Here is a 115,343-nt window from a genome sequence, read left to right on the forward strand (position 1 = left end):
ACGATGCAAACGGAGTAGCATACAAGTATGAAGTGAAGGAACAACCAGTAGCCGGATACCAATCTGACGTACACGGTTATGACATCACAAATACAAAAATCAAGGACGAACCAAATGTAGATCCAAAAGATCCAAGCACAGATCCAAAAGATCCAAGCACAGATCCAAAAGATCCAAACACAAATGCAGACGAAAATAGCGATTCAAAAGTTCCACCTACTACAGAAAATGATAAGCTAACATTACTTCCCAACACAGGAGGAACATCAGCAGAAATGAGTTCAATTCTTGGAGGTATGGTATTGTTCCTTTTAGGTGGAATCCTACTCGCTCGTCAGCGAATAAAATAATAAAAAAGCTTTAGATTATTGATTACACTGTAATCTGAGTAGCTGACAAATTAAAAAATTACTATTGATATTGCTCCCTTTGGGTAAGTATTCAAAAACACTTCACGATAAAGTGAAGGGAAGAATGCAGCCTGAAGGGTTTTTTTATAGAAAAAAGAGAACAATTTCAAGGTGGACTCAATCAGCATCCCTAAAGCGATAACAAAACCGTCTTTAAAAAGCCTATTATCTATTGGGCCATAAGCTTAGAGCGTGGTATCGCATGTAATGTAAGGTCAATGCTATACAATGGATGTGTTTTTATTTATATATTACGATTTTAATTATATACGATAATACTATGTAATAAATATGCTTTTATGCATATTTATTTTTTTTTTTTTTTTTTTTTTCAATAAATAGCCACCGATTAATCGGTGGCTTGAAATAGTATTAAGCGGCTTTTTGTTTTGTTTTCACGTTAGATTGAAGGCTATTATAGACGCCTGTACCAATGACCTCTAATGCCATTTTCATACGTTCAGGCGAAATGTTTTCCAACACATTATCTTGAGGTGTATGGTATACCTTCTCAATATGATAGATTAATGGATTCCAACTATCGACACCCATCCAGATGAATAGAGCGGCAGGAATACCAACTTCAGCAAACGGTACGTGATCACTAGAGCCAAATTTTCCTTGCAGTACGAGGTCATTATTTAATTGTTTACCTGCTTGCAAAGCTGCGTCTGTTACAAGATTGGGAGAACCGTTAGGCGTCATAGCATATAAATTCTTTGCTTTATCGTAATTTGTTGCAACCATGTCTGCGTTAAAGACACCTAAAATTCGATCGCGTTCTTTTTGGGATAGACTATTAACATAATAATCGGAGCCCAGTAAACCAGTTTCCTCAGAACCAAAAGCAATAAAACGAATTTCTTTATCAGTATCTACATTTTGAACAGCACGAGCTAACTCTAATACTAATCCTGTACCAGAAGCATTATCGTTTGCTCCAGGTGCTCCAACGACACTATCATAGTGCGAACTTACAACGACAGCTTTTTCATTACCTGTACTGTTTTTGGGTTTCTTTTTAGCGATGACATTTAAGGATTTTAAATTAGATTCATGTCTTGCTTTTAGGGAAAGAAGTGTTGTCTCTTTTTTAGCGATTTCTTCTTTAAATGCATTTCCTTGCGCATAAGCAAGACCAAAGACAGGGATAGACTGTCTTTTCGTTAGGCGGGGATTGAAAGTTTGTCCATAATTTCCGCGTCCGCCAATTAAACTGTATAAAAGAACACCTTTTGCTCCTTTGCTAACAGCATTTTCAACTTGTTTATTATAGTCCGCTACTGTTGTTCCCCGTTCAAATAGAACAATCTTTCCATTTACTTCATTTGGAATATCCTCTAATTTTGTCCCACCTTGAACAAAGATAAGAGGAGCTGTAACAGCTTCTGTAGAAATTAGTGCGTTAGGAGCAGCACCAGCTTGCCAATTACGCTTCGTGGATAATGGGGATTCAATAAATCCAACGTATTGATCCGGCACTTGAAATGGTTGATATTCTACTTCATAGCCCATTGATTTAAGCTGCATACCAACGTAGTGAGAAGCCCATTCTTCTGATTTTGTCCCACCAGGGCGAGGACCAATTATTTCGGATAAGAAACGGATGTGTTCGATGGCGCGGCTTGCATCAACTTGTTTTGTGATAGGTGAAGTCTGTGTGATTTCTGACGTGGAATCAGCTTTGGTTTGTCCGATTGGAGCTAAGCTAACAGCGAGTGATACAGCAAGCAAAGAGCTTACTATTTTTTGTTTCAGAGATTTTTTCATGTTTTCTTCTCCTATTCTTCTATTCTCTCTGACTGACAAAAGAAGACGGATAACGACTTCATTTTACCTTTATTTTTATTTGTTTTCAATATTCTGACATTGAGAAATAAAAAACGCTATATGCATATTTGCATATTTTCGATGGAGATATGTATGCTATCATTTTAAATGAAGGTTCGCTTTCTGCTTGGAAAGCTCCTACATTGCATGAATCTAGTGTACCCAAACTTTAGATTATGTAGAGAAAAGAATCCACTGTAGGGTTTCTTTTCTCATGTTTGAATCATGTGATGATAAATATGTTTCCGCATTTCATAATTATCATCAGTGATATATGTAAGGCATCCATATGAAAATACGAGGCTGTTCAAAGGTTTTCCGTACTTTTGGACAGCCTCACCCCGTTAAAAAGGTGATGCCTTGATGCACCACCTTTTATTTATATAAATTTTTGCATACCTAAAAGTAATAAAAAATAGCCGTTTGGTAGGTTTCTGCTACCAAACGGCTATTTTTTATATTTCTGTTAAAATAATCGGTTCGCCGCGTGTTACAACAACTGTATGTTCACATTGTGCAACAAGGCTTTTATCAGGTGTAACGAATGTCCAACCATCGTCACCGCGCTCAATAATGTGATCAGCTTTCATAGAAATGAATGGTTCTACAGCGATAACAAGACCGTCTTTTAGAAGCGCATTATCCATTGGGTCAAAGTAGCTTAAAATGTGGTTTGGTGCTTCGTGTAAGCTAAGACCAATACCGTGACCAGTTAAGTTTTGAATCACATTATATCCATTTTTATGTGCAAAGTTTGAAACAGCACGACCAATTTGGTTTTGTTTGGAACCAGCCTTCACCTTTTTCATTGCTGCCCAAAATGCATCAACCGCTGCTTGGCAAAGCTTTTCTTTTGCTTCATCTTCTCCAAGTACAAATGAAATACCTGTATCTGCATAATAGCCATCAAGTGCAGCAGATACGTCGACATTTACTAAGTCGCCTTCTTTTAATACGCGATCTCCTGGAATACCGTGAGCAACTTCTTCGTTTACACTAATACAAGTTACACCTGGGAAATCATATTCTTTTTCAGGTGCAGAAATAGCACCATGCTCATCTAATACTTTTTTACCAATCAAATCAAGCTCTTTCGTTGTCATACCTGGCTTCGCTTCTTTTTTCATTTCTTCACGTGCAAGTGCAACGATGCGGCCGATTTTTCGTAAGCCTTCTAAATCTTGTTCATTACGAATAATCATGAAAACCACTGTCCTTCCTCGAATATATATCTTACCCGATTGTATCATGTTTATTTTCGTCCTGCTACTCGCTTGCGGTATGTAGGTTGATTCCTCTCATAAGGAATACATGACAATTGTCATATCGATGTCATGACGCATCATACTGTTTCCTAAGTTTTCCAACGCATACAATGTAAATATAAGAAACAGCGGGGGTGGAGAGATGGAAAAGATTATAGAAGTAAATGGTGTTTCTAAAACATTTAAATATAAAAAGGCAGTAAATAACGTTTCATTTCATGTGAATAAAGGAGAAATAGTAGCACTACTTGGACCGAATGGTGCAGGAAAAACGACGACGATGTCGATGATGCTTGGATTAAAGGATCCGACGGAAGGAACTGTTTCTATATTTGGAAAAAGTCCCAAGCATAGAGATGTTCGTAATAGCCTCGGTGCGATGCTACAAGAAGTAAGTGTGATTGATAGCATTACGGTGGAAGAGGCAATTGAGTTATTCCGTAGTTATTATACGAATCCGGTAGCGAAAGAAACGTTACTACAGTTATCAAATTTAGAATCAGAGCGAAAGCAAAGATGTGAGAAATTATCAGGTGGGCAAAAAAGAAGGTTAAACTTTGCACTCGCACTTGCAGGAAATCCAGATTTGCTATTTTTAGATGAGCCGACAGTTGGGATGGATATTACGTCTCGAAGAACGTTTTGGGAAACAATTCGAAAGTTAGCAAGTGAAGGGAAAACAATTATTTTAACGACGCACTATTTAGAAGAAGCGGATGCATTGGCGAATCGTATTTTATTGTTTGCGAATGGAAAGATTATCGCAGATGGTACACCAGATGAGATGAAGGCAACGATTTCGCGAAAAACAATCAAGTTTTATTCGAAGGAAAGTATTCCTGCAAAATTACTAAAAGAATTACCGAGCGTAACAGAAGTACAATTAAACGAAGGGCACTTCACTTTAACAACTGAAGATACAGATGAAACTTTAAAAGCGATTTATCAAAAGAACTTACCTGTAACAGATGTTTCAGTTGAACGTGGAAGTCTTGATGAAGCATTTGAACAGTTTGTCGCAAATCAGGAGGAGGGAATCGCATGAGAGCCTTATGGATGCAATGCAAAATAGAAATTTTACGTACGTTTCGTAATAAATTGTTTATCTTTTTCTCATTACTAATGCCAGTTATGTTTTACTATATTTTCACAAATGTTATTCAAGTGCCACAAAACGGAGATGCTTGGAAAGCTCATTATTTAATCTCAATGGCGACGTTCAGTATTGTAGGGACGGCACTTTTTAGTTTCGGTGTAAGGATTTCTCAGGAAAAGGGGCAAGGGTGGACACATTTGTTGAAAATTACACCACTTCCAGAGGGGGCATATATAACAGCCAAAATCATCGCTCAAACTGTAGTGAATGCTTTTTCAATCTTAGTTATCTTTATCGCAGGAATATTAATTAATCATGTCGAGTTAACAGTAGGGCAATGGATTGGCGCTGGATTATGGTTGCTGTTAGGTGTAACACCATTTTTAGCGTTAGGAACAGTAATAGGTTCTATTAAAAAGGCAGATGCAGCAGCCGGGTTAGCGAATATTTTAAATATGAGTCTAGCTGTAATTGGCGGGCTATGGATGCCAATTGAAGTATTCCCAAAAATATTAAGAACGATTGGTGAATGGACACCAACATATCACTTCGGGAGCGGTGCATGGGATATTGTAGCTGGGAAATCAGTTGGTTGGGAAAATATCGCGGTATTAGGAGGTTATTTCCTTATATTTGTTGTAGTATCAATATATATAAGAAAAAGACAGGAAGCGGTATAAATGATAGAGAAGAAGAGGATTGAGATTTTTCCGAAACATATGGGTTTCTTCCCGTATATGTGGTTCGTGTATCTGTTATTTCCAATTTACCATTTAGTGCAGGCGTCAGGGTGGAAGCTTGTAATTGGAAGCGGTATGTTGATAGTTTTTATTATCACATACCGTCAGCTTTATTTTGTGCAGAGGACGTTCGTTTTTTGGGCATGTATTCAAATGGTACTTATCTTTTTATTTGCTTTATTTTACAATCCTTTCATGATATTCTTTGGCTTTTTCACCGCAAGTGCGATGGGATTTGCGCCAAATAAGAAAGTGTTTCGAGTGCTATTATGTTTGCTAGTTATAATGCTGGGGGCATTTTTATTTGTAAATATGAATCAACTAACAACTACAAGTTTAGTAAATATTGTTCCAATGTTTATTTTAATGCTTCTTACACCATTCGGAATGCGCAACTTTAATCAAAAAAAGATGTTAAAGAATCAATTAAACGAAGCAAACGAACAAATTAAAGACTTAGTAAAACGTGAAGAACGTCAGCGGATTGCAAGGGATCTTCATGATACATTAGGACATACGTTATCACTCATTGCTTTAAAAAGTCAGCTCGTGGAGAAGTTAATTGTAAAAAATCCGGAGCGCGCAAGTGTGGAAGCGAAGGAAATTACACAAACATCCCGCACAGCATTAAAGCAGCTAAGAGAATTAATTTCGGATATGCGTATGATTACAGTAGAAGAAGAGCTAGAGCAAATAAGGGCGATCTTACAAGCGGCTAATATCGAACTAGAAGTGAAGCAGGAAGCAAGTTCGAGTTCGTTATCACCAATTGAGCAAAATATTGTTGGAATGTGTTTACGGGAGGCTGTGACGAATGTTGTAAAGCATAGTAAGGCAACACGTTGCACAGTTTCTGTTTTAGAATCACAAGGTGAATTAATTTTGACAGTAGAAGATAATGGAATTGGTTTAGCAGATCAAAACCATGATGGAAATGGCATTCGTGGCATGAAAGAACGCATCGCTCTTATTGATGGGTTTGTTGAACTGGGTACGATAAATCCAGGGACACTATTAACAGTAAAAGTTCCAGTTGTTATTAGAACAGGAAAAGATGAGGTGAGGGCATGATTCGAATTATTATTGCAGAAGATCAGCGGATGCTTCGTGGTGCATTAGGGGCCCTACTGGATCTAGAAGATGATATTGAAGTAATTGGGCAAGCTGCGAACGGGGAAGAGGCGTTAAAACTAATTGAATCGCTAAAACCTGATGTAAGCATTATGGATATTGAAATGCCAATTCAAAGCGGATTAGATGTTGCGGAAACGTTACAGAAAGAAAAATCAGCATGCAAAGTAATGATTTTAACAACATTTGCGCGCCCTGGATATTTTGAACGAGCAATGAAAGCTGGCGTGCACGGATATTTATTAAAAGATAGCCCAAGTGAAGATTTAGCTGCAGCGATTCGTAATGTAATGAAAGGAAAGCGAGAGATTTCTCAAGATTTAATGTTCGGCTTATGGCAGGAGCAAAATCCGTTATCAGATCGTGAAAAAGAAGTATTGCTACTTGCGAAAGAAGGAAAGACGGCAAATGAGATTGCGAAGGCACTTTATCTTTCACCTGGAACAGTGCGTAATTATATTTCTGAAGTATTAACGAAGCTCGATGCGAAAAATAGAATTGAGGCAATTACAATTGCGGAAGAAAAGGGATGGATATGAAAAGAAGTTTACCTATGAGTGGTAAACTTCTTTTTTCTTATAAACAACGGTTTCATTAGAGAATTCTGTCTCAGATGAATCGATTGGAATTTGAAGAGTAGTACGTAATGAAGATTTTACTTCATTTTTCGACAAAAAATTTGTTATAGTTAGATTAGGGTATTGGTCTAAATCTTGGACAACCTTGCCACTAACAGTTGTAATTACTCCATTTTTATCTACTTTTCTATATATTTTATAGTTTTTGTAAGTTTGTGCAAGGCGAACTTCGGTTTAATTTTCTTTTGTTTCTTTATTTGTAGGTTGGGAATCTACATTCATTTCAGTTGTCATTCACCCTTGTTGAGCTTTAGCCTCGTTTATCTCACCCCTTAAATACTTTTTCGCCATATTTTTCGTATCATTTTGAGGTTGTGTAATTTTTTAAGCGTTAAACTAGGCTAAGCAATTTCAATTTTTACTTCATTTTTATCTAGTTTTTGGGTGTGAATAGCTTCTGCTGATAAAGGATAAAGAAGACCGAATGTAACGAAGGCACGGGCAAATTTTCTATAATTTATCTATAAAACTACTAATCTATTATTGTATGTGAGATGGATTGTATGAAGAATTTGCCGAATTTTATATATATTATGCATTATTTCATATCAAAAATTGTCGAATTCACATTATGGTAGTGGTATGACAACTTAAAAAATTAGATTGTTATAATGGGATGGTGAGTAAGTATGCACGCAGAAAAATTAGGAAGTGAAATTAAGAAGATTAGGGTAATGAGGGGATTAACACAAAAACAGTTATCCGATAACATATGTCATCAATCGGAAGTGAGTCGAATTGAATCGGGCGCGGTATACCCAAGTATGGATATATTACAAGGTATCGCAGCAAAATTACAAGTTCCAATTATTCACTTTTATGAGGTACTTATTTATTCTGATATTGAAAGAAAAAAACAGTTTAAAGATCAAGTCATTATGCTGTGTAAGCAAAAAAAATATAAAGAGATTTATAATATAGTATGGAATGAGCTAAAAAAGGAAGAATATCATCCTGAATTCCAGCAGTTTCTTCAATGGCAATATCATGTAGCAGCATACATATTGAAGAAAATTGATTACGAATATTGTATTTTAGAATTGAAAAAATTGTTAAATCAACAATTATCTGGAATAGACGTATACCAAAATCTCTATATAGAAAATGCAATTGCAAATATTTATGCTGAAAATAATTATTTTAAGAAAAGTATTGAGTTATTTGAAGATATATTAAAACAATTAGAGACATTGCATGATAATGAAGAATTCGACGTGAAGGTAAGATATAATCATGCAAAAGCATTATACTTAGACGAGCAATATGAGGGGTCACTTTATCAAGTAAATAAAGCAATTGAAATATCATGCCGAATTAATAGTATGGCATTAATTGGACAGCTATATTATCAAAGAGGCGAATGCCTAGGAAAATTGGGGTATGATGAGGCAGAGATTGAAGATGCATATAAAAAGGCAAGTTTCTTTTTTGATATATTAGAAATGCATGCATATAAAGAAGCGCTCGCAGATAAAATCAGTAGATAGATAACCTAAAAAATGGATATGCATAATTGCATAGGATATGGATAAATTTTCATGATATATTAAAATAAAAAATGTGGGTGATGGAATATGAAGAAACTACTTATTGGTAGCCTATTAACGTTAGCAATGGCATGGGGTATTTCATTAGGTAATACAGCATTAGAGAAAAGCCAAGTAATTTCTCATAATGATCAAGAGGTACAATTAGCTGGAGATCTACCTTTTGAATATTAAAAAACAACCGTCTTACTTAGACGGTTGTTTTTTTGTGTAGTAACATCCAAACGTCTTTACTAGAAACAGGCTTGCTAATAAGGAATCCTTGAATGTGGTCACAGTTTTGTTCATATAAAAACTTCCATTGTTCTTCCGTCTCTACACCTTCTGCAATAACTTCTAAATTTAGTTCTTTAGATAGTGTAATGATGGAGGAGATAATCGCTTCCTCTAAAGGACTAGTTGTAATTCCGCAAATAAACTCTCGAGCAATTTTTAATGTGTTGATTGGATATTTTGTTAAATAAGCTAAAGAACTATAACCAGTTCCGAAGTCATCGATTGAAATTTGAATACCGAGATTTTGAAGCTGTTCTAGTTTGGAAATGACAGATTGATTTTGATTAATTGCGATACTTTCTGTGATTTCGATATCTAGTGCTTCTGATTTTAGTTCGGTTTCTTCTAACACTTTTGAAATAGTAGGGATTAAATCTGCATGGTTAAATTGAACAACAGATAAATTCACACCGACTTTTAAGTGAGAAAACCCTTGATTATGCCATCTTTTTGCCTCTAAGCAAGCGGTACGTAAAATCCAATTTCCAAGTTCAATAATAAATCCGGTTTCCTCCGCTAGAGGAATGAATTGGGCAGGAGACACGATGCCGAGTTTTGGGTGCTTCCAACGAATTAATGCTTCAAAACCGATAATTTGTTTTGTTTTTGTGCTTACTTGTGGCTGATATTCAAGGAAAAATTCATTTTGTTGTAATGCTTTTGCAAGTTCGCCTTCTAAGAATTGAATTTCATTTTGGGCGATACTCATTTCTTTTGAGAAGAAAACAAATCTGTTTTTTCCATTTGCTTTCGCGCGATACATAGCCATATCAGCATTTTTCATTAATTCTGTTACATCTGTTCCGTAATCAGGGTACATTGCAATTCCGATACTCGGTGTAATAGAAAGTTCTTCATCTTTAATGAAGAATGGTTTGTTTAAAACCGTTAAAATTTGCTCAGCTATAAAAGCAGCACTTTTTTCTGAGTACATATCTGGTAATAGAATTGTAAACTCATCTCCGCCTTGGCGAGCAACGACATCCTTCGAACGCAAGCAACTGCGTAACTTTTTTGCTACTTCAATTAATAATAGATCTCCGACGTCGTGACCAAGTCTATCGTTAATTTTTTTGAATCGATCTAAATCAAGGAACATGACGGCAACATCATTTGCGCTAGTTTGAGCTGTATTTAAAATGTTCTTTAAATCTTTTTCAAACTTTCGGCGATTTGGTAATCCAGTAAGTGCATCATGAAAGGCTAAATGTTCTACTTGTTTTTGTTTTTCATATAAAGTTGTAATATCACGTGCTATGCCGAACATCCCAACAACTTCTTTGTTTATGAAAGTAGGGATGAGTGTAACGTGAAGGTAATAGTAGTAGCCTTCTTTTTCTTTTGTGCGAACTTCTAAAGTTTGTGGTCTACCTTCTTTTGTTATTTGTAAAGCTTTCTTTAGTAGATCATGGTCTTTTGAGTCAATAAAGTGTAGAAGAGAATAGCTTTCTACTTCACAATAGTAGGCAGTAAATAAGCTTTCACAAGCTGTATTAGATTGTTGGAAAATACCATCCATATTTAAAGAGAAAACGGCATCAGGATGATCTTCGAATAAAGATTTATAGCGTTGTTCACTCTTTGATAACGCAGATGCACCCTCTTCTACTTTGCCTTCTAGTTGTGTAGTCAACTGTTCATATGTATCGATTAGTGCTTGATTATCTTTCCACATGTAAAGTTGTCGTAGGAATAATAAGATGAGTGATAATACTAGACCAATTAGCATGAACTTATCATCCCAAGGTTGAATAAGAATAAAGGAAAAAGTAATGATTATACTGAAATAGGGTAATATAAAGCGCACATAATCAAATCGATAATACTTTGTTTTCGTTTCATGCTGCATTGGTTTGTCCAAAATGTATAGTATGGAAGATAAACCAATTAATAAAATTGAAGCAGTATGTACTAAATAAGAGACTTCAGAAGAAGTTTTCATCCCCATGTTTAGTTGGAACAGATGTATATATCCGTAAACGAGTATAATAGTAAAGCCGATAATTAATGAAATTCTGCTTGAAGAATATTGTTCTCTTCTATATAGGCTAATAACGGCGTAAATTACTAATGATTGTGCAATAAAGTATCCAATTAAAACCCAAGTATCTGTTGTTAACATACGAAAGCTTGAAAGATCCAAAATAAAAGTTAGAGTAAAATAAATATTCATAATAACAATAAAGATGCTATCGAATGAAAATTGAGCAAGGCCTCTAATAGAGTAATGTTTTATGAATTTGATAGCAAAGCCAGAGAAGAGCAAAATATATTGTACGATGAAAAAGGGCAAGGCCTTATATGAGAATATGACTTGGTCATATATAGAAAGTGAATGAAGGAATAAAGTTATCTCCATTGTCAATCCACATAGGCAAGTGCATAGTACTAAAACCCAAAATAGTTTGTCACCGCGCTTCATTTTTTTTATTGCCTTATATAGGCAGTAGCAAGAAAAGAGTGTAGCAAAGCAAAATAAGAAGAGAATTCCAATTTCTTTTATATTCAAGTCCTTAGGGATAAGAAATATCCAAAGGGAAAATATAATTATATACATCATGACAAAGTGTACATATTTTTTTTGATTAATCATATTATGGCTCCGTTTCAATAAAGTTGAATCGCAGGTGGAAAATGCTAATTCCAATCATAGCATATACAATAGGTTGTTTTTTACTATAAAAATTACTTTTTTTGAAAAAAATAGCTCAACATTACAATTTACCATTGTAATGTTGAGCTATTTATTCTTTTTATCCCTCTTATAGAGGATAATTCATGTATTAATTGCAGCATTGCTAAATCTTTCTGTTTACTTTCAATCATAATATCGAAATTATGGTTGATTTTTTTTGCAATGTGTAAGAAAGGCTTAATAAACTCTAAATCAATATATTCAGAGTGAGCCCTAAATTCTTTTTTTGATTTAGGGGAGGAAATGTGAACTTTAGGAGGGACATTTGTATGTGACCAAGTTTCAAAAATTGCAGGGAGTAATACTTCTAGCGGTTCTTCGCAAAGGTTTGCCATGTGATGATGATAATCAAATACGAATGGAATCTTTTCTTTTTGGCAAATCGATAAAGTTTCAGCAGTTGTATATGTTTTATCATCATTTTCAAGCGTCATTTGCTCTTTTATATGTGCAGGAAGTTTTTTTATGTTTTCATGGAAACGTCCAACCGCTTGTTCTTTATTTCCATAGGCACCACCTACATGGATGTTAATATAAGAAGAATCTGCAATTCCTATGGCATCTAATACTTTATAATGATAGGCCATATCTGTAATAGCGTTAGTTGTAATATGTGGCTTGTCGCTTGTAAATAGCGTAAATTGATTTGGATGAAAACTTACTCGTAAATTGTGTTCTTTAATTAATGCCCCAATTTTACGCCAAAGCGGTGTAAATGCCCCGATATAATCAAACTCGACTTCGGGATGTGTTGCAAGTGGGACGATGGAAGAGGATAAACGATATAACGGAATTTCATGCGCTATATTGTAATGAAGAATACGTATTGTATGCTCAAGATTTTGCCTTGTAACATCGTACAATTTATCTTCTCGTTCTTGTTTACTGAGCTTTTGAAAGCTTGTAAATGTCATCGTTTTGGCAGGAGAGCAGTCCCAGAGTGCCATTGCATGTGAAACATATCCGAACCGCATAATCATATGTGATACACCTCTTTTTACTCATTATCTTTCCTATAAGAAGAAAGAAAGTATCGTTCCTATCCATTCTTTCCCTCTATCAATAAGAGAAAGGGGGCTAACATCTTTAAAGGAAAGTAAGGACGCGTTTTCTAAATCTTTATGGAATCTGTTTTTTACTGTTTGTATAAAATGTTTATCATATAAAAGGCAGTTGATTTCATGATTAATATATAAACTTCTCATATCAAAGTTTGCAGTTCCGATATCACAAATATAATCGTCCACTATAATAACTTTAGCGTGAAAAAAACCTTGTTGAAATGCATAAATATTACACCCGGCTTGTATTAACTTTCGGCAATATGGAAATTTTGCTTCTCGAACAAGGGCGTGATCAGCTTTTTCTGGAACGAGAATCGTTATTTGAACCCCACGTTTTCGTGCTTTTAATAAAGCGTGCATAATTTTTTTTCCAGGAATGAAATATGGTGTACCGATAAAGAGTTCTTCTTTCGTATTTTCAATTAAGTGTAGAAAAGTATGTTGTAAATAGGCCCCATCGGTCGGAATAAATTGGTGTTGGATGGTACCAGGTTGCAGTTTCGGAAAATAAAGAGAAGTATCCAATAAGTTTTGGTTTGTATCATCAAACCAATCATGTAAAAATTGTTTTTGTAAATCTTGTACACCTTCGCCTGTAAGACGTAAATGATAATCGCGCCATAATCCTAATTTTTGATTATGCCCTAAATATTCTTCTCCAATATTAAATCCACCAATATAACCAATTTTTCCGTCAATAACTGTAATTTTTCTATGGTTTCTTTGATTGGCAGAAAAGAAAAGGAACGGAAATTTCACTTTATGACAAAATGAAAAAGAGACGCCGTGTTTTTGTAGGGAACGAATTGCCTCGTTTGATAAATAATGGCTTCCCAATCGATCGAGTAATAGTCTTACTTCAATTCCTTCCTGTGCCTTATCCATAAGTAACTTTAAAAATTCACGACTGATTTTATCGTTTTTTACAATGAAGAATAAAACGTGCACATGGTGCCTTGCTTGTTGTATATCAGTAAATAAAGCATCATATAAATCTTGCCCGTATGTATAAAGGTGAAAATTACTTTGACGTAAAGGAAAAGTACGAGAGCGCACACGCTTTAAATGAAGAATCCTCCCATATAAAAGGTCAATTGTGATCCAAAGAGTAACGCATATTAACAAGAGAGATAAGAAGAACATAAGTGAATTCCCTCCTTTGCCTTCTTTTCGCCTTCATTTTGCTGGCTGCCCGGAAAATCCCGATTGGCTTCACCTTATCCCATATTAAGGGGCGGTAAGCCTCCTACTTAAAAATTAGGCTTACTTAAAGGAATCAGGCGAGAGGAAACAACCCCCTACGGATTAAAGTTTCACTTTATAGTTTCACCGAAATAAACAGCTTTATTAAAAAATATGTTGTTGTATAACAAAAAACTGTTGACTGAATGCTCACTCATTATATAATGAAGATAGGGGAAAAAATTCAGAAAATTATATGTTTTTGAAGATTCTAAAAAAGAAAGAGGGCTTACAAAGAGAGGGGTAGCATAAAAATGAATAGCTTACTGATCATTAATTGGCTGGCTGCCATTGCTGTTATTGCTTATGCGGGATATTTGTTTGTGTATCTTATACGGACGAGGATGGCCTACATACAGTTAGGAAAAAAGATTGAATTTGACCGTCGTTTTAAAGAGCGTTGGGATCTCCTTAAGGTCAATGTTTTCGGTCAGAAAAAGCTGCTGAAAGATAAGAAGAGCGGCATTATTCACGTTATGTTCTTTTACGGATTTATTCTTGTCCAATTTGGAGCAATTGACTTCGTTTGGAAAGGACTCGCACCAGGATCACATCTTCCACTTGGACCACTATACCCTGCATTTACATTCTTCCAGGAAATTGTCACACTTGTTATTTTAATTGCAGTCTTTTGGGCTTTTCATAGACGTTATGTTGAGAAGCTAGTTCGTTTAAAACGTAATTTCAAATCAGGCCTTGTTCTTATCTTTATTGGTGGCTTAATGATTTCTGTGCTACTCGGTAATGGGATGGGAATTATATGGCACGGCGAGGAGCTTTCATGGAGTGAACCGATCGCTTCTGCAATCGCTTACGTTTTCTCGGGAATAAATGAAACCGCAGCCATTTCTGTGTTCTATTTCTCTTGGTGGGTGCATCTACTAATTTTGTTAACGTTTTTAGTGTATGTTCCACAATCAAAACACGCGCATTTAATTGCGGGACCAGTTAACGTTTTCTTCGGTCGTCTTTCAAATCCAGGGAAACTTGAAAAGATTGACTTTGAAGATGAAACGCAAGAAACATTTGGTGTTGGTAAAATCGAAGACTTTAGACAAAATCAGCTTATTGATTTATACGCTTGCGTAGAGTGTGGTCGCTGTACAAATATGTGCCCGGCAACAGGGACAGGGAAAATGTTATCGCCGATGGATTTAATTTTAAAACTTCGCGATCATTTAACTGATAAAGGAGCAGCAGTGACATCAAAAGCACCGTGGGTTCCAGTAGTTGCTTTTAATAATACACAAGGAAATAAGTTAGCGATGATGGCAGCTGGGAAAGGGCAACAAGAATCAGCAGCTACAACGCTTGCTTACGATCCGAGTTTAATCGGAGATGTTATTACAGAGGAAGAGATTTGGGCTTGTACAACGTGCCGTAACTGTGAAGATCAGTGTCCGGTTATGAATGAGCATGTTGACAAAATTATTGATTTACGCCGCTATCTCGTTTTAACAGAAGGAAAGATGGACGCGGAAGCGCAGCGTGCGATGACAAATATTGAGCGTCAAGGAAATCCGTGGGGACTGAACCGTAAAGAGCGTGAAACTTGGCGCCAAGGTGATGATGAAGTAACGGTTCCAACTGTAAAAGAAAAATCGAAAGCTGGCGAGGAGTTCGAATATTTATTCTGGGTAGGTTCAATGGGATCATATGATAATCGTAGTCAGAAGATTGCGATATCGTTTGCGAAGTTAATGAACGAAGCAGGCATTTCATTCGCGATACTTGGTAATAAAGAAAAGAATTCTGGAGATACACCGCGACGTCTTGGAAATGAATTTGTCTTCCAAGAGATGGCGACAAAGAATATCGAGGAATTTGAAAAAGCAGGAGTGAAGAAAATCGTTACGATTGATCCTCACGCTTATAACACATTTAAAAATGAGTATCCAGACTTTGGTTTGCAAGCAGAAGTCTATCATCATACAGAATTGTTAGCTCAGTGGGTGAAAGAAGGACGCTTAAAACCCGTTCACGCTATTGAGGAAACAGTTACGTACCATGATTCCTGTTACTTAGGAAGATACAACGAAGTATACGAAGCGCCACGCGATATTCTGAAAGCAATTCCTGGTGTGAATCTTGTAGAAATGGCACGTAACCGTGAAACCGGAATGTGCTGTGGCGCAGGTGGTGGCTTAATGTGGATGGAAGAGACAGCAGGTTCACGTATTAACGTTGCTCGTACAGAACAAGCACTAGCTGTGCAACCATCCATTATCGGTACAGGTTGTCCATATTGCTTAACGATGATTAGCGATGGGACGAAAGCGAAAGAAGTAGAAGAGAAGGTTCAAACTCTTGATGTAACAGAGATTTTAGAACGCTCTGTTATCGGACAGAAGAAAGAAGCGATGTAATTTGTAGGAATGAATACAACTTTAGAGAGAGGTGCAATCATTGCACCTCTTCTCAACGTAAGAACACCGAGCGAGCGCTCGGTCCTAAAAAAGAGATGGGGGAAATAGATATGAGTAAAACAGTTATTTTAAGCGCTGCAAGAACACCGGTTGGGAAATTTGGAGGATCTTTAAAAGACGTGAAGGCAACAGAACTTGGGGGAATTGCAATTAAAGCAGCGCTTGAGAGAGCAAATGTTTCTGCTAGTGATGTTGAGGAAGTTATATTTGGAACAGTTATTCAAGGTGGACAGGGACAAATTCCATCACGCCAAGCTGCGAGGGCTGCTGGAATCCCTTGGGAAGTACAGACGGAAACAGTGAATAAAGTTTGTGCATCAGGGCTTCGTGCGGTTACGTTAGCGGATCAAATTATTCGTACTGGCGATCAATCACTAATTGTAGCTGGCGGTATGGAGTCTATGAGTAACAGTCCTTACATTTTACGAGGTGCAAGATGGGGATACAGAATGGGTAACAACGAAATCATCGATTTAAACGTTGCTGACGGCTTGACATGCGCATTTTCAGGTATACACATGGGTGTTTATGGCGGAGAAGTTGCGAAGGAAGATGGAATCTCTCGCGAAGCGCAAGATGAATGGGCATATCGTAGCCATCAGCGTGCGGTTTCAGCGCATAAAGAAGGACGTTTTGAAGAGGAAATCGTGCCAGTAACGATTCCGCAAAGAAAAGGCGATCCTATCGTCGTTGCAAAAGATGAGGCACCGCGCGCGGATACAACGGTTGAAAAATTAGCGAAATTAAAACCTGTATTTGATAAGACGTCGGCAGTGACAGCGGGTAATGCTCCTGGACTAAATGATGGCGGTGCTGCGCTTGTATTAATGAGCGAAGACAGAGCGAAGCAAGAAGGAAGAAAGCCATTAGCGACAATTTTGGCACATACAGCAATTGCAGTGGAGTCTAAAGATTTCCCAAGAACGCCAGGTTATGCAATTAACGAATTGTTGAAAAAAACAGGCAAGACAATTGAAGATATCGATTTATTCGAGATTAATGAGGCATTTGCAGCGGTAGCAATTGCAAGTACAGAAATCGCAGGAATTGACCCAGACAAATTGAATGTAAATGGCGGCGCTGTAGCAATGGGGCATCCAATTGGAGCAAGTGGAGCGCGTATTATCGTTACACTTATCCACGCACTGAAGCAGCGCGGCGGCGGAATTGGAATTGCTTCTATTTGTAGCGGTGGCGGTCAAGGTGACGCAATTATGATTGAAGTTCGTTAATTTACGTGTAGGTGATTTTTGATTTATTAACAATTTATATTAAGGGGGAAGAAAGAATGGGTGTACAAAAAATAGTTGTAATTGGTGCAGGACAAATGGGTTCGGGAATCGCACAAGTATGTGCAATGGCAGGATATGATGTGAAGGTACAAGATTTAAAACAAGAGCAATTAGACAGAGGATTGGCTATTATTACAAAAAACTTAGCGCGCCAAGTAGAAAAAGGACGCATGAAGGAAGAAGAGAAGGAAGCGACGTTAAATCGCCTTACAGTAACGCTTGATTTAGATTGTGTGAAGGAAGCAGATCTTGTTATTGAAGCGGCTGTTGAGAAAATGGATATAAAAAAGAAAATCTTTGCGAATCTAGATGAAATTGCTCCAGATCACGCAATTTTAGCGACGAATACGTCATCTCTACCAATTACAGAAATTGCAGCGGTAACGAAACGCCCAGAAAAAGTAATCGGCATGCATTTTATGAATCCAGTTCCAGTTATGAAACTTGTTGAAATTATTCGTGGTTTAGCTACAGATGATGAGGTGTACGAAACAATTGAAGATATTACGAAAAAAATCGGAAAAGTGCCAGTTGAAGTAAATGATTTCCCTGGATTTGTATCGAACCGTATTTTATTACCGATGATTAACGAAGCGATCTATACGTTATATGAAGGTGTAGCGACTAAAGAAGCGATTGATGAAGTAATGAAACTAGGTATGAATCATCCGATGGGACCACTTACATTAGCTGATTTTATCGGTTTAGATACATGTTTATACATTATGGAAGTGTTGCATGAAGGATTAGGAGATAGTAAATATCGCCCATGTCCATTATTACGCAAGTATGTGAACGCAGGATGGTTAGGACGTAAAACAGGCCGTGGTTTCTACGTTTACGAATAAAGTCCTCCTTTTATTAAAATAGTGGTCTTACCAAATTATTAAAAAGATATATAGCAAACGGAGGCGGAGTACATGAATTTTCATTTTACTGAAGAGCAACAAATGATGAGGAAAATGGTTCGAGATTTTGCGCAGAAGGAAATAGCTCCCTTTGTTCCTAGTATGGAACAAGGGGTGTTCCCAAAAGAGATTTTGCAGAAGATGGGTGAGCTTGGACTAATGGGTATTCCAGCGCCTGCAAAATATGGCGGGGCAGAAATGGATTTTATTTCTTACATTTTAGCAATTGAGGAAATTTCAAAGGTAAGTGCAACGGTTGGTGTAATTTTAGCTGTACATACGTCAGTTGGAATGAATCCGATTTTATATTTTGGAACAGAAGAACAGAAGCAGAAATATGTTTCTAAACTTGCGACTGGTGAATATTTAGGTGCATTTGCATTAACAGAACCAAATGCAGGATCAGATGCAGGGAATTTGAAATCAAGAGCTGTAAAGAAAGGCGATCACTACATTATTAATGGATCGAAAGTATTTATTACAAATGGCGGTGAAGCAAGTACATACATTGTATTCGCTTCTACAAATCCAGAGGCAGGAAAAAGTGGGATTTCTGCATTTATAGTAGAGAAAGATACACCGGGCTTAATTATCGGCAAAGATGAGCATAAAATGGGACTTCTTGGTTCTCGCACGGTACAACTTACGTTTGAAGATATGAAAGTGCCGGGCGAGAATTTACTTGGTGAAGAAGGACAAGGATTTAAGGTGGCAATGGCGAATTTAGATGTTGGACGAATTGGAATCGGAGCGCAGGCATTAGGAATCGCGGAAGCGGCGCTAGCATGTGCGATTGATTATGCGAAAGAGCGTGAGCAATTCGGCAAGCCAATTGCGGCGCAGCAAGGAATCGGATTCAAACTTGCAGATATGGCGACTAGCGTAGAAGCAGCGCGATTACTTGTATATAGAGCGGCATCGCTAAGAGCGCAAGGATTACCATGCGGTAAAGAAGCTTCTATTGCGAAATTATTCGCTTCTAAGACGGCTGTTGAAGTTGCGATTGAAGCGGTGCAAGTATTTGGCGGTTACGGTTATACGAAAGACTATCCAGTAGAACGATTTTTCCGTGATGCGAAAATCACGCAAATATATGAAGGAACGAGTGAGATACAGAAACTTGTTATTAGTCGAGCTTTATAAAAGGACAAGGGGGAGACGGGAATGCATTTTAAACTATCAGAAGAACATGAAATGATAAGAAAAATGGTTCGGGATTTTGCTAAGAACGAAGTAGCACCGACGGCAGCTGAGCGTGATGAAGAAGAGAGATTTGATCGAGCACTATTTAATCAAATGGCAGAGCTTGGTTTAACCGGCATTCCGTGGCCTGAAGAATACGGCGGAATTGGAAGCGATTACTTAGCGTATGTAATTGCTATCGAAGAATTATCTCGTGTTTGTGCTTCAACAGGTGTAACGCTGTCTGCACACACTTCACTTGCTGGTTGGCCAATTTTTAAGTTTGGAACGGAAGAACAAAAGCAAAAGTTTTTACGACCGATGGCAGAAGGAACGAAAATTGGCGCATACGGTTTAACGGAGCCAAGTTCTGGTTCAGATGCTGGCGGAATGAGGACAACTGCGAAACGAGATGGAGACCATTACATTTTAAATGGATCGAAAATCTTTATTACAAATGGTGGTATTGCTGATATTTATGTTGTTTTTGCGTTAACTGATCCCGAATCGAAGCAGCGTGGTACGAGCGCGTTTATTGTGGAAAGTGATACACCAGGATTTTCAGTTGGGAAGAAGGAAAGCAAGTTAGGGATTCGCTCTTCACCAACAACTGAAATTATGTTCGAAGATTGCCGTATTCCTGTAGAGAACTTACTCGGGGAAGAGGGCCAAGGATTTAAAGTTGCGATGCAAACATTAGATGGCGGCCGTAACGGTATTGCCGCGCAAGCAGTCGGTATTGCGCAAGGGGCTTTAGATGCTTCTGTAGAATATGCAAGAGAGCGTCATCAGTTTGGGAAACCAATTGCGGCGCAGCAAGGAATTGGCTTTAAACTTGCAGATATGGCAACGGATGTGGAGGCGGCGCGTCTTCTAACATACCAAGCGGCTTGGCTTGAATCGGAAGGGCTTCCGTATGGGAAAGAGTCAGCGATGTCAAAAGTATTTGCAGGCGATACAGCGATGAAGGTGACGACTGAAGCGGTACAAGTATTTGGTGGTTACGGTTATACGAAAGATTATCCAGTAGAGCGTTATATGCGCGATGCAAAGATCACACAAATATATGAGGGAACACAAGAGATTCAAAGGCTTGTAATTTCTCGTATGTTAACGAAGTAGGAATGAAAGCGTAGGTATTTTCCTACGCTTTTTCCTTCCAAAAAATAATAGAGAGAGGTGAAGGGGATGGTTAAACATAATGTACATGCGTCCGTGAAAGATGAAAAATTAGTTGCGTTAAGACGTGAACAAATGATTAAAGGTGCGGTGCAATTGTTTAAGCAAAAAGGGTTCCCACGTACAACAACGAGAGAGATTGCGAAGGCGGCTGGGTTTAGTATTGGAACACTTTATGAGTACATTCGTACAAAAGATGATGTTTTATATTTAGTTTGTGATAGTATTTATGAACATGTAAAAGAAAGATTAGAGGAAGTAGTGTGTACAGAGAAGGGAAGTATAGAAAGCTTAAAGATAGCGATAACGAATTATTTTAAAGTGATGGATGAATTGCAAGAAGAAGTATTAATTATGTATCAAGAGGTACGTTTTTTACCGAAAGAATCACTCCCATATGTATTAGAAAAAGAGTTTCAAATGGTCGGGATGTTTGAGAATATTTTAGAGCAGTGTACAGAAAATGGGACATTTACATTAAATAAAAAAGAGATACAGCTTCTTGCACATAACATTTTCATACAAGGACAAATGTGGGGGTTTAGACGTTGGGCCCTGCAAAAACTGTATACGCTTGAAGAATATACAGAAATGCAAATTAGGTATGTACTGCAAGGAGCGCATATGTTTCCGAAATAAGGAATAGACAAATTATAATTTTATTACCATATTAAAGTTTCCCGTTTTTTTTGTAGCATATTTGTGCGACTTTTGTTTATAATGAATAGTATGGATTTTTTTAAGCAGACCGTTATATATAAGGTTATATTTGAAGAAAGGAAGTGCCGCATAAGTGAATTTTAAGCAATATTCACCAGAAGAGCTAAAAGAATGTTCAATGATTGAAGTTGTACATAGCGTTTTAGGGGATAAAAGACAAGCAACGACATTCAACGAGTTGGTTCGAGAAATCGCTCAAGTGCTGGGACTATCTCAAGAGCAAGTTAATGCGAAACTCGCACAATTTTATACAGATTTAAACATCGATGGACGTTTCATTAATTTAGGAGAAAATCGTTGGGGACTACGTAGCTGGTACCCATATGAGCAAATTGATGAAGAAATCTTACCTCAGCCAAAACCGAAGAAGAAACGTAAAGTTGAAGAGGACGGTTTTGACGACTACATCGAAGAAGATGAAGACTTCGAAGATGCAGACGCAAATGAAGAAGAGGTAGAAGATTTGGACAAGGTTCTTGAAGAAGAAGACGGAGATGACGATGATCTTGATGATTTAGATGAAGATGATGAAGATGACTTCGCCGAAGAAGAACTTGAGTACGATGAAACTGAAGAAGAAGAAGAGGAAGAACTGTAGTTCTTGACTTTTCATTATCGTCCATGTAGAATCATTTTTGGGCTCTTTAAAAAAGGACGATAATACTTTTAAAGTGTAAATATAAAAGAAAATTGCTCCCTACTTATTACTTTATGTGATGAGGGGAGCAATTTTCTTTTTTGTTTTTTGTTTAGAAAATAAAAAGAGTCTAACAATAAGATGGATACAGTGTTATCTACATACGTTGCGCTTTGCAACGGTGATTATATAACAGCAAAATAGGAGGGAGCTTTTTCATGACTAAGTATATTTTTGTAACAGGCGGTGTAGTATCGTCTTTAGGAAAAGGTATTACAGCAGCATCTCTTGGAAGACTTTTAAAAAATCGTGGTTTAAACGTAACTATTCAAAAGTTTGATCCATACATTAACGTAGACCCAGGGACTATGAGCCCATACCAACACGGTGAGGTATTCGTAACAGATGATGGTGCAGAAACTGATTTAGACCTTGGTCACTATGAACGTTTCATCGACATCAACTTAAACAAATACAGCAACGTAACAACAGGTAAAATTTACTCTTCAGTTCTTCAAAAAGAGCGTCGTGGTGAATACCTAGGAGGAACAGTTCAAGTTATTCCTCACATTACTAACGAAATTAAAGAGCGTGTATACCGTTCTGGTCGCGAAACAAACGCGGACGTTGTTATTACAGAAATTGGTGGAACTGTTGGTGACATCGAGTCTCTACCATTCTTAGAAGCAATCCGTCAAATTAAGAGCGACATTGGTCGTGACAATGTAATGTACATTCACTGTACGTTAATCCCGTACTTAAAAGCAGCGGGTGAAATGAAAACAAAACCAACGCAACATAGCGTTAAAGAGCTTCGCAGCTTAGGTATTCAACCAAATATTATCGTTGTTCGTACAGAATTGCCTGTTTCTCAAGATATGAAAGACAAGCTTGCATTATTCTGTGACATTGATACAAAAGCAGTTATCGAAGCACGCGATGCAGATACTTTATATGCGGTTCCATTATCTCTTCAAGAGCAAAATATGGACCAAATCGTTTGCGATCACTTGAAATTAGACAATCCAGCTGCAGATATGACAGAGTGGACTGCGCTAGTTAATAAAGTACGTAACCTTTCTAAGAAAACAAAAATCGCTCTTGTTGGTAAATACGTAGAGCTTCAAGATGCATACATTTCTGTTGTAGAAGCACTTCGTCATGCGGGTTATTCATTCGACACAGATGTAGAAGTGAAATGGGTAAACGCTGAGCACGTAACACCAGAGAACGTACAAGAATTAGTTGGTGACACAGATGGTATCCTTGTACCTGGTGGATTCGGCGATCGTGGTGTAGAAGGTAAAATCGTTGCAATTCAATATGCTCGTGAAAACAAAGTTCCATTCTTAGGAATTTGCCTAGGTATGCAACTTGCATCAATCGAATTCGCACGTAACGTATTAGGATTAGAAGGAGCTAACTCTTCTGAAATTAATCCTGACACACCTTATGCAATCATTGACTTATTACCAGAACAAAAAGATGTAGAAGACTTAGGTGGCACACTTCGTCTTGGTCTATACCCATGTAAGCTTGCTGAAGAAACAAATGCTTACAATGCTTACAACGAGCCGGTTGTATATGAGCGTCATCGTCATCGTTATGAGTTCAACAATCAATTCCGTCCGGATATGGAAAAAGCAGGATTTGTATTCTCTGGTACAAGCCCAGACGGTCGTCTAGTTGAAATCATTGAATTAAAAGACCACCCTTGGTTCGTGGCAGCACAGTTCCATCCAGAACTTGTATCTCGTCCAAACCGTCCACAACCATTGTTCCATGACTTCGTAAGTGCTTCTATTACGAATAAAGAGAGCAAGTAAAAAAAAAGCGCCTGAAATAGGGCGCTTTTTTTAATATTCATTTAACATTTCATCGATTGTAAATTTGATCCCATGATATGCAAATAAAGCTATCATTAAACTTGGGAATCCGTAGCGATTGCCTTCATCGTCTGGAATAAGGCCTTTTAACAGCTTAGTATCAATATGTACATCTGTATATTGTTCTAGTGATTCAGTACCTTCTTGAATAGCAGAGATGCCGACAATAGAGTGTCCATCAGCTTGAAGTTTTTTTGCCATTGCTACAACTTCTTCATCTGTTGAAAAACGGCTAATAAGAAGTACACGGTCTGCAGAAGTTACTTCTACTTCTTTACCATTTTTAAATAATCGTTTTGCTTGCTTCATTGGCTCAGCACCGAATAATGCTTCAGCAACAACGCCCTCCATTTCATTTGTACCATGTAAATAAATGAAACCGTCGCCAACTAATGCTTGAGCAAGTAGACGGGCGCTATCTTCTATATTCATTTCTTCTTTTTGAGAAACTCTGGAGAAATAACCACTTAATTGAGTTGAAAAAATTTTTAACATAATGTTACTCCCTTTCGTACGTGTTTACCGGCTTTCATTATAGTTTATTTTTTTAGAAAGGTGAAATCGAAGGGTAGCATAACAAAATAGGAAACGGTAAAATAAGAAAGAATAGGAAGGGATTTGCCAAAGAATAGCGAAAATTAATCGTTAAGATATAAGAAGCTTTAAATCTTGTATTTACACAGAAAGGTTGGGAGTTATGGAAGGTAAAATTTTAATCGTTGATGATCAATATGGCATTCGTGTGTTATTACATGAAGTGTTCCAAAAAGAAGGTTATCAGACATTCCAAGCAGCGAATGGATTTCAAGCTTTAGATATCGTGAAAAAAGATAATCCAGATTTAGTAGTGTTAGATATGAAAATTCCAGGTATGGATGGTATAGAGATTTTAAAACATGTAAAGGAAATTGATGAGAGTATTAAAGTAATTTTAATGACTGCTTATGGAGAGCTTGATATGATCCAAGAAGCGAAAGATTTAGGAGCTTTAATGCACTTTGCTAAACCGTTTGATATTGATGAGATTCGTCAAGCGGTGAGAGAACAGCTTGCTGTAGAGGCGTAAAAAATGAATTTTTTATAAAAAATATGGAAAAAAGCGTTTACATGGACTATTGAGCAGGTGAATACGGTTGAGTTTTTGAGTACAAGTTGTTATCCTATTGAGTGTAGAAAAAAGTCCGGTATGTAAATATACATATTTTACCTTATTCTGGTCATACTACCAGCGATAAGAACTTATCGGATACAAAAAACGTTTTTTAGGAGGATTCACCATGCCTTTAGTTTCTATGAAAGAAATGCTAAACACAGCACTAGAAGGAAAATACGCAGTTGGTCAATTCAACATGAACAACTTAGAGTGGACTCAAGCTATCTTAGCTGCTGCGGAAGAAGAAAAGTCTCCTGTAATCCTAGGTGTATCTGAGGGTGCAGCTCGTCATATGACTGGTTTCAAAACAGTTGTAGCTATGGTTAAAGCTTTAATCGAAGAAATGAACATCACTGTTCCTGTAGCGATTCACCTTGACCATGGTTCAAGCTTCGAAAAATGTAAAGAAGCAATCGATGCAGGTTTCACATCTGTAATGATCGACGCTTCTCACCACCCATTCGAAGAAAACGTTGAAACTACTAAAAAAGTAGTAGAATACGCACACGCTCGTAACGTATCTGTTGAAGCTGAGCTTGGAACAGTTGGCGGACAAGAAGACGACATCATCGCTGAAGGCGTAATTTACGCTGATCCAGCAGAGTGTAAGCACCTTGTTGAAGCAACAGGTATCGATTGCCTAGCTCCAGCTTTAGGTTCTGTACACGGTCCTTACAAAGGTGAGCCTAACTTAGGATTCGCTGAAATGGAACAAGTTCGTGACTTCACTGGCGTACCTTTAGTATTACACGGTGGTACTGGTATCCCAACTGCTGATATCGTAAAAGCTATTTCTTTAGGTACTTCAAAAATTAACGTAAACACTGAGAACCAAATTGAGTTTACAAAAGCTGTTCGTGAAGCATTAAGCAAAGACCAAGAAGTTTACGATCCTCGTAAATATATTGGACCTGGCCGCGACGCTATTAAAGCAACTGTTGCTGGTAAAATGCGTGAATTCGGTTCTAACGGTAAAGCGTAAGAATAAAATTCCGTTTTGGAAACCGTCTAGTCTTTTAGACGGTTTCCTTTCGTTGTATAATGAAAGCGTGAACAAGTCTAAAGATTTTTATCATTTTGTTTTTGAAATAGAAAATAATGTGCATAGTCCTATTAATAAATGTGATAATGTATCTAAATTGATAAAGTAAATTCGATGAATAGTTAATCTTTATCTATTCGTACTACGGGAGAAATGAAGATAATGGTTTCCTATTTATTGAGTTTTAGGGTGGAAAGAGTGATTGAGATTCTTAAGGGGAGCTTTCTATAAAAATATAGAAAGTAAATACATTCACAAGAAGGGAGCTCAATATGGAAAAATTGCTAATTGAAGGCGGAAGAGCTTTAAATGGAACAATTCGAGTGAGTGGTGCAAAGAACAGCGCCGTTGCACTAATTCCAGCGACAATTTTAGCAGATACTCCAGTAACTATTGGTGGTGTCCCTAATATTTCGGACGTGAAAATGTTAGGAGACTTGCTAGAGGAAATTGGGGGAAGAGTAACTTATGGACAGGAGGAAGAGATGGTAGTCGATCCTTCTAACATGGTTGCAATGCCTTTACCGAATGGAAAAGTGAAAAAATTGCGTGCTTCTTATTATTTAATGGGTGCGATGCTTGGCCGTTTTAAAAAAGCTGTTATTGGGCTTCCAGGTGGATGTCATTTAGGACCGAGGCCGATTGATCAGCATATTAAAGGGTTTGAAGCGTTAGGTGCACATGTTACGAATGAACAGGGTGCGATTTATTTAAGAGCAGATGAATTGCGCGGTGCACGTATTTATTTAGATGTTGTTAGTGTAGGAGCTACGATTAATATTATGCTAGCAGCTGTGCGAGCGAAAGGTAGAACTGTTATTGAAAACGCAGCGAAAGAACCAGAGATTATTGATGTAGCTACATTGTTAACAAGCATGGGTGCACGCATTAAAGGTGCTGGCACAGATGTAATCCGAATTGATGGTGTGGATTCACTGCACGGTTGTCACCATACGATCATTCCGGATCGTATTGAAGCGGGTACGTATATGATTTTAGGAGCTGCATCAGGAGGAGAAGTAACGGTTGATAATGTGATTCCTCAGCATTTAGAGTCAGTTACAGCGAAGTTAAGAGAAGCTGGTGTCCAAGTTGAAACGAACGATGACCAAATTACAGTGAACGGTAATAGAAGGTTAAAAGTAGTTGATATAAAAACGCTTGTATATCCAGGATTCCCAACAGATTTACAACAACCATTTACGACGCTTTTAACAAAGGCGCACGGAACGGGTGTTGTAACGGATACGATTTACGGCGCACGCTTTAAACACATCGATGAATTACGTCGTATGAATGCACAAATTAAAGTGGAAGGTCGTTCGGCAATTGTAACTGGTCCTGTTTTATTGCAAGGTGCAAAAGTGAAAGCGAGTGATTTGCGAGCTGGAGCGGCTCTTGTTATTGCAGGGTTAATGGCGGATGGAATTACAGAAGTAACCGGACTTGAGCATATTGATCGAGGTTATGAAAATATAGTAGACAAGCTTAAAGGTCTTGGCGCAAACATTTGGCGAGAACAAATGACAAGCCAAGAAATTGAAGAGATGAAGAACGCATAAGTGATACTTCCGCAAGGGGGAAGCGAAGCATCACTACTTGCGGAAGTATACTTTGTAGAGAAACACGGTTCACAAAATACGGCAGAAATATAAAGGCTTAAAGGAGAGGGATTATCGTGGAAAGAAGTTTATCTATGGAGTTAGTACGTGTAACAGAGGCTGCAGCATTATCATCAGCGCGTTGGATGGGGCGCGGGAAAAAGGATGAGGCAGACGGTGCAGCAACATCAGCTATGCGTGATGTATTTGATACAATCCCGATGAAAGGTACAGTTGTAATTGGTGAAGGTGAGATGGACGAAGCACCAATGCTGTATATCGGAGAGAAATTAGGTACAGGATATGGACCACGTGTAGACGTTGCAGTTGATCCTTTAGAAGGGACAAACATCGTAGCAGCTGGTGGATGGAATGCTCTTGCTGTTATTGCAATTGCAGATCATGGTAATTTGTTACATGCTCCTGACATGTACATGGATAAAATCGCGGTTGGCCCAGAAGCGGTTGGGGCGGTCGATATTGATGCGCCTATTATCGATAACTTACGTGCGGTTGCGAAAGCGAAAAATAAAGATATTGAAGATGTTGTAGCGACAGTTTTAAACCGTCCACGTCATCAAGCGATTATCGAAGAAATTCGTAAAGCTGGTGCTCGTATTAAATTAATTAACGATGGAGATGTAGCTGGAGCAATTAACACTGCATTCGATCGCACAGGTGTAGATATTTTATTCGGCTCTGGTGGAGCACCTGAGGGTGTATTAGCAGCAGTTGCATTAAAATGTTTAGGTGGAGAAATCCACGGAAAGCTTCTGCCTCAAAATGAAGCTGAATTAGCTCGTTGTAAAAAAATGGGTATTGAAGATATAAATCGTATCCTTCGCATGGAAGACTTAGTAAAAGGTGACGATGCAATCTTTGCGGCAACAGGCGTAACAGACGGAGAACTATTACGCGGCGTTCAATTTAAAGGTAGCGTAGGAACAACACAATCCCTTGTTATGCGTGCAAAATCAGGCACAGTACGCTTCGTAGACGGACGTCATAGCTTGAATAAAAAACCAAACTTGGTTATTAAATAAAAAGTGGAAGCGGCTCGTTCAGAATCGCAGGGCATTGTAGCTCCTGACCATTCTAGCTACTGGAACTAGGTTAAATAAAAGCGAAGACAAATTTTCTTGTCTTCGCTTCTTGTATTTGTGTTTCAACGTATTGATTAAAACTAGATAAAAGGGTTACAATAGTGAATATTACCCTACTTGAACTTATTGCCTTTCATTATTAATTATTTGCCTTCCGTATTTTTTCCCTTTACCCATGTGAAAAGAGAATAACGTTAAAGTGTGGTGTCTGAATGAATTTGTCAATTGCAGCATTAGAAAACATGAAATTAAAAGAGTTATACGAGCTTGCGAAAGAATTTAAGATTTCGTATTATAGCAAATTAACGAAAAAAGAGTTAATCTTCGCTATCCTAAAAGCTCGAGCAGAAAAAGAAGGTTTCTTCTTCATGGAAGGCGTATTAGAAATTATTCAATCAGAAGGATTTGGATTCCTACGTCCTATCAACTATTCTCCAAGCTCAGAAGATATTTATATCTCAGCTTCGCAAATTCGTCGTTTCGATTTACGTAATGGAGACAAGGTTTCTGGTAAAGTACGACCTCCGAAAGAAAATGAACGCTATTTTGGATTATTACAAGTTGAAGCTGTAAACGGAGATGATCCAGAGTCAGCAAAAGAGCGTGTGCATTTCCCTGCATTAACACCATTATACCCAGATCGCCAAATGAAATTGGAAACGGAACCGAAAAAGTTACCGACACGCATCATGGATTTAATCGCACCAGTTGGATTTGGACAACGTGGTTTAATTGTCGCGCCTCCAAAGGCTGGTAAAACAAGTCTATTAAAAGAAATCGCACACAGTGTTACAACAAATCACCCGGAAGCTGAATTAATTGTACTTTTAATTGATGAGCGTCCAGAGGAAGTAACAGACATCGAACGTTCTGTTAAAGGAGATGTTGTAAGCTCTACTTTTGATGAAGTGCCAGAAAATCATATTAAAGTAGCGGAACTTGTGTTAGAACGTGCAATGCGTCTTGTAGAGCACAAAAAAGATGTTATCATTTTAATGGATAGTATTACCCGTTTAGCGCGAGCTTACAACCTTGTTATTCCGCCAAGTGGTAGAACATTATCGGGTGGTATCGACCCAGCTGCCTTCCATAGACCGAAGCGTTTCTTTGGAGCTGCACGTAATATTGAAGAAGGCGGTAGCTTAACGATTTTAGCAACAGCGCTTGTTGATACAGGATCTCGTATGGACGATGTAATTTACGAAGAATTTAAAGGAACTGGAAATATGGAACTTCACTTAGATCGTTCATTAGCTGAGCGTCGTATCTTCCCGGCAATTGATATTCGCCGTTCTGGTACACGTAAAGAAGATCTATTAATTCCGAAAGAGCATTTAGACAAGCTATGGGGTATTCGTAAAACAATGCGTGATACACCAGACTTTGTCGAAGGTTTCTTACGTAAACTTCGTCAAACAAAGACAAATGAAGAGTTTTTACAAAACATTGTTGCAGACTCAAAAAGATATGTAACAACTAAGTAAAGGGAAACGATTGGGACTCGCTTATTTTGTGGTAAGCGAGTTTTTTATGTTTTTTAAGGGAATATTAGAGAGAGTAATATATGGGAAAAATTTTATTTTTTGAGATGAAAATTATATTTGGGTCGAGAGTTTGAAGTGTCCTGGATTCTAAACGAGCCGCTTGCGCTTTTAATTATATCCAACTCCAGCGGCTAGAATGGTCGGTGGCTTCACTTCTTCCTACGAGGCAAAAAGCGCCTCTACGTCAGAAGCTCCATCCCCCTCCCGTTCTGAGCGAGCCGCTTGCGCTTTTTACTCAATCCAGCTCCAGCGGCTAGAATCTCCGGCCATTTCGCTCTCTCGGTCGAAGCAAAAAGCGCTTCTTGGTCGAGAGCTCCAATGTCCTGCGATTCTGAACGAGCCGCTTGCGCTTTTAAATTTTAAAAAGACAAAAACAGGTAGTTGCAAAATAGAGTTAGCCTTGTTATAATTTCATCATATGTGTTTCATCAATATAGTTGTGTAAGCAGCTGAAGATGAAAAACTCTGTTTCGAAAATGATTCAGGGCGGAAGGAGATGAAAAGAATGAAAGCAGGAATCCATCCAAATTACAATAAAGTTGTATTTATGGACACGAACACAGGCTTCAAATTCTTAAGCGGGTCTACTAAAGGCTCTAGCGAAACTGTTGAGTGGGAAGATGGTAACACTTATCCATTACTAAAAATTGAGATCAGTTCTGATTCTCACCCATTCTACACTGGACGTCAGAAGTTTGCTACTGCAGACGGACGTGTTGACCGCTTCAATAAGAAATACGGTATCAAGTAATAAAGAACATAAAACAGGCAAGTGTATGTATTCGCTTGTCTGTTTTTTTTGCAAAAATATTAAACCTTTACCCTACTTTGGATTAGGAAAGTAGATGAAAGGAGAGCTCAATGTACTTAATGAATCAAAATGGTTGGATTGAAGTGATTTGCGGGAGTATGTTTTCTGGAAAATCAGAAGAGCTCATCCGCCGTATACGCCGTACGCAATTTGCGAAACAACATGCAATTGTATTTAAACCATGTATTGATAATCGTTATAGTGAAGAAGATGTTGTATCACATAATGGATTAAAGGTTAAAGCAGTTCCTGTTTCAGCTTCAAAAGATATATTTAACCATGTAACAGAAGAAATGGATGTTATTGCAATCGATGAGGTACAATTTTTTGATGGGGACATTGTGGAAGTGGTGCAAGTATTGGCAAATCGTGGCTATCGTGTCATTGTAGCTGGATTAGACCAAGATTTCCGTGGTCTACCATTTGGACAAGTTCCTCAGCTGATGGCGATTGCTGAACATGTAACTAAGTTGCAGGCAGTTTGTTCTGCATGCGGATCTCCTGCAAGTCGTACGCAACGTTTAATCGATGGAGAACCAGCGGCATTTGATGATCCAATTATTTTAGTTGGGGCTTCGGAATCGTATGAACCACGTTGTCGTCATTGTCATGCAGTACCTACAAAACAAAGATAAATGAAACTCGCTATGTAGAGCGGGTTTTTTTCGAAAATAAATGAAGATTGGTGGCCGGCTCTTCGTACAGCTAAGAACTTTAGCAGTCAGAGCTGACCAAGCCGCTTGCGCTTTTAAATATTATCTAGCTCCAGCGGCTAGAATGGTCGGTGGTTTCGCTTCTTCCTGCGAGGCAAAGAGCGCCTTTCTGTCAGAAGCTCCAACCTCCTCCCATTCTGAGCAAGCCGCTTACGCTTTTAAATATTATCTAGCTTCAGCGGCTAGAATCTCCGGCCATTTCACTCTCTTGCTCGAAGCAAAGAGCGCTTCAAGGTCGAGAGTTCCAATGTCCTGCGATTCTGAGCGAGCCGCTTACGCTTTTAAATATAATTTGCGTTTTTTTGATTAAGTACCATATACTATTTGTATTAGATACTAGGATGTAGAGGTGAATGGTGTGTTAGATCGTTTGCAAGCTGTAGAAGATCGTTATGAGAAGTTAAATGAATTGTTAAGTGACCCAGAGGTTATTAGCGATACGAATAAGCTTCGTGAGTATTCAAAGGAACAATCTGATATGCAGGAAACGGTAGAGGTGTACCGTGAGTATAAAGATGTTCGTGAGCAATTAAGAGATGCAAAAGCAATGTTAGAAGATAAGTTAGACGCTGATATGCGTGACATGGTAAAAGAAGAGGTTTCTGAATTAGAAGGACAAGATAAAGAATTGTCAGAGCGTCTGAAAATTTTACTTGTGCCAAAAGACCCTAATGATGATAAAAACGTTATCGTTGAGGTTCGTGGTGCTGCTGGTGGTGACGAGGCGGCTTTATTTGCTGGTGATTTATATCGTATGTATAGCCGTTATGCTGAGGTACAAGGTTGGAAAACTGAAATTATCGAAGCGAGCTATACAGAGTTAGGTGGATATAAAGAGATTATCTTTATGATTAACGGTAAAGGTGCTTTCGCGAAGCTAAAATTCGAGAATGGTGCTCACCGTGTACAACGTGTTCCTGAAACGGAATCTGGTGGACGTATTCATACATCTACAGCAACTGTAGCTGTATTACCAGAGGCAGAAGAAGTAGAAATTAGTATTCATGAAAAAGATGTTCGTGTTGATACGTTTGCTTCTAGTGGTCCTGGTGGACAAAGTGTTAATACAACGATGTCAGCAGTACGTTTAACGCATTTACCGACTGGTGTAGTTGTATCGTGTCAGGATGAGAAATCACAAATCAAGAATAAAGAAAAAGCGATGAAAGTATTACGCGCACGTGTTTATGATAAGTTTAGACAAGAAGCGCAAGCTGAGTATGATCAAAACCGTAAACAAGCTGTTGGTACGGGTGATCGTTCAGAGCGTATTCGTACGTATAATTTCCCGCAAAACCGTGTTACAGACCATCGAATCGGTTTAACGATTCAAAAGCTAGATCAAATCTTACAAGGTAAGTTAGATGATTTCATCAATGCCTTAGTGATGGAAGATCAGGCTCAAAAGATGGAGGCAGCTGAGTAATGCGTGTCTATGAAGCCCTGAAATGGGCTTCTTCTTTTTTACAGGAAAATGGACGAGATGAAAATGCGGGAGAATTTGTCCTTTGTCATGTATTAAAGACGAACAGAACCGGAATGCTCATGAATATGCGTGAAGAAATAACTGTGGAACAAGAAACAAGTTTTACGGAGTTTATTCACAAGCATGTAGAAGGTATTCCTATTCAATATATGATTGGTTATGAAATGTTTTATGGACGGTCGTTCTTTGTGAATGAAGAAGTATTAATACCAAGACCGGAAACAGAAGAGCTTATAGTGGGAGTGTTAGAAAGAATCGAGCGTCATTTCGGTGATGAGAAACTGCATGTGGCGGACATCGGTACAGGTAGTGGAGCGATTTCTATTACGCTTGCTTTAGAAAATAAAAATCTTCATGTGTATACGGTAGATATTGCACAAGAGTCGATTGAAGTTGCAAAAGAAAATGCAAAAACTTTGGGCGCTGAAGTAACATTCTATCATGGTGATTTATTGTCACCATTTTATAAAACAGGTCAAAAGTTAGATGTTGTTGTTTCAAACCCCCCATATATACCGGAAGAGGATTGGCGTGGCCTTTCTCCTGTGGTGAAAGAGCATGAGCCAAAGAGAGCACTTGTTGGCGGTGAAGACGGATTAGATTTCTATCGCCGTTTTATGGAAGAGTTGCCGAATGTGTTGCAGAAGAAAGCAATTGTGGCATTTGAAATTGGAGTAGGGCAAGGTGAGGATGTAAAAGGGTTGTTACAACAAGCTTTTCCACATGCTCATGTTGAGGTTGTTTTTGATATTAATGGAAAAGATCGTATGGTATTTGCAGAGATGGAGTAAGGTTCACACCTTACTCTATTTTTTTGTGGAAAAATTTATATAGATTTTGAATTTAATAGTTTAGAAAGATGAAAGTCTGTCCACACTGTTTGTAGAAGGGACGGTGGAGGAAATGAAAAAACAAGTTATTGCTTATCTTCTTCTATTATTAATTGGTGCACAGTTGCTTGTGCAGTTTGGATATATGAAAGCTGATGCGAAAGGGCCTTCAGTTATTCCGAAAGAGGCCGTTCGATTACGAATTTTAGCAAATAGTGATTCAGATAAAGATCAGGCGTTAAAGCGCAAAGTGCGTGATGAAGTAAAAGCACAAATTGATGGATGGGTAGCGGATTTAACTTCTTTTGAAGAGGCACGTAAAGTCATTCAAAGTCATATTCCAGAAATCGAAAAAACAGTGGCAAATACGTTGAAAAAGGAAGGAAGTAAAGATTCATTTCAAGTGAAATTTAGTAAGAATGTAAAGTTTCCTACAAAGGTATATGGGAATTTTATTTATCCAGCAGGGGAATATGAGGCGGTATTGATTACAATTGGGGAAGGTGAAGGGGCAAACTGGTGGTGTGTATTATTTCCACCGATGTGTTTCTTAGATTTTTCAAGTGGTACAGCTGTAAGGAAGGAAGAACATGTTGTGAAGGCTGAATCTCCTGAAGAGGGGGAAGTTAAGGAGCAAGATGAGGAAGTAGTGGATGTACCAGAGAAGAAAGAGGGTAAAGTGAAAGAAACGAAAGTTGTAAAGCAGGAAGTCGCAAAAAAAGTAACAGCTTCTGAAAAGAAAATAGTAAAAAATGAAACGAAAGTAGAAGAACAACCTGTAAGTAAAGAAGAAACAAAAACTGTGGACAAAGTGGGGAAACCTGTGGAACAAAAGCAAGAAAAACAAAATGAGTATGTAAAAGTAGAGGAGGAAGAAGAAAAGCCAGAAGTTAAGTTATTTATTGTAGAAGCTTTTACATCTTTATTCTCTAAATAGTACTATTAGTAGGTACCTTCTCATATATAAAAAAGAGGAGGGATTTACTATGAAGAAAGTATATTTTGCTACGAAAGCAGATGTGGAAAGATTGCATTCTTTTTTCGGACAAGCTAATAAAAAAGATGATAAAATAAATGAGTTGTACGCGCAATTTATGATTTTGGAAGAGGCGGAAGAAATACGGGCTGTTATCGGATATGAACAAAGTGAAGAACACGCACTGATTCGTTCTTGTTTATTCACACCTAATGTGGATAAACAGACTTTCTTATATTTTTTTGAAATGTTTTTGCAGTATATGAAAGAAAAAAATATTCGACAATTGTACTTACTAACAAATCATCCACAATCTATAACAATCTTTCAGTTTTTTGACTTTGTTACTATAGAGAAAGAAAACGTACCAGAGGGAATTCGACAGTTAGAACATTTTTGTAAAAATATAAAAGAGCCAAATGCAATAATACTAAATTGTCAGCTATTCACAAAGTTATCCACGGATTAATTAGGTTTATCCACATTTTGTGGATAAACCTTGTTTGTCTTTTGGATAAATCTCATAGTAAACTAAAAATAGACAAGTATTTCAGGGTAGAAAAGGACGTGGGAAAAAATGCATACAAATATGTGGGTTGTGGATAATGTTGTGGAAAGAAAAAAATATTATCCACAGTTACAAGAAGCAGCAAAATTATTAAGGGAAAACGAGGCGATTGCCTTCCCTACAGAAACGGTATATGGACTAGGCGCAAACGCGATGAATGATGAAGCAATCGCGAAAATTTTTGAAGCGAAAGGAAGACCGAGTGATAATCCACTTATTGTCCACATCGGTACAAAATCACAGTTAGATGGGATTGTGAAAGAAATCCCGCCAGTTGCAGAGAAGTTAATGGAGCATTTTTGGCCAGGCCCGTTAACAATTATTTTACCTAGAAAAGAAGGCATTTCAGAGAAGGTGACGGCAGGACTTAATACGGTTGGAGTAAGAATGCCTGATCATCCAGTAGCGCTTGCTCTTATTGAAGAGGCAAATGTACCTGTTGCAGCACCGAGTGCGAATCGTTCTGGGCGCCCAAGTCCGACACTAGCTTCTCACGTATATGAAGATTTAAATGAGAAAATTGCAGGTATTGTAGATGGTGGTGCAACAGGAGTAGGTGTTGAATCGACTGTAATTGATTGTACGAGCGCTGTTCCAACGATATTACGCCCAGGTGGGATTACGAAAGAACAATTGGAAGCGGTAATCGGTACTGTTTCTTTAGATCCGGCTTTAAAGGACGAGAAGGAAAAACCGAAATCACCTGGAATGAAATATACACATTATGCACCGAAAGCGCCACTGAGTATTGTGGAAGGTTCACGTGAATTTATTCAACGCCTTGTGGATGAGAAGAAAGAAGAAGGGTTCAAAGTAGGTGTATTAACGACAGAAGAGTATCAGCATGTATATAGTGCGGATGTTGTATTATCTTGTGGTGTTCGAAGTGATTTAGCTAGCGTTGCGACTAAATTATATGATGTGCTTAGAACGTTTGATGCAAGTGAAGTGGATGTTATTTTTAGTGAATCATTCCCGAATGAAGGAATAGGGAATGCCATTATGAATCGCTTAACGAAGGCGGCAGGACATCAGGTTATTACTGAATCATAAGGTACGATTAGCAAACCGAATATTTCTCCTCGGATAAGCATATTTTGAAGTAGCACGTCCGAGGAGGGACATGAATGACGTTTGAACAGCTAATACCTTTAACAATTATGGCATTCGCCCTAGGGATGGATGCGTTCTCGGTGAGCCTTGGTATGGGAATGATGACCTTAAAAGTAAGACAAATCCTGTATATCGGTATGACGATAGGGATATTTCATATTATCATGCCATTTATAGGGATGGTATTAGGTCGTTTTTTATCAGAGCAGTATGGAGATGTTGCACATTTTGCAGGTGCTATTTTATTAATTGGACTAGGATTTTATATTGTATATTCATCTATTTTGGAGAATGAAGAGACTAGAACGGCCCCTATTGGAATTAGTTTATTCGTATTTGCATTTGGTGTTAGTATAGATAGTTTTTCAGTAGGCCTTAGTCTTGGTATTTACGGGGCGCAGACACTTATTACGATATTACTTTTTGGATTTGTTAGTATGTTATTAGCGTGGCTTGGTTTATTAATTGGTAGGCATGCGAAAGATATGCTCGGCACATATGGCGAGATAGTAGGCGGTATCATTTTAGTTGGATTTGGATTATATCTCCTTTTTCCTATATAATTTTAAGGAGGAGGGCGTTATGAACAAGCTATTGGAATGGTATATTCGATTTGTAACTTTCTTTCCTAGATGGTTGCGACTGCTTGTTATTTGGGGTATTATTTTGCAAATTTCAATTTTAGGTTGGATGAAGTTAATTCGCGAATGGTAAGATAGCTCCTTTCTGTGCATAGTTTTATTTATACTATACTGATTGCGCTAAAAAATTACACATATAGAAAGGATGAGATGAATGACGAGATTGAAACAAGTTTTTGGTATTATTATTAGTTTTTTTGTTTTTTGGTTTAGTATGCTCGGTGTACAAATGTTTGCTGAGTTTTTAGATATTGAGTCATTGAAGTTTGTTGCGGGAAAAACGGAGGCAGCGCGTGCCTTTTATTCTCCGTATCCGTTTATAATTGTTTTTCTTATTACATTGCTTTCCCTATATTTCTTAGTAATTAAGCTTGGGAAACCAAAAAAAGAAAAAGTACCTACTTTAGAGGAAAAAAAGGAAGAATTACAATGATAAAATCCCCTGCTAAATAGCGGGGGATTTTATGTTTGAGTGATGGAAGTAATTGAGTTATATTCGCTTTAAAATATATCCAGCTCCAGCGGCTAGAATCTCCGGTGGCTTCGCGTCTTCCTACGAGGCAAAAAGCGCTTCAAGGTCGAGAGATCCAATGCCCTGCGATTCTGAACGAGCCGCCTCTGCCTTTAAATTGGCCTCACCAATTCAAATTGTTCTCCTAGTTTTGCGTAGTTGTGTCCTGCTAGGCGGCTTACTGGTTTTAGTCCTTCTGCATGAATGCGGCCGTTTTCGTATAGGTGTTCTGCGACGTGGAAACGAACGACGCGTCCGATTAGTAGATCGCAAGCTGGTGAGTCTTCTGTTCCGCCAAGAGGGATTGCACGTTCTAGTACGCACTCCATTCGGATATTTGCTTCTTTTACACCTGGAACGGAGATGACATCACTTTCAATTGGTGTTAGTTTTGCTAGTTCAATTTCGCTCTCATTTGGCGGGAGGTTAGCCGCTGTTTCGTTAATTGCTTCTACGTAAGATTCATCAGAAATATGTACGACAAACTCACCTTTTTCAATTGCGTTTCGGGAAGTGTCTTTCGGTGTTCCTGCTTTTCGTTGTACAGAAACTGAGATAAGTGGTGGATTAGCAGCGACAATATTGAAATAGCTATACGGTGCTCCGTTTAATACGCCGTCTTTTGTGACAGAAGTAACGAATGCGACAGGGCGTGGAATGATACTTCCCGTTAATAATTTGTAATTCTCTTTTTCTGTTTGTTCGTTTGGATTAATGGATAACATGATTGAAATCCCCTTTCTAAATATGACGACTTATTGTTTGTTTACAAGATGTTAGTGGGAAACTCCTGCTGAAAATAATATTTTTATTACATGAAAAGAACTTACTTCAATCACAATGAAGTAAGTTCTGTCTAAATAATCTCGAATTCAAGATAAAAATTATAATAAAACGTATGCGCCAGGTCCGATTAAAGCTACACCAATCGCAACAGCGATTAACATTAAATTGTATTCATATCCGTTTTGTGTTACCCAGTAACCATTTTTTCCGTGAACAGTGAAGATTGCCATTAACATTGTTCCAACGATAAATAGTGAACCAATTGCAGTGAAAATACCTGATGCGAATAAGAAGCCACCTAATAATTCAGTTGCGCCAGCCATAAATGCCATGAATACACCAGGACGTAAACCGATTGACTCCATCCAGCCGCCTGTTCCTTTTAAACCGTAACCGCCGAACCAACCAAATAATTTTTGAGCACCATGACCCATGAATGTAATACCTATAATAAGACGAATAATAAGAAGACCGATATCCATCATTTCAAAAACCTCCTAAAAGTTATTAACTTATCTTATGTAAGTAATAATAAAATAGTTACTTACTTTAGTCAAGTGTGTTTCGAAAAAAGTTTGAAATTAATTTTACAAATTAGCGACAAAAAGCAAAATGTAGTGAAGACCTCTAGACAAGTTGGATAAAAAAAGAGAAAATATAAGTAGAAGTTAACTTCTTATTGTTATTCAGACAATCAGAATTGACTGGAATTTTGCAAAGAGCTACAATAAGAGTCTATTAGTAATGACGTAATTTATTTCGAAAGCGTTTTTACAGTATAATATTCGAAGTATGAAGTCTTACATGTATCCCGAGTTTTACTAGGGATTGCCCTATAAACTTTTAGGTAAATTATGAGGAGGACTATCCTATGTTTAAAAAATTATTCGGTTTTGGTTCAAAAACAAATGAAGAAACAATCGTAGCTCCATTAACTGGAGCAGTGAAAAATATTGAAGAAGTACCAGATCCAGTATTCGCTGGTCGTATGATGGGTGAAGGTGTTGCAATCGATCCTACTGAAGGCGTAGTTGTATCTCCAGTTGATGGTGAAATCGTACAATTATTCCACACGAAACATGCGATTGGAATTAAAGCGAAAAACGGTACAGAAATTTTAATCCACGTTGGATTAGAAACTGTAAAAATGGAAGGCGAAGGTTTCGAAGCTCACGTTTCTGAAGGCCAAGCTGTAAAAGCTGGAGATAAATTAATCTCATTCGACTTAGAATTAATCCGTGAAAAAGCGAAAAGCACAATTACTCCAATCGTTATTACAAACACAGATGCAGCTGAGTCTATTAAGACAACTGTAGGCGTAACAGCTACAAAAGGTTCAACAGAAGTAATGAAAGTTACAATGAAATAATTATTGTATAAGAGGAGTCCGTTTCATATGAAATGGATTCCTTATTTTGTTTTGTAGTACGCTTGCTATGTATGTTAAAATACTCTAGGCACTTGGAAATAGGGTTTCACATATATGTGGATAAGGCGCATTTTTCTTAGAAAAAATATAAGAGAAATGTGCCTTTCGTATATTCACATTTCTTTTGTTCTATTCTTATGTACGTTATGATGAAAGATAGGAAAAAGAAGAAAAGGGGTGGGTTTGGATGAAACGAGTGTTATTTATTTGCACTGGAAATACATGCCGTAGCCCGATGGCGGAGGCGTTACTTCGTCATCATGGAGAAGGTAAGTTTGAAGTGCAATCTGCTGGTGTTTTCGCCTATCCTGGAAGTGATGCGTCGATATATGCAAAGGAAGCTTTAGCTGAAAAGGGAATTACAATCGATCATGCTTCGCAGCAGATAAATGAAGCTTTGATTGATTGGGCAGATATTGTAGTAACAATGACGGAAAACCATAAGCAAATTGTACTTGGGCATTATCCGAGGGTTGAAAAGAAAGTGGATACATTATATGGAGTAACTGAGGGGATAAGTAAGGATATTTCAGATCCATTTGGCGGGTCACTTTCTATTTATAAAGAAACGTTAGAAGAGATGGAAAAACTTGTACAAACTTTACTGAAAAAACATTCAGAAGGTTGATGTTTCGTGTATAATACGATATTGGAGATCACTTCGTTCCATTAAGGTAACGAGTGAGAAATGAAGATAATTGATTGAAACTTTGGAGGGGTAAAAATGAAAGTAGTAGTAGCATCTGATCACGGCGGTATGAATATCCGTAAAGAACTTGTAAGTTTATTAGAAGAGTTAAATATTGAATATATTGATTTAGGTTGTGAATGTGAAGCTGGTTCTGTTGATTACCCTGATTTTGCGTTTCCAGCAGCGGAAATGGTAGCGAATGGCGAAGTAGATCGTGGTATTTTAGTTTGTGGGACAGGCATCGGTATGTCAATTGCAGCAAACAAAGTAAATGGTATTCGTTGTGCATTAGTTCATGATACTTTCAGTGCGAAAGCAACGAGAGAGCATAATGATACGAACATGTTAGCAATGGGCGAGCGTGTAATTGGTGCAGGTCTAGCACGTGACATCGCAAAAATTTGGTTAACAACTGACTATGAAGGTGGCCGTCACGAAAACCGCGTAGGAAAAATTAAAACATACGAAACAAAGTAATAGATTCTAACTAGAAGTAGTATTAAATATAATTTGGTGAACCAACCTGTGAAAGGAAGAGGCGTAATGACAGAAATCGTAAAGGTAAGAGAACAGTTACAAATTTCGCTTTCTGATTTCCAAGAACAAGCTTCATTACAAAGTGGTCAAATTTTTGTAGTGGGGTGTAGCACGAGCGAAGTGCTAGGAGAAAGAATTGGGACGTCAGGAACGATGGAAGTAGCAGAGGCGATTTTTTCTGAGTTAAAACAATTTCAAGAGCAAACAGGTATTGAGTTGGCGTTTCAATGTTGTGAGCATTTAAACCGTGCTTTAGTAGTTGAGAGAGAGTTAGCGATGAAATATCAATTTGAAATTGTAACAGTTACGCCTGTTAGATCAGCAGGTGGTGCATTAGCAACATATGCGTATCACAATTTGAAAGATCCGGTAGTAATTGAGTTTATTAAAGCAGATGCAGGAATGGATATTGGTGATACATTTATTGGTATGCATTTAAAGCATGTAGCTGTTCCGGTTCGTACAGGTGTGAAGGAAATTGGAAGTGCGCATGTAACGATGGCAACTACACGTGGAAAACTAATTGGTGGAGCACGTGCTGTTTATGCGGCGAAGGAAGAGACTATCTCTTGCCGTTAGACATGAAAAATTATAAAGTCGCATAATAGCTTTATATCGAAAGATAAAAGGTATGTAGTCTGACCTTATAATAGAAGAAAGAAAAGACCGATTTTCGGTCTTTTTTTTCTTTTATGATATAGAAAGTCATGTTAGAATGTAGTTGAAAACATGAAGGTTCGAAAGAATTACAACCTGAATTTTCGTTTTTTCTGAATAAATGAGAAAAAACTATTGGGAATCGATGTAATTCGTTCAGAAAAGGGGGATTTTGGTGGATCATTTAAAACGTCAAGATGAAAAGATATTTGCTGCAATTGAGGCAGAACTAGGAAGACAGCGTTCAAAGATTGAGTTAATTGCTTCGGAAAACTTCGTAAGTGAAGCAGTAATGGAGGCGCAAGGTTCTGTTTTAACGAATAAGTATGCTGAGGGATATCCTGGAAAACGTTACTATGGTGGCTGTGAGCACGTAGACGTAGTGGAAGATATCGCACGTGATCGCGCGAAAGAAATTTTTGGCGCAGAGCATGTAAATGTTCAACCGCATTCTGGTGCACAAGCGAACATGGCAGTATACTTCACGATTTTAGAGCAAGGCGATACAGTACTTGGTATGAATTTATCTCATGGTGGTCACTTAACACACGGAAGCCCTGTTAACTTCAGTGGAGTACAATATAATTTCGTAGAATATGGCGTGGATGCTGAATCTCACCGTATTAATTACGATGATGTATTAGCAAAAGCGAAAGAACATAAACCCAAATTAATCGTTGCAGGTGCAAGTGCATATCCTCGTGTTATCGATTTCAAACGATTCCGTGAGATTGCAGATGAAGTGGGTGCATACTTTATGGTTGATATGGCACATATCGCTGGTTTAGTAGCTGCTGGTTTACATCCAAACCCAGTACCACATGCACATTTCGTTACAACGACAACACATAAAACATTACGTGGTCCACGTGGTGGTATGATTTTATGTGAAGAGCAATTTGCAAAACAAATTGATAAATCAATCTTCCCTGGTATTCAAGGTGGTCCACTTATGCACGTAATTGCTGCAAAAGCTGTTGCATTTGGTGAGACGCTACAAGATGATTTTAAAACATATGCACAAAATATCATTAATAATGCGAACCGCTTAGCTGAAGGTCTTCAAAAAGAAGGACTTACACTTGTTTCTGGTGGAACAGACAATCATTTAATCCTGATTGATGTTCGTAACTTAGAAATCACAGGTAAAGTAGCAGAGCACGTATTAGATGAAGTTGGTATTACAGTGAACAAAAATACAATTCCATTTGAAACAGCAAGCCCATTTGTAACAAGCGGTGTACGTATTGGTACGGCAGCTGTAACATCTCGTGGTTTCGGTTTAGAAGAAATGGATGAAATTGCGTCACTTATTGCTTACACATTAAAAAATCATGAAAATGAAGCTGCATTAGAAGAAGCAGGTAAGCGTGTAGAAGCGTTAACGAGCAAATTCCCAATGTACACAGACCTATAATAGATTAAAGAAGACTGCTGAGACGTAATTGTTTTGGCAGTTTTTTTTTGGACATATATTGTTCTTTAAGTATGTATACAAATGATGAATAAATTTTGGCGATATAATGAAGGATACAGCTCCCATAATTGGTAAAGATACTAGATAGATTCATCGTAAAATCATGATTTTGCCAAATTTGCCCTTGAATATTAGTAGCGTTTTCTTTACAATCGTAAATAGTGTAAAAAAGCGTGCAAACGCATGAATATCATCTAAAGGAGAGATTCACATGGGAAAACTGTATGTATTTGATCACCCGTTAATTCAACATAAGATTACATATATTCGCGATAAGAATACAGGTACGAAAGATTTTCGTGAATTAGTGGACGAAGTAGCAAGTTTAATGGCTTTCGAAATTACTCGCGATCTTCCACTTAAAGACATTGAAATTGAAACACCTGTAAGCAAAGCGACAACAAAAGTGATCGCTGGTAAAAAGCTTGGTTTAATTCCGATTTTACGTGCAGGTTTAGGAATGGTTGATGGAATTCTGAAATTAATTCCAGCAGCAAAAGTAGGACACGTTGGTTTATACCGTGACCCTAAAACATTGCAACCGGTAGAATACTATGTGAAACTTCCAACGGATGTAGAAGAGCGTGACTTCATCGTACTAGATCCGATGCTAGCAACAGGTGGTTCTGCAGCTGAAGCAATTAACTCTCTGAAAAAGCGCGGTGCAAAACAAATTAAATTAATGTGTATCGTTGCAGCTCCAGAAGGAGTAAAAGTAGTACAAGAAGAACATCCTGATGTTGATATTTATGTAGCAGCATTAGATGAAAAATTAAATGACCACGGATATGTAGTACCAGGTCTTGGTGATGCTGGTGACCGTTTATTCGGAACGAAGTAAGACAACTGACGAGAGGGGGTTCCCTCTCGTTTTTTTGTACCTTGATGAGGTAGGGAAGGGGGGATAAATATACATAGTATATACAACATAAGTTGCATACACATCACATATAATATAGAAGTCTTACGTCTAAAGAGCACTATATTATGGAAGGAAAGCGTTATATCTTAAAAATATAATAGTGACAAACTTGTGAACATTTCCTTCTATTATAAAGAGAAAACTGTTAGAAATTGCATATCTCTAACCAGTATTTAGAAGGGGAACGTTTTCATTTTTGGGAGGAAATGACTAATACTCAAATTTTTTGATTTTTTACGATTTCTCGTTGACACTGTTAATACCCTATTGTATGCTAACAACGGGGATAGATGGTAGGGCTTTCAGTGACAAAAATACATCTATTCCGTGACGAAAATGTAAACTTTTTATTTTGTATAGGATTTATGCAAAAAAATGAGTTATTATTAACACATCGTGAATGAGGGTTACATATTGGAGGGATGAATCCTTGCAAAAAAACGATCGCAGCCATATAAAAGCTTATGCTTTAATGTCAGGTATTCTTGCTCAGTTAGTCGGTTCTATTCTTATTGGAATCTTTGGCGGGCAGTGGATTGATAGTAAGGTTGGAACGTTTCCATTGTTTCTTATTATAGGGTTATTACTCGGATTAGGAACAGGGATATACGCAATGATTCGACTCATTCGACATTACTATTCGGGAGAGCAATGATGATAGACGTACATGGACTTGTCCAAAGACAAAAGAAATATATGTACTACTTGCTTGCGCTTCTAGTGCTAGGATGGGGATTCACCTCTTACAAGGATGTATTTCTTGGGCTGATTATCGGAACGATTTTCAGTTTTCTTAGTTTGCGCATCATTGCACGTAGAACAGACAAGCTGTTGGATCGCGTAACAAATGGAGAAAACGTGAAATTTAAGGCGACAGCGGTAAGTACATATTCGAGATTCGCCACGATTGGATTATTAATTTTATTTGCAGCCAAATATCAAGAGTTAATTGCGATGTGGGGCCTAGGTGTAGGATTGCTGACAGGATACCTTGTCATGATCATAGATTTTCTTTATTTAGAGTATAAGAGCAGGGAAGAGAGGTGAATTACTAGTGGAACACGGTAAATTAGTTGAATTTCTAGGTTTAACGTTCGATTTGTCATCAGTTATGATGGTTACTGTAGCAGCAGTTATTGTTTTCTTAATCGCTGTTATTGGAACTCGCAGTTTAGCCCTTCGCCCAACCGGGATGCAAAACTTCATGGAATGGGTGTTTGACTTCGTGAAAGGGATTATCAATAGTACGATGGACTGGAAAACAGGTGGACGTTTCTTAACGCTTGGCGTTACGCTTATCATGTTTATCATCGTATCGAACTTCCTTGGTTTACCATTCATGTATTCAACAGTTGAGGCTGGCGAACATATTGCATGGTGGAGATCACCAACGTCTGATCCAGCAGTTGCATTAACATTAGCCGTGATGGTAGTTACCCTCACCCATTATTATGGAATTAAGATGAAGGGTACGAAAGAATACGTAAAAGGTTATTTCCAACCTATGAAATTCTTATTCCCATTAAAGGTTATTGAGGAGTTTGCTAACACATTAACGTTAGGTCTTCGTTTATTCGGTAACATTTATGCAGGTGAGATCTTATTAGGATTACTTGCTAAGTTAGGCGGGGCATCATTCCTTGGAGCATTAGGTGCGCTTGTACCAATGTTAGCATGGATGGGATTCAGTGTATTCGTTGGATCAATCCAGTCATTTATTTTCGTTATGTTAACGATGGTTTATATGGCTCATAAAGTAAGCCATGACCATTAATATAATTTAAGTAAGAAAAAATTTATTTTTTTATAATACAAAGGAGGACAAATTAAATGAGTTTAGGTGTAATCGCAGCTGCAATTGCAATTGGTTTATCAGCATTAGGTGCAGGTATTGGTAACGGTCTTATCGTATCACGTACAATCGAAGGTGTTGCTCGTCAACCAGAATTAAAAGGCGCACTTCAAACAATTATGTTCATCGGGGTTGCTTTAGTTGAGGCACTTCCAATCATCGGTGTAGTTATTGCATTCATCGTAATGAACAAATAAGGGAGACTCCCCTTACATAGATGGCGAAGAGTGTTTTTCCGAACTTTCTTCGCCATTGCTTTATGAACGAAACGTATGTCTTTTTTTTTCATATGATCAATTTAGATATTTTGAAGGGAGTGAATCCTTGTGCCAACTTTATTATTAGGGGCTTCCATTCCATTTGGAACGATTGCTTATACATTGTTCATTTTCTTACTTCTATTAGTAATGCTACGCAAATTCGCGTGGGGTCCTTTAATGGGAATTATGAAAGAACGTGAAGAGCATGTTACTAATGAAATCGACGCTGCAGAAAGAAGTAATGCTGAAGCGAAGAAATTAGTAGAAGAACAGCGTGAAATGTTAAAACAATCGCGTGTTGAAGCACAAGAGTTAATCGAAAGAGCGAAAAAACAAGCTGTAGATCAAAAGGATGTTATTGTTGCTGCTGCGAAAGAAGAAGCAGAATCAATTAAAGCATCTGCTGTACAAGAAATTCAACGCGAAAAAGAGCAAGCGATTGCTGCTTTACAAGAACAAGTCGCTTCTTTATCTGTTCAAATTGCTTCTAAAGTAATTGAAAAAGAGTTAAAAGAAGAAGATCAAGTTAAGTTAATTCGCGATTATATTAAAGAAGTAGGAGAAGCGCGATGAGCAATGGGATTGTAGCAAAACGTTATGCTGTCGCTCTTTTTAAAATTGCAAAAGAAAAACACGTATTAGAAATGTTTGAAGAGGAATTACGCCTTGTACAAAACGTTTATGTAAAGAACGGAGAACTACATAGCTTTTTAACGCAACCGAACATTTCAAAAGAGCAGAAGAAAACGTTTCTTGCGAACGTATTCGGATCTGTTTCTGAATCTATTTTAAATACGTTATATATTTTAATTGATAACAAACGCATTGATATCTTACCTGAAATTGCAGATGAATATGTTGTTCTTGCTAATGAAGAACGTAACGTAGCCGACGCAACTGTATATTCTACTCGTCTTCTATCAGAAGAAGAGAAGCTTAACATTGCAGAAGCATTTGCAAAGAGAACGGGAAAAGATGCAATTCGCGTAAAAAATGTTGTAGATGAAGATTTACTAGGCGGCATTAAAGTACGTATTGGAAATCGCATTTACGACGGAAGCTTACAAGGAAAATTAGCACGTATTCAGCGTGAATTAATGAAGAATAGATAGGGGTGAAGCACATGAGCATCAGAGCTGAAGAAATTAGCGCACTGATAAAGCAACAAATCGAGAACTATCAGTCTGAAATCGAAGTTAGTGATGTTGGTACAGTTATCCAAGTTGGTGACGGTATTGCGCGTGCTCATGGTCTTGATAACGTTATGGCTGGTGAACTTGTAGAGTTCTCTAACGGCGTTATGGGACTAGCACAAAACTTAGAGGAAAACAACGTAGGTATCATTATTTTAGGACCTTACACAGAAATTCGTGAAGGTGACGAAGTTCGTCGTACTGGTCGCATCATGCAAGTACCAGTAGGAAAAGAACTAATCGGTCGTGTTGTAAACCCATTAGGTCAACCAGTTGATGGTTTAGGCCCAATCAATACAACAAACACTCGTCCAATCGAAAGTCCAGCACCAGGTGTAATGGATCGTAAATCTGTTCATGAGCCACTTCAAACAGGTATTAAAGCGATTGATGCTCTTGTACCAATTGGCCGTGGTCAACGTGAGTTAATCATTGGTGACCGTCAAACAGGTAAAACAGCAGTTGCACTTGATACAATCATTAACCAAAAAGATGAAGATATGATTTGTATCTATGTAGCTATCGGACAAAAAGAATCAACTGTACGTAACGTAGTAGAAACACTACGTAAGCACGGTGCATTAGATTACACAATCGTTGTAACTGCATCAGCTTCTCAACCAGCTCCATTATTATACTTAGCTGCTTATGCTGGTGTAACAATGGGTGAAGAGTTCATGTACAATGGTAAACACGTATTAGTAGTATATGATGACTTATCAAAACAAGCAGCGGCTTACCGTGAGCTTTCATTACTATTACGTCGTCCTCCAGGTCGTGAAGCATATCCAGGGGATGTATTCTACTTACATTCTCGCTTATTAGAGCGTGCAGCAAAATTAAGTGATGCAAGAGGCGGCGGTTCTTTAACTGCACTACCTTTCATCGAAACACAAGCAGGGGACGTATCAGCTTACATCCCAACAAACGTAATTTCTATTACGGATGGACAAATCTTCTTACAATCTGACCTATTCTTCTCTGGCGTACGTCCAGCGATCGATGCGGGTACTTCTGTATCTCGTGTAGGTGGATCTGCTCAGATTAAAGCAATGAGTAAAGTATCAGGTACACTTCGTCTTGACCTTGCATCTTACCGTGAGTTAGAAGCGTTCGCTCAGTTCGGTTCTGACCTTGATAAAGCAACTCAAGCGAAACTAAACCGTGGTGCTCGTACTGTTGAGGTATTAAAACAAGGATTACACAAACCATTACGTGTAGAGAAACAAGTTATCATTCTTTACGCTTTAACACGTGGATTCCTAGATGATATCCCAGTAGTAGATATCACTCGTTTCGAAGAAGAATTCCATGCTTGGTTAGATTCTAATGCGACTGACTTATTAGAAGAAATCCGCACAACTAAGAAACTTGCGGATGACGACAAATTTGCAGCAGCTATTAATGGATTTAAAAAAGTATTCGTAGCTTCTGAATAATAATTGAAAGTGAAGTCGACTGTTCAGCCCCATCGGCTAAGGTTCTTTCCCACAAAAGGTGCTTTCTACCTTTTGGTGGGGAAGGTTCTTAGACGAAAGGGGCTAGGAGATGGAACTAGATAAATAAAAGCGGAAGCGGCTCGTCCTGAATGTGAGGGGGAAGAAGTGAAGCCACCGAACATTCAAGCCGCTGGAGCTAGATAATAATATATAAAAGGCATCTCAAGTTTTGAGATTGCTGACGGTTATGTAAAGGAAAAGAGTAGGTGCACCTATTCTTTTCCTTCAATCATGAGCAAGAATATCTTGCAACGTAGATTAGGAAGAGAATTCTTACTAATCGTGCCAACTTCCGGAAAAAAGGTGGTGAAAACCTGTGGCATCTTTACGCGATATAAAAGCGAAGATTAACTCGACAAAGAAAACGAGTCAAATTACGAAAGCGATGGAGATGGTATCTGCATCTAAGTTAAACCGTGCAGAGCAAAATGCTAAATCTTTCGTTCCGTATATGGAAAAGATTCAAGAAGTAGTAGCGAGCATTGCGCAAGGAAGTAAAGGAATTAATCATCCCATGCTAAATGCGCGTCCTGTAAAGCGTACAGGATACATCGTTATTACATCTGATCGCGGACTAGCAGGTGGTTATAACAGTAACGTATTGCGTACAGTGAGTAACGTAATTCGTGAACGTCATAATATGGACTCAAACCAATATTCAATTATTGTGCTTGGCCGACTAGGACGTGATTATTTAAAACGTCGCGGCTTTAACATCATTGATGAAGTAGTTGGACTATCTGACCACCCATCATTTACTGATATTAAAGATCTTGCTTCTCGAGCAATTGCGATGTTTGCAGATGGTGCTTATGATGAGCTGTATATTTACTACAACCATTACGTAAGTAAAATTTCACAAGAAGTAACGGAAAATAAAATTTTACCGCTTACTGATGTGGCGTCTGATAAACCGACGACAGCTTATGAATTCGAACCTTCTGAAGAAGAAATTTTAAAAGTACTATTGCCACAATACGCAGAAAGCTTAGTGTACGGTGCATTACTAGACGGTAAAGCAAGTGAACACGCAGCGCGTATGACAGCAATGAAGAGTGCTACAGACAATGCAATGGAAGTTATCGATTCACTTACACTTTCATTCAACCGTGCGCGTCAGGCAGCGATTACGCAAGAAATTACGGAAATCGTTGGTGGGGCAGCAGCGTTAGAGTAGTAATAAAAAGCGTAGGCGGTTCGTTCAGAATGAGAGGGGGATGGAGCTTTTGACGTAGAGGCGATTTGTGCCTCACAGGAAAAAGCGAAGCCACCGAACATTCTAACCGCCGGAGCTAGATTCAGTAAAAAGTGGAAGCGGCTCTTTTCAAAGAGTCGCGTAAGCTATAAACCAATGCAAAATGAAAAGCTAACTGCTCGTAGCAAGTTGGCTAATTAAAAGAAAGCTAGGAGGGAACCCGATGAATAAAGGGCGCGTTACGCAAATCATGGGTCCGGTTGTAGACGTTAAGTTTGATGGCGGAAAGCTACCAGAAATCTACAACGCCCTTACGGTAAAACAAAGCAACGAAAACGGAACAAGCATTAACTTAACATTTGAAGTTGCACTTCATTTAGGTGATGATACAGTTCGTACAGTTGCAATGTCTTCCACAGACGGACTTGTTCGTGGTACAGAAGTAGAAGATACTGGTAAAGCAATCTCTGTACCAGTTGGTGATGCAACACTTGGTCGCGTATTTAACGTATTAGGTGATGCAATTGACTTAGATGGAGAGGTTCCTGCCGATGTACGTCGTGATCCAATTCACCGTCAAGCACCTGCATTCGAAGAATTATCTACTAAAGTAGAAATTCTTGAAACTGGTATTAAAGTAGTAGACTTACTTGCTCCTTACATTAAGGGTGGTAAGATCGGTCTATTCGGTGGTGCCGGTGTAGGTAAAACGGTATTAATTCAGGAATTAATTAATAACATCGCACAAGAACACGGTGGTATCTCTGTATTCGCTGGTGTAGGTGAGCGTACTCGTGAGGGTAACGATTTATACCATGAAATGAGCGATTCTGGCGTAATTAAGAAAACTGCGATGGTATTCGGACAAATGAACGAGCCACCTGGAGCACGTCAACGTGTTGCATTAACAGGTTTAACAATGGCTGAACATTTCCGTGATGAGCAAGGACAAGACGTACTTCTGTTCATCGATAATATCTTCCGTTTCACGCAAGCAGGTTCTGAAGTATCTGCCCTTCTTGGTCGTATGCCATCTGCGGTAGGTTACCAACCGACACTTGCAACAGAAATGGGTCAATTACAAGAGCGTATTACATCTACAAATAAAGGATCTATCACGTCTATCCAAGCGGTATATGTACCAGCCGATGACTATACGGATCCAGCACCAGCTACAACGTTCGCTCACTTAGATGCAACAACAAACTTAGAGCGTCGTTTAACACAAATGGGTATTTACCCAGCCGTAGATCCATTAGCATCTACATCTCGTGCACTTTCTCCAGAAATCGTAGGAGAAGAGCATTATGAAGTAGCTCGTCAAGTACAGCAAACTTTACAGCGTTATAAAGAGCTTCAAGATATCATCGCTATCTTAGGTATGGATGAGTTATCTGAAGAAGATAAGTTAGTTGTACATCGTGCTCGTCGTATTCAATTCTTCTTATCTCAAAACTTCCACGTAGCTGAGCAGTTTACAGGTCAAAAAGGTTCTTACGTACCTGTAAAAAATACAGTTAGCGGATTTAAAGAAATTCTAGAAGGAAAATATGATGACCTTCCAGAAGATGCATTCCGTCTTGTAGGTAGTATTGAAGAAGTTATTGAAAACGCGAAGAAAATGATGGCGTAAGGCCTTAGGAGGGACGAATTATGAAGACATTTCCAGTCAGTATTGTAACTCCTGATGGACCGGTTTACGAAAAAGAAGTAGAAATGGTAAGCGTAAAAGCAGAGAGTGGGGAAATGGGGATCTTACCGGGTCACATTCCAACTGTTGCACCATTAAAAATTAGTGCAGTTCGTCTGAAACATGGTGGACACACTGATTATGTAGCAGTAAGCGGTGGCTTTATCGAAGTTCGTCCAGATAAAGTAACTGTATTATCATCATCTGCTGAAGAAGCAAACCATATCGATATCCATCGTGCAAATGAAGCGAAGCGTCGCGCTGAGCAACGTATGCAAGATAAACAAGCACATGTTGACTTTAGACGTGCAGAAATGGCATTACAACGTGCTGTGAACCGTTTAAACGTTTCCGATATGAAATAAAAAATCCGTAAAGGCTTTGCCTTTACGGATTTTTTTGTAGTTCATGGATAATTTTACAAAAATGGTATAATTATATTGATGCTTGTATAAGTAGAGAATGTACAACAATTTATAAAGGGGATGAATAAATGATCGGTGAAATGAAACGAGAAGCGTTGCACTCTTTAAAGGGAAAATGGGGACTAGGTGTTGGATCAACGATTTTATATTTTATTTTAAGTTATGTTGTTTCAATGGCTGCAATGCTTATACTTTTAATTCCAGGAGTTATTATATTTTTACTATTTGCTAGTTTAACAGGTTCACTTGAAGAGGAAACAATATCAATTGGAGCAGGTATTACATTTGGTATTTTTTATTGCATCATAATAATTTTGAGTAACGCATCGTATGGAATTACCTCATACGGTTATACGAATGTATTTTTACAGATGAGTAAACGAGAAGGTGCTAAAGTAGATCACTTATTCGAAGGGTTTCGTGGCTTTAAAAGAATGATGAAAACAATGTGGGCAATGCTTGCGATTTTGTTATATACAGGTACATGGATTCCAATGTTGCTAGTAGCCTTATTCGCATTTTTCGGTGAAGAAGGAAATACGTCGTTTACTATCGCTTTCTTTGTACTATTAGCTATTTCAATCGTTGTTATGATTGTGATGTATTTTTCTTATACGATGACGTACTATGTAATGGTTGAAAATCCAGAGTATAGTGTGTCACGAGCAATGAAAGAAAGTAAGCATCTTATGAAGGGACATAAGTTAGATTTATTTCTTTTATGGCTTAGTTTTATAGGATGGGGTATTTTAGCGATTTTAACACTTGGAATAGGTTTTCTTTGGCTTAGTCCGTATATGAGTACAACGACAGCGCATTTTTATCGCTATCTTTCAAAAGATGAATTGTAGTAGGGACATGCTATACTAATAGAGTTATTACGTATAGGAGGAACATTATGATTAGTGACTTAAAAGGAGAAGCGCTTGATTCATTAGAAGGGAAATGGGGATTATCTGTCGGTGCAACATTATTGATTTCGATTCTTATTTCAGCTTTTAGTTTTAGTATTAATTTCATTTTCTCTCAGGTTTGGGATTGGAAAGAAGCAAATAGCTCACTTTCAGTAGACGTTATTTCAATATTGATGGTAGGTCCATTAACGCTAGGTGGTTATTATTTAGCACTGCATATCATTCGTGAAAAAGAAGCACGTATTGGGCATATATTCAGATGGTTTACAGAAGGAAGTAAGTTTATAAAGTCATTTTTATTATATATAGTAGTGAACATTTATATTTTCTTATGGTTTTTACTATTTATTATTCCAGGCATTATTAAATCATTTTCTTATGCGATGACGTACTTTATAATAAATGATCATCCTGAGTATTCTATAAATCAAGCTATTACAGAAAGCCGTCGTATGATGGATGGACATAAGATGGAGTATTTCATTTTATGTTTAAGTTTTATTGGTTGGTTTATATTAAGTTGTATTACATTAGGGATTGGATTCTTATGGCTAATTCCATATTTTTATACGACGTCAGCAGCTTTTTATGAAGAAATTGCAGAGGAATATTACGAGAAAAAAATTCCGACAGTATAAAAACACCCAGTATGAGCTATTGGTTCATACTGGGTGTTTTTTGTAGAAATTTTATAAATTGATGACTAGTAAGTGGTTTACTGAAATAGTAACCTTGCATATATTTACAGTTGTTATTTTGTAGAAACTTAAGTTGTTTTTCCGTTTCAATTCCTTCAGCAACGACAGAAAGGTTTAAAGTATTCGCAAGGGAAAGGATAGTGGAAACGATGGCTCTTTCCTCAGGCCGATGATCGGCTAGTTGTGTAAATTCTCTCGGTACTTTTAATGTATCGATAGGGAAAATTGATAAATAAGCGAGAGAAGAATAGCCGGTACCGAAGTCATCAATGGACGTTTGAATACCATATTCCTTTAATTGCTTTAGCCTGGATAATGTTTCTTTTTCGTTGATCATCGCAATTCGTTCTGTTAGCTCAAGTGTTACATGCTTTGGATCGACTTTAATGTCTGTTAGTATTTGTGAAATGTTCTTGATTAAATTCTCTTGCTGGAACTCTTTTGCTGATAAGTTCACACTTATTTTTAAATCTTTGTAGCCAAAAGTATGCCATATTTTTAACTGGCGACAAGATTCTTTTAATACCCAATGACCGAGCGGAACGACTTGTGGCGTCTCTTCTACAATTGGAATGAACTCACATGGCGGAATGTCACCTAGGAGTGGGTGTTTCCAGCGTATTAATGCTTCGGCACCAATAATCTTTTTCGTCGTAATATCAACTTGTGGTTGATAGACGAGATAAAATTCTTCGTTTACTAAAGCGAGTGGTAAATCTTTTTCAATTCGGGCTTTTCGTTCCATTTTTTTATACAATTCTTTCGTGTACAGAGAGCTACCATTTTTTCCTTTGTTCTTTGCTTCGTACATGGCCATATCGGCATGCTGTAAAATAGACAATGGATCTTCACCTGCTTCAGGATATATTGCAATCCCGATGCTCGGTGAGATTTGTAAATGTTGATTTTCGATTTCGAATGGTTCGTTCATGTCTGCTACAATCGTATCAGCTATTTTTTTTACATCTGGTCTTTTTTTATAATTTTCGATAAGGATTGTGAACTCATCCCCAGCTAGCCGGGCAAGCTTCATATTTGGTGTCGATAGTCTTTCGAGTCTTTTTGCTACTGCAATTAATAGAAGGTCTCCTACCCTATGACCGAGGGTATCATTAATAACCTTAAAGCGGTCTAGGTCGAGAAACATAACAGCAAAAGGCCTTTTTGATATTTCGGATCGAGCAATTGCTTGTTCTACATATTGATGAAATGCACGGCGATTTGCAAGCTCTGTTAAAGTATCATGGTATGCCAGAAAATTAATTTGTTCTTGTTGTTGTTTGCTTTCCGTAATATCTTTAATCATTAAATAAACGCCAGAAATATGATTCTTTAAAAAGATAGGAACAGCTGTAACATGCAAGTAGTAAATATCTCTATTTTTATGATATGCCCGTATTTCTAAAGAAATAGATTTCCCCTTTTTTACGCGATGAAAGGCATTAATGATTTCTTCCAAATCTTCTTCATACATAAGTGAATAGTAAGGCTGATTTAATAATTCATTCGTTTGATAACCGAGCAAAGTAGTACCAGCGTTATTCACTTTGAGAAAATTACCGTACAAATCTAAAGTGAAGATTGGATCTGGATGATGCTCATATAAAGATTTAAACATCTGTTGGTTATGATATAGTTCATTTTTTTGTTCTACTAAATCTTCTGTACGTAGTTCAATTTGTTTTTCGAGTTCCGAGTTGAATTGCATTTGGGCTAGTAATAATATTTTATTTTGTCTTCGAACTAAACTATGGCGTATGAGAACGAAGGAGAAAGTTATCATAAGCCCGATTACTACAATAGGTGCAAAAACATATTCAACTAATATAAAAACAATAAGCATTACTACAGAAATATAAGGTAATGATAATCTGATCGATTCTCCAAGTTTAGGGGTTAATAGTACTTGTTCTTGTTTTTCAGGTTCTTTTGTATGCAGAATACAGGCGATTGCTACTAGTACTAAAGCTACTTGATAGAGAGGAGTAACTGTAAACATAGAATACTCTGGTGTGAAGTATTTGATATAAGCATAAATCGCGTCTGTAGTAGCATACAAAATTAAAGCACCGCCAAGAAGCGCACCAACTTTTTTTGATAATAAGGATAAAGGCTTGAATAAAAGATTGATTCCTATGAGAAAAAAGAGTAAATCGGCCATTGGATAGGTAAGTTGAACAAATATGTCGATATAGGATGTTGAAGAAACGTGAATGGTTCGTTCGATAAGTAAGTAGTAACTTAAAGTAAATTGGGCTGTAACAATAATACAAATATCACATATCATAAAAAGCTTTTCTAATAAATCGCGGTTATAGATGATTTCATATAGAAAGGCAAATGCAAAGCTAATTAAAAAAAGTAGGTAAAAAAAGTCAGACGGATCAACGAATGTATAATAATCCTTTAAAATTAAACGTTGATAGGCAACGACTAAATCACCAATGAAATAAGAGAGGGTTCCAACAGATAATATGGTCCAAAATAAACAAGGTAACCCTTCTTTCCTATTTGAAAAATAAAGTATATAACTACAAGCGATAATATCAATGAATAAGGTACTCATTCCAATTAATATTTGAAAAGGAAATGAGTATCCATATAGAAAAGGCATTGCCACGTAATGAATCGCTATAGACAACAATATAATGCTTATAAGAATACTTACATGTGTTTGTTTTTTCATTTATCTCACCCACGGTATATACATATAAATTCCTCTTTTTATTTTTTATTGAAAAACATATATAATTTCTATACTTATTTTGCACAGGTATAGCGAGTTATAAAAATAGATTTTAATAATTCTCGTTTCTGTTCCCAACATATCGACATAGGAATTTGAAGTTTGCTATAATGATTAAAATAGTTGCATTATTTAGAAAAATTTAAAAATAATAATTACTGCAACTAGGACATATTGTTTACTAAGTGAACTTGTTCTTAATTCAGGGGGGAGGGTTTCACAATGGCAAGTGTATATGAAAATAGTTATATGATCGTTTTGATTTTCTTGCTATTAGGCATATTGCTGCCGGTAGTGGCTCTTACATTAGGAAGGATGCTGCGTCCAAACAAACCAAGTGCAGCGAAAGCGACGACGTATGAGAGTGGGATTGAGCCCTTTCATGATGCAAACATTCGGTTTCATGCTCGTTATTATATTTTTGCTTTATTGTTTGTCATCTTTGATGTAGAAACTTTATTTTTATATCCATGGGCTGTTGCATATGACAAGCTCGGTTTATTTGCACTGATTGAAATGCTCATCTTTGTTGTAATGTTGCTAGTTGGATTAGCGTATGCTTGGAAAAAGAAGGTGTTACAATGGTTATAAATTTTGAGGAATTACATCCAAATGAACGAGCGGAATTAGAACGAAATATCTTTTTTTCTACATTGGAGCAGTTGAAAGGGTGGGCACGCAGCAATTCTTTATGGCCGATGACATTCGGACTAGCATGCTGTGCAATTGAAATGATGGGAGTAGGTTCGTCACATTACGATTTAGATCGATTTGGGTCATTCTTTCGGACTTCACCAAGGCAATCGGACGTTATGATTGTGTCGGGAACGGTAACGAAGAAGATGGCTCCTATTGTTCGGCGTTTATACGATCAAATGCCTGAACCAAAATGGGTGATTGCAATGGGATCTTGTGCGACAGCAGGTGGCCCATATGTAAATTCATATGCTGTTGTGAAAGGTGTAGATCAAATTGTACCAGTTGACGTGTATATTCCTGGCTGCCCACCAAATCCCGCCGCTTTAATTTATGGAATTAATAAATTGAAAGAAAAAATTCGTTACGAGGCAAAGACGGGAAAGCAGGTGACGAATAAATGAGTGATCCAAATAAAGACCTAGAGGATTTGAAAAGAGAAGCGGCTAGGCGTGCGAAAGAAGAGGCGAGAAAGCGTCTTGTTGCGAAACATGATACGGAAATAAGGAAACTTGAGGAAGAAGATCGAGAAAAAGAGAAAGCGCTACCAAAAAATGATAGTATGACTGTGGAAGAAGCAAAACGACGTGCAGCAGCCGCCGCAAAAGCAAAAGCGGCAGCGTTAGCAAAGCAAAAAAGAGAAGGAACAGAAGAGGTAACGGAAGAAGAGAAGGCCAAAGCGAAGGCGAAGGCAGCAGCCGCCGCAAAAGCAAAAGCGGCAGCGTTAGCAAAGCAAAAAAGAGAAGGAACAGAAGAGGTAACGGAAGAAGAGAAGGCCAAAGCGAAGGCGAAGGCAGCAGCCGCCGCAAAAGCAAAAGCGGCAGCGTTAGCGAAGCAAAAAAGAGAAGGAACAGAAGAGGTAACGGAAGAAGAAAAGGCCAAAGCGAAAGCGAAGGCAGTCGCCGCTGCAAAAGCAAAAGCGGCAGCGTTAGCGAAGCAAAAAAGAGAAGGAACAGAAGAGGTAACGGAAGAAGAGAAGGCCAAAGCGAAGGCAGCAGCAGCCACAAAAGCAAAAGCGGCGGCATTAGCGAAGCAAAAAAGAGAAGGAACAGAAGAAGTAACGGAAGAGGACAAGGCTAAGGCGAAAGCAAAGGCCGTGGCGGCCGCAAAGGCAAAAGCAGCGGCGTTAGCGAAGCAGAAGGCCTCTCAAGGTGATGGGGATTCGGGAGATGAAAAGGCGAAGGCAATTGCAGTAGCGGAGGCAAAAGCAAAAGCGGCAGCAAGGGCGAAGACAAAGGGCGCTGAAGGTAAAGCGGAAGAGGAGCCGAAGCAGGAAGAGCGATCCGTGAATCAGCCGTATTTAAATCAGTATGTTGAAGTTATTAAGGTGAAAATTGGAGAGGATACATTAGTAGATTCCTACATTAATAAACTTTCAAAAGACGTGCCAACTCTTGTGGTGGAGCCCTCAAAATATTATGAAGTAATGGAGTTACTGCGATTCCATGAGGGACTTGCTTTTGATTATATGTCAGAGTTACATGCGACGGATTTTGTGACACATATGGAAGTATATGTTCATTTATTTTCATATGGAAAGAAACAGTCAGTAGCGGTGAAGGTGAAGCTGGATAGAGAAGAGCCACAAGTAGAATCGGTGACAGCGTTTTGGAAAGGCGCGGACTGGCCAGAACGAGAAGCGTATGATTTGCTCGGCATTGTATTTAAGGGACATCCGAATTTGTCACGTATTTTAATGCCTGATGATTGGATAGGGTATCCGCTTAGGAAAGATTATGAACCGCATGATGTGGAGGTGTAGCTTATGATCCGTACGGAAGAAATGCTTTTGAATGTAGGGCCTCAGCATCCGAGTACGCATGGTGTGTTCAGGCTTGTTATTAAGATTGACGGGGAAATTATTAAAGAAGCTACACCAGTTATTGGATATTTGCATCGCGGGACCGAAAAGATTGCCGAGAGCTTACAGTATACACAAATTATCCCTTATACAGATCGAATGGACTATTTATCGGCCATGACGAATAATTACGTCATTTGCCATGCTGTAGAGACGATGATGGGGCTTGAAATCCCGGAGCGTGCCGAATACTTACGAGTACTTGCAATGGAGCTTGGAAGGATTGCGAGCCACCTCGTTTGGTGGGGGACAAATCTTCTTGATATAGGAGCGGTCAGCCCGTTTTTATACGCGTTTCGTGAACGAGAGATGATTATAAATTTATTAAACGAATTATGCGGTGCTCGGCTTACTTTTAACTATATGAGAGTCGGGGGTGTAAAGTGGGATGCGCCGGACGGTTGGATTGAAAAAGTGGAAGAGTTTGTTCCGTATATGCGAGAGCAATTGGCAGGTTATCATGATCTCGTTAGCGGTAATGAGATTTTCTTAAATCGCGTAAAAGGCGTTGGTATATATAGCGCGGAAGAAGCGATTTCGTATTCTTTAAGCGGAGCGAATTTGCGGTGTACCGGAGTAAACTGGGATCTTCGCAAGGATGAACCGTACTCCATTTATGATCGTTTTGATTTCGATATTCCTGTTGGGAGTGTGGGAGATGCTTGGGATCGTTACGTTTGCCGCATGCAGGAGATTGAGGAGTCATTAAAAATTGTTGAGCAAGCTGTCCAGCAGTTCCCGAAAGACGGAGCTGTGCTAGCGAAAGTGCCGAAAATCATTAAGGCGCCTAAAGGGGAAGCGTTCGTCCGTATAGAATCGCCGCGAGGAGAGATTGGTTGCTATATTGCTAGTGATGGAAAGAAAGAGCCGTACCGCTTGAAGTTTCGCAGGCCGTCTTTTTACAATTTACAAATTTTACCGAAGTTATTGAAAGGTGAAAACATCGCCAATTTAATTACGATTTTAGGTGGAGTTGATATTGTACTTGGGGAGGTTGATGGCTAATGATTGAAACGCTCTTACAATCACCTTCAAGCTGGACGAATTTCTTCATTTTTTTCGGATTAGCGGTGCTTCTATTATTTGCAGTCCTGGGCTTCGTTACATATGGTATTTTGGCAGAACGGAAAGTAATGGGTTTTATGCAAGGGCGGATTGGACCAAACCAAGTTGGGGGCCGGTTCGGCTTACTGCAAACGGTAGCTGATGTTTTAAAACTATTATTGAAAGAAGATAGTATTCCGAAAGCGGCAGATAAACCGTTGTTTATATTAGCGCCTGTCATTGCATTCGCACCGGCATTTATGGTGCTTGCAGTCATCCCGTTTACTGATAAATTTCAGTTTGCGGATATTGGCGTAGGCTTACTATATTACATTGCTGTTTCTGGCATTACGACGATTGGTGTCGTAACCGGAGGATGGGCATCAAATAATAAATATTCCCTTTTAGGAGGGATGCGTGCGGCGGCGCAAATGATTTCTTATGAAATTCCGCTCGTAATGAGTGTAATTGGCGTCGTTTTGTTAGCTGGTAGCCTGAATTTAAATGAAATTGTAGCGGCGCAGGAGAATGTTTGGTACATTTTCGTGCAGCCAATCGGTTTCGTCGTTTTCTTAATCGCGGCGGTAGCAGAGTTAAATAGGACGCCGTTTGATTTACCAGAAGCAGAATCGGAACTTGTTTCTGGATATCATACGGAATACTCAGGGTTTCGCTGGGCGTTTTTCATGCTTTCAGAGTACGTATATTTCTTCGGAATGGCATCTTTAATTACAGTGCTCTTTTTAGGCGGATGGAATCCAGTTATGTTCCTTGGATTTATCCCGGGAGCTGTATGGTTTGCTTTGAAATTTAGCAGTGTAGTCTTTCTATTAATTTGGTTCCGCGTTACGTTCCCGCGTATAAGAGGTGACCAGTTAATGGAGTTTGGCTGGAAAGTATTATTGCCAATTGCACTTGCGAATATTTTCTTAACGGCATTGATTAAGGAGTTGTTCTTCTAATCTATGAGGGGGGTGCCAGTAAGAGATGAAAGGACTATTTAAAGGATTAAAATATACATTAAGCAATTTGAGTAAGAAGAAGGTGACTTATGATTATCCGAATCAACCGTTGCCGTTGCCGGACCGCTTTCGAGGCATTCAAAAGTTTTATCCGGAAAAGTGTATTGTTTGTAATCAGTGCTCCAACATTTGTCCGACAGACTGTATTCAGTTAACGGGAAAAAAACATCCGGATCCTACGAAAAAAGGAAAAATTATCGACACGTACGATATTAATTTTGAAATTTGTATTCTGTGTGATTTATGTACAGAAGTTTGTCCGACAGAGGCGATTGTTATGACAAATAACTTTGAACTCGCGGAATATTCACGTGATGACTTATTTAAAAATTTGCAGTGGCTTGACGAAAACGACGAAAATGTCAGGAAGGAGAATAAAGCATGAATGGCGAGTTTGTAGCATTCTTTATACTATCCTTGTCTGCAATTATCGGCGGTGTTCTTATGTTGAACTTAACGAAAGTCATGCATATGATGCTAGCTCTCGTTCTGACATTTCTTAGTATCGCAGGTTTGTACTTTCTTTTATCGGCCGAATTTATCGGAGTTGCACAAATTTTACTTTACTCCGGTGCGATTACAATTATTATGATTTTTGGCATTATGTTAACGCAACATAACGCAGAAAATGAATCGCGTCTTACTCTTCGAAAATGGATTATCTTCTTTGCGATTGTAGCATTTGGGGCAGTTATGTATTTCGCTGTTAACAATATTGATTTTGCAAATGAAAGCACACAAGGAAGTTTACCTCTCCATGAAAAAAACACACTTCAAATCGGTACACTTCTCTATTCGAAATATATTATTCCATTTGAGTTAACCTCAGTTATTTTACTTGTAGCACTTGTTGGCGCGATTATACTTGCGAAGAAGGATGAGAAAGAGGAGGATTCCAATGAGTAGCGTTCCAGCTTCTGCATATTTAACGCTTGCGATTATTTTGTTTTGCATCGGTTTGTTTGGAGCTTTAACGAAGCGAAATACAGTGATTGTATTAGTTTGTATTGAATTGATGCTTAACGCGGCCAATTTAAATTTAGTCGCGTTTAGTAAATTAGGTTTGTTCCCAAATTTAACAGGGCAAATTTTCTCTCTGTTTACGATGGCTGTAGCAGCTGCGGAGGCGGCGGTAGGACTTGCCATTTTAATTGCTTTGTATCGTAATCGTACGACGGTTCATGTAGATGAAATGGATACGCTCAAAGGATAACATTGTGACCGAAAAGGGGGAAGGAAACAATGATCGATTATGCATGGCTCATACCGCTTTTCCCGCTTGTTTCGTTTTTTTTATTACTTATATTCGGGAAGAAAATTAGAGAAGGAAGCAGTGTACTTAGTATTTTTCTCGTCTTTCTCTCCTTTATATTTGCGGTACTTGTATTAATAGAACGGTTTTCGAAAGTAGGATTGAAGCATAAGTGGGTATGGCTTAGAACGGGAGATATTGATATATCATTTGGCTTTGAAGTGACTGCATTAGGGGCTTTAATGCTGTTTATCGTTACACTTGTGAGTTTACTTGTACATGTGTATTCGAAAGGTTATATGAAAGGTGAGGAAAGATTACCAACCTTTTATGCTTATTTAGGGCTCTTCACATTTGCGATGCTCGGGCTTGTTATATCACCGAATTTATTACAGCTTTATATATTTTGGGAGTTAGTCGGCCTTGGTTCATTTTTACTCATCGGTTTTTATTTCTTTAAAGAAGAAGCGAAGGCTGCTGCGAAAAAGGCTTTTATTATGACTCGTATTGGAGATGTCGGTTTATTTATTGGGATGATCTTAATTTTCTGGCATGCAGGTAGTTTTGAATATGACGCTATATTTAGGGCGATTCATACGGGTGATCTTACCCCTACGATGATTACAATAACAGCGATATTAATTTTTATCGGTGCGATGGGGAAGTCAGGTCAGTTCCCGCTTCATACGTGGTTACCAGATGCGATGGAAGGGCCGACGCCTGTTTCGGCACTTATTCATGCGGCGACGATGGTCGCAGCTGGAGTATATTTAGTGGCGACGATGTTCCCGCTATTTTCAGCAAGTGCGGTGGCGATGCAGACGGTGGCAATCGTTGGAGCTTTCACCGCAATCTTTGCGGCTTCTATCGGTCTTGTACAAACGGATATAAAGAGAGTGCTCGCTTATTCTACGGTTAGCCAGCTAGGTTATATGATGCTCGCATTAGGATCTGCTGGTTATGTAGCTGGTGTTTTCCATTTAACGACACACGCCTTTTTTAAAGCGCTACTATTTTTGGCGGCAGGAAGTGTCATTCATGCAGTGCATACGCAAGACATTAATAAAATGGGCGGTTTACAGAAGAAGATGAAAGTAACGGGTGCACTATTTTTAATCGGTACACTTGCAATTAGTGGGGTTCCGCTCCTTTCTGGTTTCTTTAGTAAAGATGAAATTTTAGCGGTGACTTGGATGAATGGCAATTACGTTTTATTCATATTAGCAGTAATTGCAGCGTTCTTAACAGCATTCTACATGTTCCGGCTATACTTCCTTGTTTTTACTGGGGAAGTGAAGACGAAGGAAGATGTGCATGAATCGCCCCGCATTATGACGTATCCGATGATCGTTCTCGGGGTCCTTGCAGTAGTGGCAGGTTATATAAATACACCATGGTTTGGGACGTTTCTTGGAGATTGGCTTACGAAAGATGTAGCATTTAAAGCGCGAGAGGCACACGGACCAGTTTGGATTATGATTGTTGCGACGCTCGTTTCATTTGCTGGGATTGCTCTTGCATATTTCATATATGGCAAGAAATCTATTTCTAGAGATTGGGCTGGGGGCGAGGGAACACCTCTTTATAACTTTTTGAAAGAAAAATATTATGTGGATGAACTATACAATATGACGGTGCTCCCTATTACGAAGGGAATCGCTCATGTGCTTCGCTTATTTGAGGTGTATGTAGTCGAAGGAATTGCCGTTTTAATAGGGAGTCTAGTTAAAGGGATAAGCGGACTCGGTTCTAGACTCCAAAACGGAAATGTACAAGTGTACGGCACTGTAACAGCTGTTTCGCTTGCAGTACTCGTCATTATTTTGCTCTATACGGGAGGGGATTTACGATGAATGATTTGTTATTAACGTTCTTCATTTTTTCCCCGCTTTTAGGAATTCTCTTACTTGTATTAACGCCAAAAAAAGAATCGCGTACTGTGCGAGCGCTTGGTTTATTTGGAACGGCGCTTCCATTTGGAATTGCTATCGTTCTCGCTTGTACATACGCTTCTGGAAAGAGTTTGTCGCTATTTGATGAAAAAGTGAAATGGATTAAATTTGGGGATCTTGCAGCGGTGGATAAAAGATGGTTTTCCATTTATTACGAGCTCGGCATTGATGGTTTATCGCTCGTTATGATGGTGCTGACAGCCCTTCTAGCGATGCTTGCAGCAATTGCGGCATTTACTATTAAAAGGAACTTGAAAGCCTTTTATATGCTGCTACTCATGTTAGAAATAGGGATGCTCGGCGTCTTCGCTGCTCAAAATTTAATGTTGTTCTTTATCTTCTTTGAAATTACGTTGCCGCCAATGTTTTTATTAATTGGGAAGTGGGGGAAATTGTCGAGTGAAAAAGCTGCTTATAGTTATTTAATATATAACGGTATTGGCTCCGCTATTTTGCTCATCGTTTTCTCGGTTTTATTTGCGAAAACAGGTACAACAAATATTACAGAGCTTAAAGAAATATTAACGAGTGTAGGTGCTGGGGGAGGAATGGCTGTCTCAAGTAGCTTACAGTTCGGCTTGTTTCTTGCCATAATGATTGCTTTTGCGATTAAACTACCCGTTTTCCCGTTACATCGCTGGATGGTCAATGTGCATGTTGAAGCGCATCCGGCTGTAGTTATGCTTCATGCGGGCGTTTTACTGAAGATTGGGGCATACGGTATGATTCGTTTCGGAAAGGGGCTATTCCCGGAATACTTTCGCGAGTTTGCAACGTTTATTGCTATTTTAGGAGTCATCAATTTATTGTACGGAGCATTCTTAGCGCTCATTCAAACGGACTTTCGGAAGGTGCTTGCTTACTCTAGTATTTCGCATATGGGCATCGTATTAATGGGCCTTGCAGCGTTAAATGCACCAGGTATACAAGGGGCACTATTCCAAGTTGTCTCTCACGGTTTAATTGCAGCATTACTCTTTTTCTTACTTGGCGTTATAGAACAGCGCTTTGGAACTTCGGACATTACAGCGCTTGGCGGACTCGCAAAAAGTGTCCCGGTACTTAGCGGATTCTTCTTAGCAGGAGGAATGGCATCGCTTGGATTACCAGGAATGTCTGGATTTGTTAGCGAGTTTCTTGCCTTTCTCGGTTTATTCCAAGGGGAGCCAGTCATTGCTGCAGTCGGTGTACTTGGCATCATTTTAACCGCTGTATACGTATTGAGAGCGACACTTCAAGTAACATTTGGTAAGAAAGAGTGGGAAGCGAAAGCTGATATACACGGATGGGAGTATGTCCCTATATTGCTACTTATCTTCTGCATTATTGCGATTGGAGTAATGCCAGAAATATTAGGGGATCCGCTTCAAAATACATTGAAAACATTGGGGGTGAAGTAGGATGGATATGAATACGTTACTTAGCTTATCATGGCATCTCATGGTGCCAGAATTCATTATTCTCGGAGCTGCCATCCTTCTTTCCATATGTGATTTGTTTTTTAAGTTGAACCATAGATATGTAGCGCTTAGTGCAATCGCAGCCGTCATATTAGCAATCGTCTCATTAATTACGCTATATGGTGAACCGACAGGAGATATTTTAAACGGATCGTTTGTGTTAGATGGGTTTTCAAAAGGATTCAAAACGTTGTTATTAGGCGGAGCGGCCCTCATTTTATGCACCGCCATGAGCGATGATAAGAAGAATCCAATTGAAGATAAGGGAGAATATTATTACTTATTTTTAATGGCACTCCTTGGGGCTATGTTTATGGCTTCTAGTGTCGACTTCATTACACTTTTCGTCGGTTTAGAATTGCTTTCACTTTCTTCATATATTTTAGTAGGAATACGAAAAAGGAACCGTGCGTCAAACGAGGCGGCCATGAAATATGTCATTAATGGAGGTATTGGCACGGCAATTACGCTCTTTGGAATGAGTTATTTATACGGTATTACAGGATCAACTAATATCGTGGATATGCAAAAAGTATTCGCAGGGGAGCTTGCTGGTGGTATTCAGTTATTGTTAGCTCTCGCATTTCTACTATTACTCGTTGGACTCTCGTTTAAAATTGCGACAGTGCCGTTTCATATGTGGGCACCAGATGTATATGAGGGAGCGGCTACGCCTGTTACTGCTTTTCTCGGGACGATTTCTAAAATTGCTGGATTCTTACTCATTATTCGTCTGTTTCTCATGGTTTTTGCAAGTGTATCGGTGCAAGGAGACATGCAATCTTTATACGGACGTATGAGCATATACATTGCAGTACTAGCGAGTATTACGATGATTATTGGAAACGTAGTAGCGTTAAAGCAATATAACGTAAAACGCCTATTTGCCTATTCGGGAATCGCACATGCGGGGTATTTACTCGTTCCGCTTGTAGCATTATCACCATTTACGATGGATAGCGTGTGGTTTTACATGCTTGCGTATATGCTTATGAATATAGGCGCGTTTGCAATTATCCACGGCTTAATCTTACAAAGCGACAAAGAAAACATTACCATTTTCACCGGATTATATAAGCGGTCGCCATTTACAGCGATAGTGATGACGATTTTTATATTATCGTTGGCCGGGATACCAGGAACAGCTGGTTTCATCGGGAAAATTAACATCTTTTTAGGTGCACTGCATGTAGAGCCAGCTCATTACGTACTAGCTTCCATTATGATGGGGACGACAGTCATTTCATTCGTATATTATTTCCGTATTTTACAGCAAATGTTTTTCAGGACGGGAGAAGTGGAAGAGAAAATTCGTTTGCCATTGAATATAAAGGTTGTTATGAGCCTTTGTGCAATCTCGATTGTAATACTAGGGATTATGCCGATGATTGGATACAATTTCTTTTATGAATATTTTCCATTAATGAAGGATTTCTTCTTCTTAGGGAACGTGGTACAATAGTGAAAATAAAAGGTGTGGAGTTGTTACTCTGCGCTTTTTATTTTGTGTGAATTACAATTGAAAATGCATGTAGGTATATGTTTTTTGAGAGCAAATTACGAAGTGAAATGTAAGATGCTTATTTGTATTTGAAAAAGTGTGGCTCCTACTTATTATGGTATCGTTTTTATAGTATTTCGTAAGTAGTAGCTGGGTAAAAAGGGGTCGATTTTTTGGCACATCTTTTAGGGCAACAAGCACTGATTGCCATTGTTTCGCATTTATTGTTTATTACCATTACGTGGTGGGCCTTACAAGGTGTTCACATTGAGCGTTTAATGAAGTCTGGAAAGGTGATGCAGACGCGAGTGTTACTCATCCTAATTACAATTGCAATTGGGACATCTGTAAGTAACTTTTTCCTTGATTATTTAGGCTATTCAAAGAGTTTAACGTATTTAGTAAAGTAAGTGTATAGAACCTCATATCTCCGTTAACAATGGGGATAGGAGGGGATGAAATTGAAGCTTAAAGCCATTCTTATTGTTGTGATAAGTGTTGTTTTATTTTTGGTTGGATATAGAGAGATGAAACCGATCAGCGATGAACAGAAAATGGAGAGCATGATTGCAACTTTAGAGAAAAATGATGCTAAAGTAGAGAAGTGGTCATGGTTAGCGCGAGAAACAAAAACAATTTCTAATATACATACGTTTCAAAAGTTGTTAAACGATGTGAAGGACAAGGCGAATATTCAAAAGTGGGAATTAGAGCAATCTCCAGATGGATATAAAGCTACATCCTATAAAAAGTTTTCTTCTTATGAAGAACGAGTAGTAGTAACATGGAGTAAGGAAAATACTAAAGAAAACACTTTCATTATTTTTGAAGTAAGCGGGGCGAAATGGGACCCGAAGTACATTCAGAAAACAAATAAAATTTTTAGTGAAAAACCTATAATTTACACTTGTGTTCAAGGTGTACTGAATGATAAGATTGAAGGTGTTTTGCAAAATAAAACCAATCAGGTTTTGAAAGATCTTTCAGCAAGAGCGATCGAACAGATAGAAGAAAGAGCATTTGTGTCAGTCTCCGCATACAATAAAAAGTGGGATGACGCTCTTTCAACAAATAGAGAGAAAATAAATGTGCAAATAGCAATACGTTCTACAGACAACAAAGATACAATTGTGGTTGGCACACCGATCATAACTTCTGAGTATTGAGTGAATAGATACTGAAAAAAGGACACGGAGGGGAATAATTTGGAAAAGATCATCGTCCGTGGCGGAAAGCGGTTAAACGGCACAGTGCGTGTTGAGGGCGCAAAAAATGCTGTATTACCTATAATCGCTGCAGCCCTATTAGCGAGTGATGGAAAGAATGTACTATCTGAAGTACCAGTTTTGTCTGATGTATACACAATTAATGAGGTATTACGTCATTTAAATGCTGAAGTCGTATTTGAAAATAACCAAGTAACAATCGATGCTTCTAAAGAACTAAATATCGAAGCACCATTTGAATATGTACGTAAAATGCGTGCATCTGTTCAAGTAATGGGACCATTACTTGCACGTAACGGTCGTGCTCGTATTGCACTTCCTGGTGGATGTGCAATTGGTTCACGTCCAATTGACCAACATTTAAAAGGCTTCGAAGCAATGGGAGCAAAAGTACAGGTTGGTAATGGTTTTGTTGAGGCATACGTTGAGGGAGAACTAAAAGGAGCTAAAATTTATTTAGACTTCCCAAGCGTGGGCGCGACAGAAAACATTATGTCTGCAGCTACATTAGCAAAAGGGACAACAATCCTTGAAAACGCAGCGAAAGAACCAGAAATCGTTGACTTAGCTAACTTCTTAAATGCGATGGGAGCGAAAGTACGCGGAGCTGGAACTGGAACGATTCGTATCGAAGGCGTTGATAAATTATATGGTGGAAACCACTCTATTATTCCTGACCGTATTGAAGCGGGAACATTCATGGTTGCAGCGGCAATTACTGGTGGAGACATCTTAATTGAAAATGCTGTACCGGAACATTTACGCTCAATTACAGCGAAAATGGAAGAAATGGGTGTTAAAGTTATTGAGGAAAATGAAGGTGTACGTGTTATCGGCCCAGATAAGTTAAAAGCGGTTGATATTAAAACTATGCCTCATCCAGGTTTCCCAACAGACATGCAATCACAAATGATGGCATTATTACTACAAGCTGATGGAACAAGTATGATTACAGAAACGGTATTCGAAAACCGCTTTATGCACGTTGAAGAATTCCGTCGTATGAATGCTGATATTAAAATCGAAGGTCGTTCTGTTATTATGAACGGTCCAAATAGCTTACAAGGTGCTGAAGTAGGCGCAACTGACTTACGTGCTGCTGCTGCATTAATCTTAGCTGGTTTAGTATCTGAAGGTTACACTCGTGTAACTGAGTTAAAGCATCTTGACCGTGGTTATGTAGATTTCCATAAGAAATTAGCTGCATTAGGTGCAACTATTGAACGTGTAAACGAAAAAGTAGAAGAAGTGAACGAACAAGAAGTTTCTGATCTTCACGCTTAATTGAAATAGTCTCTACGTCTTTTGACGTAGGGGCTATTTTTTTGGGTTATTACTGTTATAGTCAATAAATTCTATACTTATGCACGTACCAGTGAAAATATTTAGAAAATTTTTGTTTTATCCTTCGTTAACTGCCCGTAAACATTCGATTGGTGCGGCTGATTAAAGTTTCACTTTATATGGTTCCCCTTCAGTATGTTCTAAAAGAAAGAGTTGTTCCATAAGAATGAATGGAGTAAAGCTTTTGGATATTGGGGGAAATAAGATGAAATTTTCAAAGCCACTTTTTATCACAGTAGCGCTTCTAATAGCGCTCGTTATCATTGTACCTGCTGCTCTTGTTATTCCGTTTGCGAAAGCAAAGGTAGGGGAAGAAGCAGCTTCTAAAACTCCTCCAGCGATAGAAAGTATACCAGCTCCAGGGAAAGTGGATACAGCGGTTCAAGTTGCTGTATATCGTGAGAAACAGAAAAAGGTAGATACATTACCTATGGAGGAGTATGTGACCGGTGTAGTAGCTTCTGAGATGAATGCCAGTTTTGAAATAGAGGCGCTAAAGGCGCAGGCATTAGCAGCGAGAACATTTGTGGTACAGCGTATGCTAAGCGGAGGTAAGAAAAACAATGCGGACGTGACCGATACGGTGAAAGATCAAGTGTACAAAAGTAAAGAAGAATTGAAGAAACAATGGGGTAATAACTATGAAAATAACTTGAAAAAAATCGAAGAAGCCGTTTCGAAAACCGCAGGACAAGTTTTAACGTATGATGGAAAACCAATCTCAGCATCCTTCTTCTCAACGAGTAATGGCCGGACAGAAAATGCAGCTGATTATTGGGGAAATGATTATCCGTACTTAAAGAGCGTAGATAGTCCATGGGATCAAGCCTCTCCAAAATTTACGAGCGAGCAAACATTTACAGTAGCTGACTTTCAAAAACGTCTTGGTGTGAAGGTGTTGGCAGACGGGAAGGTTGGAAATATTAAAGATCTTACGGAAGGAAAGCGAGTAAAAGATGTAGCATTTCAAGGGAAAACATTAACAGGAAAGCAAGTTCGTGAAAAGTTAGATTTACGCTCTTCTGACTTCACGTGGAAACAAGAAGGGGATAAAATCGTCGTTACAACGAAGGGATTCGGTCACGGCGTTGGCATGAGCCAATACGGAGCAAATGGCATGGCGGCGGAAGGTAAGAAATATACAGATATCGTTGCTCATTATTATAAGGGTGTCGAAATAAAGTCGATGAATGATTATGAAGGAAAGTTAATGGTGAAGAAGTAGGTGTCAGAACTCTGGCATCTATTTTTTTGTTTAAAATATCATAATCTTCCATTAACTGTTTGATATAATAGGATAAAAAGTATTTGGGGGAGACGAAATGGCGCTACTGGAGTTGAAACAATTAGGGTAACTAACTGTTACGATTTATTTAACCAATTATAACCAAAGTTAATTAAATATATCAGTAAGCCCTGCTAGTCAAGTGATTGGCTAGTAGTGAGGGTTAACTGCGGGCAATCCCTAAAGCTGATTGAACTACAACGTGGCTAGAAATGGTGAGCGTGAATGTCGCGAAAGCAGAAAAAATCAATCAGATCGTGCAAGGTTAAATCCTAAACACTAGAACAATGGGTCTTCCGCCTCGAATCATCTAAGTCAAAATGGATAAGATGAACGTTCAACGACTATCTCGTATAGCTGACGAGAGTACACCACAAGCCTATGGTGGTGGAAAAATCCTCTATCTCTAAAGAGATAAACATATAGTCTGCGCTCATGTGAAAACATGAGAAGTTCATAAGAGAACTGGCTAAGGAATTGCGCCCTTAGTTGAACGAGATAAATTTAATTAAATCTATCAAACCTCATTGAATATATCGAACGTATGTGCTGTGTTGGGTTCAATGAGGTAAGAATAATAATGAAATTTTTACGAGTTAGTCAAGTATCAGAATTAACAGGTTTGCATCCGAGTAGTCTAAGGAGAATGCTGGTGGAACACGCTACTATTCAGAAGAACAAATTTTTCATTATCTGAAAGATGAATGCCCGAATAATTGCACAGTAAAGGAGTAGGCTTCTGATGATATTGGCGAAGAAAGTTAGACTGATTCCAACGCCTGAACAAGAAAAAGTGCTTAGAAACCATGCTGGAGCTGCAAGATTCGCTTATAACTATTGTAAAAGAATGAGTGATAGATACTATAAGCTATTTGGAAAATCTGTTTCACAGTTAGCTTTACAGAAACGATTTACAAAGATCAAGAAGCGAAAGAGATATGAGTGGCTAAAAGAAATCAATGCACAAGTTCCTAAACAGGCTTCAAAAGATTTTGATAAGGCGAGAAAAAATTCGTTCAAAAAGTACAAAAATGGTTCTCACACTTCTTATAAATCCAAAAAAGATTTAATCCAAGGATTTTATGCCAATTATGAAAGACTGATTATAGGAAAGAAAGTAGTTCATATTCAGTCCATTGGAGTAGTGAAAACAAGCCAACAACTACCAAGAAACAAAAAACCATCCAATCCAAGAGTTACATTTGATGGTCGTCACTGGTGGATTAGTGTAGGGTTCCAAGAAGACTTTGAATCACAAGAACTAACCAATGAGTCGATTGGTGTGGATGTTGGCTTAAAAGAGCTGTTTGTAGCTTCTAATGGTATGAAAGAACGAAATATAAACAAAGATGCCAAGGTTAAAAAACTTTTGAAAAGGAAAAAGTCAGCGCAAAGAGATATGTCTAGGAGATTTAAAAAAGGTGTAAAAATTCAATCTGTCGGATATGAAAAAGCGAAAGCTGAGCACCTGCGGTTATCTAGGAAAATTACGAATATCCAAAATAACCATATCCATCAATCAACAGCTAAATTGGTGAAAACCAAACCAATGAGGATTGTTGTGGAAGACTTATCTATCTCAAACCTGTTAAAAAACAAAAAACTATCGAAAGCATTTTCATTTCAAAAATTAAACTTCTTCTTTCAATGTTTATCATACAAGTGTGTGAAGTACGGCATTGAGTATGTAAAAGCTGATAAATGGTTCGCTTCAAGCAAGATTTGCTCATGTTGCGGAGTTAAATACGACCATTCAGTTCAACCAGAAGGACAGTGGAGTTTAAAGATTCGTGAATGGGACTGTGTTGGGTGCAATAGCCATCACGATAGGGATGTAAATGCTGCGATAAATTTATCAAGATGGGTAAAATAAATGCTTGATAATAGGAGGTAACGATACTGCCTCGTGTGGAGTGTTATACCCCTCGTCCCTTCGGGATTGCGAGAACACGATGAAGCACTAACTTGTATAAATTTGATTGAATTGTATAGATTTAGTTAAGTTTACCGTATCGGAAGACGAACCAGTTACCGGCAATTGAGCTAAAGGTTGAGAAAGGACAATGTATTGTTTTGCAATGTAATAACCATACAGCTAAAGTGTTGCACCGCATTATTATTGGTGAGGAAGAAGCTTCAACTGGCAATGTGCTATTTGAAGGTAAAGCGATTGGAAAGAAAAATTATTCTCGCATCGGCTTTTGTTTTTTGAAAGATGAAGCATATGATCGTTTGAAGGTGAAGGAATACTTTAAGTTTTTAATAGGGCTGTATGAATCGAATATGAGTACGGAAGAAGTTGTACAATATGTCGGCCTCTTAGATAAGTTAAACGTTAAAATAGAAAAACTATCATTTTCAGAGAAACGTCGCCTTCATATCGGGAGAGTGATGGTTCATAATCCAGACTTAGTTATTTTGGAAGAGCCGGAGCAAAATGTAGATACAGAGAGCACAATTATTATTCGAAAATCAATTATGAAAATGAAAGAGCAAGGAAAGGCCATTTTTATTACGTCATCCTTTCTATCGGACGCCCTTTCGTTAACAGAAGATGTATACATATTAAACAATGATGGTGTGAAAAAAATAGAAATCGAACAAGAAGAAGTTGAAGAGGTGGATGAAGAGAAGGTCGTGCAAATGATTCCGCAAATGAAACTTGAAAGAATTCCAGCGAAAGTAAACGATAAAATCATTTTACTTGATCCGATGGAAATTCATTTCATTGAAACGCAAAACGGAGTGACACATATTCATGTGCGTGAAGGTGATTTCGTATGTGCATTAACATTAAGTGAACTAGAAGCGAGATTAACAGGATTCGGGTTCTTTAGATGTCATCGCTCGTACCTTGTGAATTTACAAAGAGTACGAGAAGTGATTACGTGGACTCGTAATAGCTTTAGTTTAATTTTGGATGACGAAAGAAAAAGTTCAATCCCGCTTTCAAAAGGACGAATGGATGAATTAAAAGGTGTGATTGGGCTATAAAAATTGCTCCAATAAGCTCAAAATACGATTCATTCACCGGTAAAAATACTCCTTTTACCGGTATTTTACTGCGTAACCTCTTTGTTTTTCATATGATTGAGTCAAGAAAAGCGAAACAAACAAACGAAAAGCGCTAAAGCGACTTTCATCTATAAAAAGAAAAACAAAGGGGATGACGGGATGACATTGGCAATTGAAATGAAAGATGTAATGAAAAGTTTCAACGAAAAAACGGCACTTCGAAATGTAAATATTGAGGTGAAGCAAGGAGAAATTTTCGGATTCCTCGGACCGAGTGGATCTGGAAAAACAACAACAGTAAAGATTTTAACTTCTCAATTACTTCATAGCGTTGGAACAGTGAGGGTACTAGGCAGAGATATTACAGGACCAAGCAGCATCGATTACAAACGAATTGGTATTTTAACAGACAATAGCGGTTTATATGAGAGACTTAGCATTTATGATAACTTACTATTATTTTGTGACTTATACGATTGCAAAAAAGAACGAATTGATGAAGTACTAGCGCAAGTGAATCTATTAGATGATAAAAAAACACCAGTAAAGAAACTATCAAAAGGAATGAAGCAGCGCGTTACACTAGCTAGAGCAATTCTTCATAAACCAGATATTCTCTTCTTAGACGAACCAACATCGGCACTCGATCCAGTTAACGTACAAAACATTCATAAAATCTTAAAAGACTTAAATAAAGAAGGAACGACAATTTTCTTAACGACTCACAATATGGACGAAGCAGAAACACTTTGTAACCGCATCGCCTTTCTATGCGGCGGAGAAATTGTAGCGCTTGATACACCAGAAAACCTTCGCTTACAATACGCGAAAGATCAAATACAAGTCGTATTAAAAGATAAGCAAAAAGAAATCGTGCAAAAAGATGAATTAGGTGCAAAACGCATTTCAGAATGGATGAAAAAAGGTGAATTACTATCCATTCATTCACACGAACCAACGCTAGGCGATATCTTTATTGAAGTTACTGGGAGGGGATTATAATGACATTTTCAATGAGACGATTTTCAGCTATTTTTCGGAAAGAGTTACAAGATTTTAAAACGAATTCACAAACTTTAATTATGTTGTTAATGCCACTTGTCTTTTCGGTATTATTTAGTCGCTCCGATAATATGAGAGAAATTGGAGCGAATTCATTAACTGCGATGACGTTAGTTATGGTCGGAGGTTTTGTACAGGCAATGCTCATTGCTGAAGAAAAGGAAAAAAATACGCTTCGTGTTCTTATGCTATCACCAGCATCATCAATTGAAGTATTAATTGGTAAAAGTTCATTAACAGGTCTGATTACAGTTGCAATCTGTTTTATTAATCTACTTATTTTAGGTAAATTAGAAGGTAATTTTGCATTATTATTACTTATCTTTGTTCTCGGAATGCTAATATTTAACCTTATTGGTACTTGTATTGGATTATTAGCTCAAAATGTACCACAAACATCAACAATTGGATTGCCAATATTAATGATATTTCTTTTCGGTGATTTAATTGGAATGTTTGTGAAGAATGAAGTCGTTACAAAAATAATCGATTATTTACCAACTCGTCATATCGGTGTGGCAGTTAGCAGTGTTATAAAGGGGGAGGGGTTTAGTGCAATTACTAGTAATTTATTGAACATAATAATTTGGTTAGTTGCGGTACTTGTTATTACACTCTTCGTGTATAGAAAGAAACAAATGGACTAAAAACTGAGCTGAAACGCTCAGTTTTTTCTTTTTTCAATCATTTCCTCGGAAATTTTACAATTCCTATACATATTTTTACAGATTTTGTCGAAAAGTAATTAGTTATACGTTGTATAGGATACGTGAATATTGTTCAAAATGATTGCTGAGGTGATGATGGAATGCGAGGAAGAAATAATAAAAAGTCGCAAAAGGTAGTACATTTATTTCAAAAAAGATGGGTGTTTCCGGCACTATACATTGCATGTGCAGCGGTAATTTTAATGGTTGCGCTATGGTTCCAAGGAGCTAATCCGAAGAAGACTCCGAACCAAGATCAAGCAACACCGTATACACAATCGGAAGATCCAGCAGTACCAGTAACGAAATCTTCAGAAGTAGTGAAAATGCCAGCTGCCGCTAATGCGGAAGTAGTCGTGCAGAAGAAATTCTATGAAGATGCAGCAACTGAGGCGGAACAAGAAAAAGCACTTGTCTTTTATAACAACACATATTCCCCAAATAAAGGAATCGACATTGCTGCGAAGAATGGAAAAGAATTCGATGTAGCTGCTGCTTTAAGTGGTACAGTAACGAAAGCTGAAAAAGATTCACTTCTTGGTTATGTTGTAACAGTTGATAGCGGAAATGGTGTAGCAGTTTCTTATCAAAGCTTAGGCAGTGTGAAAGTAGAAAAAGGTGCACGAGTTGCACAAGGTGAAGTATTAGGAAAATCCGGTCTAAGTGCAATGAATAAAGAAGCAGGTTCTCACGTTCACTTTGAAGTACGTAAAGACAACGTGGCTGTGAACCCTGAGCGCTACTTAAATAAGTCAGTAGCAGAAATTAAAGCTGATGCAGGTGCTGCAAAGGCAACGAACGCTTCTGGTAAAAAAGCTGAAGACAAATCTCAAAAAGAAGAGAAGTCGACGAGCACGAAACCAGAAAATAAAACAGAAGACAAGTCTCAAAAAGAAGAGAAATCAACTAGCGGTTCGACTAGTGACAAAAAAGAAGAGCCGAAGAAAGAAGAAAAATCAACAAATGGTTCTACAGAATCATCTAACAGTTCTTCTTCACAAGAATAAGAAAGTGAAAAAATCAGTTCTCACTAGGAGAGCTGATTTTTTTACTTTTACCCCGCATTAACGGGCAGTAAGACCCCTACTTCAAAATTCAGTGAAAGCTAAGAAGTTAGGCCTGGGGTCAACTGCCCGTAAAAGCCCGATTGGTTCAACTAATAATCAGTGGGAAATGGCGCCCACTGATTAAAGTTTCACTTTATATAAAAATACTCAATTTCGAGAAAAAAGTTGCAATAACAAGGAAATATGACGAGATTCTCGAATATATATTACAAAAAGGAGGGGATACTGTGTCATTTTTATTTGTTCTGTCGACTGCTATTATTTTATTGTTTGTTTTATTCACTTTATATTATTATATTGCCGGTAAGAAAGAGGTTCCCCACCATCAATTGTTAGAAGAAGAATTGGAACGAGAAGAATGACACTCTAAGAAAGAGTGTCTTTTTCTTCTTGTACACCTATTGGAATTTTTAGAGCTAAGTCGTATAATACTAATTGTGATTTTTTCACATAAGAAAACGATATTTGAATGCAGTAGGACTCTAAAATACTGTGTTTTTTTGTTGTGGTTGAGGGGGAAGTTTTAAATTGGAAGCAAGAGAAAGCAAAAGTTCGAAAAAATTATTTATTTTAATAGCGGTTGTAGTGGCACTAATCGCTGGGATTGGATTTTTTATTTTTAATAAAATGAATGCTGCAGGTAAGCAGGAGAAAGTGCCTGTTCTGCAATATTATTATTTAACAAAAGATAATGATAAAAACCAAAATCCGTTATTAAAAGATAAGGCAACTGCGGTATCGGTAGGAATGTTTGAAAAACAAATGAAGTATTTAGCAGATAATCAGTATCATACTCTTACTTTGGAAGAATTTAATCAATTCATAAAAAATAAAAAGAAACTTCCTAAGAAAAGTGTCTTAATCACATTTGATAACAGTTCTAAATCAAATTATGTATATGCATATCCAATTTTAAAAAAATATAAAATGCATGCTGCTTCATTTGCAGTTACATCTAGAATAAGTAATAAGGAAGAAAAGTTTAATCCTAAAACCTTTCAAATGTTAAGTATGAATGAAATGGATAAAATGAAAGATGTATTTGAATTTGGAAGTCATACACATACTTTACATAAATTTAAGAATGGATCAGCGGCTATACTTGTTGAGGGAAATCAAGTAGTTAAAAATGATATATTAAAAAGTAAAGATGTTTTAAAATCAAATTATATGTCATATCCATTTGGAAAATACAATAAAGATACGCTCCAAATATTAAAAGATTTAAAAATGGAGTTGGCATTCACTAGTCTACAAGGATATGCGACACCAGAAAATAATCCCTTAGAAATAAAACGTTGGTTTATTTCAGCGGATACTAAAATGGATAACTTTGAGAAAATAGTCTCAGGTGAATATGAGGTTCCAAATAAGTAAAGTTCAAGCCTATTAGAATTATATTTAAATTCTAATAGGCTTTTTTGTTTAAAGAATGGATTTTTTCTTGAAATAAAATTTTTTGTACTTAGTCCTTAAAAATATTGAACATGTAGCATATATCAGTAGTGTGGGCAATACAATGGTATAAACCAAAGCAAAGAGAGTGTTTGAGGTGAGAAATCGTGAATCATTTCATTATAAATCCAAGAATATTTAACGCTTACAAACAGCACTCACACTTACTTCTTAGTGGTATGCAGCGAGGCTCATTTCACACTTCTCACATCCAATTTAGGGAGGCGAGTGGTGTGCACGATTACATCAAAGAGAGAACTATCAAGATTGGTAAGTATATCGTGGAGACAAGAAAGACAGTGCGTGTCATTGCAAAGGAATTTGGGGTATCAAAGAGTACAGTCCATAAAGATTTAACGGAACGTCTACCAGAAATTAATCCAGAGCTCGCAAATGAAGTGAAAGAAATTCTTGATTATCATAAGTCTATTCGTCATTTAAGAGGCGGAGAAGCAACAAAACAAAAGTATAGAAAAGAAGATGTAGAAAAGCCGGTACGTCAATAAATATGCAATCGCAAACATTCCGTTTCAATTCGGTAATATTTTTCAGAAGAATTCTTTTTGCGAATATTACGTTTCTGTTAAATTTATGATAAAATCAGAAATTAGGTGTAAAAGAATTCGGGTGTAACCTGATTTTGAATATCGAGGAGGAAATGACGGGAATGTTTGCGCGAGATATCGGAATTGACCTAGGTACGGCTAATGTATTAATTCATGTTAAAGGCAAGGGTATTGTATTAAATGAGCCATCTGTTGTGGCAATTGATCGTAACACAGGTAAAGTATTAGCAGTAGGTGAAGAAGCAAGAAGTATGGTGGGACGTACACCTGGTAATATTGTAGCAATTCGTCCACTTAAAGATGGTGTAATCGCAGATTTCGAAATTACAGAGGCAATGTTAAAGTATTTCATTAACAAATTGGACGTAAAGAGCTTCTTTTCAAAACCTCGCATTTTAATTTGTTGTCCAACAAATATCACATCAGTAGAACAAAAAGCAATTCGTGAGGCTGCTGAACGTTCAGGTGGTAAAACAGTATTTTTAGAAGAAGAACCAAAAGTAGCCGCAGTTGGTGCTGGTATGGAAATCTTCCAACCAAGCGGTAACATGGTTGTTGATATTGGTGGAGGTACAACAGATATCGCTGTATTATCTATGGGTGATATTGTTACCTCTTCCTCTATCAAAATGGCTGGCGATAAGTTTGATATGGAGATCTTAAACTACGTTAAACGTAAGTATAAGCTATTAATTGGAGAACGTACTTCAGAAAATATTAAAATTAAAGTTGGTACAGTATTCCCAGGTGCACGTAGCGAAGAGCTTGAAATTCGCGGACGTGACATGGTAACTGGTTTACCACGTACAATTACAGTATGCTCTGAAGAAATTACAGAAGCACTAAAAGAAGACGCAGCTGTCATTGTACAAGCTGCAAAAGGCGTACTAGAGCGCACACCACCAGAATTATCTGCGGACATCATCGATCGCGGTGTTATTCTAACAGGCGGTGGAGCTTTACTACATGGTATCGATATGCTTCTAGCAGAAGAACTAAAAGTACCAGTATTAATTGCTGAAAACCCAATGCACTGTGTTGCGGTTGGTACAGGTATTATGTTAGAGAATATTGATAAATTACCACGTCGTGCTTTGAGATAAAAAAATAAATTCAATTGTAAATAAAAAACCAGAAAGAAGCAATTCTTTTCTGGTTTTTTTATATAATAAGATATACTGGAAAAACACTTACAAACAAGCATTGTTAGCGCTTTCTTTATGTATATATTACATAAAATGCATATTAATTGTAATAGTTGGTCAATAAAAAGTATGTTATAATCGCTAGTGTGAATTTCGTGTGAACTTAATGTAAATAATTTGTAAATCTTATTGGTTTACATAGGGCTTTTGTTATTTGAATAATGATGCGGGGAAGGTCCTATTGGTTTTTTTATTCTTAGAAAAATTCGCAGGAGGACAATTAAATTATGAAAAAAGTAATTACATATGGAACATTTGACTTATTACACTGGGGACATATCAATCTGCTAAAGAGAGCAAAAGACTTGGGAGATTACCTTATCGTGGCTATATCTTCAGATGAATTTAATAAACTAAAGGGGAAAAAAGCTTATCATAGTTATGAAAATCGCAAAATGATTTTAGAAGCGGTTCGTTACGTAGATGAAGTAATACCTGAACATGAATGGGAACAAAAAGAAAAAGATGTTCAGGAGCATGACGTTGATTTATTTGTTATGGGCGATGATTGGGAAGGTGAATTTGATTTCCTAAAATCTCATTGCGAAGTTAAGTATTTACCACGTACAGCAGGTATTTCAACGACAAAGATTAAACAGGAATTATTATTAGTGGCTAGATAATTTTTATGATTAGAGAGATACAAATTGCTATATACCTTACAATATTTAGACTACTATTTAATCTTTTCAGAGTGTTTCCAATTCAAAAAAAAGCGACATTTATTATGTCATATGGGGAGAATGCACTCTCTATATACGAAGAAATGAGAGAGAAAAAAATTGATTTAGATGTCGTGTTCTTATATAAACCTACTTGTAAATATAAGTTAAAAGATTATCCTGAAGTGAAGTCTTATCAATTTGAAACACTAAGTATAGTGAATATGATTGAAGCTGTTTATCATTTGACAACATCTAAATATGTTATTATTGACAATTATTTTGGTTTTTTATCTGCTATTAAGTTTAAAGAGGGAACGGAATGCATTCAACTTTGGCATGCAGCAGGATCTATAAAGAAATTCGGTTTATTAGATCCAAATTTTAACAAAAGAAGTAAGCGTGCTCAAAAACGATTTAAAAGGGTTTATAATAACTTTCATAAAATTGTTGTGGGATCTGAATTATTAGCGGATATATATATGAGTGCGTTCTCAGTAGACCATCATCAAATGGTACGGACAGGTATACCGAGAACGGATTTGTTTTTTAATCGAATTCGGCAAGAAGAAATTAAAAAAAAGTTGTTTTTGGAAAATCCAAATTTGATAAATAAAAAAGTAATATTATACGCTCCAACTTTTAGGGATAACGAAATAAATTCTTTTAAATTACAATTGGAAATAGAAGAAATGTATAGAGAATTTCATGAAGAATACGTATTGTTTATTAGATTACATCCAGCAATAAAGGAAGAATTATACTATAAAATTGAGCATTCACAATTTATATATGATTATTCAATGTATCCAAATATTAATGATTTGTTCTTGGTAACTGATATTTTAATTACTGATTATTCTTCAATCCCATATGAGTTTTGTTTGTTAAAGAAGCCCATGGTTTTCTATCCTTATGATTTAGAGGAATATAAAAAACAAAGAGGAATTATAGGTGAATATGATTCTTTGGTCCCGGGACCAGTTGTATATTCTACAAAGGAGTTAGTTTCAATAATAAATAATAATGAGTTTGATTTATTAAAAGTAGAAGAATTCTCTTTGAAATGGAACCAATATTCAAAAGGGAATTCTAGTGAGAGTTTTATAAGAGAAATATTCAAAATATAATATAAATCTAATTTAGATATAAGAGGTGCGGAATGAATTTTTTAAGGTTTTTATGGCTACCTAAAGAACAAGGCCATTGTGTTTTACAAGAGATTAAGTATTCTCAACAAAAATTGAACATTGTATTGAGAATGGAGGGAATTACTAGAAATCTAGGGTTGGATAAATATTATTTCATTTTAGTTAATCGAAAATCGAAAGAAGAAATTAAAGTATGTGCCAATATACAAAATAATACAGATTTATTGGATGCTCAAGTTGAGCTGAATGATTATATTGAAAGTCTTGCAAAAGGAATATGGGATGCCTATCTTCAAATTGAAGTGGGTGGAAAAATAAACAAATTCCGTGTTAAGAACGACGTAACTGATGCTATTGAATTTTCTCCTTTTTATATTAAAGAATTAAATAAAATTTTTATAGGTTATTCCACAGTGAAGGGGAATTTATCATTTAAATCTCAAGAGAGTAGTGCATATCTCGATGTTGAGGTAATTAATTTGAAAGAAAATGGGGTTCTGGAACTAAGTGGGTATTTCTTGATGTTACCATGGAACACTAGGGAAGAAACTGAAATAACAAAAAAAATAGTTATGCGTTCAGAAAATAATACTTGGAAGATACCCGTTAATAATGTTAAAAGAACAGACGTAACAGCTTTTTACGGTCAATCAGGTGGAAGCTATGATTGGACGGGATTTAGTGTGCAATTAGACTTCAGAAAAAATACATACGGGTTAGAAAACAATAAATCTACTCAAATTTTTATCGAAATGGAGTATAAAGAAGAGGTTGTTTTATTGCCAGTAATTATTTCACCTAATATGGTGTTTAATAACTGTGCCATTATAAATACATTAGAAGGTATTAAAAAAGTATTATTTAGTACAGATCGAGAAAATAATCAAGGTTATATATTATTAACTAGAGAAGATTTACAAGCTGAAGTTAATTGTATTTACTCCGAAGATAATCAAATTACAATTGTAGGAGAAGTTATACAGCAACAAATGGTTGAGAAATTTTCTGAAGAACCAACGAGTTTAATTATAAAAAAACGTAACACGGAAGAAAAATATGAATTTGAGATTGAATTAGATGGATTTAATTATGCACACACGTTTAATTTAGAGGATCTTGTATCTAAAGGATTATTTGGCAAGGGAATATGGGATATATATTTAAAAGTTAATAAGCATTCTTATCGCTTAGTGACACGTCTAGATGGAGTTGCAAATAAGCAAAAGGTCATTAACATACCACAGCAGCTTTTATCAGATTTAGAGGGGCGAGCTATTGTCATAAAGCCCTACTATACTTTACACGATGAAGTTTCCATTTTAGTTCGTGAATATCTTAATGTGAAATCAATTCAGGAAGTGAAAATAGAGAAAGACGCATGGATTGTATCAGGAAAATTAAATATTCAGACTCCAAATAAAATAATCCCAGTTCAAACAAATGGAAGTATGACCATTAAAGGGAGTTATGGAAAAAGAAATAAGATTCCGGTTATATGGAATTTGGAGAAAAATGAAAAGACAAAGCAAGAGTTTAAATTTAGGGCCATTTTAGATTTGTCTACTATTCAACAGGGAGAAGAAAGAGATAAGTTATTAACGGATATAAATTTTGATTTAATTGAATGTGAATTTAAGCTTAATGGAGGCATAGCTTTATTTACTATGAACATAGATCCTTCGAAAATTATTTTAACGTTAGAAGATAGATTAAAACAAATCATAAGAATCCGCAAATTTATTAATAAATGGGACAAATCTTTATATCGAATTTTTAATAGGATCTTACCTATTAATCAAAAATATATTATTTTTCAAAGTTTTCATGGGAAAAGTTACTCATGTAATCCGCGAGCAATTTATGAACAAATGTTAATAGAAAAGCGTGATATGAAGGCTATATGGATAGTTAATAATATTATGCAGGAAATACCAGGTAAACCAATTGTGGTTAAACCAGGTTCGGTTAAATATTACTATTATATGGCGAAATCTAAGTATTTTGTTAATAATGGGAATTTCCCAGACTTTTATGAGAAAAGAAAAGGGACTGTTCATTTGCAAACCTGGCATGGAACACCTTTAAAGAAGCTTGGTTTTGATATTGATCCAAATTCACCTTCATATGCCGAGAATACTTCTCCAGCTTTGTTAAGGCGCAATGAGAGATGGGATTATTTAATAGGGCCTAATAATTATACATCAAAAATTTTAAAGAGAGCTTTTAATTTCGAAAAGATTATGTTAGATGTTGGTTATCCAAGAAATGATATTTTTTACAATAAAGACATTGATAAAAAATCCGATGAAATTAAAAAGAGATTAAATATTGACCCTAAAAAGAAAATTATTTTATACGCACCAACATGGCGAGATTATGATTTTCATAATGGTAATCAGCACAAGCCTTACGAATTTAAATTTGATCTTAATAAATTCAAGGAAAAATTTGGGGAAGAATACGTATTGTTATTAAGATTACATTATAGAGATGCTACTCGCATTCAAATTAATGGTTTGGAAGAGTTCGTTTATAATGTATCCAGTTATAACGATATCCAAGAATTATATCTGATTTCAGATATGTTAATTACTGACTATTCTTCAGTAATGTTTGATTTTGCAAATTTAAATAGACCAATTATTTTCTTTACTTATGATTTATTTAGATATGGTTCTCAAATTCGAGGCTTTTATGTTAATTTTCAAGAAGAAGCTCCAGGACCGATTATTTTAAATCAGGAGCGTCTATTTAAGACAATAGAAGATATCAGTAAGGTAGAAGCAAAATATGCGGAACGATATAAAAAGTTCCAAGATAAATTCTGTCATCTTGAAGATGGGCGCGCTTCTAAAAGAACTATAGAAGCTATGATCGGAAAATAATTTAGACAGGAGATAAGGTTGTGAAGATACGTTTTTTAGTATTTGATATTTATGGAATGGGTGGCACAGTACGTACTGTATTAAATGTAACAAATTATTTGGCACAAAATGGTTATGATGTTGAAATTATTAGTGTTTTTCGCCATCGCAAAATAGCATTTTTTGAAATAGACCCAAGAATTAAAGTTATCGTTTTACATGATGTTGCAAATCGAAATAAAAGTGATAAACAATTTCAAACGAGAATGGCGAATAGAATGTTAAAGATGAAAAGTAAGTTAATTCATCCAGATGATGAAGGATATCATTTCTTTTCATTGTTGACGGATATTAAAATGTATAATTATTTAAAAAGTATTGATTCGGGGATTTTAGTGACAACAAGACCAAGTTTTAATATATTTGCAAGTAAGTATGCAAATAAAGGCATATATCTTATCGGACAAGAACATTTAAATTTCTCAATCTATCCTAAAAGGTTAAAGAAATCTATATTAAAGCACTATATTAATTTAGATTGTTTAGCTACTTTAACAGATGAAGATACAGTTGATTATCAAAAACTTCTTCTAAATGGAAAAGTAGAGGTAAAGAAAATTACAAATTCAATTCCAAAGCTTAGAGGGGGGATATCTTCTCTAACATCTAAAACAATTGCTGCTGCTGGGCGATTAGTTCCGCAAAAAGGTTTTGATTTATTAATTGAGGCCTTCAAAATTGTAAATAAGCAATATCCTGATTGGAAACTTAAAATCTATGGAACTGGTAGAGAGCGAGCAAATTTAGAAGAATTAATCGAAAAAAATAAATTGTACAATCATGTCATTCTAATGGGGGCTACCCAGCATATAGATGTAGAACTTTCTAAAGCATCATTATATGCTTTGAGTTCAAGGTTTGAGGGATTTGGAATGGTAATTATAGAAGCAATGCAATGTGGAGTACCAGTAGTTAGTTTTGATTGTCCAAAAGGACCAAGTGAAATTATTGATCATGATAAGGATGGCTTTTTGGTAGAAGACGGAAATGTGGAGCTTCTTGCTAAGGCATTAATGGAGTTAATGAATGACCCTGTGAAGAGGGGCGAATTTGCTAAAAGGGCTATAAAGAATGTGAAAAGGTTTGAAATAGATGAGATAGGGAAAATATGGATGAGAACTATTGATGAAGCTACTCATCAAATTAATCATTAATAAAAGATTTGTTTTGTTATTAGTATAGGAGATGTTAGTGTGAATGTAGTTGTAACGAATATAAATTTTAATAATGGTTGTATATACATTGAAGGAAAAGCGGATTTTATTTTGGAGGAGGAAAGTTGCTTTTTCTCCATTAGAAGACGTGAAAGTGAGCATGGTATAGAGTATACGGAAAATCATTTTTTTTCAATAAAAGCTAGCGGGAAGACTTTTAGCTTTAAAAAAAATATCGACCTACTTTTTAAGGAAGCTTCCGTAGAAAATAATTTAATTTGGGACCTATTTTTAATTTGCAATGGGACATATATAAAACTAAAAACAGATAGTTCATCAGATTTTAAAGCTAAATCATATTATTTATTAGATAATAACCTTTTTAAAGCTAAACCGTATATTACGGGATATAAGGGTGTTTCAATCTATGTGATACGGAATGATATTAAGGCACTTATGCAAGATGCCGAATTTAATCAAGGGACTTTAAACGTAAGTTTCTATTTAGAGCAGTTACAGGAAGTAAATTTAGAAGAGAAAATCGTTAGTTTAATATTAAAAAAGAGAGAACAAGAATCCTTATTCGAATACTATGAAACTAAGATGCTAGAAACAAACGTAAATCAAGGTATTTTTAAATTTTCAATGAATATTGATCAAATGTTTAAAGATTATAAACTAAGTTCAAATATGATATGGGATGCATTCGTAAAAATTCAAGACTCTAATGGTGTAGAAATTGAGATGCCCTTACTTGATACCATAAGTAATAAGTCGAAATTTGGATATCATACGTTCAAACATAATGATTTGTTTAGAGTTAAGCCATATATTACTGGGTTAGATAATTTAGCGCTTTTTATTAGAGAAAAAGAATTTATTATTGAATCATCAGATTTTAAATTTGAAAATAATACGCTTTATGTTGAAGGAGAAATTTCTTCAAAAGAGTATAATGTACTAGATTTTGATGAAAATGGTACATATGTCGTATTTAAAAAGCGTTATACAGCTAATGGAGAGCCACTCTATTTTGATGAAATCGCAAAGGGTTTAAATATTCTTAATGGTAAATTTAAAATGGACGTAAATGTTTCAGAGCTTTTAAAAAAACAAAAAATCCGTCAGAAAGATGTTTGGGATATTTTTATTCGCCTAATGACTTTGGATGGTAGGATAATAGATGTAGAATTAAAGCCGGAAAAACGATTAGAAAAAAATCTTTATATGTACGAAGTGATGGCAGGAAATAACGAATGGAAATTCAAACCCTATATAAATGCTAAAAAGTCATTTTCTATTTATTTTTTAGATTCGGGGAAAGTGGTAGAAGAGTCATTGAAAATCGCTGTTCTTGGTTCTTGTTTTAGCCGTAACGCATTTAATTCAGGAGAATATTTTAATCCTGGGTATAAAAAAAATTACAATTGTAACTTAACACAATTTCACTCCTCTATTGTAAGTATCATGTCAAAACCTATTCATATTGATATGGAAAGATTAGAAGGTGTCACGGATAAAAACAAAGAATTTATTCGTTGTGATTTTGAGAAAGATTTTTTTGATAAACTAAAAGAGGCTAAACCAGATTACTTAATTGTTGATTTGTATGCAGATGCAGCTAGGGATTTAATTAGATTAAATGATGAGAGTTATATTAGTGCGAGCTTGGTTCTTAGGGAAAGTCCATATTTTAAAGAATTAGGCGCATATGAGCGTATTGGTCATAGCAATAATCAATTATATTTTGAAATATGGAAGGAACATATGGAGAAGTTTGCTCGAAAAGTTAAAGAGATATTACCTGAAGAGCGTATCATTTTGAATACGGGAGGGTTTACGTATAAATATATTGATAGAGATAACAAAGTGAAAAAATTCTCTTGCCCAGAAATAATAAAAAGAAATAATTATTTTTGGGATATACTTAACGGGTGGTTCGTAAATTGTATCCCAAATTGCAAGGTTCTTGATTTAAAGGATACTAATTATATAGGGCATTATAACCATCCATTTGGCAATACTTTTTCGCATTACCAACCAGGTTATTACAAGGAATTTATGAATAGGTTGAATAAATCTATTATGCAAGATTTACAAAACAAAATTCATAATTCATTGGAAAGAGATTAAGCCAAATATATCCCTCTAAGAGTTAATTTTTAGGGGGATATATTTTTATTGCGAATTTAGCCTTTTATATAAAATATAGTGAATAATTAGTAGAGGACGGGAAAAATGGAGGAAATCACAGTTATAGGAGCCGGAAGTTGGGGAACTGCTCTCTCTATGGTTCTTACAGATAACGGACATGAAGTACGGATTTTTGGGAATAATAAGAAACAGATTCAAGAGATTAATGAGAAACATACAAATGAAACTTACTTACCAGGAATTCAGTTATCCAAAGGAATAATAGGATATGAGTCTTTAGAAGAGGCGATGGATGGAGTCAATATAGTGTTACTAGTTGTACCAACAAAGGCGATTCGTGATGTTATGAGCAAATTGAAATCTATTGTAAAACAGCCAATAACAGTTATCCATGCAAGTAAGGGAATTGAGCCTGGATCATTTAAGCGAATTTCAGAAATGATTGAAGAAGAGATGCCAAAAGAGTTAGTTGAGAGCATCGTTGTTCTTTCTGGGCCAAGTCATGCAGAAGAAGTAAGTCTTCGTCATCCTACGACAGTAACTGCTGCTTCTTACCATTTACAAGCTGCAGAGGATACACAGCGATTATTTATGAATAATAATTTCCGAGTGTATACAAATCGAGATGTAATTGGTGTTGAATTAGGTGGAGCATTGAAAAATATTATTGCTCTGGGAGCAGGTATTTCAGATGGACTTGATTACGGAGATAACGCAAAGGCGGCTTTAATTTCACGTGGTTTAACAGAGATTACACGTTTGGGATGTGAAATGGGAGCGAATCCGCTTACTTTTGCAGGTTTAACAGGTGTTGGTGATTTGGTTGTAACTTGTACGAGTATTCATAGTCGAAATTGGAGAGCCGGCAATTTACTTGGAAAAGGTCATAATTTAGAAGAAGTTTTAGAAAATATGGGTATGGTTGTTGAAGGGGTACGTACAGCGGAGGCAGCATACCACTTAGCTAAAAAAGTTAATGTTGAAATGCCAATTACTAATGCTATATATAATGTTCTTTTTAATGGGAAGAGTGCAAAAGAGGAAGTAGATTTACTGATGGGGAGAAATGGTAAAGGTGAAGTTTTATAATAATATATTATAGATATGTGAGATAAATGAATTAGAAGGTGTGCAAAAGAGATGGGTTTTATAAGGAAAATAAAAAATCATCCAATAGTTAAAAAGATATGTAAAGCAATCTTTTTATTTTGTAGTTATTTACCGCCAAGAAAAAAAATGATTTTGTTTGAAAGTTATTCTGGAAAACAATATAGTTGTAATCCAAGGGCTATATATGAATATATGTTAAAAAATAATATGAATTTTGAAATGATATGGAGTGTAAATAAAGCATATCAGGAACAATTTAAAAAAGATGGAGTTCCATATGTAAAAAGATTCTCGATTCGTTGGTTTATTTTGTTGGCGCGTTCAAAGTATTGGGTTACAAACAGTAGGATGCCTTTATGGTTACCTAAACCAAAACATACGGTATATATCCAAACTTGGCATGGTACGCCATTAAAGAAACTAGCTGGTGATATGAAAGAAGTACATATGCCGGGTACAACAACAGAAAAATATAAGAATAATTTTCATTTGGAAGCGAAAAATTGGGATTATCTACTTTCGCCTAATAAATATTCTACGGACATCTTTAGAAGAGCATTCCAATTTGAAAAGGAAGTCGTAGAAGTTGGCTATCCACGTAATGATTTTTTATATCAGAGTAATAATTCTTCAGCGGTAGAGCACTTAAAACAAAAGAATAACTTACCGATAGATAAAAAAATTATTTTATATGCACCAACATGGAGAGATGATCAATTTTATAGTAAGGGACAATATAAATTGGATTTACAATTAGATTTGGATCTTTTACAAAGTAAATTAGGGTCGGATTATGTTATTTTATTACGTATGCATTATTTAATAGCAGAAAAATTTGATTTAGTTAAATATAAAGGATTTGTTTATGATTTTTCTAAGCATGTCGATATTAATGAACTATATGTAATATCTGATATGTTAATTACAGATTATTCTTCAGTCTTTTTTGATTATGCAAATTTAAAACGCCCAATTATTTTCTATACGTATGATATTGATTCTTACCGAGATAAATTAAGAGGATTTTACTTTAATTTAGAAGAAGAAGCTCCTGGTCCAATTGTAAAGAATACAAGAGAATTATTGGGAGAAATAGTAAAATGTGAATTGAATGGATTAGGAGAATTTGCAGGGAAATACGATAGTTTCTATAATAAGTATTGTTATTTAGAAGATGGTGGTGCTTCTAAACGAGCTGTAAGGAAAATATTTTTCGGAGAGGCATAGTAAAGATGAACTCAATGGTCATGATATTGAAAGAACAGATAAGCAGTTTATATTTAATTAAACGCTTATCTATTTATCAAGTGAAAAGTACAAACAATAATAATTATTTAGGACTCTTTTGGGAATTTTTGAATCCAATAATACAGATGAGTATTTATTGGTTTGTTTTTGGTTTAGGTATTAGAGGGGGACAAGGTGTTAATGGAGTCCCTTTCGTTTATTGGTTATCTGCAGGGTTAGCTGTATGGTTTTTTATAAATCCTGCAATGATGCAAGGTTCTAAATCGATTTATACAAGGCTAAACATGGTTTCAAAAATGAATTTCCCCATGAGTGTTATTCCAAGCTTTGTAATCATGTCTAATTTCTATTCACATGTAATCCTCGTAGGAGTTATAACAATTTTATTTTTAGTAACAGGACAAGGAATTTCTATTCACTACATTCAGCTCATTTATTATATGTTTGCGACGCTAATGCTAGTATTCTCATTGTCTTTAATCACATCTACTTTAGCGACAATAGTAAGGGATACTCAAATGATTGTGCAATCAATTATGAGAATGTTATTATATTTGACTCCTATATTATGGACTCCTGAAAGATTACCAACTATATTCCAAAAGATTATGAAATTAAATCCTTTTTGTTATATTGTTGATGGGTACCGAGCGTCTTTATTAGGGACAAATTGGTTCTTTCAAGATATAAATTATACATTGTATTTTTGGGGATTTGTTTTTATTACTTTTTTAATTGGCTCAACATTACATGTGAAATTTAGAAAGCATTTTGCAGATTATCTATAATGAGGGTTGTAAAAAAATGAATGAATCAGTCAGGTTTCATAATGTAACAAAAAAATACAAAATGCATAGTAAAAACTCTGAAAAATTAAAGGATATCGTGTATCCTGGAGGATTTGGTGAAGATTTTTATGCATTAAGAAATTTAGAGTTTGTAGCTCAAAAAGGTGATGTAATTGGTATTGTCGGGGTAAATGGATCAGGAAAGTCGACGATGTCAAATTTAATTGCTGGAATTACACCTCCTACAAGCGGAAAAATTGATATTAAAGGAAAAGTTGCACTTATTGCTATTGCAGCTGGGCTGAACAATCAACTTTCTGGTAGGGAGAATATTGAATTAAAATGCTTGATGATGGGATTAAGTAAAGAAAAAATTGAGAAGTTGACACCGGAAATTATTGAATTTGCCGATATTGGAAAATTTATTGATATGCCAGTCAAGAAGTACTCGAGTGGAATGAAATCTCGTTTAGGTTTTGCTATTTCAGTAAGTATTAATCCAGACGTCCTTGTAATTGATGAAGCACTTTCAGTAGGTGATCAAACATTTGCCGATAAATGTTTGACACGTATGAATGAGTTTAAAGAACAAGGGAAAACTATCTTTTTTGTAAGTCACTCTTTGGGACAAGTGAAAAAGTTCTGTACAAAGGCTTTATGGTTAGAATATGGAGAAATTAAAGATTATGGTCCAATTCAAGAAATTATGCCGAAATATGAGAACTTCTTAAAAGAGTACAAGGCTATGAGCAAAGGAGAGCAGCAGAAGTTTAAAAAGGAATCAATGGAGAAACAGGCAGGTAAAACCTTAATAAAAAATGAAGCTGCAAAAAGTGAGAATGAAGCTCAAGCTGTAGATTATGTATCATTATTAAGAAAACAAAGCTCACATCATATAAAAAAGAAAAAGGGTCGAAAGTTCTTAAGCGTTTTTATATTATTAATGATGCTTGGTGGGATAACTTACTGGCAAAAGGATAATATTTTACATTCTCTACAGGCGAAAGAACAGAAAAAAGAACCAATAGATAAGGTGGAGGTTCCTAAAAAAGAGGAGAACCCGCTCGCAACTTTAGACGTCCGTTATGTAAATTCTGCAAAAGGTCGTGTTAGAAGTAAGCCGAATTTAGATGGACAGGTAGTAGGTACGATATTATTTGGAACTCCGTTTGTTGTAAAAGAGCAACAAAAAGAGATAGAATCAGATATTAATTGGTTAAAACTCACATTAGAAAACGGGGAAGAGGGATGGATTAGTGAATCCATAGTTAAATCAATACCGTATAATCAAGCGATATCTTATAACAAATTTTTAGGGGAATTAAAACAAATAGAGGGAATTACTCCAAATTTAGAAGAGTACCTTGCTTTTTTAGGAAAGACTAAAGAAGAAATAATCAATACATTAGGTAATTCACAAAATGAGAAACAATTAGCAGCTGGAACATTAGTTCAATATAAAGATATTGATATAGTATATAACAATCAATCGATTGCTCAGAAAATAAATATTAAAAATATGAAAATATCAAAAGAAAGTTTATTTGAAAAATTAGGTGAAGCACAATTAAAAGCTGAGGACAATTCACTGTTTATTTACCGATCAAATAAATTTGATTTTAACTTTTCTTTAATGGGTTCTACAATTAATTCAATATCAATCTTGGATATTTCAAAGTATTAAATTTTATTACTATAATTAAATGTGTAATATTTATTAGATATTTTTAGGAGGATTATCATTGAAAACAGTAAAAAAAGCCATTATCCCAGCAGCTGGATTAGGAACTCGTTTCCTACCAGCAACTAAAGCAATGCCAAAGGAAATGTTACCAATTGTTGATAAACCAACAATTCAATACATTGTAGAAGAAGCGATTCAATCTGGAATTGAAGATATTATTATTGTAACTGGAAAAGGAAAGCGTGCTATCGAAGATCACTTTGATCATTCTTTTGAGTTGGAACAGAACTTACTAGAAAAGGGTAAGCATGAAATCCTTAAGAAGGTGCAAGAGTCTTCTAAAATTAATATCCACTATATTCGTCAAAAAGAACCGAAAGGTTTAGGTCATGCTGTATGGTGTGCTCGTAAGTTTATTGGTAATGAGCCATTCGCTGTTTTACTTGGTGATGATATTGTACAAGCTGAAACACCATGCTTACGTCAATTAATGGATCAATATGAGGCAACACAATCATCGGTAATTGGTGTTCAAACTGTTCCAGAGACGGAAACGCATCGCTATGGTATTATTGATCCACTAGCACAAAAAGGTCGTAGTTATCAAGTTAGTCAGTTTGTAGAAAAACCAGATCAAGGAACAGCACCATCTAACTTAGCAATTATGGGGCGCTATGTATTAACACCTGAGATTTTCACGTTCTTAGAGAATCAACAAACAGGAGCAGGCGGCGAGATTCAGTTGACGGATGCTATTCAGCGCTTAAATGAGATACAAAGAGTATTTGCCTATGATTTCGAAGGAAAGCGATACGACGTTGGAGAGAAGCTTGGATTCATTCAAACAACAATTGAAATGGCATTACAGCATGATGGGTTAAAGAATGAATTATTAAGCTATATGGAGAAGTTATTACAAAAAGAAATGGTTAATAATTAACTTTCAAAAAAACCATCTCGGAAATTTATTGTAAAATAAATTTCTGAGATGGTTTTTTATAACTGTTCCATTAATTTATCTGCCACTTTTTTAGAAAGTTGCTTTGTCATTTTAGGGACAAATGGTTTTATGGCGCCGTTAAAAACAAAGGCTCCTTTACCAGTTGTTCGCAATTCTAACTGACTTGTTACCTGTGTAGTAGAAGGAGAGATTGCTTCAGCATGAAAAAAGCCGCTACCAATTAATTTTTTTGTTGGAGAAGTCATCGTAAAGCTAATTTTATTAGGCATTTGCCATTCAATAATTTCAACATTTAGACTAACGTCTCGTTTAATAAATCCTAAATCACCGTGCAAACGCCAAGTCGAATGTTTGTCATCAATAACCTTATGTTTAACATAACCTGTGACTAGTGGAGCCCAATTGTTTATATCACTAATAAATTTCCAAATTAGATCTGGTGAAGTATTTAACTCTATAGTATGTATACCTTTTGCCATTTTTTGATCCCTTTCTAAAAATAAAGGTATTTGAATAATTGGGTTAAAATCCCATGTTCATTTTATTATAATATAAGTATGTAAATTCTATTACAAGCGTTTTTTGCTTTTATTTTAATAATTTTTTATTAAAATTCATATTTCTAAATATCACATTTAAGAGAATGTAAGGAAAATAGAGAAATAATGAGTAATATTAGGGAATTAATACGAAAAAGGTCGAAAATTGGGTTTTAATTTCTTATTTTTGTCATATATAATGAATCTTGAATACGACATTAAGGCTTAATATATTTGATATAATATGCCTTTCCCTAACTTGGGTATACACTCTTTTCAACCTCCGTGTCAGTAATAATACATATTGAAAAGAGTGTATACATTTTTTTATTTCGAAGAGAAATCTTGAAATTCTTTTTTATAATGACAAATAAGATTTAAAATGGGATAATGATAGTATAACTTCTGGTGGTATGACCAATCTTGTTTAAGGAGAGAAGTGTATGCTAGATATTCAACAAATTAAAGAAATAATTCCTCATCGCTATCCATTTCTACTAGTGGATAAAGTTTTAGAAGTAGAAGAAGGAAAGCGTGCTATTGGGATAAAGAATGTTACAGCTAATGAAGAATTTTTTAATGGGCATTTTCCAGATTATCCTGTAATGCCAGGTGTTTTAATTGTAGAGGCTTTAGCACAAGTTGGCGCTGTTGCTATGTTGAAGAAAGAAGAGAATCGTGGTCGCTTAGCATTCTTTGCAGGCATCGATAATTGCCGTTTTAAACGACAAGTCCGTCCAGGTGACCAACTGCGTTTAGAAGTTGAAATGACACGTGTACGTGGAGCGATTGGAAAAGGAAAAGCAATTGCTACTGTAGATGGTGAAATTGCTTGTGAGACAGAAATCACGTTTGCGCTTGGTGACAAAAAAGAATAAATATATTAAGATATGTGATAGACAAATAACAATACATAATTGTTGTTTGTCTATTTTTTATGATTTGTATAATAGGATTCATATGTATTGTAAGTTAGGCTTAAGAAAGAAGGTTACAATAATGAAAAAGAAAATTTTATTTTGGGTACTCGGTATTCTTGGGGTACTAATAATAGGCGGGGGAGTTTATGCTTATAATGTATATTCTTCTGTATCTAATACATTAAAAGAAGTTCATCAACCTTTAAAACGCGATCAAAACAACAGTAACGTTGGAGAAAAAGTTAGTAAGAGTGAACCAGTGTCAATTTTATTACTAGGGGCAGACGAGCGCGGTAATGATAAAGGGCGTTCAGATTCTTTAATGGTAATTACATTAAATCCTAAAAATAATTCTATGAAAACAGTAAGTATTCCTCGTGATACTTATACAGAAATTGTTGGAAAAGGTAAAAGCGATAAAATCAATCATGCTTATGCATTCGGCGGAGTAGATATGTCTGTAGCGACCGTAGAAAACTTCTTGAATGTTCCTATTAATTATTATATTGAAGTGAACATGGAAGGCTTTAAAGATATCGTTGATGCAGTCGGTGGGGTAGATGTAAATAATGATTTAGAGTTCTCTCTAGAAGGGAAGCACTTCCAAAAAGGGAATATTCATTTAACAGGTGACCAAGCTCTAGCATACACACGTATGCGTAAAGAAGACCCACGTGGTGACTTTGGACGTCAGATGCGCCAACGTCAAGTGATGCAAGGTGTTATCAAAAAAGGTGCAAGCTTCTCTTCTTTAACAGGTTATGGAGATGTATTAGCAGCAATTCAAAAGAATGTGAAGACAAACTTAACGCAAGATCAAATGTTTGATATGCAAAAGAACTATAAAGATTGCTTGAAAAATAGTGAGGATATCCAAATCCCGGGTGACGGTCACAAGGCTGCTAATGGTATTTGGTACTACTATGTTCCAGATGCAGCAAAACAAGATTTATCGAATAAATTAAGAGCGCATCTTGAAGTGACTAAGTAATAAGCAATGGCCCAACTCCTTTAGACAGATTTCGGTTTCCCAAGTGCTAAAGGGCATGAAGTTTGGGCACAATATGTAACGGATTATTTCGTTGCTAAGTAATAAAGGTACACAAAAGGTATACGAGCAATCGTATACCTTTTATAATAAGTAAGTGAATAAGAAATCCTAATATATGTAGGAGGAAGACAATGAACTCAATTCTAATCTGCGGCGGAGCTGGTTATATCGGTTCTCACGCTGTGAAAAAATTAGTAGACGAAGGTTTATCTGTTGTAGTAGTAGATAACTTACAAACTGGTCATGAGGATGCAATTACGGAAGGTGCGAAGTTTTATAATGGCGACCTTCGTGATAAAGCATTTTTAAGAGATGTTTTTACACAAGAAAATATTGAGGCGGTTATGCATTTCGCAGCTGATTCTTTAGTTGGAGTTAGTATGGAGAAGCCTCTTCAATATTATAATAACAATGTGTATGGTGCACTTTGCTTATTAGAGGTAATGGATGAGTTTAAGGTAGATAAGTTTATTTTCTCTTCTACTGCGGCGACGTATGGTGAGGTAGATGTAGACCTTATTACTGAGGAAACGATGACAAATCCAACGAATACGTATGGAGAGACGAAGTTAGCAATCGAGAAGATGCTTCATTGGTATAGCCAAGCTTCTAATTTACGTTATAAGATTTTCAGATACTTTAACGTGGCTGGTGCAACTCCAAATGGTATTATTGGGGAAGATCACCGTCCAGAGACGCATTTAATTCCTCTTGTGCTGCAAGTGGCGTTAGGTCAACGTGAGAAGATTATGATGTTTGGTGAGGATTATAATACACCAGATGGTACTTGTATCCGTGATTATATTCATGTTGAAGATTTAGTGGCAGCTCACTTCTTAGGGCTTAAAGACCTACAGAACGGCGGAGAGAGTGATTTCTATAACTTAGGAAATGGTAATGGTTTCAGTGTAAAAGAAATCGTTGATGCAGTTCGTGAAGTTACAAATCATGAAATTCCAGCTGAAGTAGCGCCACGTCGTGCGGGAGATCCAGCACGTTTAGTTGCTTCTTCTCAGAAAGCGAAAGAGAAATTAGGATGGGATCCTAAGTATGTAAATGTGAAAACAATCATTGAGCATGCTTGGAATTGGCATCAGAAGCAACCTAATGGGTATGTTAAATAAAATAAAAAAAGAGAGGGTATTGTCGTTCAACATATGTTCGACAATACCCTCTCTTTTTTTATAGGATTTTTGCTATACTAAACTGTACTATAATACGGGATGGAAGGAGGAGAATAATGAAAATACTTGTAGTTGATGATGAATCGAGTATTCGTAATTTGATTCGGATGCAGTTGGAGATGGAAGGGTATGAAGTGCTCACGGCGGCTGATGGAAGAGAAGCTTTAGAGAAATGGAATGATGGGCCGGATGTATTGATTTTGGATGTTATGCTTCCAGATACAGATGGGTATGAGTTGCTTCGCTTGTTCCGTGAGAAGAATAGGGATATTCCAGTGCTCATGTTAACTGCAAAGAGTCAGATGAATGATAAATTGCTTGGGTTGCAGCTTGGTGCGGATGATTATGTGACGAAGCCATTTAATTATGCAGAGCTTATTCTTCGGGTTAAGAATATGACGCGGCGCGTGAAGAAGGCAGAGGTAACGGTAAGTCATGAAGTAATCGGGGCGGGAGAGATAACGATTTGTCCTAAGGAAAGAAAGGTGCATGTTAGTGGACAAGAAATTCAGTTAACGTACCGAGAGTTTAATTTATGTCAGTTGTTTGTTTCAAATCCGCAGCGTGTATTTATGAGAGATGAGTTACTTGAGAAAGTATGGGGATTTGAGTATATCGGAAATACGAGAGCGGTTGATATTATGGTGCAAAGACTGCGGAAGAAGTTAGGGAAGAGCGGAGAATATATTAAGACAATTTATGGCGTTGGCTATAAACTAGATTGTTAAGTGGTGATGGTATGTCTTTAAAAAGAAATATGGTGTTTGGAATAGTTGGATTGTTAATCCCGATTTTTGTTCTTTTGTACGCAGTTGTTTATATTACGTTAGAAAAGAATATGTATCATAATGCGGCAAATTCTTTGGAAAAGTTAAGTGTAGAAGCACAAATTTATACGATGAATTATTTAGAGAAGGAAGCAGAAGTGGAGACGCTCGGTCCTAATTCACTTTTAATTGCTTCGTATTTAGCGAAGCGCATGGATGTACGTGTACAGATGATCGGGAAGAATGGAGATGTTGTCGCGGATACGCAAAAGGGAGCACTTCTTCACCGGAATATTGATATTGAGAGCTCTTTGAAGGGGAAGAAATCGTATGTTTTTGAAGAGGGAGATCCAGCTCCAATTCTTTTGTTTTCAAGCCCAGTTTATTATGGAAACGATGTCATCGGAAGTGTTCGTTTTATAAATGAATTAACGGGTGAGAAGGAAGTTTTAACAAATGTTGGCTGGACGTTCTTAATGACGTCTCTTTGTCTCGTAGCTGCAGGTATTTTCTTTGCAATTCGTTTGGCAAAGTCACTTCATAAGCCGATTGATCAGTTAAGACAAATGGCAAAGCGGCTTGCGAATGGTGATTATAAAAGTAAGATTGAGCTAAATGAATATGTGGAAATTGCTCAGCTTTCAGCATCTTTTAATGCGATGGCTGATGGAATTGAGCTGCATATTAAGCAATTGAAAGAGGAGAAAGAGAAACAGAAAGATTTCTTAGACCGCATTACGCATGAGCTAAAAACACCGTTAACGGCGATTATTGGCTATGTGGATTTAATTCCGAAGTTAAAGGCGAAGGAAGATGTAAAAGAGAGCCTGCGATATGTGGCTGTAGAGAGTGAGCGTTTATTATCACTTGTAGAGGAATTGCTTAAGTCTTCAAAGTACGGGAAGAGTACGTTTGAAGTGTCACCTACAGTTGTGAATGTAAAGGAATTAGCCGAAGAAGCAGTTTCAATTGTGAAACCTCGTCTGCAGAAATTTGAGATTGAAGTGATAAATGAGTTAACAGATGTACATGTTGTTGCGGATTTCGATAAGACGAAACAGATTTTCTTAAACGTGCTGGATAATGCGATAAAATATAGCGATGCTACGCAAATTCGTATGAATGTAATTGTAAATGAACGTGAGGCAAAGGTTTTTGTTCATGATGATGGCATTGGTATAGATGAAGGTGTGCTTGCAGAGTGGAATGAAGCACCAGAAGGGAAGGTACTTCCTTCTAGTTACGGGAATGGTTACGGTTTGTATATTTGTCAGGAGATTATGAATAAGCAGGGCGGAAGTATGCGAATTGAGAGTAGTGAAGAGATTGGTACTACGATATTTATTACATTTTTGCTTCCGAGACGGATGGAAGACATAAAAAACTTGAAAGCGGTTAAATGATACATTTATGAAACAATTATGCGGTATTTTCGAAACAACGTTTTTTTATCTTGGAGGTAGGCAGAAATGAAAAGGCTATCATTTCAAATTCTTATGTTTGTTCTTTGTATAATTGTTTCTCTTATTTTGTTTTATGTGATGGAGAAGCAAATATACAATCGAATCACAATAGTGAATGACAAACAAACTGTTTTACAAAGAGTGAATGAATCCCTGCCTACCGAAATGAAGGTTAGGCATGAAAAGTGGGGAGAAATTGTTATAACGGATGAAGTTCGTTTGCATACGATTGTTTCATTCTTTGACCGAATTCAAATAGAACCGAGAGAAGCTAAGAATCAAGAACAAGTATTTACTGGAGAAGTAACGTACTTGAATGGACATAAACGTACTTTTGCAGTAGGTGACTTGTTCCAGTACGGGGCTGATATATACGGAAAGAATGGTACGGATCCAATGATTTCAGCATTTCAAACGTATTTGTTAAGCCTGTATTACACACCAGAACGTATTAGTGATTTTTTTGCGTCAGCGCAGGATGTCATAGTACGCCAAGGTGATGTAGAACGTGCGATGAATCTTACGCACATACTTGATTCGATTCGGTACGCAAAGCAAATTACAGATTACGGAGAAATACAGAAATTATTACAATCACAGAATGAACCGATTGCTTATATTACCGCTTATAAAACAGGGAAGCGTATAAAGAATGAGCGAGAAGACATTCTTACTATTTCTGTATATCCATCGTACTTTGTTGTGCAATATCTCGGCGATAATAACGGGAATGTTATGTATATGAAAAGCTCCCTCGCAAATTTATTTGTAAAGGAGAATGTGTCATGAGAAAGATAGCCTTTTTCTTCTTTTTGCTAGTAATTGGAGGAGCGATGTCTAGTTGCTCTCGAGATACAACCTCTATTAAATATAATAAAAATGGTCTCCCTATTTTGGATGATCGTCATCTTGTTGCGTATGTAGCGGCTCGTGAGGAAGTTGGTGAAGCTTTGCTATCATCATTTTGTAAACCACGCGGCTGTACGTATGAATTTATTCGTCTTTCGACAGAAGAGCTTCTTCGGAGGGTAGAAGAGGAAGCTGGAAATCCGAAAGCGGATATTATTATTGGCGGTACGGTAGACGCGTATCAAATGATGAAGCAAAAAAATCTATCTATTCCTGTTACGAGTCAGCATGCGAACCGTATTTCAAAAACTGTTAAAGATAAAGACGGTTATTGGTACGGTTATGAAGTGGAGAAGCTGGCAATTGCGATCAATAAAGAGCGGTGGAATGAAGAAATAGCACCGCTCAGACTTCCTTATCCATCAAGGTGGCAAGATTTATTAAATCCAGTATATAAGGGAAAGATTGTAATGCCAGATCCAAATGTCTCAGGAACAGCATATACGTTTTTTCAATCACTTATTGATACTTTAGGTGAAGGGAAAGCGAAGGAATATGTTAAGAACTTGGCAGGACAAGTTGGAGAAGTAACAGTCAATGGTTACATACCGGCAGAACTTGTTGCAAGCGGTGAATATATGATAGGCATCAATTTCATGGGAGATCAGAGAATGCTTCAAAAACGAGGCTTTCCTATTTTAAGTAACGAACCTGAGCAAACAGGGTTATCTGTTAATGCGATTTCGAAACTAAAACGTGCACCGAATGGTATTATTGCGGATTTATTTATTGATTATTGTTTATCAGAAGAAGCGGGTCACATTTTAGAAAAAGTTTCGTTTGGCGTACCAACGATGTTTGCGAAGAACGAGAAAGAAATAGAAGGACAGCCGGTTAGAAGAACAAACCAAAATATATCAAATAGCGGAATAATCGAGATATGGAATAGACAGCGTCTCTCTCAGAAGTGAGAAAAGGAGACGAAAATATATGTTTAAATGGCTTAAGCCAGCACCTGCAATTGAAAGATTGCCAGCGGATATGATTGATCGAGTATATAAATTATTACGTATTCGTGTATTAATGGGAATTTCAGTTGGGTATGCTGCTTATTATTTAGTTCGTAGTAACTTTAATTTATCTACTACATATTTAGTAGATGAGTTCGGATTTAGCACGACACAAATTGGATTATTAGGCGCAGTAATGGCTGTTGTTTACGGACTTAGTAAATTCTTTATGGGTAATTTATCGGATAAAGCATTTGCTCAACGATTTATTGCAGTAGGTTTATTTTTATCTGGGCTTGTTAATATTTGTTTCGGTTATGCATCTTCCTTTGGGATGATTTTAACATTACTTGTTCTAAACGGTATTGTACAAGGTATGGGAGCACCACCTTGTAGTATTGTTATGACGAAATGGTTTTCAAAGAAAGAACGTGGCACGAAAACAGGTCTTTGGAATATTTCACATAACGTTGGTGCACTACTTGTTCCACCATTCATTGGAATTGGTGTAGGTATTTTCGGTGAAAGCCATTGGCAAGGCGGCGTATTTATTTTCCCAGCGATAATCGCTATGGTAATTGCAGTTCTAGTATGGATTAATGCGAAGGATACGCCAGAATCTGAAGGTCTTCCGCCAATTGATGAATATCGTAATGACTATGAAGATCTTGAAAAAGCAGATAATGCTAATAAGATGTCACCAAAAGAAATTTTAATGAAATATGTAGTGAAAAATAAATTTGTTTGGTTTTTATGTATTGCGAATGCATTTGTTTACTTAATTCGTTTCGGTGTTATTAACTGGGTACCAATTTACTTAACAACAGTGAAAGGTTTTACAAAAACAGAAGCGCATTTTGCATATTCAATATTTGAAACAGCAGCGATTCCAAGTTCTTTAATTGTCGGCCTCTTAAGCGATAAATTATTCAAAGGAAAACGTATGCCATTATGTGTTATGAGTATGGCTGGGGTTGTTGTTGGAACAATCGTCTATTGGCAGGCAACTAATATTATTGTTGTGAGTGTTGCAGTTTCTATTATCGGGTGTTTAATTTATGTACCACAGTTCTTAATTGGTTTAAGTGCGATGGAATTAGTACCGAAATTTGCAGTAGGTACGACAGTTGGTATGTGTGGTCTGTTCGGTTATGTTGGAGGAAGTTTCATAGCAAACGCAGCAATTGGTATCATTGTTGATCGTTCTGGCTGGGATGGTTGCTTCATGTTACTGTTAGCAGGTGGCGTATTAGCAACGATATTCTTACTGATTGTTCAAATGGGACATGAGAGAAAAGCTTCTAAAGTTGCGTAATATTTTGTCTGAAAAGCTATCCAATTGTTATATTGGATAGCTTTTATATTAGCAAAAATAAAAAGTATGTAAAATTGCAGTTTTATGTGTAAGTGATTTTTGTTAATTAGTATAATTTTTTTAGGTTTAATAAACCAATCATGTACATAGTTACACCGAAAAATATACCGCCGCAACTCCAAAGCCCAACATCAAATAAAGAAATAGAGATTTCTTCTGAACCTACATAGGGAAGGATATAATTCATAAAAACAAACATTTGAAAGCCCCAAAGTACACCTGCTTTTAAGCCCGCTTTTCTTAATTTTTTCTTATGTTGCAAATACTCTTCTTTTGTTGCACATTCAGTCTCATTTAAACCTTTTTTCTTAAGCTTAAATGTTAAATAATTAGCATAGATCATATTAGATAGAAAAACTAATATAGTTCCTATAGATATTGTGTGGTTCATAGTATCAACAAGTAACATAATAAGCATTACCAACATATTTAACCACCATAAACCAATTCCAGCTACAGATAATTCTTTATGGATTTCTTGTTTTTGATATTCATCTCTCTCACTCATTGTTCCAACAAAATTATTATAAACTCTTTCTTTCCATTCAATTTTCATCATTTAATCTCCCTCCCAAAATAGACTGTTTAAATCTGTTTTTAGTGCTTTTGCTAATTCGATACATAAGGCTAAAGAGGGGTTATATTTATTGTTTTCAATTAAGTTTATTGTCTGTCTCGCTACATTAACTTTTTTAGCTAATTCTAGCTGCGATAGACCTTCAGATTTTCGATATTGTTTAACGTTATTCAAATATAAACCTCCTATTAATAATTGTAGACCTCGTGCATTAGAAATGTCATTTATATATGACATTTTATAATTGAATAAATGAAATGTCAAATATATGTGACAAAAATGATAATGGTGCAATTAGAAAAATGATTTTAATAATTTATCTTGGTAAGGAGTTTATTAATAAGGAATGGCTTTTCTTATATTAATATAACCTTTCCTTAAATCTATCTTAAAAGACAAGATGTCATATTTCTAATCATTGGAATTTTTGTTACAATATAAATGGATGTGTAAAACTTTGTAAAAAGAATGTAATAATATGTAATTTGTTTTCAGAAAGTTTTATACAATTTTTATATTAAACTATTAAGTTATAAAGGGAGAGAGAATATGGTACCAAATACGGTTCGTACTCCAAACAAGAAGAAGAAATGGATTATTATCGGGGTTATTGCACTAATTGTTATTGTAGCAGCAGTTAATATTTTTATTATGCAAGGCAAGAAGAAGGGGGCATCAACATCTGCTGATGCTGTGAGCTTTGAGAAGGTAACGGAGCGAAAGCTTAATAATACGAAATTAATTTCTGGTCAGGTGAAACCAGGGAATATTGAAAGTTTCTATGCGGATCCGACTAAAGGGAAAGTGAAAGATATTGCAGTGAAAGAAGGACAAGAGGTAGAGAAAGGTACGAAGTTATTCTCTTATGATAATGAAGAGATTAACTTGCAAATGAAGCAAGCTGAGCTTGATCAGAAGATGGCGGATATGCGTTATGATCAAGGGAAGAAGAAGATTGATTCGTTGAAGAAAGAAATTAAGAAGGCAAAGGATAGCGGAGCTGGGAAAGAAGTAACGGATCCGATGGACGAGCAAGTAAGTGAGTTAGAGATGGCACAAAAGACAACTGATCTTGAGAAAGAAAAAGGGAAGTTGCAGAAAGAAGAGTTAAGTAAAAAGCAGAAAGAGCTTACGATTTATAGTAATTTTACTGGTGTCGTTCAAAAGTTAGATAAAGATGCGGCGCAAAGTTCATCTCAAGCGTTAGGTGGTCAAGGGAAAGCATTTTTACAAGTGGCGTCTAAAGATCCATTCCAAGTGCAAGGGACGTTAACTGAGCTTCAGAAGTCACAAATTCAACCAGATCAAACATTTACTGTCACTGCAAAAGCGAATAATAAGAAGAAGTGGACAGGTAAAATTACAGAGGTAAGTGAATTCCCAACGAGTGCAGAGATGGCTCAAGCTGGTGGTATGGGTGAAGCGACTCAAAATATGTCCCAATATACATATAAAGCAAGTCTTGATAGTCAAGATGGTTTATCTCCGGGTTATCACGTTTCTCTGCAAGTAAGTTTAGAGAATAAGACGATGATTGCAGTTCCGACTAAGAGTATTGTAGAAAAAGATGGTGATGCATTTGTTTATGTTGAGGATAAAGGAAAGCTTCGTAAACAAAATGTGAAAAAAGGTTCAACTGATGGAGACTGGACAGAGATTGTTGAAGGCGCAAAAGTGGGGCAAAAGGTGGTTAAAAATCCTTCCGACGACGTGTATGACGGAATGGAAGTGAAAGAGAAATGATTACGTTAAATAATATTGCTAAAACGTATTATCAAGGAAAGTTGGCAGTGCCAATCTTACATGATATTAGTGTAACGATTCAAAGCGGTGAGTTCGTTTCGATTATGGGACCGTCTGGTTCTGGTAAATCAACGCTTATGAATATTATCGGTTGTTTAGATCGCCCAACTGAAGGCGAATATATGCTGAATGATGTGAATATCTTAACAGCAGACGAGTCAAAGCTTGCTTTAATTCGTAATGAATATATCGGTTTTGTGTTTCAGCACTTTAATTTGCTTCCACGTCTTTCGGCAGTAGAAAATGTTGAACTTCCGCTCGTATACGGTGGTGTGAAGAAAGCAGAGCGTCGTCAAAGGGCTCTAGAAGCGCTTAGTAAAGTCGGTTTGTCAGATAGGGTTCATCATTTACCGAATGAATTATCAGGTGGACAGAAGCAGCGTGTAGCGATTGCAAGATCGATTGCGAATAATCCAACGTTCATTATGGCCGATGAGCCTACAGGCGCGCTTGATACGAAGTCTGGTGAGCAAGTTATGGATATTTTCACGAAGCTTAATGCAGAAGGTACAACGATTGTTATGGTTACGCATGAAGAGGAAGTAGCAGCGTATTCTTCCCGCCGCATTGTACTGCGAGACGGGAAAATTACAGAAGATAGAAGGTGTGCGGTATGAGTTTACTAGATAGTATAAAAATTGCCCTATCTTCTATTTTAGCTCATAAACTGCGTTCAGCTCTTACGATGCTCGGTATTATTATCGGCGTTGGTTCTATTATTACTGTCGTTGCGATTGGGCAAGGCGGGGAAGCGATGCTGAAGTCGAAATTCGCAGGTTCTGGTGGTAATAACCTTATGCCAATTCAATTTAAACCAGATATGAATGATGAGTTTGCTATAGGCGGATTTGAAATACCAAAGTTAACGGAAGAAGATATTATGGAAGTAAAACAAGTGAAAGATGTTTCACATGTTATTACGACAAATTCGACGACAGAGATACTAGATGTAAATGATAAAAAAGCAAATCTGAATGTTATTGGTCTTGATAATGAATATTTTGCGGTTAATAAAGTAAAGGTCGTAAAGGGACGTACTTTAAATGAATCAGATATTTCTCATGCAAATAACGTTGTGATGATTAGTACAAAAACAGAAAAGACGTTATTTAAGGACGTAAACCCAGTTGGGCAAATTATTGAGATGAAAGGACAACCGATGCAGATTGTCGGTGTGTATACATCTGATAATGAGTTTATGGGATTTGAAATGGAAGAAGCGTTAATCCCCCTTACATTATGGCCTGTTTTATTCGGAACAGATGATATTCAAAATATCGCAATTCAAGCTAAAAATGTAGACGATTTAGAAGCAGCTGGGAAACAAGCTGTTGATGTATTAAATAGTCGTAAGCCAAGTGAAATTCCAGGTAAATATGAACTAGTGAATTTAAAAGAATTCCAAGAAAATGTTTCTAAAGTAACTGGTATTATGACGATGATTATCGGTGGTATTGCGGGTATTTCATTAGTCGTTGGTGGTATTGGTGTTATGAACATTATGCTCGTATCTGTAACGGAGCGTACGCGTGAAATTGGGATACGTAAAGCGCTTGGGGCAACACGTAGTAAAATTTTATTACAGTTTTTAATTGAAGCAGTTATGTTAACGCTTCTAGGTGGTTTGATCGGAATTGGTCTTGGATATGGCGGGGCATATATCGTTTCCACATTTGCGAAATGGCCACCGCTCGTTTCATGGGAAGTTGTCGTTGGTGGCGTACTATTCTCTATGACACTCGGTATTATTTTCGGATTAATTCCAGCAAATAAAGCTGCGAAATTAGATCCAATTGAAGCATTACGTTATGAATAAGTTAGTAGTGTAATAGAGAGGGAGCTCTCCACTACACATTACCGTTCTAGTGGGCGGTTCGTAGCCTCTATGTTGAGGAAGTGAACCGCCCGTTAGAACGGGTTATATAAATAGAAGGAGGCGTTATAATGGAAGCGAATTTGAATACGCAAAAAGCTGGCGGAGAGAAGCCATCATTGTTCGGAATGATCACTTCTCCTGGTTTACAGTTTGAGAGAATGAAGACGAGCGAGAAAGTTTGGGGTATGTTCTTCCTAATGGCGCTATTACAAGGGTTGTTAAGTGCTTTTACTACATACGTTACGAATACGTCACCTGAGATGGTGAAAATGAAAAAAGAACTAGGTGAATTTGCAGGACAGAGTTCACTGACATCCGATGTTATTTCCAGCATTGTGTCGGGTACTATAGGTGGTATGTTGGTAACATTCGTCGTTGCAGCTATTTATAAAGTGTTTATGATGTTCTATGGGAATGATACCTCTTATAAAAAATTAGTAACGATTATTGTATATGCGAACATTGTTGTTATTATTGGTGGATTTATTAATGCTATTATAGCTTTAATTTTAGGTGTCGCACCAACTGCATATACAAGCTTAGGACCACTATTTGAGACAGGTTCAGTTGCTTATGGAATAGGGAGTTCGATTGAAGTATTCTATTTATGGAATATCGTTTTAATTTGGTTAGGACTGCAAATTACAGCGGGAGTAAGTAAAGTGAAAGCAGCTATTCCAATTATCGTCTTATTCATCATTAAAGCGTTATTCTTAGCAGCGATTGTTATGTTAATTACAGCATTTTTACCAAATATGCCAGTATAAATAAGGGGGCGTTATAATGGAAACGAATATTAATACGCAAGATGTAGATTCGAAAAAGCCGTCATTATTAGGGATGATTACATCTCCAGGTGAACAGTTTGAGCGAATGAAGACGAAAAGTCCGGTTTGGATAGCTTTCCTTTTATTTGTTCTAATTGGGACGGTTACGACAGCTGCGGTATTTTATTTATCAGTGGTTAATACCCCAGAAGTGGCAAAAGAAATGAATGGCCAAGATGGGGAAATGATAAAATGGTTTGCACTTGGTGGCGGAGCACTTTTTGGTTTATTTGGAACACCTATCGGCCTCTTTATTGCAGCAGGTTTCTATAAAGTGATTATGATGTTAATGGGCAATGATACTCCTTACATGAAGATATTATCTATTTACTTATACGCTAATCTTGTTTTCTACATTGGGAGCTTGTTAAATGTAGGATTAGGTTTGATTTTTGAAGGAAATGGAACGGATGCTTATACAAGTTTAGCTCCTTTATTTGAAAAAGGAACAGTTTTAAATGGCATTGCATCTTCAATTGAGATTTTTAATATTTGGAGTTTAATTTTAACAGGATTAGGGTTACATATTGTGGCTGGCTTAAGCAAGAAACAAGCGACAATTTTAATTGTAATTTTCTTTATTTTAACGATAGGACTAGGTTTTCTAAAAGGTTTAGGAAACAGTTTTGGCGCATAATATGATTGGACTAAAAGGTGGCTCTCTCGAGAGTCACCTTTTTTATTTTTACCCTTATTTCAAATACGACTAGCAGAATTTCAAATTCTACTTCGTGTAATTTAAAATTTCGGCGGTAGTATTTAAAATTACTCACAGTGAAATCGCTTCTTTATTTTTATATTGTGGAGGTACCGGCGGAATAACAAAGAGGTATACCTTTTAGAAACAGGTACTGTGTGAAGCCAGCGACGTTTACAGAGACAGTTGTGTTGTATGAAGGAATGATTGTAAATCAAATAAAGAAGTTAGGTATTTATCAAGATCATGAAGAGTATTATCAATGTGGTTTAATTGGTCTTTGGCATGCATATGAAAGGTATGATGCGGAGAAAGGAAGTTTTCCTGCATATGCAGTTATAACTGTGCGTGGTTATATATTAGAAAGATTGAAGAAAGAGTTTGCAGTGCAAGAAAAGTGTGTATGTGTAGGGGAATATGAGGATATCTTCCATTTTGAAGATATTGAAATGAGAGCAAAGGATTTTATGAGTGTATTAGATGAGAAGGAGAAGTATATTATTTTCGAACGTTTTTTTGTAGGGAAGACGATGGGGGAGATCGCTAACGAGATGGAAATGACCTATTATCAAGTGAGGTGGGTGTATCGGCAAGCACTTGAGAAAATGCGAAATAGTTTAAGAGAATAAATATGATTATAAGAATGGAAGGCAATGGATATTGCTTTCCATTCTACTTATTCTGTTAAGGTAGTAAATGTAATAAGAGGTTTTTAAATTGTAGTGAATCTTGCATGTTCATACGTGATAATACGTATCCAGCTTTTAATAATTGCTGTTTTAACTTATGGGGACTGATATGTATTGTTGTAGTAGTGCCATTTGAAAAATGAATGTTAGCTTTTTTACTCTTTTTGAAAAATTCTATGTCATCTATATGGTTATAAAATAGCCATATACAGTTTGGAGAAGAAGGAGATTCTGTCGGGAAAGCACAAATATATTCTCGATGATTAATCGGAATTGGGACATTTTGTTTAAATTTAAAGTTTGTTTGGACTGCATTACGTCTACCTTGATAAGTAGAGTGAACATTGGTTAGACAAGATTGCTTGATGAGTTGGAGAGCAGTTTGACAGGAGTAAAGATGGTTTCCGCTACTTTCGATAATTTTTGTTTGATAATAAGGGTGCTTGTAAGGTTCCAGCATCATTGTAGAATTAGAAATAATAATATCATTTTCTTCATTCATAAATTTGATTCCTCCCTTATAAATGATAGTAATACCAAATATAATTATATATGAATTAAGTAAATTAATTGTTAATATTCCGTTTCATATTGTAAATTTTGGCTATTCGTTTACAATCAATAGATGTTAGTCTTTCTAATTTGCATCGCTTGTACATATATATGAAAATAGAAAAGAGTAGGCGGTGAGATAGTATGAAGAAAAAGTATATTATTATGGCTCTAGTTGTCGTGCTTCTAGTATATTTAGCAAATAGTAATCCGAGTAAAGGTGAATATACGGACTGGGCAGCAAAGCAGTTTATGAAACGTAATGATGTAAGTAAGAAGCTAGACGAAGTTCAAAAGGAAAATGAAGAGGGTCTCCTTGGCGATTTAGCATCGGCTGGTAAGAAGTTGGCGAAAAAATATGTTGAGCCACAAGTTGGATTATTAATCCAGAATTATACAAAGCGAAATGATTATATTTTTTTCTCAACATATACGACCGAGTTTGATATAGGCGGAGAACATTATAAATATGTATGCGTCGGTTTTTCAAAAATCTTTATTCCGATTGAAATGCCGAAGAAAAAAGACGAATCTGCAAAATGATGCAGATTCGTCTTTTTGTTTATAAGTTAATTGGAACTTCAGATACATTCTTTTCTACGAGGCGGGCTCCTTTTTTTCGGGTATTTTCATTAATTGATGAAAATACAGATGAGGCAAGAATGGTATCCATTACTTGATTTACGACTTGTGCATCGACGGGTGTGATCGGTTTCTCGATAGAAAAGACAACTGTTTTTCCATCTTCTTTCGCAAAAATTAATTCTAGTACTTGCATACGTTATTTCCTCCTTTTTATTTATCGTGTTATATGCGGGTAGGGCGATCGGTGTAATCAGCGGGGGATGCCCCCACTGAGTAAAGTTTAACCTTATAGGGTAGAAAGATCTGATGTGCTAACAAGTTGTATAGCGTGAAGCGGTGATGCTTGTAAAGAAGCAAGAGCACGTGCTACGTTTTGTACTTGCTCTAAGTTTGCGTTTGTTTTAACACGCTTAAATTGTTTTTGCTTAAAAGCTGTTTTTCCGTTCTTATCTAATCCACTGTTTAAGACAAGACGTAAAGTTAAGTCTGTTACGATTATTTCGACTGCCATGTTTATCACCCCCTTTCACTTTATAAATAGGGTGCAAATGTCATGTTTTGGCGTGAAATTTATTCTTTTTTTTGGTACTCTTAAAAGATTAAGAGAGGGGCTTCGGAAGAATGAAACGTAGATGGTTATTTTGGATTCCTGTTTTACTATGGATGGGGTTGATTTTCTATTCCTCGGCACAACCATATAAAAAGCAGGATATGCGCTCGGATATTGAACAATATGTAAATGTTGAGTTTGTGAAAGAGCATTTTTCATGGGTATCTATCGATTATGGTGGGGGTACACCTGTTAGCATTGCAAATAAAGGTGTAGGCGGATTTATTGAGTTTTTCCTTCGTAAAGGTGCTCATTTTATGGTGTTCTTTATGCTCGGTTCATTGACGTATTATGCTTTTCATCGATCGGGTTATTCGAGAAAAAGGTGCTTTATATACGCTCTTCTTTTCGTTGCGGGATATGCAACATTTGATGAAATTCATCAATGGAATACAGGAGATCGTACACCGATGTGGCAAGATTCATTACTGGATACATGCGGCGGATTAACAGGAATTATAATAAGCAATTGGTTTTGGAATAGAAAAAGGAGCTAATCTTTTGAGATTAGCTCCTTTTGTTTATACACCAAGTAATTCTTTTAGTTCATCTGTAGATAGTTCGGTCATCCAACTATCGGTTGTAATGACGGCGTTGTTTAATGATTGTTTTCTTTCTAACATTTCATCAATTTTCTCTTCGAGTGTCCCCGTTGTAATCAGTTTATGAACGTGAACGAAGCGTTTTTGACCAATACGATATGCGCGGTCTGTTGCTTGGTTTTCTACAGCTGGATTCCACCAACGGTCGTAGTGAATGACATGGTTGGCAGCGGTTAAGTTTAAGCCAGTTCCACCTGCTTTTAACGATAAGATGAAAATGTCATACGTTCCGTTTTGGAACTGCTCGATCATTTTGTCACGTTCTTTCTTCGGTACACTACCGTTTAAGAAGAGGACGCGCTGACCGAAATGTTCTTCTAACACATTTTTTAGCATGTTCCCCATACCGATGTATTGTGTGAAGATTAAACAACTTTCATTTTGATCTTTTATATTTTCAATTAGTTCCATTAGCGTGCTCGTTTTCATGGAACGTTCAATGATGTCTTTTGGTTCTGTTTCTTTTAAATAAAGAGCGGGATGATTACAAATTTGTTTAAGTTTGTTCAGCATTAGTAATATAAATCCGCGTCTTTCAATCCCGCTTAATCCTTCTACATTTTGCAATGTATCTTGAACAAGTTGTTCATATAAGGAAGCTTGTTCACCAGTAAGTGGGCAGTACGCTTTCTGTTCTTGTTTATCAGGCAAGTTTAATGCGACGGTTTGATCTTTCTTCGTACGACGCAGTAAAAACGGCGAGATAAAACGTTGAACTTGTTGGATTTTTCCTTCATCACGGTCCTTTTCAATCGGTGAGACGAAGCGGCGCTGGAATTGTCCTAAGCTGCCGAGATATCCATGATTAATGAAGTCAAAAATAGACCAAAGCTCGGCAAGTCGGTTTTCCATCGGTGTACCGGTTAAAGCGATTTTGTGATTTGCTGGCAAGTTTCGTACTGCTTTCGACTGTTTCGTATGTGGGTTTTTAATATTTTGTGCTTCATCCAAAATAACAGCATCCCAGCATAACGTACTAAGTTCTTCTTCATCAAGCTGAGCTAATGCATAAGATGTTAATACAACATCTGCTGATTGAAGGAAGTCTTTAAATGATTCGCCTTTCGCTCGGTTACTTCCATAATGTAACTGAACACGTAAATTTGGTGCGAAACGCTCAAATTCTTTTTGCCAATTTCCAAGAACAGATGTCGGTGCCACGATTAAAGCAGGGCCTGTTTGGAGATTGTTCTCTTTTATATATAGTAAGTAAGTGATCGTTTGAATGCTTTTTCCAAGTCCCATGTCGTCAGCTAATAATGCTCCGAATCCAAGCGTTCTTAAATATAATAACCACTCAATGCCATGTTGTTGATACGGACGGAGTGTTGCGTTTAGTGCAGAAGGGACAGCTACTTTTGGAATATCTCCAATGTGCAATAGTTTTTGGAATAGCTCTTCATAATATCCATCTAGCTCGATTTCAATATCGGTAAATGGACTATCTTCTTCTACAATTTCTGTTTCAGCAGTGTTTGATAAATGTTGCTGAAGGACATCTTTCATTTCTAGTCCATATTTATCGGCACGGTTCATAAGCTTTCGTACTTCTTCAATAAAGGCTGGATCCAGTCTCATCCATTGACCATTTATATTGAATAACCGTTTGTTTTGTTCAACGAGTTCGAAAAATTCGCTTTCGGATAAATCAATGCCGTTCGTTGAAATGCGCCAGTCAAAGTTAACGAGTGTATTCATGCCGAAGAAAGATTGCGTTTGCGTGGCATTTTGCTTCAGTTGCACACGTAATTTTGGTTTTGTCGCTTTTAAATTTTGCCACCAGGATGGCAGTAAAATCGTAATACCTGCAGCGAGTAATTCGTTACTTGCTTCTGTTAAGAAGTTCCACGCTTCTGTTTCAAAGAGCTCACTTCGGAATGTATCGCCTTCTTTTAACCACGGTACGAGCTTACTGAATCCTTCTTGTGTTTCAAGAATACGTTCTTCATAATCGTGCCATCGTTTTGGCAAAGAATCGATACTTTCATATACATATATGCGATGTGCCCCGCGCTTTGGTGTAACAATTGTCTCAAGCTTCCACATTTCAAATTCTTCTTGCGGCTCTTGTAGCCGTAGTCCGATTGTAAAGGGAAGGTCATCTTCAATGTAGCCAATTTTTCGAAGCCAATCTTCTTCATGTAGTGCTGCATCCAATTGTCTTTTCGTAAAGTCGTAATGTTCATAAAGTCTCTTGGCATCTTCCCACCCATCGTTTGAACGGTTATCTTGTAATATGCTTTCATTTACCGCGGTCGAGAAAAGAGATACCAATGTGTCATCTTCGATTGGGGTATTTTGCACTTTCCAAGATGGTTGCTGAGACCAACGCTCCATATCAGGTACGAAGCTACCGCTTGTGAAGGCATCCCATAATTCGTTCGCATCTTTCGTAAGTGCTGTAATAGGGCCATTCATTTGAATATGGGCAAAGGAGTTCATCGGTTTATTAGCGATGTATTCAAATGCTTGTGCGTTTGTTAGCATAACACCTTGTTTTCCTTCAAAGGTCGCTTCTTTTAGAAACGTGCCGTAGAAGGAAGTGGAGTGCCACGTAAATGCATTTCGTTTCCAACTTGTTACG

Annotated in this window: 114 protein-coding genes and 2 pseudogenes (1 of these 116 running past the window's edge); 99 read left to right on the forward strand and 17 right to left on the reverse strand. The window is 36.8% G+C overall.

Annotated elements, in window-relative coordinates:
* Positions 1 to 350: Cna B-type domain-containing protein (locus FS802_RS20665; RefSeq protein WP_144525420.1), on the forward strand; the 350-nt coding region annotated here is incomplete at its 5' end.
* Between the two features lie 432 nt (positions 351 to 782).
* Here the strand turns inward: FS802_RS20665 and FS802_RS20670 are convergent.
* Positions 783 to 2,180 carry a M28 family metallopeptidase gene (locus tag FS802_RS20670; RefSeq protein ID WP_098655153.1) on the reverse strand — a complete coding sequence of 466 codons (1,398 nt, stop codon included), beginning with the start codon at positions 2,178 to 2,180 and terminating at the stop codon, positions 783 to 785.
* Between the two features lie 515 nt (positions 2,181 to 2,695).
* Positions 2,696 to 3,490: a type I methionyl aminopeptidase gene (map, locus tag FS802_RS20675; protein WP_002096176.1), complete on the reverse strand. Its 795-nt coding sequence runs from the start codon at positions 3,488 to 3,490 to the stop codon at positions 2,696 to 2,698.
* Between the two features lie 157 nt (positions 3,491 to 3,647).
* Here map and FS802_RS20680 point away from each other — a divergent pair, with 157 nt between their 5' ends.
* Genes FS802_RS20680 through FS802_RS20695 form a run of 4 tightly spaced genes read left to right on the forward strand, consistent with a single transcriptional unit; the run spans position 3,648 to position 7,011 of the window.
* Entirely contained in the window at positions 3,648 to 4,550 is a 903-nt protein-coding gene (locus FS802_RS20680; RefSeq protein ID WP_098655152.1) for an ABC transporter ATP-binding protein, read from the forward strand.
* Positions 4,547 to 5,281, forward strand: a complete 735-nt coding sequence (locus FS802_RS20685; RefSeq protein ID WP_001202423.1) for an ABC transporter permease — start codon at positions 4,547 to 4,549, stop codon at positions 5,279 to 5,281. The genes FS802_RS20680 and FS802_RS20685 overlap by 4 nt, the downstream gene beginning before the upstream one ends.
* Positions 5,282 to 6,412, forward strand: a complete 1,131-nt coding sequence (locus FS802_RS20690; protein ID WP_144525422.1) for a sensor histidine kinase — start codon at positions 5,282 to 5,284, stop codon at positions 6,410 to 6,412.
* Entirely contained in the window at positions 6,409 to 7,011 is a 603-nt protein-coding gene (locus FS802_RS20695) for a response regulator transcription factor (protein ID WP_000619263.1), read from the forward strand. Before FS802_RS20690 ends, FS802_RS20695 begins: the two co-directional genes overlap by 4 nt.
* 15 nt (positions 7,012 to 7,026) lie before the next feature.
* On the opposite strand, the pseudogene FS802_RS31715 reads toward FS802_RS20695, so the two are convergent.
* Positions 7,027 to 7,571, reverse strand: a pseudogene (locus FS802_RS31715) (M4 family metallopeptidase); the annotation flags it as partial.
* 168 nt (positions 7,572 to 7,739) lie between these two features.
* On the opposite strand from FS802_RS31715, the gene plcR reads away from it, so the two are divergent.
* Together plcR and FS802_RS20715 are read left to right on the forward strand one after the other, a co-directional pair.
* Entirely contained in the window at positions 7,740 to 8,597 is an 858-nt protein-coding gene (gene plcR, locus FS802_RS20710; protein WP_098655150.1) for a transcriptional regulator PlcR, read from the forward strand.
* 87 nt (positions 8,598 to 8,684) lie between these two features.
* Positions 8,685 to 8,831, forward strand: a complete 147-nt coding sequence (locus FS802_RS20715) for a quorum-sensing peptide PapR (RefSeq protein WP_000734737.1) — start codon at positions 8,685 to 8,687, stop codon at positions 8,829 to 8,831.
* 16 nt (positions 8,832 to 8,847) lie between these two features.
* Here FS802_RS20715 and FS802_RS20720 read toward each other — a convergent pair whose 3' ends face one another.
* From FS802_RS20720 to cls, 3 genes are all read right to left on the reverse strand, one after another.
* Complete coding sequence (locus FS802_RS20720; protein ID WP_098708132.1) at positions 8,848 to 11,526, reverse strand: DUF4084 domain-containing protein; 2,679 nt, start codon at positions 11,524 to 11,526, stop codon at positions 8,848 to 8,850.
* A gap of 128 nt (positions 11,527 to 11,654) precedes the next feature.
* Positions 11,655 to 12,608, reverse strand: a complete 954-nt coding sequence (gene uvsE, locus FS802_RS20725; RefSeq protein WP_000605886.1) for a UV DNA damage repair endonuclease UvsE — start codon at positions 12,606 to 12,608, stop codon at positions 11,655 to 11,657.
* A 33-nt stretch (positions 12,609 to 12,641) separates the two neighbouring features.
* Positions 12,642 to 13,835 carry a cardiolipin synthase gene (gene cls / locus FS802_RS20730; protein WP_098655148.1) on the reverse strand — a complete coding sequence of 398 codons (1,194 nt, stop codon included), beginning with the start codon at positions 13,833 to 13,835 and terminating at the stop codon, positions 12,642 to 12,644.
* Positions 13,836 to 14,188: 353 nt separating this feature from the next.
* Between cls and FS802_RS20735 the strand changes: the two genes are divergently transcribed.
* The 8 genes and pseudogenes from FS802_RS20735 to pyrG all read left to right on the forward strand — a co-directional run bounded on the left by FS802_RS20735 (position 14,189) and on the right by pyrG (position 24,104).
* On the forward strand, positions 14,189 to 16,300 hold the full coding sequence (locus FS802_RS20735) for a (Fe-S)-binding protein (protein WP_144525424.1): 2,112 nt from the start codon (positions 14,189 to 14,191) through the stop codon (positions 16,298 to 16,300).
* A gap of 9 nt (positions 16,301 to 16,309) precedes the next feature.
* Positions 16,310 to 17,592: pseudogene (locus tag FS802_RS20740) on the forward strand (acetyl-CoA C-acetyltransferase).
* A gap of 56 nt (positions 17,593 to 17,648) precedes the next feature.
* Positions 17,649 to 18,500, forward strand: a complete 852-nt coding sequence (locus tag FS802_RS20745; protein ID WP_048566720.1) for a 3-hydroxybutyryl-CoA dehydrogenase — start codon at positions 17,649 to 17,651, stop codon at positions 18,498 to 18,500.
* A 72-nt stretch (positions 18,501 to 18,572) separates the two neighbouring features.
* Positions 18,573 to 19,703, forward strand: a complete 1,131-nt coding sequence (locus tag FS802_RS20750; protein WP_144525428.1) for an acyl-CoA dehydrogenase — start codon at positions 18,573 to 18,575, stop codon at positions 19,701 to 19,703.
* Positions 19,704 to 19,724: 21 nt separating this feature from the next.
* Positions 19,725 to 20,864 (forward strand): acyl-CoA dehydrogenase AcdA, encoded by a 1,140-nt coding sequence (gene acdA / locus FS802_RS20755; protein WP_098655144.1) that lies wholly within the window; start codon positions 19,725 to 19,727, stop codon positions 20,862 to 20,864.
* Between the two features lie 66 nt (positions 20,865 to 20,930).
* Entirely contained in the window at positions 20,931 to 21,560 is a 630-nt protein-coding gene (locus FS802_RS20760; protein WP_000238598.1) for a TetR/AcrR family transcriptional regulator, read from the forward strand.
* A 154-nt stretch (positions 21,561 to 21,714) separates the two neighbouring features.
* Positions 21,715 to 22,239, forward strand: coding sequence for a DNA-directed RNA polymerase subunit delta (gene rpoE, locus FS802_RS20765; RefSeq protein WP_088060230.1), 525 nt, complete (start codon positions 21,715 to 21,717; stop codon positions 22,237 to 22,239).
* A gap of 257 nt (positions 22,240 to 22,496) precedes the next feature.
* The gene (gene pyrG, locus FS802_RS20770; protein ID WP_000170450.1) at positions 22,497 to 24,104 is read left to right on the forward strand and encodes a CTP synthase; all 1,608 of its coding nucleotides are present in this window, start codon (positions 22,497 to 22,499) and stop codon (positions 24,102 to 24,104) included.
* A gap of 30 nt (positions 24,105 to 24,134) precedes the next feature.
* Here the strand turns inward: pyrG and FS802_RS20775 are convergent, their stop codons facing one another.
* The gene (locus FS802_RS20775; RefSeq protein WP_000912407.1) at positions 24,135 to 24,659 is read right to left on the reverse strand and encodes a DUF2529 domain-containing protein; all 525 of its coding nucleotides are present in this window, start codon (positions 24,657 to 24,659) and stop codon (positions 24,135 to 24,137) included.
* 202 nt (positions 24,660 to 24,861) lie between these two features.
* Between FS802_RS20775 and spo0F the strand changes: the two genes are divergently transcribed.
* From spo0F to FS802_RS20845, 15 genes are all read left to right on the forward strand, one after another.
* Positions 24,862 to 25,230 (forward strand): sporulation initiation phosphotransferase Spo0F, encoded by a 369-nt coding sequence (gene spo0F / locus FS802_RS20780; RefSeq protein WP_000398593.1) that lies wholly within the window; start codon positions 24,862 to 24,864, stop codon positions 25,228 to 25,230.
* 211 nt (positions 25,231 to 25,441) lie between these two features.
* Complete coding sequence (locus tag FS802_RS20785) at positions 25,442 to 26,299, forward strand: class II fructose-bisphosphate aldolase (protein WP_001131858.1); 858 nt, start codon at positions 25,442 to 25,444, stop codon at positions 26,297 to 26,299.
* Positions 26,300 to 26,631: 332 nt separating this feature from the next.
* A complete protein-coding gene (murA, locus tag FS802_RS20790) occupies positions 26,632 to 27,921 on the forward strand; it encodes a UDP-N-acetylglucosamine 1-carboxyvinyltransferase (RefSeq protein WP_000413265.1) in 1,290 nt (429 codons plus the stop codon).
* A gap of 116 nt (positions 27,922 to 28,037) precedes the next feature.
* On the forward strand, positions 28,038 to 29,003 hold the full coding sequence (gene glpX / locus FS802_RS20795) for a class II fructose-bisphosphatase (RefSeq protein WP_000442336.1): 966 nt from the start codon (positions 28,038 to 28,040) through the stop codon (positions 29,001 to 29,003).
* A gap of 272 nt (positions 29,004 to 29,275) precedes the next feature.
* A complete protein-coding gene (gene rho, locus FS802_RS20800) occupies positions 29,276 to 30,547 on the forward strand; it encodes a transcription termination factor Rho (protein WP_001053898.1) in 1,272 nt (423 codons plus the stop codon).
* Positions 30,548 to 31,112: 565 nt separating this feature from the next.
* On the forward strand, positions 31,113 to 31,358 hold the full coding sequence (locus FS802_RS20805; protein WP_000643447.1) for a type B 50S ribosomal protein L31: 246 nt from the start codon (positions 31,113 to 31,115) through the stop codon (positions 31,356 to 31,358).
* 110 nt (positions 31,359 to 31,468) lie between these two features.
* Complete coding sequence (locus FS802_RS20810; protein WP_000281086.1) at positions 31,469 to 32,053, forward strand: thymidine kinase; 585 nt, start codon at positions 31,469 to 31,471, stop codon at positions 32,051 to 32,053.
* Between the two features lie 436 nt (positions 32,054 to 32,489).
* Positions 32,490 to 33,557, forward strand: coding sequence for a peptide chain release factor 1 (gene prfA / locus FS802_RS20815; protein ID WP_002096180.1), 1,068 nt, complete (start codon positions 32,490 to 32,492; stop codon positions 33,555 to 33,557).
* On the forward strand, positions 33,557 to 34,408 hold the full coding sequence (gene prmC / locus FS802_RS20820; protein WP_001267020.1) for a peptide chain release factor N(5)-glutamine methyltransferase: 852 nt from the start codon (positions 33,557 to 33,559) through the stop codon (positions 34,406 to 34,408). Before prfA ends, prmC begins: the two co-directional genes overlap by 1 nt.
* 112 nt (positions 34,409 to 34,520) lie before the next feature.
* The gene (gene spoIIR / locus FS802_RS20825) at positions 34,521 to 35,384 is read left to right on the forward strand and encodes a stage II sporulation protein R (RefSeq protein WP_144525430.1); all 864 of its coding nucleotides are present in this window, start codon (positions 34,521 to 34,523) and stop codon (positions 35,382 to 35,384) included.
* Between the two features lie 49 nt (positions 35,385 to 35,433).
* Positions 35,434 to 35,892 carry a GNAT family N-acetyltransferase gene (locus FS802_RS20830; RefSeq protein WP_000758431.1) on the forward strand — a complete coding sequence of 153 codons (459 nt, stop codon included), beginning with the start codon at positions 35,434 to 35,436 and terminating at the stop codon, positions 35,890 to 35,892.
* Positions 35,893 to 36,000: 108 nt separating this feature from the next.
* Positions 36,001 to 37,044 (forward strand): L-threonylcarbamoyladenylate synthase, encoded by a 1,044-nt coding sequence (locus FS802_RS20835; RefSeq protein ID WP_000557340.1) that lies wholly within the window; start codon positions 36,001 to 36,003, stop codon positions 37,042 to 37,044.
* A gap of 74 nt (positions 37,045 to 37,118) precedes the next feature.
* Complete coding sequence (locus tag FS802_RS20840) at positions 37,119 to 37,667, forward strand: manganese efflux pump MntP (RefSeq protein ID WP_000142487.1); 549 nt, start codon at positions 37,119 to 37,121, stop codon at positions 37,665 to 37,667.
* A 19-nt stretch (positions 37,668 to 37,686) separates the two neighbouring features.
* Positions 37,687 to 37,818 carry a hypothetical protein gene (locus FS802_RS31720; RefSeq protein ID WP_001037631.1) on the forward strand — a complete coding sequence of 44 codons (132 nt, stop codon included), beginning with the start codon at positions 37,687 to 37,689 and terminating at the stop codon, positions 37,816 to 37,818.
* An 81-nt stretch (positions 37,819 to 37,899) separates the two neighbouring features.
* Entirely contained in the window at positions 37,900 to 38,178 is a 279-nt protein-coding gene (locus FS802_RS20845) for a DUF3935 domain-containing protein (RefSeq protein ID WP_000197467.1), read from the forward strand.
* 191 nt (positions 38,179 to 38,369) lie between these two features.
* Here the strand turns inward: FS802_RS20845 and FS802_RS20850 are convergent, their stop codons facing one another.
* Complete coding sequence (locus FS802_RS20850; protein ID WP_073517195.1) at positions 38,370 to 38,981, reverse strand: flavin reductase family protein; 612 nt, start codon at positions 38,979 to 38,981, stop codon at positions 38,370 to 38,372.
* Positions 38,982 to 39,140: 159 nt separating this feature from the next.
* Positions 39,141 to 39,527 carry a DoxX family protein gene (locus tag FS802_RS20855; protein WP_000968694.1) on the reverse strand — a complete coding sequence of 129 codons (387 nt, stop codon included), beginning with the start codon at positions 39,525 to 39,527 and terminating at the stop codon, positions 39,141 to 39,143.
* Positions 39,528 to 39,913: 386 nt separating this feature from the next.
* Between FS802_RS20855 and FS802_RS20860 the strand changes: the two genes are divergently transcribed.
* From FS802_RS20860 to FS802_RS20955, 19 genes are all read left to right on the forward strand, one after another.
* A complete protein-coding gene (locus tag FS802_RS20860; protein WP_000473647.1) occupies positions 39,914 to 40,411 on the forward strand; it encodes a PTS sugar transporter subunit IIA in 498 nt (165 codons plus the stop codon).
* Between the two features lie 247 nt (positions 40,412 to 40,658).
* Positions 40,659 to 41,099 carry a low molecular weight protein arginine phosphatase gene (locus tag FS802_RS20865; RefSeq protein WP_000832348.1) on the forward strand — a complete coding sequence of 147 codons (441 nt, stop codon included), beginning with the start codon at positions 40,659 to 40,661 and terminating at the stop codon, positions 41,097 to 41,099.
* 96 nt (positions 41,100 to 41,195) lie between these two features.
* The gene (rpiB, locus tag FS802_RS20870) at positions 41,196 to 41,639 is read left to right on the forward strand and encodes a ribose 5-phosphate isomerase B (RefSeq protein ID WP_000869917.1); all 444 of its coding nucleotides are present in this window, start codon (positions 41,196 to 41,198) and stop codon (positions 41,637 to 41,639) included.
* A gap of 66 nt (positions 41,640 to 41,705) precedes the next feature.
* Complete coding sequence (locus FS802_RS20875; protein WP_000136363.1) at positions 41,706 to 42,278, forward strand: TIGR01440 family protein; 573 nt, start codon at positions 41,706 to 41,708, stop codon at positions 42,276 to 42,278.
* Positions 42,279 to 42,531: 253 nt separating this feature from the next.
* Positions 42,532 to 43,773 carry a serine hydroxymethyltransferase gene (glyA, locus tag FS802_RS20880; protein ID WP_144525431.1) on the forward strand — a complete coding sequence of 414 codons (1,242 nt, stop codon included), beginning with the start codon at positions 42,532 to 42,534 and terminating at the stop codon, positions 43,771 to 43,773.
* Positions 43,774 to 44,044: 271 nt separating this feature from the next.
* On the forward strand, positions 44,045 to 44,674 hold the full coding sequence (gene upp, locus FS802_RS20885; protein ID WP_000517539.1) for a uracil phosphoribosyltransferase: 630 nt from the start codon (positions 44,045 to 44,047) through the stop codon (positions 44,672 to 44,674).
* Between the two features lie 371 nt (positions 44,675 to 45,045).
* Positions 45,046 to 45,159 carry a DUF4024 domain-containing protein gene (locus tag FS802_RS20890; protein WP_000232961.1) on the forward strand — a complete coding sequence of 38 codons (114 nt, stop codon included), beginning with the start codon at positions 45,046 to 45,048 and terminating at the stop codon, positions 45,157 to 45,159.
* Between the two features lie 26 nt (positions 45,160 to 45,185).
* Entirely contained in the window at positions 45,186 to 45,410 is a 225-nt protein-coding gene (locus FS802_RS20895; RefSeq protein ID WP_001171220.1) for an AtpZ/AtpI family protein, read from the forward strand.
* Positions 45,410 to 45,802 (forward strand): ATP synthase subunit I, encoded by a 393-nt coding sequence (locus tag FS802_RS20900; protein WP_000567600.1) that lies wholly within the window; start codon positions 45,410 to 45,412, stop codon positions 45,800 to 45,802. The genes FS802_RS20895 and FS802_RS20900 overlap by 1 nt, the downstream gene beginning before the upstream one ends.
* A gap of 7 nt (positions 45,803 to 45,809) precedes the next feature.
* A complete protein-coding gene (atpB, locus tag FS802_RS20905; protein ID WP_000399874.1) occupies positions 45,810 to 46,529 on the forward strand; it encodes a F0F1 ATP synthase subunit A in 720 nt (239 codons plus the stop codon).
* 56 nt (positions 46,530 to 46,585) lie between these two features.
* Positions 46,586 to 46,804 carry a F0F1 ATP synthase subunit C gene (gene atpE, locus FS802_RS20910; protein ID WP_000052064.1) on the forward strand — a complete coding sequence of 73 codons (219 nt, stop codon included), beginning with the start codon at positions 46,586 to 46,588 and terminating at the stop codon, positions 46,802 to 46,804.
* Between the two features lie 129 nt (positions 46,805 to 46,933).
* Positions 46,934 to 47,440 (forward strand): F0F1 ATP synthase subunit B, encoded by a 507-nt coding sequence (gene atpF / locus FS802_RS20915; protein ID WP_001142625.1) that lies wholly within the window; start codon positions 46,934 to 46,936, stop codon positions 47,438 to 47,440.
* Positions 47,437 to 47,979, forward strand: a complete 543-nt coding sequence (atpH, locus tag FS802_RS20920) for a F0F1 ATP synthase subunit delta (protein WP_000064683.1) — start codon at positions 47,437 to 47,439, stop codon at positions 47,977 to 47,979. The genes atpF and atpH overlap by 4 nt, the downstream gene beginning before the upstream one ends.
* A gap of 11 nt (positions 47,980 to 47,990) precedes the next feature.
* Complete coding sequence (gene atpA / locus FS802_RS20925) at positions 47,991 to 49,499, forward strand: F0F1 ATP synthase subunit alpha (protein ID WP_000027511.1); 1,509 nt, start codon at positions 47,991 to 47,993, stop codon at positions 49,497 to 49,499.
* A 376-nt stretch (positions 49,500 to 49,875) separates the two neighbouring features.
* Complete coding sequence (atpG, locus tag FS802_RS20935; RefSeq protein WP_000157696.1) at positions 49,876 to 50,736, forward strand: F0F1 ATP synthase subunit gamma; 861 nt, start codon at positions 49,876 to 49,878, stop codon at positions 50,734 to 50,736.
* A 241-nt stretch (positions 50,737 to 50,977) separates the two neighbouring features.
* Positions 50,978 to 52,387, forward strand: coding sequence for a F0F1 ATP synthase subunit beta (gene atpD / locus FS802_RS20940; RefSeq protein ID WP_001032604.1), 1,410 nt, complete (start codon positions 50,978 to 50,980; stop codon positions 52,385 to 52,387).
* 20 nt (positions 52,388 to 52,407) lie between these two features.
* Positions 52,408 to 52,809, forward strand: a complete 402-nt coding sequence (gene atpC / locus FS802_RS20945) for a F0F1 ATP synthase subunit epsilon (protein ID WP_000847206.1) — start codon at positions 52,408 to 52,410, stop codon at positions 52,807 to 52,809.
* A gap of 128 nt (positions 52,810 to 52,937) precedes the next feature.
* A complete protein-coding gene (locus FS802_RS20950; protein WP_098708137.1) occupies positions 52,938 to 53,720 on the forward strand; it encodes a DUF975 family protein in 783 nt (260 codons plus the stop codon).
* A gap of 47 nt (positions 53,721 to 53,767) precedes the next feature.
* Positions 53,768 to 54,421, forward strand: coding sequence for a DUF975 family protein (locus tag FS802_RS20955; protein WP_098708138.1), 654 nt, complete (start codon positions 53,768 to 53,770; stop codon positions 54,419 to 54,421).
* 16 nt (positions 54,422 to 54,437) lie between these two features.
* Here FS802_RS20955 and FS802_RS20960 read toward each other — a convergent pair whose 3' ends face one another.
* On the reverse strand, positions 54,438 to 57,167 hold the full coding sequence (locus FS802_RS20960; protein WP_098720637.1) for a putative bifunctional diguanylate cyclase/phosphodiesterase: 2,730 nt from the start codon (positions 57,165 to 57,167) through the stop codon (positions 54,438 to 54,440).
* A gap of 282 nt (positions 57,168 to 57,449) precedes the next feature.
* Here FS802_RS20960 and nuoA point away from each other — a divergent pair, with 282 nt between their 5' ends.
* The 34 genes from nuoA to galU all read left to right on the forward strand — a co-directional run bounded on the left by nuoA (position 57,450) and on the right by galU (position 94,762).
* The gene (gene nuoA / locus FS802_RS20965; protein ID WP_000179273.1) at positions 57,450 to 57,818 is read left to right on the forward strand and encodes an NADH-quinone oxidoreductase subunit NuoA; all 369 of its coding nucleotides are present in this window, start codon (positions 57,450 to 57,452) and stop codon (positions 57,816 to 57,818) included.
* On the forward strand, positions 57,809 to 58,327 hold the full coding sequence (gene nuoB, locus FS802_RS20970; RefSeq protein ID WP_000236331.1) for an NADH-quinone oxidoreductase subunit NuoB: 519 nt from the start codon (positions 57,809 to 57,811) through the stop codon (positions 58,325 to 58,327). The genes nuoA and nuoB overlap by 10 nt, the downstream gene beginning before the upstream one ends.
* Positions 58,324 to 59,685, forward strand: a complete 1,362-nt coding sequence (locus tag FS802_RS20975) for an NADH-quinone oxidoreductase subunit C (RefSeq protein WP_144525433.1) — start codon at positions 58,324 to 58,326, stop codon at positions 59,683 to 59,685. Before nuoB ends, FS802_RS20975 begins: the two co-directional genes overlap by 4 nt.
* Positions 59,686 to 59,688: 3 nt before the next feature.
* The gene (nuoD, locus tag FS802_RS20980) at positions 59,689 to 60,789 is read left to right on the forward strand and encodes an NADH-quinone oxidoreductase subunit NuoD (protein WP_000621434.1); all 1,101 of its coding nucleotides are present in this window, start codon (positions 59,689 to 59,691) and stop codon (positions 60,787 to 60,789) included.
* Positions 60,789 to 61,790: an NADH-quinone oxidoreductase subunit NuoH gene (gene nuoH / locus FS802_RS20985; RefSeq protein ID WP_000573437.1), complete on the forward strand. Its 1,002-nt coding sequence runs from the start codon at positions 60,789 to 60,791 to the stop codon at positions 61,788 to 61,790. The genes nuoD and nuoH overlap by 1 nt, the downstream gene beginning before the upstream one ends.
* 25 nt (positions 61,791 to 61,815) lie before the next feature.
* Positions 61,816 to 62,235: an NADH-quinone oxidoreductase subunit NuoI gene (gene nuoI, locus FS802_RS20990; protein WP_000677191.1), complete on the forward strand. Its 420-nt coding sequence runs from the start codon at positions 61,816 to 61,818 to the stop codon at positions 62,233 to 62,235.
* Positions 62,232 to 62,756: an NADH-quinone oxidoreductase subunit J gene (locus FS802_RS20995; RefSeq protein ID WP_144525435.1), complete on the forward strand. Its 525-nt coding sequence runs from the start codon at positions 62,232 to 62,234 to the stop codon at positions 62,754 to 62,756. Before nuoI ends, FS802_RS20995 begins: the two co-directional genes overlap by 4 nt.
* Positions 62,749 to 63,063: an NADH-quinone oxidoreductase subunit NuoK gene (gene nuoK, locus FS802_RS21000; RefSeq protein ID WP_000100078.1), complete on the forward strand. Its 315-nt coding sequence runs from the start codon at positions 62,749 to 62,751 to the stop codon at positions 63,061 to 63,063. Before FS802_RS20995 ends, nuoK begins: the two co-directional genes overlap by 8 nt.
* A gap of 29 nt (positions 63,064 to 63,092) precedes the next feature.
* Positions 63,093 to 64,955, forward strand: a complete 1,863-nt coding sequence (nuoL, locus tag FS802_RS21005; protein ID WP_144525437.1) for an NADH-quinone oxidoreductase subunit L — start codon at positions 63,093 to 63,095, stop codon at positions 64,953 to 64,955.
* Positions 64,952 to 66,454, forward strand: a complete 1,503-nt coding sequence (locus tag FS802_RS21010) for an NADH-quinone oxidoreductase subunit M (protein ID WP_098655137.1) — start codon at positions 64,952 to 64,954, stop codon at positions 66,452 to 66,454. The genes nuoL and FS802_RS21010 overlap by 4 nt, the downstream gene beginning before the upstream one ends.
* A 7-nt stretch (positions 66,455 to 66,461) precedes the next feature.
* A complete protein-coding gene (gene nuoN, locus FS802_RS21015; protein WP_353753163.1) occupies positions 66,462 to 67,976 on the forward strand; it encodes an NADH-quinone oxidoreductase subunit NuoN in 1,515 nt (504 codons plus the stop codon).
* 212 nt (positions 67,977 to 68,188) lie between these two features.
* A complete protein-coding gene (locus FS802_RS21020; RefSeq protein WP_000940744.1) occupies positions 68,189 to 68,425 on the forward strand; it encodes a DUF1146 family protein in 237 nt (78 codons plus the stop codon).
* Positions 68,426 to 68,476: 51 nt separating this feature from the next.
* The gene (locus FS802_RS21025) at positions 68,477 to 69,181 is read left to right on the forward strand and encodes a YwmB family TATA-box binding protein (RefSeq protein ID WP_371399484.1); all 705 of its coding nucleotides are present in this window, start codon (positions 68,477 to 68,479) and stop codon (positions 69,179 to 69,181) included.
* Positions 69,182 to 69,220: 39 nt separating this feature from the next.
* The gene (gene murA, locus FS802_RS21030; RefSeq protein ID WP_048560290.1) at positions 69,221 to 70,525 is read left to right on the forward strand and encodes a UDP-N-acetylglucosamine 1-carboxyvinyltransferase; all 1,305 of its coding nucleotides are present in this window, start codon (positions 69,221 to 69,223) and stop codon (positions 70,523 to 70,525) included.
* A 265-nt stretch (positions 70,526 to 70,790) separates the two neighbouring features.
* Positions 70,791 to 71,810 carry a stage II sporulation protein D gene (gene spoIID / locus FS802_RS21035; protein ID WP_088064859.1) on the forward strand — a complete coding sequence of 340 codons (1,020 nt, stop codon included), beginning with the start codon at positions 70,791 to 70,793 and terminating at the stop codon, positions 71,808 to 71,810.
* 802 nt (positions 71,811 to 72,612) lie between these two features.
* Positions 72,613 to 73,743 carry an RNA-guided endonuclease InsQ/TnpB family protein gene (locus FS802_RS21040; RefSeq protein WP_098708276.1) on the forward strand — a complete coding sequence of 377 codons (1,131 nt, stop codon included), beginning with the start codon at positions 72,613 to 72,615 and terminating at the stop codon, positions 73,741 to 73,743.
* 164 nt (positions 73,744 to 73,907) lie between these two features.
* Positions 73,908 to 74,864: a LytTR family transcriptional regulator DNA-binding domain-containing protein gene (locus FS802_RS21045; protein WP_098653667.1), complete on the forward strand. Its 957-nt coding sequence runs from the start codon at positions 73,908 to 73,910 to the stop codon at positions 74,862 to 74,864.
* 180 nt (positions 74,865 to 75,044) lie between these two features.
* Positions 75,045 to 75,887 carry an ABC transporter ATP-binding protein gene (locus FS802_RS21050; RefSeq protein ID WP_088107503.1) on the forward strand — a complete coding sequence of 281 codons (843 nt, stop codon included), beginning with the start codon at positions 75,045 to 75,047 and terminating at the stop codon, positions 75,885 to 75,887.
* On the forward strand, positions 75,887 to 76,594 hold the full coding sequence (locus FS802_RS21055) for an ABC transporter permease (RefSeq protein WP_088064857.1): 708 nt from the start codon (positions 75,887 to 75,889) through the stop codon (positions 76,592 to 76,594). Before FS802_RS21050 ends, FS802_RS21055 begins: the two co-directional genes overlap by 1 nt.
* Before the next feature lie 161 nt (positions 76,595 to 76,755).
* Complete coding sequence (gene spoIIQ / locus FS802_RS21060) at positions 76,756 to 77,661, forward strand: stage II sporulation protein SpoIIQ (protein ID WP_001214932.1); 906 nt, start codon at positions 76,756 to 76,758, stop codon at positions 77,659 to 77,661.
* Positions 77,662 to 77,948: 287 nt separating this feature from the next.
* On the forward strand, positions 77,949 to 78,083 hold the full coding sequence (locus FS802_RS21065) for a hypothetical protein (protein WP_000008903.1): 135 nt from the start codon (positions 77,949 to 77,951) through the stop codon (positions 78,081 to 78,083).
* 166 nt (positions 78,084 to 78,249) lie between these two features.
* Positions 78,250 to 79,098, forward strand: a complete 849-nt coding sequence (locus FS802_RS21070) for a polysaccharide deacetylase family protein (protein ID WP_098720359.1) — start codon at positions 78,250 to 78,252, stop codon at positions 79,096 to 79,098.
* Positions 79,099 to 79,409: 311 nt separating this feature from the next.
* Positions 79,410 to 79,682 (forward strand): sporulation transcriptional regulator SpoIIID, encoded by a 273-nt coding sequence (gene spoIIID, locus FS802_RS21075; protein WP_000544012.1) that lies wholly within the window; start codon positions 79,410 to 79,412, stop codon positions 79,680 to 79,682.
* A 161-nt stretch (positions 79,683 to 79,843) separates the two neighbouring features.
* Positions 79,844 to 80,845 (forward strand): rod shape-determining protein, encoded by a 1,002-nt coding sequence (mreB, locus tag FS802_RS21080; RefSeq protein ID WP_016085501.1) that lies wholly within the window; start codon positions 79,844 to 79,846, stop codon positions 80,843 to 80,845.
* Between the two features lie 329 nt (positions 80,846 to 81,174).
* Positions 81,175 to 81,570: a glycerol-3-phosphate cytidylyltransferase gene (tagD, locus tag FS802_RS21085; protein ID WP_064460119.1), complete on the forward strand. Its 396-nt coding sequence runs from the start codon at positions 81,175 to 81,177 to the stop codon at positions 81,568 to 81,570.
* 5 nt (positions 81,571 to 81,575) lie between these two features.
* On the forward strand, positions 81,576 to 82,739 hold the full coding sequence (locus FS802_RS21090; protein ID WP_098720360.1) for a CDP-glycerol glycerophosphotransferase family protein: 1,164 nt from the start codon (positions 81,576 to 81,578) through the stop codon (positions 82,737 to 82,739).
* A gap of 32 nt (positions 82,740 to 82,771) precedes the next feature.
* Positions 82,772 to 85,645, forward strand: coding sequence for a CDP-glycerol glycerophosphotransferase family protein (locus FS802_RS21095; RefSeq protein WP_098653671.1), 2,874 nt, complete (start codon positions 82,772 to 82,774; stop codon positions 85,643 to 85,645).
* Between the two features lie 20 nt (positions 85,646 to 85,665).
* Positions 85,666 to 86,838, forward strand: a complete 1,173-nt coding sequence (locus FS802_RS21100; RefSeq protein WP_098653672.1) for a glycosyltransferase family 4 protein — start codon at positions 85,666 to 85,668, stop codon at positions 86,836 to 86,838.
* A 39-nt stretch (positions 86,839 to 86,877) separates the two neighbouring features.
* Positions 86,878 to 88,971 carry a DUF6270 domain-containing protein gene (locus FS802_RS21105; RefSeq protein WP_144525439.1) on the forward strand — a complete coding sequence of 698 codons (2,094 nt, stop codon included), beginning with the start codon at positions 86,878 to 86,880 and terminating at the stop codon, positions 88,969 to 88,971.
* A 105-nt stretch (positions 88,972 to 89,076) separates the two neighbouring features.
* A complete protein-coding gene (locus FS802_RS21110) occupies positions 89,077 to 90,081 on the forward strand; it encodes an NAD(P)H-dependent glycerol-3-phosphate dehydrogenase (protein ID WP_098653674.1) in 1,005 nt (334 codons plus the stop codon).
* 51 nt (positions 90,082 to 90,132) lie between these two features.
* Positions 90,133 to 91,329, forward strand: coding sequence for a CDP-glycerol glycerophosphotransferase family protein (locus FS802_RS21115; protein ID WP_098653675.1), 1,197 nt, complete (start codon positions 90,133 to 90,135; stop codon positions 91,327 to 91,329).
* 5 nt (positions 91,330 to 91,334) lie between these two features.
* Positions 91,335 to 92,138 carry an ABC transporter permease gene (locus FS802_RS21120; RefSeq protein WP_098653676.1) on the forward strand — a complete coding sequence of 268 codons (804 nt, stop codon included), beginning with the start codon at positions 91,335 to 91,337 and terminating at the stop codon, positions 92,136 to 92,138.
* A gap of 16 nt (positions 92,139 to 92,154) precedes the next feature.
* Positions 92,155 to 93,822, forward strand: a complete 1,668-nt coding sequence (gene tagH, locus FS802_RS21125) for a teichoic acids export ABC transporter ATP-binding subunit TagH (RefSeq protein WP_098653677.1) — start codon at positions 92,155 to 92,157, stop codon at positions 93,820 to 93,822.
* 58 nt (positions 93,823 to 93,880) lie between these two features.
* Complete coding sequence (gene galU, locus FS802_RS21130) at positions 93,881 to 94,762, forward strand: UTP--glucose-1-phosphate uridylyltransferase GalU (protein WP_064460111.1); 882 nt, start codon at positions 93,881 to 93,883, stop codon at positions 94,760 to 94,762.
* A gap of 56 nt (positions 94,763 to 94,818) precedes the next feature.
* Here the strand turns inward: galU and FS802_RS21135 are convergent, their stop codons facing one another.
* A complete protein-coding gene (locus FS802_RS21135; protein WP_098653678.1) occupies positions 94,819 to 95,262 on the reverse strand; it encodes an SRPBCC family protein in 444 nt (147 codons plus the stop codon).
* Positions 95,263 to 95,765: 503 nt separating this feature from the next.
* Here FS802_RS21135 and fabZ point away from each other — a divergent pair.
* The 8 genes from fabZ to pgtP all read left to right on the forward strand — a co-directional run bounded on the left by fabZ (position 95,766) and on the right by pgtP (position 103,881).
* Positions 95,766 to 96,200, forward strand: a complete 435-nt coding sequence (fabZ, locus tag FS802_RS21140) for a 3-hydroxyacyl-ACP dehydratase FabZ (protein ID WP_000884318.1) — start codon at positions 95,766 to 95,768, stop codon at positions 96,198 to 96,200.
* 121 nt (positions 96,201 to 96,321) lie between these two features.
* Positions 96,322 to 97,233 carry a polyisoprenyl-teichoic acid--peptidoglycan teichoic acid transferase TagU gene (tagU, locus tag FS802_RS21145; protein WP_098653679.1) on the forward strand — a complete coding sequence of 304 codons (912 nt, stop codon included), beginning with the start codon at positions 96,322 to 96,324 and terminating at the stop codon, positions 97,231 to 97,233.
* Between the two features lie 191 nt (positions 97,234 to 97,424).
* Positions 97,425 to 98,417 (forward strand): UDP-glucose 4-epimerase GalE, encoded by a 993-nt coding sequence (gene galE, locus FS802_RS21150; RefSeq protein ID WP_144525441.1) that lies wholly within the window; start codon positions 97,425 to 97,427, stop codon positions 98,415 to 98,417.
* Between the two features lie 116 nt (positions 98,418 to 98,533).
* Entirely contained in the window at positions 98,534 to 99,205 is a 672-nt protein-coding gene (locus tag FS802_RS21155; protein ID WP_098653681.1) for a response regulator transcription factor, read from the forward strand.
* Between the two features lie 11 nt (positions 99,206 to 99,216).
* On the forward strand, positions 99,217 to 100,647 hold the full coding sequence (locus tag FS802_RS21160) for a HAMP domain-containing sensor histidine kinase (protein ID WP_098067748.1): 1,431 nt from the start codon (positions 99,217 to 99,219) through the stop codon (positions 100,645 to 100,647).
* Between the two features lie 66 nt (positions 100,648 to 100,713).
* The gene (locus tag FS802_RS21165) at positions 100,714 to 101,496 is read left to right on the forward strand and encodes a DUF3919 family protein (protein ID WP_098653682.1); all 783 of its coding nucleotides are present in this window, start codon (positions 100,714 to 100,716) and stop codon (positions 101,494 to 101,496) included.
* Complete coding sequence (locus tag FS802_RS21170) at positions 101,493 to 102,527, forward strand: ABC transporter substrate-binding protein (RefSeq protein WP_144525443.1); 1,035 nt, start codon at positions 101,493 to 101,495, stop codon at positions 102,525 to 102,527. Before FS802_RS21165 ends, FS802_RS21170 begins: the two co-directional genes overlap by 4 nt.
* 19 nt (positions 102,528 to 102,546) lie before the next feature.
* Complete coding sequence (pgtP, locus tag FS802_RS21175) at positions 102,547 to 103,881, forward strand: MFS transporter (protein WP_048566690.1); 1,335 nt, start codon at positions 102,547 to 102,549, stop codon at positions 103,879 to 103,881.
* A 106-nt stretch (positions 103,882 to 103,987) separates the two neighbouring features.
* Here the strand turns inward: pgtP and FS802_RS21180 are convergent, their stop codons facing one another.
* Together FS802_RS21180 and FS802_RS21185 are read right to left on the reverse strand one after the other, a co-directional pair.
* Positions 103,988 to 104,500, reverse strand: a complete 513-nt coding sequence (locus tag FS802_RS21180; protein WP_098707786.1) for a DUF3278 domain-containing protein — start codon at positions 104,498 to 104,500, stop codon at positions 103,988 to 103,990.
* Positions 104,501 to 104,692, reverse strand: coding sequence for a helix-turn-helix transcriptional regulator (locus tag FS802_RS21185; RefSeq protein WP_001067016.1), 192 nt, complete (start codon positions 104,690 to 104,692; stop codon positions 104,501 to 104,503).
* A 375-nt stretch (positions 104,693 to 105,067) separates the two neighbouring features.
* Here FS802_RS21185 and FS802_RS21190 point away from each other — a divergent pair, with 375 nt between their 5' ends.
* The 6 genes from FS802_RS21190 to FS802_RS21215 all read left to right on the forward strand — a co-directional run bounded on the left by FS802_RS21190 (position 105,068) and on the right by FS802_RS21215 (position 110,350).
* Complete coding sequence (locus FS802_RS21190; protein ID WP_000249029.1) at positions 105,068 to 106,261, forward strand: efflux RND transporter periplasmic adaptor subunit; 1,194 nt, start codon at positions 105,068 to 105,070, stop codon at positions 106,259 to 106,261.
* Positions 106,258 to 106,938 carry an ABC transporter ATP-binding protein gene (locus tag FS802_RS21195; RefSeq protein ID WP_048566688.1) on the forward strand — a complete coding sequence of 227 codons (681 nt, stop codon included), beginning with the start codon at positions 106,258 to 106,260 and terminating at the stop codon, positions 106,936 to 106,938. Before FS802_RS21190 ends, FS802_RS21195 begins: the two co-directional genes overlap by 4 nt.
* The gene (locus tag FS802_RS21200; protein WP_000054369.1) at positions 106,935 to 108,137 is read left to right on the forward strand and encodes an ABC transporter permease; all 1,203 of its coding nucleotides are present in this window, start codon (positions 106,935 to 106,937) and stop codon (positions 108,135 to 108,137) included. The genes FS802_RS21195 and FS802_RS21200 overlap by 4 nt, the downstream gene beginning before the upstream one ends.
* A 128-nt stretch (positions 108,138 to 108,265) precedes the next feature.
* Positions 108,266 to 108,964 carry a YknW family membrane protein gene (gene yknW, locus FS802_RS21205; RefSeq protein ID WP_144525445.1) on the forward strand — a complete coding sequence of 233 codons (699 nt, stop codon included), beginning with the start codon at positions 108,266 to 108,268 and terminating at the stop codon, positions 108,962 to 108,964.
* A 16-nt stretch (positions 108,965 to 108,980) separates the two neighbouring features.
* Positions 108,981 to 109,661: a YknW family membrane protein gene (yknW, locus tag FS802_RS21210; protein WP_000449616.1), complete on the forward strand. Its 681-nt coding sequence runs from the start codon at positions 108,981 to 108,983 to the stop codon at positions 109,659 to 109,661.
* Positions 109,662 to 109,879: 218 nt separating this feature from the next.
* The gene (locus FS802_RS21215) at positions 109,880 to 110,350 is read left to right on the forward strand and encodes a sigma-70 family RNA polymerase sigma factor (RefSeq protein ID WP_098094156.1); all 471 of its coding nucleotides are present in this window, start codon (positions 109,880 to 109,882) and stop codon (positions 110,348 to 110,350) included.
* Positions 110,351 to 110,405: 55 nt separating this feature from the next.
* On the opposite strand, the gene FS802_RS21220 is transcribed toward FS802_RS21215, so the two are convergent.
* On the reverse strand, positions 110,406 to 110,912 hold the full coding sequence (locus FS802_RS21220) for a competence protein ComK (protein WP_001001399.1): 507 nt from the start codon (positions 110,910 to 110,912) through the stop codon (positions 110,406 to 110,408).
* Positions 110,913 to 111,106: 194 nt separating this feature from the next.
* Here FS802_RS21220 and FS802_RS21225 point away from each other — a divergent pair, with 194 nt between their 5' ends.
* Positions 111,107 to 111,505 (forward strand): DUF4359 domain-containing protein, encoded by a 399-nt coding sequence (locus tag FS802_RS21225; protein WP_144525447.1) that lies wholly within the window; start codon positions 111,107 to 111,109, stop codon positions 111,503 to 111,505.
* 19 nt (positions 111,506 to 111,524) lie between these two features.
* On the opposite strand, the gene FS802_RS21230 is transcribed toward FS802_RS21225, so the two are convergent.
* Both FS802_RS21230 and FS802_RS21235 read right to left on the reverse strand, forming a co-directional pair.
* Positions 111,525 to 111,740 carry a DUF2922 domain-containing protein gene (locus tag FS802_RS21230; protein WP_001197599.1) on the reverse strand — a complete coding sequence of 72 codons (216 nt, stop codon included), beginning with the start codon at positions 111,738 to 111,740 and terminating at the stop codon, positions 111,525 to 111,527.
* Between the two features lie 93 nt (positions 111,741 to 111,833).
* Positions 111,834 to 112,058 (reverse strand): DUF1659 domain-containing protein, encoded by a 225-nt coding sequence (locus FS802_RS21235; protein ID WP_144525449.1) that lies wholly within the window; start codon positions 112,056 to 112,058, stop codon positions 111,834 to 111,836.
* Between the two features lie 110 nt (positions 112,059 to 112,168).
* Here FS802_RS21235 and FS802_RS21240 point away from each other — a divergent pair, with 110 nt between their 5' ends.
* The gene (locus FS802_RS21240; protein WP_098653687.1) at positions 112,169 to 112,654 is read left to right on the forward strand and encodes a VanZ family protein; all 486 of its coding nucleotides are present in this window, start codon (positions 112,169 to 112,171) and stop codon (positions 112,652 to 112,654) included.
* A gap of 24 nt (positions 112,655 to 112,678) precedes the next feature.
* Here FS802_RS21240 and FS802_RS21245 read toward each other — a convergent pair whose 3' ends face one another.
* Positions 112,679 to 115,343, reverse strand: the 3' portion of a protein-coding gene (locus tag FS802_RS21245; RefSeq protein ID WP_000610123.1) for a DEAD/DEAH box helicase. 92 nt of this gene lie beyond the right edge of the window; the window shows 2,665 of its 2,757 coding nt (coding positions 93-2,757); its start codon lies beyond the right edge, outside the window; its stop codon occupies positions 112,679 to 112,681.

This window comes from Bacillus sp. DE0042, assembly GCF_007680225.1.
Taxonomy (GTDB): Bacteria; Bacillota; Bacilli; order Bacillales; family Bacillaceae_G; genus Bacillus_A; species Bacillus_A wiedmannii.

What these genes read in the sequence shown, in the direction of transcription:
- FS802_RS20670 (WP_098655153.1), bottom strand. Translation starts at nt 2,180, where the DNA reads ATGAAAAAATCTCTGAAACAAAAAATAGTAAGCTCTTTGCTTGCTGTA.
- map (WP_002096176.1), bottom strand. Translation starts at nt 3,490, where the DNA reads ATGATACAATCGGGTAAGATATATATTCGAGGAAGGACAGTGGTTTTC.
- FS802_RS20680 (WP_098655152.1), top strand. Translation starts at nt 3,648, where the DNA reads ATGGAAAAGATTATAGAAGTAAATGGTGTTTCTAAAACATTTAAATAT.
- FS802_RS20685 (WP_001202423.1), top strand. Translation starts at nt 4,547, where the DNA reads ATGAGAGCCTTATGGATGCAATGCAAAATAGAAATTTTACGTACGTTT.
- FS802_RS20690 (WP_144525422.1), top strand. Translation starts at nt 5,282, where the DNA reads ATGATAGAGAAGAAGAGGATTGAGATTTTTCCGAAACATATGGGTTTC.
- FS802_RS20695 (WP_000619263.1), top strand. Translation starts at nt 6,409, where the DNA reads ATGATTCGAATTATTATTGCAGAAGATCAGCGGATGCTTCGTGGTGCA.
- plcR (WP_098655150.1), top strand. Translation starts at nt 7,740, where the DNA reads ATGCACGCAGAAAAATTAGGAAGTGAAATTAAGAAGATTAGGGTAATG.
- FS802_RS20715 (WP_000734737.1), top strand. Translation starts at nt 8,685, where the DNA reads ATGAAGAAACTACTTATTGGTAGCCTATTAACGTTAGCAATGGCATGG.
- FS802_RS20720 (WP_098708132.1), bottom strand. Translation starts at nt 11,526, where the DNA reads ATGATTAATCAAAAAAAATATGTACACTTTGTCATGATGTATATAATT.
- uvsE (WP_000605886.1), bottom strand. Translation starts at nt 12,608, where the DNA reads ATGATTATGCGGTTCGGATATGTTTCACATGCAATGGCACTCTGGGAC.
- cls (WP_098655148.1), bottom strand. Translation starts at nt 13,835, where the DNA reads ATGTTCTTCTTATCTCTCTTGTTAATATGCGTTACTCTTTGGATCACA.
- FS802_RS20735 (WP_144525424.1), top strand. Translation starts at nt 14,189, where the DNA reads ATGAATAGCTTACTGATCATTAATTGGCTGGCTGCCATTGCTGTTATT.
- FS802_RS20745 (WP_048566720.1), top strand. Translation starts at nt 17,649, where the DNA reads ATGGGTGTACAAAAAATAGTTGTAATTGGTGCAGGACAAATGGGTTCG.
- FS802_RS20750 (WP_144525428.1), top strand. Translation starts at nt 18,573, where the DNA reads ATGAATTTTCATTTTACTGAAGAGCAACAAATGATGAGGAAAATGGTT.
- acdA (WP_098655144.1), top strand. Translation starts at nt 19,725, where the DNA reads ATGCATTTTAAACTATCAGAAGAACATGAAATGATAAGAAAAATGGTT.
- FS802_RS20760 (WP_000238598.1), top strand. Translation starts at nt 20,931, where the DNA reads ATGGTTAAACATAATGTACATGCGTCCGTGAAAGATGAAAAATTAGTT.
- pyrG (WP_000170450.1), top strand. Translation starts at nt 22,497, where the DNA reads ATGACTAAGTATATTTTTGTAACAGGCGGTGTAGTATCGTCTTTAGGA.
- FS802_RS20775 (WP_000912407.1), bottom strand. Translation starts at nt 24,659, where the DNA reads ATGTTAAAAATTTTTTCAACTCAATTAAGTGGTTATTTCTCCAGAGTT.
- spo0F (WP_000398593.1), top strand. Translation starts at nt 24,862, where the DNA reads ATGGAAGGTAAAATTTTAATCGTTGATGATCAATATGGCATTCGTGTG.
- FS802_RS20785 (WP_001131858.1), top strand. Translation starts at nt 25,442, where the DNA reads ATGCCTTTAGTTTCTATGAAAGAAATGCTAAACACAGCACTAGAAGGA.
- murA (WP_000413265.1), top strand. Translation starts at nt 26,632, where the DNA reads ATGGAAAAATTGCTAATTGAAGGCGGAAGAGCTTTAAATGGAACAATT.
- rho (WP_001053898.1), top strand. Translation starts at nt 29,276, where the DNA reads ATGAATTTGTCAATTGCAGCATTAGAAAACATGAAATTAAAAGAGTTA.
- FS802_RS20805 (WP_000643447.1), top strand. Translation starts at nt 31,113, where the DNA reads ATGAAAGCAGGAATCCATCCAAATTACAATAAAGTTGTATTTATGGAC.
- FS802_RS20810 (WP_000281086.1), top strand. Translation starts at nt 31,469, where the DNA reads ATGTACTTAATGAATCAAAATGGTTGGATTGAAGTGATTTGCGGGAGT.
- prmC (WP_001267020.1), top strand. Translation starts at nt 33,557, where the DNA reads ATGCGTGTCTATGAAGCCCTGAAATGGGCTTCTTCTTTTTTACAGGAA.
- spoIIR (WP_144525430.1), top strand. Translation starts at nt 34,521, where the DNA reads ATGAAAAAACAAGTTATTGCTTATCTTCTTCTATTATTAATTGGTGCA.
- FS802_RS20830 (WP_000758431.1), top strand. Translation starts at nt 35,434, where the DNA reads ATGAAGAAAGTATATTTTGCTACGAAAGCAGATGTGGAAAGATTGCAT.
- FS802_RS20835 (WP_000557340.1), top strand. Translation starts at nt 36,001, where the DNA reads ATGCATACAAATATGTGGGTTGTGGATAATGTTGTGGAAAGAAAAAAA.
- FS802_RS20840 (WP_000142487.1), top strand. Translation starts at nt 37,119, where the DNA reads ATGACGTTTGAACAGCTAATACCTTTAACAATTATGGCATTCGCCCTA.
- FS802_RS31720 (WP_001037631.1), top strand. Translation starts at nt 37,687, where the DNA reads ATGAACAAGCTATTGGAATGGTATATTCGATTTGTAACTTTCTTTCCT.
- FS802_RS20845 (WP_000197467.1), top strand. Translation starts at nt 37,900, where the DNA reads ATGACGAGATTGAAACAAGTTTTTGGTATTATTATTAGTTTTTTTGTT.
- FS802_RS20850 (WP_073517195.1), bottom strand. Translation starts at nt 38,981, where the DNA reads ATGTTATCCATTAATCCAAACGAACAAACAGAAAAAGAGAATTACAAA.
- FS802_RS20855 (WP_000968694.1), bottom strand. Translation starts at nt 39,527, where the DNA reads ATGATGGATATCGGTCTTCTTATTATTCGTCTTATTATAGGTATTACA.
- FS802_RS20860 (WP_000473647.1), top strand. Translation starts at nt 39,914, where the DNA reads ATGTTTAAAAAATTATTCGGTTTTGGTTCAAAAACAAATGAAGAAACA.
- FS802_RS20865 (WP_000832348.1), top strand. Translation starts at nt 40,659, where the DNA reads ATGAAACGAGTGTTATTTATTTGCACTGGAAATACATGCCGTAGCCCG.
- rpiB (WP_000869917.1), top strand. Translation starts at nt 41,196, where the DNA reads ATGAAAGTAGTAGTAGCATCTGATCACGGCGGTATGAATATCCGTAAA.
- FS802_RS20875 (WP_000136363.1), top strand. Translation starts at nt 41,706, where the DNA reads ATGACAGAAATCGTAAAGGTAAGAGAACAGTTACAAATTTCGCTTTCT.
- upp (WP_000517539.1), top strand. Translation starts at nt 44,045, where the DNA reads ATGGGAAAACTGTATGTATTTGATCACCCGTTAATTCAACATAAGATT.
- FS802_RS20890 (WP_000232961.1), top strand. Translation starts at nt 45,046, where the DNA reads ATGGTAGGGCTTTCAGTGACAAAAATACATCTATTCCGTGACGAAAAT.
- FS802_RS20900 (WP_000567600.1), top strand. Translation starts at nt 45,410, where the DNA reads ATGATAGACGTACATGGACTTGTCCAAAGACAAAAGAAATATATGTAC.
- atpE (WP_000052064.1), top strand. Translation starts at nt 46,586, where the DNA reads ATGAGTTTAGGTGTAATCGCAGCTGCAATTGCAATTGGTTTATCAGCA.
- atpH (WP_000064683.1), top strand. Translation starts at nt 47,437, where the DNA reads ATGAGCAATGGGATTGTAGCAAAACGTTATGCTGTCGCTCTTTTTAAA.
- atpA (WP_000027511.1), top strand. Translation starts at nt 47,991, where the DNA reads ATGAGCATCAGAGCTGAAGAAATTAGCGCACTGATAAAGCAACAAATC.
- atpD (WP_001032604.1), top strand. Translation starts at nt 50,978, where the DNA reads ATGAATAAAGGGCGCGTTACGCAAATCATGGGTCCGGTTGTAGACGTT.
- atpC (WP_000847206.1), top strand. Translation starts at nt 52,408, where the DNA reads ATGAAGACATTTCCAGTCAGTATTGTAACTCCTGATGGACCGGTTTAC.
- FS802_RS20950 (WP_098708137.1), top strand. Translation starts at nt 52,938, where the DNA reads ATGATCGGTGAAATGAAACGAGAAGCGTTGCACTCTTTAAAGGGAAAA.
- FS802_RS20955 (WP_098708138.1), top strand. Translation starts at nt 53,768, where the DNA reads ATGATTAGTGACTTAAAAGGAGAAGCGCTTGATTCATTAGAAGGGAAA.
- FS802_RS20960 (WP_098720637.1), bottom strand. Translation starts at nt 57,167, where the DNA reads ATGAAAAAACAAACACATGTAAGTATTCTTATAAGCATTATATTGTTG.
- nuoA (WP_000179273.1), top strand. Translation starts at nt 57,450, where the DNA reads ATGGCAAGTGTATATGAAAATAGTTATATGATCGTTTTGATTTTCTTG.
- nuoB (WP_000236331.1), top strand. Translation starts at nt 57,809, where the DNA reads ATGGTTATAAATTTTGAGGAATTACATCCAAATGAACGAGCGGAATTA.
- FS802_RS20975 (WP_144525433.1), top strand. Translation starts at nt 58,324, where the DNA reads ATGAGTGATCCAAATAAAGACCTAGAGGATTTGAAAAGAGAAGCGGCT.
- nuoD (WP_000621434.1), top strand. Translation starts at nt 59,689, where the DNA reads ATGATCCGTACGGAAGAAATGCTTTTGAATGTAGGGCCTCAGCATCCG.
- nuoH (WP_000573437.1), top strand. Translation starts at nt 60,789, where the DNA reads ATGATTGAAACGCTCTTACAATCACCTTCAAGCTGGACGAATTTCTTC.
- nuoI (WP_000677191.1), top strand. Translation starts at nt 61,816, where the DNA reads ATGAAAGGACTATTTAAAGGATTAAAATATACATTAAGCAATTTGAGT.
- FS802_RS20995 (WP_144525435.1), top strand. Translation starts at nt 62,232, where the DNA reads ATGAATGGCGAGTTTGTAGCATTCTTTATACTATCCTTGTCTGCAATT.
- nuoK (WP_000100078.1), top strand. Translation starts at nt 62,749, where the DNA reads ATGAGTAGCGTTCCAGCTTCTGCATATTTAACGCTTGCGATTATTTTG.
- nuoL (WP_144525437.1), top strand. Translation starts at nt 63,093, where the DNA reads ATGATCGATTATGCATGGCTCATACCGCTTTTCCCGCTTGTTTCGTTT.
- FS802_RS21010 (WP_098655137.1), top strand. Translation starts at nt 64,952, where the DNA reads ATGAATGATTTGTTATTAACGTTCTTCATTTTTTCCCCGCTTTTAGGA.
- nuoN (WP_353753163.1), top strand. Translation starts at nt 66,462, where the DNA reads ATGAATACGTTACTTAGCTTATCATGGCATCTCATGGTGCCAGAATTC.
- spoIID (WP_088064859.1), top strand. Translation starts at nt 70,791, where the DNA reads ATGAAATTTTCAAAGCCACTTTTTATCACAGTAGCGCTTCTAATAGCG.
- FS802_RS21040 (WP_098708276.1), top strand. Translation starts at nt 72,613, where the DNA reads ATGATATTGGCGAAGAAAGTTAGACTGATTCCAACGCCTGAACAAGAA.
- FS802_RS21050 (WP_088107503.1), top strand. Translation starts at nt 75,045, where the DNA reads ATGACATTGGCAATTGAAATGAAAGATGTAATGAAAAGTTTCAACGAA.
- FS802_RS21055 (WP_088064857.1), top strand. Translation starts at nt 75,887, where the DNA reads ATGACATTTTCAATGAGACGATTTTCAGCTATTTTTCGGAAAGAGTTA.
- spoIIQ (WP_001214932.1), top strand. Translation starts at nt 76,756, where the DNA reads ATGCGAGGAAGAAATAATAAAAAGTCGCAAAAGGTAGTACATTTATTT.
- mreB (WP_016085501.1), top strand. Translation starts at nt 79,844, where the DNA reads ATGTTTGCGCGAGATATCGGAATTGACCTAGGTACGGCTAATGTATTA.
- tagD (WP_064460119.1), top strand. Translation starts at nt 81,175, where the DNA reads ATGAAAAAAGTAATTACATATGGAACATTTGACTTATTACACTGGGGA.
- FS802_RS21090 (WP_098720360.1), top strand. Translation starts at nt 81,576, where the DNA reads ATGATTAGAGAGATACAAATTGCTATATACCTTACAATATTTAGACTA.
- FS802_RS21095 (WP_098653671.1), top strand. Translation starts at nt 82,772, where the DNA reads ATGAATTTTTTAAGGTTTTTATGGCTACCTAAAGAACAAGGCCATTGT.
- FS802_RS21110 (WP_098653674.1), top strand. Translation starts at nt 89,077, where the DNA reads ATGGAGGAAATCACAGTTATAGGAGCCGGAAGTTGGGGAACTGCTCTC.
- FS802_RS21115 (WP_098653675.1), top strand. Translation starts at nt 90,133, where the DNA reads ATGGGTTTTATAAGGAAAATAAAAAATCATCCAATAGTTAAAAAGATA.
- FS802_RS21120 (WP_098653676.1), top strand. Translation starts at nt 91,335, where the DNA reads ATGAACTCAATGGTCATGATATTGAAAGAACAGATAAGCAGTTTATAT.
- tagH (WP_098653677.1), top strand. Translation starts at nt 92,155, where the DNA reads ATGAATGAATCAGTCAGGTTTCATAATGTAACAAAAAAATACAAAATG.
- FS802_RS21135 (WP_098653678.1), bottom strand. Translation starts at nt 95,262, where the DNA reads ATGGCAAAAGGTATACATACTATAGAGTTAAATACTTCACCAGATCTA.
- fabZ (WP_000884318.1), top strand. Translation starts at nt 95,766, where the DNA reads ATGCTAGATATTCAACAAATTAAAGAAATAATTCCTCATCGCTATCCA.
- tagU (WP_098653679.1), top strand. Translation starts at nt 96,322, where the DNA reads ATGAAAAAGAAAATTTTATTTTGGGTACTCGGTATTCTTGGGGTACTA.
- galE (WP_144525441.1), top strand. Translation starts at nt 97,425, where the DNA reads ATGAACTCAATTCTAATCTGCGGCGGAGCTGGTTATATCGGTTCTCAC.
- FS802_RS21155 (WP_098653681.1), top strand. Translation starts at nt 98,534, where the DNA reads ATGAAAATACTTGTAGTTGATGATGAATCGAGTATTCGTAATTTGATT.
- FS802_RS21160 (WP_098067748.1), top strand. Translation starts at nt 99,217, where the DNA reads ATGTCTTTAAAAAGAAATATGGTGTTTGGAATAGTTGGATTGTTAATC.
- FS802_RS21165 (WP_098653682.1), top strand. Translation starts at nt 100,714, where the DNA reads ATGAAAAGGCTATCATTTCAAATTCTTATGTTTGTTCTTTGTATAATT.
- FS802_RS21170 (WP_144525443.1), top strand. Translation starts at nt 101,493, where the DNA reads ATGAGAAAGATAGCCTTTTTCTTCTTTTTGCTAGTAATTGGAGGAGCG.
- pgtP (WP_048566690.1), top strand. Translation starts at nt 102,547, where the DNA reads ATGTTTAAATGGCTTAAGCCAGCACCTGCAATTGAAAGATTGCCAGCG.
- FS802_RS21180 (WP_098707786.1), bottom strand. Translation starts at nt 104,500, where the DNA reads ATGATGAAAATTGAATGGAAAGAAAGAGTTTATAATAATTTTGTTGGA.
- FS802_RS21190 (WP_000249029.1), top strand. Translation starts at nt 105,068, where the DNA reads ATGGTACCAAATACGGTTCGTACTCCAAACAAGAAGAAGAAATGGATT.
- FS802_RS21195 (WP_048566688.1), top strand. Translation starts at nt 106,258, where the DNA reads ATGATTACGTTAAATAATATTGCTAAAACGTATTATCAAGGAAAGTTG.
- FS802_RS21200 (WP_000054369.1), top strand. Translation starts at nt 106,935, where the DNA reads ATGAGTTTACTAGATAGTATAAAAATTGCCCTATCTTCTATTTTAGCT.
- yknW (WP_144525445.1), top strand. Translation starts at nt 108,266, where the DNA reads ATGGAAGCGAATTTGAATACGCAAAAAGCTGGCGGAGAGAAGCCATCA.
- yknW (WP_000449616.1), top strand. Translation starts at nt 108,981, where the DNA reads ATGGAAACGAATATTAATACGCAAGATGTAGATTCGAAAAAGCCGTCA.
- FS802_RS21220 (WP_001001399.1), bottom strand. Translation starts at nt 110,912, where the DNA reads ATGAATGAAGAAAATGATATTATTATTTCTAATTCTACAATGATGCTG.
- FS802_RS21225 (WP_144525447.1), top strand. Translation starts at nt 111,107, where the DNA reads ATGAAGAAAAAGTATATTATTATGGCTCTAGTTGTCGTGCTTCTAGTA.
- FS802_RS21230 (WP_001197599.1), bottom strand. Translation starts at nt 111,740, where the DNA reads ATGCAAGTACTAGAATTAATTTTTGCGAAAGAAGATGGAAAAACAGTT.
- FS802_RS21235 (WP_144525449.1), bottom strand. Translation starts at nt 112,058, where the DNA reads ATGGCAGTCGAAATAATCGTAACAGACTTAACTTTACGTCTTGTCTTA.
- FS802_RS21240 (WP_098653687.1), top strand. Translation starts at nt 112,169, where the DNA reads ATGAAACGTAGATGGTTATTTTGGATTCCTGTTTTACTATGGATGGGG.